Below are 115343 nucleotides of genomic sequence, written 5' to 3' on the forward strand. Positions count from 1 at the left end.
GACCAGTCGACCTTCGAGGTCGGCGCGTCCACGTGCAGCGTGCGCGGCAGCACGCCGTTCCGCATCGCCTCGACCATCTTGATCACACCCGCGACGCCCGCCGCCGCCTGGGCGTGGCCGATGTTCGACTTCAACGAGCCCAGCCACAGCGGCTGTTCGACCGGCCGCCCGGCACCGTAGGTCGCCAGCAGCGCCTGGGCCTCGATCGGGTCGCCCAGCGTCGTGCCCGTGCCGTGCGCCTCGACCGCGTCCACATCGGGCGCCGACAACCGCGCGTTGGCGAGTGCCTGCCTGATCACCCGTTCCTGGGAAGGCCCGTTGGGCGCGGTGAGGCCGTTCGAGGCACCGTCCTGGTTCACCGCGGAGCCGCGCACGACGGCGAGTACCTGGTGCCCCAGCCGCTGCGCGTCGGAGAGCCGTTCCAGTACCAGTACCCCCACGCCCTCCGACCAGGCGGTGCCGTCGGCGGCGTCCGCGAACGCCTTGCAACGCCCGTCCTCCGCCAGTGCGCGCTGCCGCGAGAACTCCACGAACGACGTCGGCCTGGCCATGACGGCCACGCCCCCCGCCAGCGCGAGCGTGCACTCGCCGTCGCGCAGCGACTGGGCGGCGAGGTGCAGCGCGACCAGCGACGACGAGCACGCGGTGTCCACCGTGACCGAGGGCCCCTCAAGGCCGAGGGTGTACGAGACCCGACCCGACGCCACGGAACCCGAGTTGCCGGTGCCGAGATAGCCCTCAAGGCCCTCCGGGACGTCACCCAGACCGGTCGCGTAGTCGTGATACATCAGGCCGGAGAAGACTCCGACCGGTGCCGCCCGCAGCGCGGTCGGGTCGAGCCCGGCCGACTCCAGCGCCTCCCAGGAGACTTCCAGCAGCAGCCGCTGCTGCGGGTCCATCGCCAGTGCCTCGCGCGGCGAGATCCCGAACAGGTCGGCGTCGAAGTCGCCCGCGGCGGACAGGAATCCGCCGTGCCGGGTGTACGAGGTGCCGGGCACGTCGGGGTCGGGGTCGTAGAGCGCGTCCAGGTCCCAGCCTCGGTCTGCGGGGAATTCGCCGATGCCGTCGAGGCCTTCCGCGACCAGCTGCCACAGGTCGGCGGGCGAGTTCACGCCGCCCGGCAGCCGGCAGGCCATGCCGACGATCGCGACCGGCTCGTCCGAGTGGGCCCGAGCGGCGCCCGCGGCGGCCGGGGCGGCCGGGGCGGCCGGCGGCCGCCCGTACAGTACGTCGAGCAGATGCCGGGCCACGGCGGCGGGGGTGGGACGGTCGAAGGCGAGAGTGGCCGGCAGCCGCAGTCCGGTCGCGGCGGCGAGCCGGTCGCGCAGGCCGACCGCGGCGAGCGAGGTGTAGCCGAGGTCCTTGAACGGCCGCTCGGCCGGTACGGTCGCGTGGCCCGGGACCACCGCGGCGGCCTCTGTGCGGGTCAGATCCAGCAGGACGCGCAGGCGCTGGTCGTCGGCGAGGCCGTCCAGGCGGCGGCGCAGGGCCGTCGCGGCGGCGTTGTCAGGGAGCGGAGCGGGAGCCGTCGCCCGGGTGTCGATCAGGCCGCGCAGCGACGCGGGCACCGCCGCCGGGTCGAGCGCGTCCAGGCCGTCGGTGTCCAGCCTGAGCAGCAGCAGCGAGGTGTCGTCGGCGAGTTGGGCCGCGTCGAAGAGCGCCACGAGGTCGTGAGCGGTCAACCGCCCGAGCCAGTCGGGCACCGGCCGTCCGTCGCCGGCCGCGGGCCCGGTGTGCAGGACGAGGGCGGGCAGCCCGGCCCCGGCTCGCTGGTGGAGCAGCGCGTCGACGAAGGCGGCGGCCGCCTCCTCGGCCCGCCCCGCGGGACCGGGCAGCCCGCCCGCCGGGACGGCGGCGACGAAGCCGGTCACCTGCCGACGGGACACCGCGTCAAGGAGGTTGACCGCCCCGGCGGCGGTGCGCGCGAGCCCGGGGAAGACGGCGCCGGCGGTGTGGACGACGGCGTCGACACGTACCGCATCGGCGAGCAGGGACGCGGTCCGGTCCCGGTCGGCGAGGTCGCAGGCCACCAGCTCGACCGCGGCGCCGCGCGCCACGAGGTCCGCTGCCAGGTCGGCGGCCGCCTGGTCCTCCGCACCACCCTCGCTGACCAGCAGCAGCCGTCGTACGCCGTAGGTGGCGACCAGGTGGCGTGCGACGACGGCCGCCGTGGGTCCGTCGGCGCCCGTGACCAGCACATGCCCGCTCGGGGTGGAAAGGGTGGACGGCTCTCCGGGGGCGGCCGGGGGCGCGGCCACCTGCGAGATCCGGGGCCGCAGTGCGACTCCGTGGCGCACGGCGAGTTGCGGCTCACCTGTGGCGACCGCGGCGGCCAGCGCGACCGGCAGGTCGGCGTCCTGGGCGAGGTCCAGGAGGACCAGCCGGCCGGGACGGCTGGTCTGGGCGGCCCTGGCCAGGCCCCACAGCGCGGCCTGTACGGGACCGGGCACGGGATCGTCCGCGCCGGTGGAGACCGCGCCCCTGGTCAGCACGACCAGGGGGGTGCCGGCGAACCGCTCGTCGTCCAGCCACCCGTCGAACTGCGCCGCGAGATCCCGCACGGCGGCCTCGACCGCAGCGCCGGGGTCGACGGAGCCGCCGCCTTCGTCCGGATTCGGAGGTGAGCCGGCACGACCTGTCCAGGCGTCGCCCGGCGCCCCGGCGCCATGCTGCACGCGATCGTCCGAGTCACGGTCGGCCGCCGAAGCCGCACCTGTACCCGCACCCGCGCCTGCATCCGCGCCGATGTCCGTACCGATGTCCGTACCGAAGGAGGCGACGTTCACGACGGCGGCGTCGGGAACGGTGCCCGCGGCAGCCCGCAGTTCGGTCAGGTCGACGTAGGCGGTCGCGGGGTCGAGCGCGGCCGCGACGGCCGCGGCGTCGGTGCCCGCGACCGCCCACCGCGGGCTGGAGACGCGCGGCTCCGCGGTCGGCACGGAGGACAGCGGCAGCCAGTCGGTGCGGTACAGGTGCTCGACGTGGGCGCCCCCGGTGGCCCGCAGCCGTGCCGGGCCGTCCAGCAGCAGATGGCGGGTGATCTTGCCGGAGGCGGTCCGCGGGATGCGGTCGGTCTCGTACAGCTCCTCGGGAACCTTGAAGTACGACAGCCGTTCGCGGCAGGCGGCGAGCAGGGCCACCGGGTCGAGGCCTTCCGCGGTGGGGACGAGGAAGGCGACAGGCACTTCGCCGAGCACGTCGTGCGGCTTACCGGCGACGGCCACGTCCGCGACGCCCGGCACCGACCGCAGCACTTCCTCGACCTCACCGGGGTGGATGTTCTCGCCGCCGCGGATGATGAGTTCCTTGATGCGCCCGGAGATGGTGAAGTAACCGTCGGCGTCGCGGCGCGCGAGGTCGCCGGTGCGGTACCAGCCGTCGCGCAGGGCTTCCGCGGTGGCCTGCGGCTGGTTGTGGTAGCCGAGCATGACGCTCGGGCCGCGGACCCACACCTCGCCCTCCGCGCCGTCCGGGACGTCGACCCCCGTCTCCGGGTCGACGATCCGCACCCCGAGGCCGGGCACCGGCAGCCCGCAGGAGCCCTCGACCCGGGCGCCGGTGGGCCAGTTGACGGTGATCGAGCCGCAGGTCTCGGTGGAGCCGTAGGCGTCGATGAGCGGTGCGCCGAAGGCGTCCTCGAACGAGCGGCGCAGTGCCGCCGTCGTCACCGCACCGCCGACCAGGCACATCCGCAGGTCGGGTGCGCGGAATCCGTCCTCCCGGGCGGCGCGCACCAGTTGGTGGTACATGGTGGGGACGCCCGCGAGGAAGGTCGCGGACTCCTCGCGAAGCGCGTCGAGGACGTCCCCGGCGGCGAACCCGTCGAGGAGCCGGGCGGTGGCGCCCACCGCGGTCACGCCGAGCACGCAGGCGATGTGCGACAGGCTGTGGAAGAGCGGGAGCGGCCACACCACCCGGTCGTCGGGACCGAGGCCGGGGATCGGGACGTAGCAGGCGGCAACCGACCACAGGCAGTTGCGCTGCGTGGACAGCACGCCCTTCGGGCGTCCGGTGGTGCCCGAGGTGTAGAGCATCCACGCGGGGTCGTCGAGGCCGAGGTCGTCACGCGCGGTGGTGGGAGGTTCGCTGCCGGCCAGCGTCTCGAAGGACAGCGCGCCCGCCGGCACGGGCAGGTCGCCGGTCACCACGACCCGCATGTCGGCGCGTTCGCGCAGCAGGTCGGCGAACTGCTCGGCGTGCGCCGGGTCGGTGATGACCGCGCGGGCACCGCTGTCTTCCAGCAGGTAGCCCAACTCAGCGGCGGTGAGGCGCGGGTTGAGCGGCACGGCGATAGCACCGGCCCGCAGGATGGCGAAGTAGCTCTCGACGGTCTCGACGCTGTTGCCGAGCAGGATCGCCGCACGGTCGCCGGGCTGCAGTCGATGGGCCGCGAGATGGCCCGCGATCCGCCCGGTGCGGAGCTGGAGTTCGCCGTAGGTGACGGTACGGGCCGCGTCCCGGAAGGCGGCTTTGCCGGCGCTGCGGGCGGCGTGCCCGGCCAGCAGTTCGGGTACCGGCCGGATCAGCTCGGTGCGCAGCATGCCGTCACTTCCTTACGTCCCTGGTTCCCTGGGTCCCTGCGTGGGTGGTCACATGTCGCTCGCCGTACGGACACGGGTCGTACCGATGCGTGCCGTACCGGACCGTGCGGCACGGACGGGAGCGGTACGACGCCGCGCGTCATGCGCGGACGCCTGTCGCGCGGTCGCGGTGGAACGCCGCGCCCTTGCGGCCGGCCGTGTCCGCATCGACGGCCCGGCGGTACGGAATTTCCGGCACCGGCGAGTTGTGTCGTATGCGGTGGACCGGGAAATCGCCGGCGGAATTCCCCGCCGCTCCCAGTGTTGTCGCCCGCCCGCGGACGGCCGCCCCTAACCGTCCCCCTATGAAGGCCCTGTCCCCGCCCGGCGCAATACGCAATGCGCCCCGGTACTGGGGCGAGTACCGGGGCGCGTGCGGGAGAGGCGGGCGGGGGAGCCGGGACAGCGGCGGTGCGGGCCGCAGTCAGCGGGCGGTGGCCCGGACAGCGGTCGGGCACAGCGTGAGCAGGTCCGCGGGGCGGCGCAGGACCGCGTCGGGCGCCGCGGCCAGCAGCGCGCTCTCGTCGGCCTCGCCCCACAGCGCGGCGACCGCGGTGACGCCGGCGCCACGAGCGCTGGTCAGATCGGTCACCGCGTCGCCGACCATCATCGCCTTTTCCGGCCCCACCTTGAGCAGTTCGAGAGCACGCAGTACGATATCGGGTGCCGGTTTGGCCCGCGCGACCTCGTCGGAGCCGATGACATGGGCGAAGTACGGCAGCAGGCCGAGCCCGTCGAGCAGGGACCTGGCGCGGGGCCCGCTCTTGCCGGTCGCGACGGCCAACCGCAGTCCTCGCTCCCGTAGTTCGGATAGCAGCTCGGGCACGCCGGCGAAGACGGTGACCTGGTGGGCGAGCCGGTAGCTCTCCCGTACGAACGGTTCCTCCAACTCAAGGGGGAGCCCCATGATGCGCATGATGTCGGGGAAGTAGCGGCCCAGATGCCGGCTGTACTCCTCGAACGGTGCCCGCCCGTCGCCGACCACTTCGGAGTACGCGGTCAGGAACGCCTGTCGCATCACCCCGAAGCTGTCGACGATCACCCCGTCGAGGTCGAACACCACGACCTCGGGCGTGGGCTCCGGCCTGGTGAACGCCGAACCGGGCGGATGTTCTCGGTGCACCGTGCGGGGTATGGACGCCGCGCCGGGCGCGGTGGGTGGCGTGCGGAAGGCGGGTGCGGACACGGGGTCTCCATGTGGGTGTGGTGGGGCTCCCGGGCGGATGGCCGGGTGGGGCGACGGAATGGTCGGCCGGGTGGGGCGACGGAATGGTCGGCCGGGTGGGGCGGAAGGACTGGTCGGCCGGGTGGGGCGGAAGGACTGGTCGGCCGGGGCGGGGCGGAAGGACTGGTCGGCCGGGGCGGGGCGGAAGGACTGGTCGGCCGGGGCGGCCTTGCCGGTGGTGATCAACCGGCCGACTGCGCCGGTCCGGGCCGGCTACGGAGCCGGCGTGCGAGCCGGGACGTGGCTCCGCCGCCGGACCGCGGCTTCGGCGGACGCGGCGGCCGTCGGTGCGGCCTCGGGCTGCGCGGATTCGGGAACGGCGGTCTCGGGCAGTGCGGTCTCGGGAAGCGCGGTCGCGGATCTCCCGGCGCCCTGAGCCACCGCGGCCGAGTCGTAGAGTCGCTCGATCACGGCGATCGTGCGGCGGGCGTGGGCGACGGCGGCGCCCCGCTCGTCGGGGTCGGCGAGCAGCGCGGGCAGGACGTCGAGTTGGCGGGTGTACTCGGCGCCGATCTCCTCCGCAGGCACCGGCACCGCCGTGGTCACGCCGTCGCGGGTGTGGTTCAGCAGCGAGGTCGGCCTGCGGTTCGGGCTGAAGCCGAAGGTGCAGGTGAGGGTCGCGCTGCCGGCGGCGCCCTCGACTCTGATGCGGGTGGTGTCGAGCGCTTCGTGCGAGGCCCAACTCGCGCGCAGCGCCACCGAGACCCCGCGGTCGGTGACCAGGAAACCGCGTGCGGTGTCCTCCACGTCACCGCCCGGGCGCTGCCCGCCAGTGCCGCGCCATGCGGCCGCCCCGGCACCGCTGTTGACGAAGTCCGCGGAGACCGTGCCGAGGGCCTGTCCGAAGGCGGGTAGCGTGCCCAGCAACGGCCCCACCGTGTCGAGCAGGTGCCAGCCGAGGTCCACCAGGGCGCCGCCGCCCGACAGCCGGCGGCTGGTGAACCAGCCGCCCGCGTCGGGGACTCCGCTGGCCCGGACCCAGGCGAGGTCGATGTGCCGGATCGGTCCCAACTCGGCGGTGAGCGTCCGCAGCGCCTGGACGTCGGCGCGGTAGCGGGCCGCGCTGCCCGCCAACAGCACTGCGCCGCCGTCCCGTTCGGCGGCGGCCAACTGGTCGGCCTCGGCGACGGTCAGGCACACCGGCTTCTCCAGGAAGACCGGGATCCCGCGGCGGAGCAGCCCGGCGGCGACCGGGGCGTGCAGGTGGTTGGGCACCGCCACCACGGCCAGGTCGACCTGCGCGGGGTCGAGGTCGTCGGCGTCGGCGAGCACCATGGGCCGGGGACCGGGCGCGCTCCCGGAACCGGAACCAGCGGCCGCGCGGATGGCCGGGTCGGGCTCGACCAGGGCAGCGAGGGCGTAACCGGGATGGGCGTCGAGCCGGGGCCGCCAGATGGAGCGCCCCGCCCAACCGAGCCCCACCAGCGCCACCCGCACCGGCCCCTGCGGCACCCCGGGACCCTCCCCAGGGCCTTCCCCGGGACCGGAAGCCGTCCCCCGGGGCTGCGTGCCGCCGGTGCTCACAGGGCGGCCAGGGCGTCGGTGAGGATCTGCGCGATGTCGTGGATCTGCTGTTCTCCGGCCAGCAGGGTGCGGTGGTGCAGCCATATCCCGTCCGCGGTCAGCGCCTCGGTGACGGGGTTGCGGCGGGCGAGGTCGCCGACGGTGGTGTCGGGCGCGCCGGTCTCCCAGAACCCGTCGGAGCGGTAGATCGCCCGGAAGGCGACGAAGGCCGGGAGTCCCCGCGCGATCAGGTCGTCGACCAGCGCGTCCCTGCGCTGCTCGCCGAGGCCGGGCACCTGGAACATCGCCATGTAGTGCGGCATCCGGTCGACCCGTTCGTCGCGGCCCTGCGGCACGACGCCCGGGATCTCGGCGAGCAGTCGCCGCAGCACCGCCGAGCGCTGCTCGCGGACGGCGATCTGCTCGTCCAGGCGGCCGAGTTGGGCGCGCAGCACGCTCGCGGAGAATTCGTTGAGCCGGAAGTTGGAACCGGACGTCTGGTGGAAGTATTTGCGGTCGGTCGGCGGCCGGCCGCAACTGTGCCGCAGAAACGCCTCCTCGTACGAGGCGTTGTCGGGGAAGGTGACGGCGCCGCCTTCGCCGGCGGTCATCAACTTGCCGTTCTGGAAGCTGAATGCGGCGATCGAGCCGAGCGCGCCCGCCCGCCGGCCGCGCCACTGGGCGCCGTGCGCGTGCGCGGCGTCCTGGATCACCGGCACCCCGGTGTCCGCGGAGAGCTTGTCGAGCGCGTCCATGTCCGCGAAGTGGCCCGCCATGTGCACCGGCATGATCGCCCGGGTGCGCGGGGTGACCGCCTCGGCCGCCGCGGCCACGTCCAGGCAGTACGTCTCCGGGTCCACATCCACCGGTACCGCGACGGCGCCGAGCCGCTGGGCCGCCTGCGAGGACGAGATGAAGGTGAAGGCGGGCACGATGACCTCGGTGCCGTGGCTGACGCCGAGTACCTGCAGGGCCAGTTCGAGTGCGTGGGTGCCGTTGGTGACCGCCAGCGCGCGTTCCGCACCGTGGTAGTCGGCGAACTCGCGCTCGAAGGAGTCGACTTCGCTGCCGCCGATACGCCACCACTGGCCCTGTTCCAGCGCGCGTATCAGCCCTTCCCGCTCCGCCGCGTCGTACTGCGGCCACGCGGGGAAGTCGGGGGCCGGATGCCGGTCGGCGCTCATGATTCCCGCCGCCTTTCTTATTCGGGGATGGTGCGAGGATTCGGTGATAAGCACGCTAACCCACGGAATAAAGATCGTCACCTCCCCTATCCACCCCCCTATATTTCCCTTGTCCCATACGGCTGTCCGTAATTGCGTCGGCCGTGCGGTCCTGAACTGTTATAACCGGTCCATGAGCGAACTGCTTTTGTTGAACGGACCGAATCTGGGGATACTGGGCCGGCGGGAACCGGAGATCTACGGCACCGACACGCTCGACGACATCGTCGCGGCGGTCGGCGCGGAGGTCGCCGAGCGCGGCTGGAAGGTGGTGTCGGTCCAGCGCGAGTCCGAGGGCCAACTCATCGAGGCGGTGCACGACGCGTACGAGGGGGTCGGCGCGATAGTGAACCCCGGCGCGCTGATGATCGCCGGATGGGGACTGCGGGACGCGCTTGCCGCCTATCCGCGGCCGTGGATCGAGGTGCATCTGTCGAACGTGTGGGCGCGTGAGACCTTCCGGCACGAGTCCGTGCTCGCGCCGATCGCGAGCGGTGTGATCGTGGGCCTAGGGTCGCTCGGCTACCGGCTGGCCGCACAGGCGCTGCTGGCGAAGGTGCCGCGGCCCTGATGGCCGCGCCGACCGGCACCGCAGGTGCGATCGGTGCGGCGGGCGCCGCCGCCGCGGCCCGCGTGCTCGGCGTCGACCTGGGCGGCACGAAGGTGGCGCTGCGGGCGGAGGGAGCCGGCGGCCGCGCCGAGGAGGTGGTGCTGCGCTGGCCCGGTTCCGGCGGCGTGGCGGCGGACTGGGCCGCGCTGACGTCGAATGTCCGCTCCCTGGAGGGGCGTTGGGGTGGCGGCTTCGACGCGGTCGGCGTCGCGGTGCCTGCGACACTCGATCCGGCGGGCACGGTGTGGGCGTGGCCCGGCCGGCCGGCCTGGACCGGCTTCGGGCTCGGCGCCGCCCTGCGCGAGCTCTTCCCCGGCGCGGCGGTGCGGCAGGCGGACGACGGCGATCTGGCCGCGTTGGCGGAGGCGGTGCACGCGGGGTACGCGGATGTGGCCTATCTCGGCGTCGGTACGGGCGTCGGCGGCGGCCTCGTACGGGCCGGCCGCCTCTTCCCCGGACCGGAGCGCGGGTCCTGCGAGGTGGGGCACATGCTGGTCGACCGCGGCGGTCCGCCCTGCGACTGCGGGCGGCGCGGCTGCCTCCAGGCCACCGCGTCCGGCCCGGCGACGCTGGGCAGGGCCGCCGAACTACGGAGGTCTGCAACGGATTTCGCCGAGCTGCGGGACGCGCTGGCGGCCGGCGCGGACTGGGCGGTGCGCGCGGTGGACGACACCTGTGCGGCACTGGCCGCCGGAGTCGTCACCCTGGCCGAGATCGCGCACCCCGATGTCGCCCTCATCGGGGGCGGATTCGCGGCAGGCATCCCCTCCTTCACCGCACGCGTCGACACGCACGTCCGCCGCCTCGCCCGCGCCGGCTTCGTGCCACCCCCGGTCGTCCCGGCCACGCTGGGCGCCCTGTCCTCGCTGTACGGCGCGGTGGCGCTGGCCCGCGAAGCCCTCCCCGCCGCACCCGCGGGCCGCGAAGCCGGACCCACCGGCCGCGAAGCCCTACCCGCCGGATCCGCCGACCGACAAGTCCCACCCGCCAGCCCCGCTCCCCTCACGGAAGCGCCACCCGCCGGGCCTGCCCGCCGCGTACGCGCCGCTTCCGTGCCGCACCGCACCCACGCGCCGTCCGACCTCTCGGAAAGGGACGTCCTTTGACCCTCACCAGTCCACCCCCCGCGGCACCCGGCGCCACCCTGCGGAAGATCGACGTCGCCCTCGGCGACCGCGGCTACCCGGTACTGATCGGGCCGGGCGCACGGCACCAACTGGCTCGGGTCGTACGGCGGATCGGGGCACGGCAGGTCGCCGTCGTGTCGGCCAGGCCACGCGAGTGGGTGCCCGATCCCGGGGTGCCGGCACTGCATGTGACGGCGAGGGACGGCGAAGTGGACAAGTCCCTCGGCTGGGTCGAGGAGATGTGCCGCCGCTTCGCGGACTTCGGGCTGACCCGGGCCGACGCGGTGGTGTCATGCGGCGGCGGCACGACCACCGACGCGGTGGGCCTGGCGGCAGCCCTCTACCACCGCGGGGTGCCCGTGGTGCATCTCCCCACCTCGCTGCTCGCCCAGGTCGACGCCGGGGTCGGCGGCAAGACCGCGGTGAATCTGCCACAGGGCAAGAACCTGGTCGGCGCCTACTGGCAACCCGCCGCCGTTCTGTGCGACACCGACTACCTCGCGACGCTGCCTCCCCGCGAAGTGGTCAACGGCTACGGCGAGATCGCCCGCTGCCACTTCATCGGCGCGGGCGACCTGCGCGGGAGGCCGCTCGCCGACCAGATCGCGGCCAGCGTCGCGCTCAAGGCCTCGGTAGTCGCCGCCGACGAACGCGACAGCGGGCCCCGGCACATCCTGAACTACGGCCACACCCTGGGCCACGCGCTGGAGCGCGCCACCGGCTTCCGGCTGCGGCACGGCGAGGCGGTCGGCATCGGTACGGTCTTCGCCGGCCGGCTGGCGGGCGCACTGGGGCGGATCGGGGAGGCCCGGGTCGCCGAGCACACCGAGGTCGTCGCGCACTACGGCCTGCCGGTCGGGCTGCCCTCCGGTCTCGCCGTCCAGGAACTGGTCACCTTGATGCGGCGCGACAAGAAGGCGACGACCGGCCTCGCCTTCGTCCTGGACGGGCCGCGCGGCCCCGAGGTCGTACCGGACATCCCCGAGCCGGTGGTCACGGCGGCCCTGGACGCGATGCCGCGCGGGGCGGCCTGAGATGCCGGTCTCCGGCCGCACCCGGCTGTTCGCGGTGCTGGGCGATCCCGTCACGCAGGTCAAGGCGCCCGCCCTGCTCAACGCGGAATTCGCCCTGCTGGGCGCCGACGCCGTACTCGTCCCCGTCCACGCGCCCGCCGCCCGCCTCGCGGAGGTCGTCGGCGGCCTCAAGGCGGCCGGGAACGTGGACGGCCTGCTGGTGACGGTTCCGCACAAGCTCGCGGTGTGCGCGTATGCCGACGAGCTGAGCGAGGCCGCCGCGCTGGCCGGCAGCGCCAACGCGCTGCGCAGGGAGCCCGACGGACGCTGGTTCGCCGACAACTTCGACGGAGCCGGCTTCGTCCGCGGCCTGGCCGGCAGCGGCCACCGCGTACGCGGCCTGCGGGTGTTCCTGGCGGGTGCGGGCGGCGCAGGCCTCGCGGTGGCCGCCGCCCTGCTGTCCGGGGGCGCGGAGCACGTCGTCGTACGCGACCCGGACCGGGCGCGGGTCGCTGCGCTGGTCGACCGGCTGGGCGCCCGGTGGCCGGGGCGGGTGACGGCCGCGCCCGCCGCACGCGCGGATACGTCCGTCGACCCGGTGGTGGCCCGCGGTACGGACCTGGCGGTGAACGCCACCCCGCTGGGCCTGCGCGCCGGCGACCCGCTGCCGTTCGCCCCCCGCGACCTGGCGCCCGGCACCCTCGTCGCCGATCTGGTCATGGAGCCGCATGAGACACCGCTGCTGCGGGCCGCCGCGGCATGTGGCCTGGGAATTCACCACGGTATCCACATGCTGAGATGTCAGATCGAACTTTACTCCCACTTTTTCCGCCTGACGGCAACTCCGGGAATATGAAGAGCACATGAAACAATGAGGTAATAGCGCCGTCGTCTCCTATGCTGACCTGCTGAGTCATATTTCATGTGCCGACCGGGGGCGAGCATGCGATTCACGGTGTTGGGTCCGTTGGAGGCCATACGGGACGGCAGACCTGTGCTGCTAGGAGGAGCCAATCAGCGGGCTGTCCTCGCTTTTCTGCTGCTGCGCCCCAACCGGGTGGTCGCCACCAGCGAGCTGATCAAGGCGCTGTGGGGCGAAGGGGCGCCGCCCACCGCGCGCAAGATGGTGCAGAACGCCGTCGCCGGTCTGCGTCGCGCCCTCGGCCCCGAGGCCGCGCTGTCGACCGTTCCCCCGGGGTACGTCCTGCGGATCGACCCGGACGCGATCGACCTGACCCGCTTCGACGAACTGGTCCGCAGCGGCCGCGACGCGCTGCGGGCGCAGGACTGGGAGTCGGCCGCGGTGCTGCTGCGCGAGGCGCTGGCGCTGTGGCGCGGCCCGGTGCTGGCCGACGTGGCGGAGACCGGCGTCGGCTGGCACGAGCTGGCGATGGTCAAGGAGACCCGGCTGGCCGCCTTCGAGGACTGCGTCGAGGCGGAGTTGACCCTCGGCCGGCATCGCGAGGTGGTGGGCGAGCTGGCGGCGATGAGCGAGCAGGAGCCGGCCAGGGAACGCACCTGCGGCCTGCTGATGCTCGCGCTGTACCGGTGCGGCCGGCAGCCGGAGGCCCTGGCCGCCTACCAGCGGCTGCGGGACCGGTTGGTAGGCGACTTCGGCCTCGACCCCGGCGCCGAACTCCAGGACCTGGAGCGGGCGATACTCAAGCAGCACCCGATGCTGGCGCTCCCGCCGCTCCGGGCGCGGGAGGCGGGCAGGACCGAGCCCGTACGCACGTCCGCGGGCAGCCGTACGGACCGGGCCGCGCCGCCCGCGGGACCGGTCGCGGCCGGAGCTCCCTCGCCCGCGGCTCCCGGCCCCGGATCCCCACCCGCCCCCGCCCCCGCCTCCGCGCCGGCGCTCGCACTCGCCGAGCGCAAGCAGGTCAGCGTGCTGCTGGTCAGGGCGAGTCTGGGCAGCGGCGCCGCCGACGACCCCGAGCAGGTCGACGAGGCGCTGCGCGACCTGCACCGCATCACCGCGGAGGAGGCCGCCCGCTACGGCGGTTTGGTGCGCGACCCGCTCGGCCCGGTCCTGCCCGTCCTCTTCGGACTGCCGCGCACGCACGAGGACGACCCGGCCCGCGCCGTCCGCACCGCGCTGGCGATCCGGGACCGGATCGGGGCGTCCCGCGGCTGCGTCACGGTGAAGTCCGCGGTCGCCACCGGCGAGATCCTCGCCCGCTACCGCAGCGAGGACGACCGGCAGCCGGCCGAGGTGACAGGCGCCGTTCTCGACCGCTGCGAGCGGTTGCTGCAGCTCACCGGTTCCGGCGGTGTGCGGATCTGCGACCGCACCTTCGCGTCGAGCACCGACCGCTACGCGCCGGACGGCGACGCCGGCGCTCCCACCGGCCACAACGGCCTGGCTGTCATCGCCGTCGAGGCCGCCCCCGAAGCACCAAGGCCCGACGTCCCGTTGATCGGCCGGGACCGCGAACTGGACGTGCTGACCGGACTGCTGGGCGATGTCATGCGCAGGGACCGGCCCCACCTCGCGACCGTGCTGGGGGAGTCGGGGATCGGGAAGAGCCGGCTGGTCGCGGAATTCTGCCGCCGGGCCGGCACCGTGCCGGGGGCTTCCGTACGCCGCCTGTCGGCCCGCGTCCCCGCGGTCGGCCCGCGGCGGGCGCTGAAACCACTGGCCGCGATCGTACGGTCGTACGCCGGCATCGCACCCGGCGACAGGGGTACCGGGGCCGAACACCGGCTGGCCGCCGCTGTGCACGACCTGCTGGGCACCGGCCGCGAGGCCGACCGGGTCCTGGCCGGGCTGCACGAGTGCCTGGGCCTCGGGGGCACCGGCGACCGCACGGAGAAGGGCGGTACCCACTTCACCGGGGTCTTCGCCGCCTGGCGGCGGCTGGTCGAGGAGATCGCCGCCCGGCAACCGCTGGTGCTGGTGCTCGAAGACCTGCACCACGCCGACGACACCTTCCTCGACCAAGTGGAGGACCTCACAGAACGGGCGCTGCGCGTACCGCTGTTCATCGTCACCACGGCCCGCCCCGAACTGCGCCAGCGCCGCCCCCGCTGGTGCTGCGGCAAGCGCGACGCGACCGCCGTCGTCCTCGACCCGCTGTCCGACGGGGCCACCACGGCCCTGCTCGACCGGCTGCTGACCCGGCCGCCCGGCATCCCGGTCGACCCCCAACTGCTGTCGCTCATCGGCGGGATACCGCGGTACGCCGAGGAGTACGCGCCCGCCCTGACGAGCCTGCGAGCCGGCTCCGTACCCGAACCGCCCGCCGTCGTACGCACCATCGTCGCGGCCCGGCTCGACACCCTTCCCGTCGCCGAGAAGGCGGTGCTGCGGGACGCGGCTGTCTTCGGCGGCACGGTGTGGACCGCCGGAGTCGCGGCGGTCGGCGGGCGTGCGCACCGGGATGTCGACGCGGCCCTGCGGCTACTGGAACGCAAGGACTTCCTGCGCCGCGTCGGCCGCAACCCCCGGCAGGACGACACCGAGTACGTCGTACGCCACCGCCTGGTCCGCGACGTCTGCTACGCCCAACTCACCCGGCAGGACCGGCTGCTCAAGCACCGTCGGGCGATCGGCTGGATCGGCGCGCTCCCCGCGCAGCACGGCGACCTGCTGGTCCACCACTACCGCCAGCTGGTCGCGCTGTCGGCGGCCGACGAGCAGGCGGTCGACCCGGTGGCCGTCGAGGCGTGCCGAGCCCTGGTCGAGGCGGGCCGCAGAGCCGCGGCGGCGGGCGGCCACGACAGCGCGGCGCGCTGCTACCGTGCGGCGTCCGAGCTGTGCCCGGGCGCCGCGCCCGGTCGCCGCCAGCTCAGCCCGGTGTACCGCCAGAGCCCCCGAGCCTCCGCGACGGCGGCCGTGTTGGACGGCGTCTGCGGCTGACCCCCGACTCCGCCAGGAGGCCGCCCGCGAGCAGCGCGGCCACCCGCCCGACGCCGGCCGGGTTCACAGTGCCGGCAGCGCCTCCCCGACGCGCGGCTCGCGGCGCTCGATCAACCAGAACAGGTGGCCCCGTAGATAGTCCTCAAGTCCGCTCTCCAGGTATCCGGTGTAGCAGTCGAGACCATGTGGCTCGTTAGCGCTGCCACTTCGCGCGGGTTGGCCGGCTGCCGGTGGACGAACTCGTAGCCACAATCGCTGGAGAGCACATGCTCAGGCAGGTAGTACGGGCCATTGCGTCCGTCATCGGTCTCGCCGGTGTAGAACGGCCCGGGCACGTTGAGCCAACTGCGCTCCTCCCAGCGGCCGATGCCCATCGTGGTGGTGTATCGCCGAGCGGTGGGCACCGGGTCCCAGTACGCCCTTTCCTGCCACGGCCCCTCTACCGGGTAATACGTCAACTGCCGCCGGAGGCTTGCCGCGTATCGCTGCAGAGACTCGGACAGTTGCTCCGCCATGGCCACCCTCGGGAGGCACCGCCCTGCGTCACCATCAAACCGCCGCACGCACCTGGTCCAGTTCGCTGCCGATCGCTTCCCGCAACACGTCATGCTGCGGGCCGAGCCTGAACTGCTTGTTGCTCCACCGGTCACGCGGATAAAGCCATACCGGAGCACCCACCACATCGGCGGGCTCCCACTCGAACCGCGGCCACACATGCGCGTGCAGGAACGGGTCCGTGTTCCCGAGGATCTCCAGGTTGATCCGCCGGAAAGCCGGGTCCAGCCGCCGGCAGGCCCGCTCGACCGCCTCGCCGAGCTGATCCATGTCGGACAGGAACGACAGGCGCTTTGCCTTCGGCAGGTCCGACAGCCGCTGCACATCCGGTTCGTCCACGAGAAGAACCGAGTATCCCGGCAGGAACTGGACATCCCCGATCGCCGCGAATCCCGACGTCAACCGCCGCAACACGGTCGGGTTCTCACCTCTCAGCGCAGTCCCGATCCGATCCGTCCGCCAGTCACCAGGCATGGCCAAATCCTACCTGCGGGTGATCGCGGACCGCTGTTCCCTCCCCCTCCTCCTCATGCGGCTTTCAGTCGCTGTTGTCGTTCCGGCTGTGTGGGGTGTGTCTCGAACTGAGGTTTCCGGCCGGGTGATCGTGGAGGCGTCGCGGCATAGAGGTGGGGCCTTGAGGTCAGGAGGCCCCGGTGTTGGAGCGTTCCGTGTGGATGGCCGGGCAGTCCAGTTCGGCGGTGGCGGTCCGTTTATGCCCGGCGACACGCTTCTCCCTGGCCACGCGGCACGCTCGTCGGGGCGCGCGGGGGGTGGTCACCACGTGTCCTCGCTGAGGAGGGGGCCGAGCGGGCCGAGGGTGAGCTGGAGGTCCTCGCGGCGCAGGCCGTGGGCGGCGCACAGGTCGTTCATCCGCTGGTCGAGGAGCATCAGGGCGGTGCCGACCCGCTCCTCCTGCGCGTCGGTGAGATCCCCCTGGTCGAGTCGGCGGACAGCCTGCCGCTCCATCAGCTGGCGCAACAGCTCCACCAGGGTGAGGACCAGGGATGCCAGGTCCTGGGCGGCCCGTTGGGGATCGAGATCGACGCGGGCCTCGGTGGTCACAGCGGTCCTCCGTCGCTCCACGGCGCGGGCACGCGCTCGCTGACCGAGGCCAGCAGGGCGCGCAGCGACAGCCGGACGAGCGGCACGTCGGCGATCGCAATGACGAGGTCGCCCTCGATGACGACGCCGGTCGCCAGCACCCGGTCGAGCAGGTCGACCAGGGGCACTCCGAGGGGGGCGCCGGCGTCGGGTCCGATCCAGGGGACGACACCGGTGTCGGCGGTCATCCGATGCCCCCGTCGGCGACCGAACCGGCGTCCGCGACCTCGGCGAAGGAGTACGGCACCCAGGGCCCCGACACCTCCGCGTGGGCGTCGACCCCCGCGAACGCGCCGGTCATCGCGCGCACGGCGGCCACCAGCCGGTCGGCCCGGGCGTCGTCGACGAGGTAGGCGGCGTTCAGCACCTGGACGCGGCCTCGGCCGGTGATCTCCGTGCCGTGCGGGCGCCGCCGCACCGAGGCGACGGCGAATCCCGCGGCGGCCTCGTGCACCTGGCGGGCGGCGTCGAGCGCGGCATCCTGCCGGGCCCGGCGGTCCTTCTCCCGACCGCGTACCCGGGACAGGTAGGCCCGGCCGCTGGTGGAGGCCGCCGGCCCCGGAGCGGCCGGTCCCTCGGTGCCGTTGCCGCCCCGGTGCCGCACATGCACTTTGACCGCCCACTCGGTGCGGCCGGTGAGGCGGTCGAGCGCGGCCAGGAAACGCGGCTGCTGCTCGTCAAGTGTCGCCCGCGCCCGTTCCGCGTCGGTGAAGAGCGTGGCCAGGGCCAGCGGGACGACCGGGCCGTCCGCCGCGGCGGCGGTGACCACCGCGTGGTGCGCCCGGGCACAGTCTTCCAGCTGCTCGGGGTCCGACAGACGTGCCCGCAGCGCCTCTTGGCTGAAGAGCTCCGCGGGCACGTCCTGGGCCACCGCCCACAGGCCGCCCGGCAGGGGCAGCAGGCCGACGTGCCCACCGGCCGCATGACCGCGGACGCCCGTCAGGCCGCCCGACGGGCCGCCACGGCGTACGGCGAACACGCAGGTCGCCATGGCGCCGGGCGCGGCGACCGGTGCCTCGTCCGTGGCCGTCACGGGCGCTCCTCGACGCGGCGGCGGGACGGTCGCGCGGCGCCCTGCTCCAACTCCGCGACCCGGTCCTTCAGTTCCCGGTTCTCCAGAGCCAGGGCGCGCTCGGCGGCCCGTGAGGAGAGCGCCGGGTCGGTCTCCCACCAGTCGATGCCGGCTTTCTTGGCGGTCTCGACGGAGGAGATGAACAACCGCAGCCTGATGGTGAGCAGTTCGATGTCCAGCAGGTCGATCTTGATGTCGCCCGCGATCACGATGCCCTTGTCGAGAACGCGCTCCAGGATCTCGGCGAGGTTCGCCGTCGAGGGAACCAGGGAGTAGTCGACCGGCGGGACGAGGTCCATCTGCGTCATCTGCGGGTCCTCCTACGGCGCGCGCCCCGCCGGCCGTCCTCGTCCTCTTCCTCGGCCTGCGGCTCCTCCTCCGGCTCCTCTTCCGGTCCGCCTTCCTCGTCGTCCCACTCCTCGTCCTCGTCGTCCTCCTCCTCGTCCTCGTCCTCGTAGTCCTCGGCCTCGCCGTCCGCGCCCTCCTCCTCGGGCTCCGCCTCTTCGTCCTCCGCCGCCTCTTCGCCGTCCTCGGCACCCTCTTCGGCGTTCTCCTCGTCTTCGAGGGCCTCCTCGTGGGACCGTACGACCTCGGCGTCGCGGATCTCGCCGCGCCATCCCTCGATCTCTTCCGCGTCGGCGTTCAGCGTGATGTGGCGGCCGAAGTGCTTGAGGTCCAGCCGCAGCCGCCTGCCCTGGGCACGCCAGAGGTTGCCGGTCTTCTCGAAGAAGCCCGCCGGGTAGTACTCGACGTTCACCAGGATGCGGGTGAGCCGAGGCGCGAGTTCGTGGAAGGTGACCGCGCCGTGAGTGGTGCCCTTGGGACCTTCGGACGTCCATACGATCCGCTCGTCGGGGATCATCTCCTGGATGGTCGCTTTCCAGTTGCGGCTGGACGGGCCGACCTTCGCGGTCCAGTCGGACATGGTCTCGTCCGACTTGTTCACGCTGCGGACGCCCTTGGTGAAGTCGCTGAAGTCCTCGAACTGCGACCACTGGTCGTAGGCGGTCCTGATGGGCACGCCGACGTCGAGGCTCTCCACGATGTTGGTCGCCTTGATGTTGCCGCCGCCACCCCCGCCACCCCCGCCGCCGCCGTCTTCGTCACCGCCACCACCGCCGGGGAGGACGCCCTTGACCTTTCCGACCACCTGGTCCTTGACGTCCTTGGCCTTCTGCGTGAACAGCGCCTTGGCTGGGGACTCGCCCTGGAGAATGCGGCCGCCGGCGCCGAGGAGGCCGCCCTGGCCTTCGGCCACGTCGGTCAGGCGATCGGTGAGACCGTCGACCTTGTCACTTGCCTTGCTGACCAGCTGCTGGGTCAGAGAACTCAGCAACTGGCCGAATTCGTCGCGGAGTTCGTCCAGTCCGGTGGGGGCGTCGTCGGCTTGCTCGTTTTGCTTGGCCATGTCCGTCTACCTTCCACGCCGGTTCGCACGGGACTGCGACCTGCCGGACGCGGTCTTCTTGGCGGCGGTCTTCTTCGCCGGCGCGGTCTTCTTCGCCGTGGCCTTCTTGGCCGGTGCCGCCTTGGAGGGGGCCCTCTTGGACGGGGCGCTCTTCTTCGCGGGCGCGGTCTTCTTGGCGGCGGGCGACTTCTTGGCCGCCGCCTTCGCGGGGGTCCCCTTCCTGGCCGGGGCCGCCTTCTTCGCGGGGCCGCCCGACGCGGCGGGCGGGGCCTTCTTCGCGGCCGTCTTGCGCGGTTCCGGCCGCCGGCGCGGCGGCGGCTTCTGCTCCGGCTCGGGCTCCGGCTCCGGCCGCCTGGAGGGTGCGGGCTTCTCGGCCGCCCGGTCCCGCCGGACCCGGCGCCGCGCCCTGGGGGCAGGAGGCTCCTCCTCCGCCTCGTCCTCGTCTTCCTCGGGTCCGTCGCCGTCTTCCTCGTCCTGCTCGTCGGCCTCGTCCTCCGGTTCGCCCTCGTCCTCCTCCTCGTCCGGCTCTTCGGCGTCCTCGTCCGCTTCCCCGTACTCCTCGTCCTCGTCGTACTCCTCGTACTCGTCTTCCGGCTCTTCCGGCTCCTCCTCGGCGGGGCGGCCACGGTCGCGCAGCACGCCCGCCAGCGAGGAGAACCCGCGGTCGCTGGAAGCCGACGCGGCGGAGCGCACGGCGGACAGCAGTTCGCCGGTGACCTGGTCGCGCAGATCGGCCAGCTGCGGGTTCTCCCTGAGCTGCTTGAGTCCCTCGGTCGCGAGCGCCGCTGGTGACAGGCCGAATCTGCGGCCGGCGACGTAGCTGGCGATGGCGAAGGCCACCTTGGCGTTGCGGGTACGGCCCAGCAGGTAGCCTCCGGCAACGGCAGCGGTGACCGCCGCTTTGTTCGAGCTGATCATCAGTGAGTACCTCTCAGGTGGTAAGCGGTCCGTGTGCCTGGCGTGGGGGCTTCCAGGAGGTCCAGGAGCCGGTCCTCCTCGCGCTCGAAGGTCGCGCCGTCGATCTCTCCATCGTCATACGCGCGGTTCAGGGCCGCGAGTCGGGCGCGGATGACGGCGGGGTCGTGCAGTTCACGGTCGGCGACCTCGTAGAGCGTCTCCGCCAGCCAGTTCACGCCCCGCACCGGAGCGAGCGGCAGCAGCAGAAGGCCGGTGAAAAGGCCCATGTCAGACACCAGCCGCCGCGCGCAGGGCGGAGAAGCTGTAGCAGGGCAGCGGGCCTGTCAGCCGCAGCTCCACCTGCCCGGCGAGGCGCGCGGCCAGGCCCTCGACCGCCGTGCGGAAGCCGGCCGCCCGCTCCGCGGCGACCAGGAACGAGATGTTGCGCACGCACCCCTCGACCTCGGGGCCGGGCTGGGTGGCCTCGGCGAGTCCGGCGAGCGCCGTGATCGCCTGTTCGGCGCCGGCCGCGGCCCGACGGCGCAGCCCCGCCATGACCGCCTCCCCGAGCCGGATGCTCGCGTCGTAGCCCGGCCGCCTGCGGACCTCCTGCCGAAGCTGCCGCAGCGCCGGGTCCTCCCGCAGCAGGTCGGCGAGGCCGCTCTCGACGGTGATCGCCTTGAGGTTCATCTCCACCCGGCCGGCCACCTGGTCCAGGGCGGCCGGCCAGGAGTCGCTTCCCGCCCGCAGCCGGTCGCGCACCGCGTCCTCGTCGGCCGCCACCACGGCGAACCGGGAGGGCAGCATCGGCCCGCAGGCGGCGACGGCCAGCAGGACGTCCTGGTGAGCCTGCAGGTCACGGCGGCGGGCGCGCAGCCGCTCGGGGGCGGCGCTCACCACCGCGGCGAGGGGACCGGCGACCAGCGTGCGGACCCGGGCGGGCGGATCACCGAGGCCGCGCAGGCCCGCCGGCAGGGTGACCGCTGCCCGGGTGATGCCGTAGACGTACACGCTCAACGGGGTCAATCCTCCTCGTCGCGGTGCCGGGACCGTGGACGGCTGCCAGCGCTGCGGGCCACGGGGCGCCGGCGCGGCCGCTCGGCGACCTCGTCCTCCGCCTCCGGCTCGTCCTCGTCGTCCCCCGCGCCGAGCGCGGTCTTGACCTTCTCCCCCACCGAACGCGCGGCCTTCTTCGCACCCGCGCGGCCCACGGCGCCGGACGCGCCGCCGAAGAGTTCCGGCACCGTCCTGGACCGGGAGTCGTGGTCCAGGTCGAGCCGGTTGCAGGCCTCGGCGAACCGCAGGTAGGTGTCGACGCTGGCCACGACGATGCGAGCGTCGATCTTCAGGATCTCGATTCCGACCAGCGACACCCGGATGAAGACGTCGATGACGATGCCCCGGTCGAGAATGAGGTCCAGTACGTCGTAGAGAGTGCCCGCGCGGGGAGCACAGACCACTTCATCGCTGCTTATGACAGTCACGGCGACACCGTTCCTTGAGGGGATGCGGGGGGGATCAGCAGGTGCGTGGCGGGGCCGCCGGCCGGGAGGATCGCCGGACCGGCGGTGTGCGGCCGCGGTCAGATGTCGGCCGAACCGCGCACGTAGCGGCGGGTGCGGCGATACCGCCGCATGGAACCGTCCTCGGCGAGTTCCACCTCGTAGGTGGCCAGCAGGCTGGTGGTGTCCGGGATCCGGCTCACCTCGACGACGTCGACGCCCACGAGCCAGCCGCCGTCGTCAGTGGGCGAGACCTCCGAACAGCCCTCGACCGGGCGGTCGATCAGCTTGGCGAGATCGCTCGCGGCACGTTCGGCCGCCTCACCCGCGCCGGATGGCTCGGATGCGCGAGGGGGGCGGCGGCGCGCCGCCGACCGGTCCTGTCGAGTTGAATGCTCAGCCATGTGCCCAGCTTCCGGGGCGGCGTCGGCATCGCGCACGTGCTGGTGAACCATTCGGGGCCGGGCGGCGTGTGTGCCCCGCCGGGCCGCACCAACTCGCTCCGGCGGGACCTGCCCGAGGAGCTCGGACCGTTCCTGACTGCTCACGAACGGTTGATCAGGTGGGGCGTCGACGGGACGCGACCGCCGTCCTGGCAGCGGCGGACGCCGACGACGGCATCGACTGGACGGTATCGGTGGACTCCACCGTCGTCCGCGCTCACCAGCACACCGCAGGCGCCCGCAAAGAGGGGCGGCAACGGTGAGGACGCCTACCGCCGGGGCTGGCTCCGCCTCGACCGCGCGCTGACGCCGGCGGAGCACGCGGGCCTCGTTGACGCCGCTGCGACCTGGTCGCGGAGCAACCGCTCACAGCACGAGATCGTTGCCGAGTTCGGCCCGCCGTCTGTCACCTTCGGCTCCACGGACCCGGTCCGTCCCAAGACCCTCAGCTATGCCACGGATGACCGCACGGCCCCCGTCGTCGCGTTTCACCTCGGTTCCGCGCGGACCGAGACGTACGCAGGTTCGGGTGAGCAGGGCAGTGCGGCCCTCTTGGCAGTCCGCATTCACGATGGCTTCTTCGGTGGATGGGAACTCACGCCGTTCGGAGAAGACAGGTTCGCCGGCAGGTCGCCGGTTGGGACCGCAGACTCCCCGACGTCATAGGGGCGCAATGATCAAGCCGTTCTGCCGCCCCCACAACGCCGAGCGCCTATTCAGTCCGACAACCGACGGCATCTTGGCCTCCCCGGCGAATGACAACCCGACAGGCCACTACTCCCACGCGATCACCGACCCTATGCCTGACCAGCGAAAACACCGCCCTCAAGTTCGGAACGACAACAGCTACTCACAGGCCGCGCAAGCGAGGCGAGGAGTATGCGGGCTCACCGGGCAGGGCCCGCCGACCATGTAATCGCCGGGCGCCGATGACCGTGAGGACGCGCAGCACCGTTCACGGCGGGTAAGCGGCTCGGCGACGGTCGAGGAGGGGGACGCACGACACCCGGTGCGCCGTCCAGGCCGGCAGGGCTACGCAGGTTCTGTGGTGAACCGCCGCCAGACGGGTGCCGCGAAGAGGTCGGCAGTGGGGTTGTCATCGGGCTCCACACCGAGGAAGCGCCAGAAGTCGAAGACGGCAAAGGCATCCAGGCGCCCCGACCTGTCGCCTTCGCGGACCGGGCGGTTCCTCGGGTCGTCGTCAGACCCGTAGAAGTCCTCGAACGAGTCGTCATCGAGGCGGACACTGGTGAGGTATCCCCGGGCATGTGTCAGGTCCAGCCCGAGGTCCGGGAACTGGGCCACGAGCAGGTCCGGGCGTCCTGTGCGGGGGACGTCGGGGAAGAACCCCTGGTCGGATTCGACCCACTGGACGAAGTGGTCCACTTCGGTGCCGTGGTGGAAGAGCTCATACCCCCACAGGTCGCCGTCGTAGACGAAGGTCAGCAGTCCGGGGCAGTCGTAGGTCCGTGAGACGTGGAGCTGGGCGCGTCGGCGCAGATCCCACTCCCAGCCGCGCGTCCACTCGAGCACGGTCCAGTCATTGTGCCGCTGGTGGAGCGTGTAGCAGTCCTCCACAGTGGAGTCGGCGTCGGCGAGTCGGTGCTGCCGGTTCTGCCAGAACTCGTCCAGCGCCTCGTACACCTGCTGGTGATCGACGTCGTAGAACAGGTTGCACCGCAGGAAACCGCCCATGCACATCACTCCATGCGGGAAACATGTCAAGGGGAACGGGACGCATTGCAGTGTGCCAGGCGTCGCATGAGGTCAGGATGGATCTGACGGAGGCACTTGGCGAGCTCCCGATGCCCTCCAGGGGCCTACTCGTCGTCAGGGGCCCACTCCGCTCGGTATCCCGGGCGATCGGAGTAGCTGGTCAGTGCGAGCACTCGCACCGCCCAGTCGCTGCGGAGGGCGTCGTGGTCCCCGGGATCGGCGTGCTCCGGGTCGCGCCAAGCGGTGAGAAGGTCGCGCTTCGTGGTGATTGCGCGTGCCGGGGCGTAGAGCGCGGCGAGCGGGTTGTCGGGGGTCAGCCCTTCGGGCAGCCAGGACTCGGGGGGCTGGTCCGCGGTTGCCGCCTCGTCGGCGTCGATCTGCTCGTGCAGCCAGGTGATCAGTTCAGCGGTCATACCCGGCATGATTCCCTGTGCCACTGACAGCGGGCGTCGTCTCACCCGGAAGGTGAGATCTCGTGCGAGGTGCGCCACGACGGGAAATACCAGCAGCGTCGGCCCGACAAGAGCGTGACGACGCAGTGGTTGCTCCCGAAGGTCAGCACTCGCAGTGCCAAAACCGAGCCGCTGCTGCCCGCTGAATTCGGCGATGACTCGCCCCTCGACGCACCCAAATCGTTGGCGTTCTGGGGACGAGGCGGCGGCGTGGCAGGTGACCATCCCCGAGCAGGAGTTCGAGACAGGACTCAATCTGGACGGGCTGACACAGATCCAGGTGTGGATCGGATACCAGTTCCTCCACGGTTGAGCCGACTGGCAGCCTCAGGCGGCGGGGCGCAGGAAGGTGAACCGGGCGTCGCGCCACAGGGCGCGGAGGTCGGAGGCGTCGTCGTCGGACAGGACGTCACCGGGTACGGCCCAGGACTGGACCGGCGTGGCATCGGCGGTGACCGCCGGCCAGCCCGGGTCGCCGGTGGCCGCGAAGTCGGCCCAGGAGCGGAGCATCCGGCCGGACAGGGCGCGGTCGTGGTCGTCGGGAACCCCGCCGATGAGGAAATGGGCGCCGATGGCGTCCAGGTTGCCGAAGGCGAAGGGGACGTCCGCGGCGTGCCAGGGCCTGGCCTCGCCGCGCCTGCGAGCGAAACGGGCCAGATACGCCCGGCCCCCGGCGGCCGCGTGGTACTCGGCGAGGCGGGTGGTGTACTCGCCGAACTTCGCGTCGCCGAAGACGGCCAGGTAGCGGTCGAGTACCGGGGTGCCGGGCATCAACGCCTGGTAGCCGTCGACCAGGGCCGACGGCAGGCCGAGGGCGTCGGCAAGGCCCGCCAGCCCCTCCTCGGTGGTGACCTCCCGCACGGCTCCCACCGCGTGGAGGAACCAGTACTCCTCCAGCGTGTGGCACACCAGCAGGTCCACCTCCCGCGCCGTGCCGGAGGCGATCATGCGGAGAGGATCGGCAGTCAGCACCTCGCCGTCGGCGACGGGCTGGAAGATCACCGGGTCGAAGGCGTGGGCCGCGGCCACCGGCTGGTCCCGGGAGCGGGCGGCCACCTGGTCGGACGCGGCCACCAGCGCCTGGGGTGTCAGGGACAGCAGCCCGTCCGCCGTCGGGGCGACACCCGCCGACGCCGCGATCCGCCTGGTGACCGCCGCAGCGAGCGCGACGGTGGAGAAGGCGTGGGGCACGCTGTGGGCGATGGCACGCCGGAACAGCCCCCTGCTCTTCTCCATGGCCATCAGGCAGGCCACCGAGCCTCCTCCGGCGGAATGCCCGGCGACGGTGACGTTCCCCGGGTCGCCGCCGAAGGCCTCGATGTTCTCCCGGACCCAGCGCAGAGCGGCGATCTGATCCAGCAGGCCGCGGTTGTCGGGGAAACCCGGAACATGCCCGAACCCCTCGAAGCCCACCCGGTAGTTGCAGCTGACCACGATCAATCCGGCACGGGCCAGGGCTGTCCCGTCGAAGTCGGGCTGGGCGGACGAGCCGAAGGTATAGGCGCCGCCGTGTATCCAGAAGAACACCGGCAGTGCGCCACCGTCCGCGCGTTCAGGCACCCACACGTTGACACTCAGGACGTCTTCGTCCCCGGGACGCCACACGGGCGCTCCCGGCAGCTCTGCCGACTGCGGGGAAATAGGGCCGAAAGCCGAGCAGTCCCTGACCCCGCCCCAGACCGGCCCCGGTTGCGGTCCCCGGAACCGGCGAGCGCCGAAAGGTGCGGCGGCGTACGGGATGCCGAGGACGGTGGTGACACCGTCGGATCGTACGCCCCGGACATGACCGCTCGTCGTCTCGAAGGCCCTTCCGGCACCGCGTGGCTGCTCACTCATCGTGCGCCAGTCTCGCTCAGGACGGGCGCCGATGCGACCGGGTTCGGACTCGGCCGACGGCAGCGCGGCCGTTCAACCGTTCACCGGGACCGCACACGTTCGGCAGCGACACCCCAACAGACAACACCGGCCGCCCTGCCGGTCGGCCGGTCGGCTTTTCGGCCCCGCTGCCGCGGGCGGCTGCCCGGCCGCTCTACGGGGCCGTACTGGCCGGGACGACCGCTCGGGGCGGTCGGTGGTCAGGCCGGCGGGTGGCCCATCGTCCGGCTGAAGGTGTCGGGGTCGGCGTCGTAGCCGACCAGCAGGCTGCGGAACTCCCATGCGCCCGACGCGGCGCGGGTGAACTCCGCCACCGTCGCCCCCGTGGCGGGGCCGACCGAGGCGAAGTCGCCCTCGGCCAGCACGGTGTAGCCGGTCACGAGTTGGTAGGCCGGATTTGCCACCGTCCGGAACTCCAGTCGGCCGAAGCTCTGTTGGATCGCCACGCCCACCACGACCCGGCCGTATTCGGAGCTGAGCCGGCTCAGGTCGAGGGTCAGCACCTCGTCGAAGCCCAGGCCTTTGCCGTCGGTGCTGTCGCGGTTGAGCCATATCGTGCCGTCGGGCGAGAACCGGCTGCCGAAGGCGACCAGGTACGCCGGGTCGCCGTGCTCCGCCCCGACGCGGTACGTCGCAGCGATCAGGTCCAGATCGCTCGGCGGAGTCCCCAGTGGACTCGGGTCCCACTTCAGCCGTGCCTCGGCCCGTTCGATGCCCTTGCTGAGGCCGCTCATCGGACGCCTCCCCCTGGGGCGGCCGTGTATGGGCCGCCACCTCATATTCTCGTGTAACGCTTGCGCGCCCTCGCTGTCCACACCTTCCCGCCCCGGGCTGCTTCGAGCGGCGTCTTCCGGCCATCCCGGCCCACGGGCGGTTGCGGAGCTGTCGGTGCGCCTCCAGGGTCGCCCCGTCGACGGCCGTATCGTGCGGGTGGCAGCGCACCTGCCGATCCGCAGGACGCCCGCGGCCGAGGCGGCAGCGACAAGCGTAAGGCCATGCAGGAGGGAATCGCCCGAGCCGCGGAACGGCACGGCATCGCCGCCGAGAACGAGGCACGCAGCTCCGACGGCGAGATCCGCTGCGATGCGCCGGCCACCGGAGCCGGAGGGTTTTCAGCGGGCGATCACGGCCGTTCCGGTGCGGCCGCCGTCGACGTCGACGACGGCGCCGTGGACGAAAGCGGCCTCGTCGCCGGCGAGCCACAGGGCGGCGTAGGCGACGGCGTCGGGGGTCCCGACGGCGCCGGCGGGGGTGCCGTGCATCATCACCTCGCCGGGGTGGGGCTCCTCGCCCGGAGCGGCGGGAGGCACGATCACGCCGGGGGATACGGCGTTGACCCGCACCCCGCTGGGGCCGAACTCGGCTGCCCAGGCCCGGGTGAGGGTCTCCACAGCGCCCTTGGTCGAGCTGTAGAGGGCGCCGACGGGGATGCCCAGGCGGGCGATCCAGGAGCCGAGGTTGACGATGGCGCCGCCGCCCGCCGCGGCCATGGCGGGGGCGATCGCGGCCGTCAGGAAGAACGGGGCCTTGACGTTCACCGCGTACACCCGGTCGAAGGTCTCCTCGTCTGTGGTGCCGGTAGTGGCGGGCGGGTAGATGCCGGCGTTGTTCACCAGGATGTCGAGGCGGCCGCCGAGCGTTCGGCGTGCCTCATCCGCCAGTGCGCGGGAGGCTGCGGCGCTGCCGTCGAGGTCGGCGCGGACGAAGTCGGCGCGACCGCCGGCGGCGCGGATCCCCTCGACGACCCGTACCCCTCGCTCCTGGCTGCGGCCCGAGACGATGACGTGGGCGCCCTCGGCGGCGAACACCTCGGCGATCGCCTGGCCGATGTTGCTCGTCGAGCCGGTGACGAGTGCGGTCTTGCCCTGCAGTCGTGCGGTCATGGCCTGAACCCCTGACGTGCGTACTGGTCAGCGGCTCCGGTCGGAGCCGTCGAACCGAGGGTGCTCCGGGAAAAATGGACCAGCAAGTCCAGAAACGGCGTGGCCGTCCTATGCTGGATCCAGGTCCGACCAGGAGGCACCTCGATGGCGCAGACGCTGACCGCGAAGGGGCGGGCCACCAAGGCCCGTATCGTCGAGGGGGCGGCCGAGGAACTGCGGGAGCGCGGGGTCGCCGCCACCACGCTGGACGACATCCGCTCGCGCACCGGCACCAGCAAGAGCCAGCTCTTCCACTACTTCCCCGGTGGCAGGGACGACCTGCTGCTCGCGGTGGCGCAGTTCGAAGCGGACCGGGTGCTGCACGACCAGCAGCCGCACCTGGGCGAACTGGACAGCTGGCAGTCCTGGCAGCAGTGGCGGGACGCGCTGGTCGATCGTTACGAGTCGCAGGGCGACCAGTGCCCGCTCGGCTCGCTGTTCCTGCAGGTGGGACGGGACCGCCCCGGTGCGCGGGCGATCGTACTCGAGCTGATGCGCCAATGGCAGGAGCACCTGGCCCGCGGTATCCGCGCCCTGCAGGACGGCGGTCTGGTCTCCCCGGAACTGGACCCGCGGAAGGAGGCGGCAGCGCTGCTGGCCGGGATCCAGGGAGGCGTGCTGATCATGATGTCCACCGGCAACTCGGCCCACCTGCGAGCAGCCGTCGACACCGCCACCGCCCACCTGCGCGCCTCCGCGGCCGACGCTCAACCGCGGGGACGGACAGACCACCGCCTTGCGGTTCCATAAGCTCAGCCAGCCGGGGCACGGTGCCGCCGGACGGGGCTCCGATGTCCGCCACCCGACCAGCCGCGCCTCCAGTGTCGGGCGCCGCCACCCGACCAGCCGCGCCTCCAGTGTCGGGCGGCGAACACCGGCCGGGTGAGAGCTTCTTCACAGTGCTCGGCACCTTGGCGGCAAGCGTGGTCAGGAAGCGTCGGTGCGAGGGAAGACGTACTCGTCGAGCACGATGCCGAGGGCCACGGCGGCCGGGATGGCCACCAGGCCGCCGATGATGCCAAGCAGCGAGCCGCCGGCCAGGACCGCGACGACCGTCACCACCGGATGCACGTCCACCGCGAACTTCATGGCCCGCGGCATGATCAGGTAGTCCTCGGCGACCCGGAACCCGATGTAGAAGGCCGCGGTGGCGAGGGCCACCGGGAGCGAGACGGTCAGTGCGACCAGGCTGACCACGATGCCGCCGACCGTCGAGCCCACCACGGGCACCATGTCCATCAGCGCCACGAAGACGCCCAGGGCGGCGGCGTAGGGCACGCCGATGACCTCGCACCACACGAAGGTGGCGACGCCCGCGATCGCGGAGGTCGCGATGTTGCCGAGCATGTACCGGCCGACGCGGCTGAGGATCTCCTCGGTGACGGTCTCCACCCGGGTGCGCCGGGTGCCGGGGACGAAGCGGTAGCAGAACTGCTTGATCGTGGGCAGCGCCGCCATCACGTAGAGGGTGACGGTGATCACGATGACGGTGGACGTGATGAGGCTGATCACCAGCTGGCCGGCCCCCAGCACCCCGCCGGCCACCTGGGACGCACCCCCGGCGCTCAACCGCGACTGCGCCTTCTCGATGATGTGGTAACGGTCCTCGAGCCGCCCCAGGGTGGAGTGGTGGTCGTGCAACTGCTCGCGCCAGCGGGGTATCCCGTCGCTCAGCGCGTTCACCGCGTCGGTCACCGGCGGGATGACCAGCGCCAGGAATCCGGCCAGCACACCGGCGAACCCGGCGAGCACCGCCGCCACCGACCAGCTGCGGCGCAGGCCGAGCCGCCCCAGCAAGGCGACCACCGGCTCCAGGCTGACCGCGATGAAGACGGCCAGCAGCAGGAGGGTCAGCAGCTCGCTGAGCTTGAGCACGGTCTGCACCAGGAGCCATGCCAGGCTCCCGCCGAGGGCCAGCCCGAAGCCGATCTGGAACCAGGAACGCCGCGCGGCGCTCACCCCGCCGAGCCTGCGCCGCCACCCCTCGGCAGCCGGACTTGCGCCCTGTACGGCGCCCGCGGGTGGCCGCGGGTCGGCCGCGTCGACCGCACCCTCGGAAGTGTCGGTCTTCCGCCGGGCAGCCTCGGAGTCCGCGCCGTCGGGACCGGCCGCTTCGGGGCCGATCGCTTCTCCGTCGGCCGCTTCGGCATCCGGGGTCCGGGGACGGGCCGCTTCGGTGCCGCCCTGCTCCCTCGGAGCCTCGGTGCCGTCCTGCCGGTGCGGGTCGGAGACGGCGGACCCGAGCCGCGATGACGCCTGGGCGGGCATGTCTGGCACTGCGCCATCCCCCTTCGTGACGACGGTCCTGGAGTCGGTTCCGCGATGCCGCAGCCCGGACCCTTCGACCGACAGCACAACCTGGCGTCCGCCTGCCCCCGTGCGGACGGAAGATTCGCGTCGGCCCCGCCGGTTCACCCGTACGGCCCGCTTGCCGATGTGTCGCGGCCCGAACCGGGCACCGATGTGGTGTGCGGCCGCCGCGGGAACGCCGGCGGCTCGCCCTCGCCCACACCGTCACGAAGAAGGGGACCAGCCGATGACCGCATGGACCGAGGACGAACTGGCCCGGATCGGGACCGCGGACGAACTGCAGATCTCGCCCGCCCGGAGCGGCGGCAAGCCCGGCCGGGCGACGACGATCTGGGTGGTGCCCGACGGGGACGACCTCTACGTCCGCGCCTACCGCGGCCGGGGCGGCCAGTGGTTCCAGGCCGCCACGGCCGCCCACGAGGGGCGGATCAGCGCCGGCGGCGTGACCAAGGACGTCACGCTCGCCGAAGTCGACGAGCCGGCCCTCGGCGACCGGCTGGACGCGGCCTACCGCGCCAAGTACGGCCATTACGGCCCCGACTACGTCGACCCCATGGTCGCGGAGACCGCCCGCGCCGCCACCCTCAGGCTGCTTCCCCGCTAGGGGCGCCGTTCGCGTCAGGCGGCCGGAAAGGAGCTACGCCCCGGCGCCGCTTGCGGTTCCCGGATCTTCCCAAGGTCACAGCGGTGCCGAGCGCCGGCCGGCGGGGGCCGGGTACCGACCGTCGGCGGCGACGGGGGCGGCAACGCTGTCATCATCGAGGCTTCAGGCGGCGCACCCCCGAGCCGGCACCGCTCAGCGGCCGCCCAGAAGGAAGAGCAGATGAGCTTGCGTTTCGAGGAACTCGACTGGGCCACCACCCCGATGGGCGACATCAGCCTGCGCAGGCGGCGCGACCCCGCCTCGGGCGACGACGTCCACGAGGTGAAGCTCGGGGACGAGTTCCTCATGTCCAGCCTCTTCACCGCGGGCGAGACCGCACTCACGGAACTCGCCCTGGCCGCGCTGCCGAACGAGGAGCTGGACGTCGCCGTCGGGGGCCTCGGCCTGGGCTATACGGCCGTGGCGGCACTCGACGACCCGCGGGTGGCGTCACTGGTCGTCGTCGACGCGATCAGCAAGGTCATCGAGTGGCACCAGAAGCACCTCGTACCGCTGGGCGCGCGGCTGACCGCCGACGAGCGGTGCCGCCTGGTCCACGGCGACTTCTTCGCCCTGGCAGCCGGAACCGACGGCTTCGACCCGGCCGAGCCCGGGCGCCGATTCCACGCCGTCCTGCTGGATGTCGACCACTCACCCGAGCATGTCCTCCATCCGCGGCACGCCGCGCTCTACCAGCCCGACGGGCTGCGCGCTCTGGCGGCACACCTCCACCCCGGCGGTGTCTTCGCCCTGTGGTCCAACGACCCGCCCAGCGACGCCTTCACCTCCCTGCTAGGCACCACCTTCGCCCGCGCCGAAGCCCACACCGTCGCCTTCGCCAACCCCTTGCAGGACCGCACCGCCGCCAACACCGTCTACGTGGCGGTCAAGGCCGCGGGCGACCGGTAGCAACACCGGTTTCCTTGCCGGCGTCGATCACATCGGGGCGCATCGGGGCCGGGTCTGGGCGCGTGCGAAAGCCGCGGAGCGGCACGCCCGCAGGTCAGCGTCGCGCACATGCCCCGCGGCAACTTGCCGCTGTTCATAAGTGTTTGCGACGACAGGGGTGGGACAGGAGGGGCTGAAGTGCTCCATGAAACGAAAGGAGACGGCCATGAGAACACGTAGGCATGCAGCCGCCCTCGGCTTATGCGGGGCAGTCTGTGCGGCAATGACGCTCTTCGGCTCCGGGACGGCTTCCGCCGGCGTGGGCAGCTACCCGCATGACAACCAGGACCCGTCCGCATCGGGCTGTAACAACGACGCCATCACCGCCAGCTCCGCGAACGTCGGCGGCGGCGCGACCATCCTGCTGCGCTACAGCCCCAGTTGCCGCACGGTGTGGGCGCACATCCAGGGTGCCGCGCCGAGGACCCAGGACAACGCGGGCGGCTCGGCTCTCATCTACCGGGAGAGCGACGGCGCAGGTATCCGCACCTACTGCGGTGCCGCCACCAGCTGCTACACCCCGATGCTCTACGACGCGGGCATGACGTCCCACGCCACGGGCACCAACGACACCGGCTTCACCATCTACAGCGGCACCACCGGCTCTTACTGACCGGTGACGCGGGACCGCGTGACCGCCCGTGCCCGACCTGGAGCCCGCCGGCCGTAGCCGGCGGGCTCCGGCCTGTGCGGGGCCGGCTCCCCGCCGGGTGCCACCGGCCCCACCGCCACCGCCCGTCAGCAGCGCGCACCTGAGCGGTCACAGGTCGTGGGATATCCGTGACCTGCTGTCCCTCAGCGGCGTCCCGGACGCCGGCACACGGAACAAGGAGCCCGAAGATCATCGAGCCCACCGACGCGATCGTGAAGCTGACCGCGACCTGCGTCTGCGGGTCGGACCTGTGGCCCTACCGCGGCGTCGAGCCTGTCGACCACCAGGTCATGGGCACGAGTGCGTGGGCGTGGTCGAGGAGGTCGGCTCCGAGGTCAGGACGATCAAGCCCGGGGACTTCGTGATCGGCTCGTTCGTCATCTCCGACAACACCTGCGAGATCTGTCGGGCCGGCTTCCAGTCCAAGTGCGTGCACGCCCAGTTCGTCGCGCAGACCGTCGGCACCCAGGCCGAGAAGGCCCGCATCCCGTACGCGGACGGCACCCTGGTGGCCACCCCGGGACACCCCGGTCCCGAGCTGATCCCGGACATGCTGGCCGCCTCCGACGTGCTCGGCACCGGCTGGTACGCCGCAGTCGCCGCCCAGGCAGGGCCCGGCAGGACCGTGGCGGTCGTCGGCGACGGCGCCGTGGGCCTGATGGCCGTTCTCGCCGCCAAGCAGCTGGGCGCGGAACGCGTCATCGCCATGTCCCGCCACCCCGAGCGGCAGAAGCTGGCCCGCCACTACGGCGCCACCGACATCAAGGTCCTCCTCACCCTCTGACGCGCCTCCACCCGCCCTGGCCCGCCCCGCCCCGCCGCAGCGGGCTCTTCGCCCCGGCAGGGGAGGAGCCGGGGCCGTCCATCCGCCTCCACACGGGGAAGACCACCGGGCTGAGCGTGGCCAGGAGGTACACACCGCCAACCGCCAGCATCGTGCCGAACAGACCGGCCGAATCGACGAAGAGGCCGGCGGCGAGCCCGCCCAGCGGAGTGATCAGCAGGACCGAGGCGGTTGTCGCGCTCAGCACGCGGCTGCGCAACTCCTCGGGCACGGTCTCGTACATCATTGTGGCCACAATGGGGTTGAGAGCGCCGAAGGCGAGGCCTTCGACCGCCATCGTCACGGCCAGCGGCGCCACGGTGTCGGTGAAGGCGCGTGCGTGAACCGGGAGGAGCACGGCGCTCCAGCTCTGGTCAAGGCCCTTCGTGACGAGGGTCGTGAGGCAGATGCCGAGGAGGAGCGGTGTGGCGAGCACATAGCGGTAGCCCTCACCCAACGCGCGTCGGTACGTGCGCGGCTTCGCCGGTCCGGATCGCTTCCTCGGCTGGGCTTCGGCCAGTCCGCGCAGGCGGAACGCGAGGAGTGAAGCCGACACGGCGAACGTCGCGGCGTCCAGGAACAGGACATTCTGTGCGCCCAGGAGGGCGATGAGCACACCGCCGACCGCCGAACCGATCATCCCCGCGCAGTGAGAGGCACCGTCGTACCACGCTGCGGCACGGGCCAGCGGCATCCCGGCGGAGTCGGCGAGCGTGGGCAGAAGTACGCCGCGGGCGGTCTCGCCCGGGGCGTGGAACAGCCCGGTGACGGGGTGCGGGGCATCGAGACGCGGCGCATCCTGGCACGGGAATGGCCCTCGGCGCATGTCACATACGCTTCGCCCCAACTCAGGCTGGTACGTTGCGCATATGTGCGAGGTCACCTACTCCACCGTGGGCATGACGGCGAAGGGCAATTCGGCACCGCCCGGTTTTCGCGCTCTGCGGGTACGCACGTCCCTGGGCATCGGCACGTACGACCGAGCAGCCGAGGCACTCTTCGGGTGGCGGATGCATCGCGCCACGCCCCTTCTGCGTCTTTCCGCCACTGCTCAGGAAGCTGCCCCCGGTGTAAGGGTTTTGCTGCGGCTGGGCCCTCTCCGTGCGCCGTGCCAGGTGGTGTGGACCGTCGAGGAGAAGAATCGGGTGGGGTTCGCCTACGGGACTCTTCAAGGGCATCCGGAATGCGGTGAAGAGGCGTTCATCCTGGAGCGCAATCCCGATGACTCGGTCGATTTCACGGTATTCGCCGTCAGCCGGCCTTCGGCCTGGTATTTGAAGGCAGCGGGGCCGTGCGGGCATTGGGCGCAAAGGGCTGTCGCCCGGCAATACGGCAGAGCTTTGCGGCGCCTGGCCCGACCTCTTCCCGGTGATCGCGGCTGAGAGCCGTGGTCACCTCGCGGTGCGCGGGTGGCCCCGGCGGGATCACGCGGGCCGCGCGGCCCGCCGGGGAACGGTCATACCCGGTCCTCCTCCCCGCGGCTCGTGGTCGCGGGCTCGGTCCGGTATGCCGCGGCCTGCAAGGTGAACATGGCCGCGTATTCGCCGCCGGCGGTCATGAGTGCGGTGTGGGTGCCGTCCTCGATGATCCGGCCGTCGCGGAAGACGTAGATGTGGTCGCACTCGATGACGCTGGCCAGGCGGTGGGAGATCAGCACGGTGATGCGGTCCTTGCGGCGGCGCCCGCGCAGGACGGCGGTGTAGACGGCGTGTTCGGCCCGCGGGTCCATGCTGGCCGTCGGCTCGTCCAGCAGCAGCAGCGCGGCGTCCTTGTACAGGCCGCGGGCGACGGCGAACTTCGCCCAGTTGCCGCCGGACAGCTGCTGGCCGTCCTTGAAACGGCGGGACAGGGGGGTGGCCCACTGCCGCGGCAGGTCCGCGATGACCGTGTCCGCGCCCGCGTCCACGGCGGCCTGGTGGGCGCGCTGCGGATCGGCCTCGGTGATGGTGCCCGCGGAGATGGTGATGTTGGCCAGCGCCGAGAGCGGCCACTCCACGGGGTCCTGGAGGACCATGGCGACCTGGGCCTGGACGCTCTCGGCGTCGACCTCCATCACGTCGGTGTCGTCCCAGCGGATCGCGCCGGAGGCCGGTTCGTACAGGCCGGCCAGCAGCTTGGACAGGGTCGACTTGCCCGAGCCGTTGGCGCCCACGAAGGCGACGGTGGAGCCGGCGTGCAGACGCAGTGACACCCCGTTGAGGGCGGGCCTGGCCGCGTCGGGATAGCTGAAGGTGACGTTGTCGACGGTGACGGTCCCCACCCGGGGGGCCAGGCTGCGGCCGGTGCTGCGGGGCATCAGGGTGCGGCACTTGTCGAGGAAGGCCATCAAGTCGGTCACCCACAGGGCGTGTTCGTACACGACGTGGGTGGCCAGCACGATCCGCGTCAGGGTGGACTGGGCCGCCCGGACGGCCAGCACCGCGCCGCCCCCCGACGCCAGCGGCAGCCAGCCCGCGATCGTCATCCACGCCAGCGCGGCATAGGTCAGCCCGGTGGCGGCGCCGCCGATCGCGCGGCCCACCAGGGCGGTTCGGGCCTCGGCGCGGCCCAGGCGGGTGTCCTCCTCCTCGATCGCCACGGCGATCCGCTCGTGCTCGGCGAGCAGCGCCGGCTGCGCGGTCGAGGAGCGCAGCTCCGGGGCGGAGGTCTGGTCCAGCAGCAGCCAGGTGATCAGCCGCATGCGGCGCTGGAGGGTGCTGTACCGCACCTGGGACAGGAACCGCAGCCGCGCGGACCGCACGGACGCCAGACCCTGCGGGATCACCGAGGCGATCAGCAGCGGCAGCAGCAGCGGGTGCAGGAAGGTGAGCACGGAGGCGGCGCCGGCCAGCGACAGCAGGGCGGAGGCGAGTTCGAGGATCTGGGTGATCGACTCGCGTGCGTAGAACAGGCCCCGGTCGTTGGCGCGGTAGGAGTCGTCGGACCAGTCGGCGTCGTCGACGGCCTCCAGCCGCACGTGCGCGGTCAGATGGAGGAACTCCGTCTCCACGATGCGGCGGACCTTGGGCGTCAGCCGCGCCTGGTAGAAGGTGACGCCGGTGTCGAGTACCGCGCGCGCCATGAGCAGGCCGGCCACCAGGAGCAGCGAGGGGACGGCCGTACGGATGCGGTGCGGGGTGGCGCCCTGGGCGAACAGGGCCTGCAGGACGCCGATCGACGCCAGCAGGCCGAAGGCCGCCATCGCCGCGGACCCGAGCTGCATCACGATCACCGCGGCGGTCGCACGGGCGTCGGCACCCCATGCCATGACCAGGACCCGCCGGACGATCGCGGGCAGCCGGCCGAAGATCGTCCGCAGGCTGGCGCGCGCGGCGGCGCCGTCCCACGTCGCCCAGTACGCGTCCTTCAGCTCCTCTCCCAGCTGCGCGCCCTCCGGCGAGGCGGGCGCGGCGGCGGGAGGTAACGGAAGCTCACCGGTCCGCGGGCGCGGCACCTCGGCGGCGTCCTCGGCCGCGCCCGGCAGCACGGGCCCGGTCACGAACGCCGCCCGGGCGCGGCCGACATGGACCGGGGCCGAGCCCAGTTCCTGGGCGGGATCGTCGGGAGCCGCCGATCCGCGCCGGGCGCATAGGCAGCCGCCGATCGCCGTAACGGAGGTGGAGTGGAAGGGTGTTGCGGGTTCGTGGCGGCCGAGGTCAAGTGGGTCCTCCTGTACGGTCTTCCGGCCGGGCGCGAAGCCCTCGTCAACGCGCGGGCCGGCAGGGCGGCGTGGCACCCCGACCCGGCGCCGGGGGTGACCATCGGGCGAGCGGGCGTGGCGGAGCCGAGACTCGGGGCCCCGGCCGACCAGGAAGGGCTTCGGCGTCAGGCCCCGCCTGGAACAGCCGAACGCCGGGCTTTCGGTACGGCCGGGGGAGAGGGACCCGACGTCCGGAGTGAGCCGTCAGGTCAGGCGGCGTGCGAATTGCGCTGGTGTCGCATGGTATTGCTTTTTGAAAGCGCGGATGAAGTGGCTGCCGTCGGTGAAATGCCAGCGCGCGGCGGCCTCGGAGACGCTGAGCCGTGATCCGGCGGCGGTGAGCGCCTCGGCCGCTTCCTCCAGGCGCCGGCTGCGGATGTAGGCGCTGAAGGACTCGTCCAGACCCGCGAAGGCCCGCTGCAAGGTGCGTACGGACACGTGCAGGTGCGCGGCTACGGCGGTGCCGGCCGAGACGTACGTGTCACCGCCCTGGTCGTGCGGGTCCTGCAGGGCCACCGTGCCGCGCAGCCCGACGTACAACCTGATCTGGTCGTGCTCGTACGTGCCGACCGCCCGGGTGCTCACCGGGGAGGACGCCCAGAGTTCGTTGACGGCCGTGTCTTCCAGGGCCACCGAGCGCATCGTCCCCTGGAAGCCGTCGACCGTGGAAGCGCTGAATTCCGGCAGGGGGTACTGGTCTCCCATGCGGTCGTTCCAGGTGTCGATGAACGGCTCCCACGTGCCGCGACCTGTGCCGGTGGAGTCGGCGTCGACGGTGAACGTACCCACCTTGCCGGCCGGGCATGAGGAAACGCGGCCTGCTCGTCATGTGTCCTCCACCCCGGTGAGGATGTCGCCGGAATCCCCTCCTGTGTCGCGAACGTACACCCCTTCCGCGTACGGCTTTCCTACGCTTGGCGAGCGCTCCACCACCGACGACGATCTGCCGGCCGTGCCCGGTGCCGCAGACACCGTGCCCTGCTTCGCATGCGAAGCACGGCGACCGCGAACCCTCGGCATCGACCTGTTCGTCCGCCCTGTGAACCAGACGACCCCGTGAAGGAGACGACCACGATGATCCCCGACGACGACCCGTCGCGCTCGCTGACCGTCGCGAACCCCGACGACCCCGGCACGACGTACATCTCACTGGTGGGCGACACCTATGCCATGCTGGTCACCGGCGAGCAGACCGGCGGCCGGTACTGCCTGATCGACATGCACGTGCCCGACGGCGGCGGCCCGCCGCCGCACCGGCACGACTTCGAGGAGATGTTCACGATCCTCGAAGGGGAGATCGAGTTCACCTTCCGCGGCGAGAAGCACACCGTACGGGCCGGGTCCACAGTCAACATCCCGGCCAACGCGCCGCACAACTTCCGCAACGCGTCGGGCGCGCCGGCCCGCATGCTGTGCATGTGCACCCCCGCCGGGCAGGACGAGTACTTCATGCGCATCGGTGACGTTGTCGCCGGCAAGGACGCGGCGCCCCCTCAGCTGTCGGCGGACGAAGTCGCGCAGCGCCGCCACCGCGCCGCCGAGCTGGCCCCGACCTACCGGAGCGAGTTCCTGTAGCCCGGCCGGTGCAGTTGACCCCTTGCGTCCCGCCGGGACCGGCCCGGCGGGACGCGGGAGTACCTGTCCCGGCAGCGGGTTCCCCGAAGCGTCCGCACGGGCCCACTCGGATACGTCGTCGGGGGCTCGCTAGGGTCAGGGGCATGACGATGGTGGTGCACCGAGGGCCGACCCTTGGTTGAGCTGCGGGACTTCACGCTCGCTGACGGCCGACTGCTCGCGGCCTGGGTCGAGGGACCGGTCGAGCTGTGGGCGTGGTCCGGCCAAAGCTTCAGCTGGCCGTTGGACGAGCAGCAGCTTGCCGAGTACGCGGCCGAGTCCGCGACGCCGCTGCGCCGGAGCTGGACGGCGTGGGATCCGGCCGGTGGGCAGGCCGTGGGCCATGCCTCGGTACGGGTCGACGCGGCGGAGGCCAGCGGTCGGCTCGGACGGGTCCTTGTGGCGCCCGAGGCCCGGGGCAAGGGGGTCGGCGCCGCGATGTCGGCGAGGGTGCTGGGCCACGCGTTCGGGGAGCTGGGCCTGGAGCGGGTCGAGTTGGGGGTCTGGGACGACAACTCCCGCGCGATTCGCCTGTACGAGGGGCTGGGCTTCGTGTGCGACCACGTGCTGCGCGACGTCGTGCGGTTCGCCGGCAAGTCCTGGTCGGCGATGCAGATGAGCCTGACGAGAGCGGCTTGGAGTGCCGGAACCGGCTCCGGGCGGTAGGCGGCTCGGCTCCGCCGGGCCGCCCGGCGCAGGGGTCAGGGGCGGAAGCCGCCGAGCCGGCCTTCCAGTTGGACCAGCAGAGCGCTCAGCAGGGCGGTGAGGTCGGCTTGTTCGCCGGTGTCGAGGCCGGAGAGGACCGAGGCCTCGTAGGCGAGCTGGCCGGGCAGGATGCCGTCGACGAGGTCACGCCCCTGCTCCGTGAGGTGGATGTGGATCACCCGGCGGTCCCGGCTGTCGCCGCGCCGCTCCACGAGGCCGCGTTCGGTGAGCTGCTTGAGCCGCTTGGTGACCGCCGCGCCCGAGGAGAACGTCTCCCGGGCCAGGTCGCCCGGGGTCAGCGCCCGGCCGGTCCTGCGCAGCGCGCCCAGGAGGTCGAACTCGGCGCGGCTGAGCCCGGCCGACCGCAGCGGCGCGTCCTCCGCCTGCTGGAGGAGCGCGGCACACCGGTTGAGCCGCCCGATGAGCTCCATCGGCGCGGTCGCGAGGCCGGGGTGCACGGCGTGCCACTGCCGGACCACCGTCATGACCCTGTCGTCGCCGACCGTGCGGCCGCCCTCCCCGGACCCGGTCGCCGGGCGGGCGGCCCGCGGCGCGTCGTGCCCGTGCGCCGTCACCCGCACGCCTCCTTCGTCGCGGAGTACCGTCCGCCGGTGGCGTCCGCCGCCCGGCGGGCCGACGCCGCCGCACGTTGGCGTACCGCCACCGCGAGCGTCATGTGCCCGGATCGCTCCGCGTCGAGCAGCCGTTCCTCGGGGAGCGCCGGCTGCCACCACTCGCCGGCGGTCGTGTCGGCGGTCACCCGCAGGTCGACCAGTGCGGTGACCAGCGTGCGGCGCGCGCGCTCCCGTGCCGCGGGATCGGTCCCGTCGTCGGCCAGCGCCCTTTCGCAGCGGACCCGGGCGGTCTCGGCCGCGTCCAGGGCGCGCTCCAGATGGCGTCCGGCCCGGCGGTTGGTGACGGCCACAGCGGTCGCGAACCCGACGGCGGCGCCGAGGACGGTGTCCACGATCCGGTCGGAGATGAGCTGGCCGGCGGGCTGCCGGTGGGCGAACTGGGTGATCAGCAGGGCCATCGGGGTGACGCAGAGGTTGCCGATCCAGTAGTTGCGGGTGATCAGCGCCTCCGCGCCGAAGCCGAACGCGGCCGTGCAGAGCACCAGGGGGAGCGCCCCCACCCGGGTCAGGGGCGTCACCGCGGCGAGCACGAGGACGCCGCCGAGGGTGCCGAGGGACCGCTGGAGGGCGCGGTTCCAGGTGAGGGTCACGTTGGCCTGGAAGAGGGAGGCCGCGGCGATCACCGCCCAGTAAGGGCGGCCGACCCCGGCCGCGTACGAGGCGTACCCCGCGAGGGCGCAGCCCAGGAAGGTCCGCAGCACCAGGGGATGGGCGGCGGAGCCGGGAGCCAGCCGGTGCCACCAGTGGGGCCGCGGGGCGGCGCGCTCGGCCTCGATGCCGGCCAGCTCGTTCTCGATGAAGGTCGGATCGGCGCTCGGCAGGCCGGCGGGCCGCGACAGCGGGCGGCGGCCGGGCAGGGCGGCGGCCCAGACGCGCAGCAGGTCGGCGTCGGCGGCGGCGGGCGCGGCCAGCGCCACCTCGGCCCGGACCACCAGCAGCTCCAGCTGCCGATCCCGGCGTTCGGGGCGGTCGGCCCCCGCGGCGAGCAGCGACTGCCAGGCCGCGTGCACGGCGCCGGTGGCGGCGGACCGCAGCCGCTCGTGCCCCGGTCCGGCGCCGCGGGTGTCGGCGTACGCGGCGGCGGCGCGCAGCGCGCGGCCGGTGGCCCGTCGCTCGGGGCCCTGCGGATACAGCAGGATCGGGGCCATGCCGACCAGCCAGGCGAACGCGCCGGTGGCGAGCACCAGAGCGAGGTGGCCGGGGATCTGCGCGGCGGACCCGGACCCCGGCAGGAAGAGCGTGGCGGAGGTGATGAAGGTCATGATCAGCGGTCCGGGCGGCCCGATCGCGGTGGCGTCGCACACGGCCTTCTGCGCGGCGGCCAACGCGGCGGCCACGGCGATCAGCACCGGCACCGAGGAGGTCAGCGCGGCGGCCCCCAGCGCCGAAGCGACCCCCGCCGTCATGCCGGCGACCACCCAGGCCAGTGCCCGGGCGCGGGCGATGTAGGGGAGGTTGTGCGCGAACAGGGCGCACAGCGAACCGGCCATGGTGAAGGCGGCCAGGTCCAGCCGCCCGAGCGCCAGCAGGATCAGGTTCGGCACCAGCTGGGCGATGAGCACGCTGGTGGCGGGCTTGAACCAGATGTCCGACGGCTGGACGGGCCGCAGCGCGCGGCGGAGCGGCAGCGGCCGGACCCGGGGGGTCGCGGGTGCGGCGGTCGGAAGGCGGGGAGGGGCGGTGCGCATACCAAGAGTTTAACAGGTGTTTTACTCGTGAAACATTCGCCACCGCAGCCCTGATATCACTACTTGACTTTGCCAGGTAGTGGAGACAGTCTAGTTGTGTGACATCGAGCCATGATCCCCAGCTGCTGAAGGGCGTGTTGTCCGTGGTGCTGCTGCACCTGCTGGCCGAACAGGAGTCCTACGGGTACGAGGTGGTGCAGCGGCTTCAGGCGGCCGGCTTCTCCGACGTGCTGGAGGGAACCGTGTATCCGGCGCTGTCCCGGCTGCAGCGCGAGGGCAGGCTGGCCACCCGTCTCGTCGCCTCCCCGAGCGGCCCGGCACGTAAGTACTACCGGCTCACCGCGGCCGGCCACGACGCCCTGGAGGCCGGGACCGCCACATGGGCCCGGCACGTGGCCGCCGTCGACTCCGTCCTGACACGCCCACTGCCCACCGCACCCCGGAAGGGACACTGACACCATGCCGCACGCCCTCTCGCTGCTCGGCCGACTGCGTATCGAACGCCTCGTGTGGGCCTTGGACCAGCAGCTGTACGACCTGCCGCGCGCCTCCCGGGTGGCCACCCGCCGCGAGGTGCGGGCGAATCTGGTGGCCGCCGCCGAGGACGTCGGAGTCGGCGAGGCGCTGCGTCGCCTCGGCGGCGGCCGCCGGCTGGCGGAGAACTACCTGGCCGCCGAGTTCGGCGAAGGCCCCCGGCACTCCTGGATCGCCGCGGCGGCCTTCCTCACCGCGGTTCCCCTGCTGCTCAACTACGTTCTGGGGGAGGCGGCCTCGGCATTCCGGCAGGGCATCACGGCGCATGACGCGACCGCGACCGGCACCTTCACCTGGAGCGGCGTCAGCTTCCTGCAGAGCGGGCTGACTTTCACCTTCGACCAGGGCCGCAGCGCCCAGGTCGGTGGTGCCTGGACCCCGTGGACCTACCTGCTGCTGTTCGCGGGGAGCATCGCCTGCGGCCGGCTCTGGCGGCTGCTGCCCGCCTGGAAGGCACGGCACCGGCACCCGGCCGTCACCAGCTGATCCGCGGGGCCGGTCGGGGCCTGGCAGAAGCCAGTTGCCGCGAGCGGGCCGGCGGGCACGGCGCATGAGTCCGGCGAAGGCGGGGCGGGTCGAGCGACGCAACGGGACGCGTGCGCAGGGCCGTTCGCGCAAGACGGGACACCCCCGGGGGCGGCCCGCCCACCCCGGCCTCGTTGACCCGCGCCGAACCGCGCGACTAGCCTCGTAACCGGTGGCGCAGGCCGGCGTGTCGAGCCGAGGCGACCGGCCGGGGACAAGGGGGTAACGCGGTGGTGGCGCGTATCGAGGTCGAGGTGGCCGGGGCGTCGGGCCTCGACGACTCCGCTGACCTGCTCGCCGAACTCGTCCGGGAGACCGGGCTCGACTGGCACGAGGAGCGCGTCCCCGAGGGACGGCACCTGTCCGGCGGCGCCGCCGAGTTCCTGCTCGCCGCCGCCCTGAGCGGTGCGGCGGGAAAGGCCGGGGAGTTCGCCTACGAGAAGGGCGCCGACCTGGTCCGCGCGGTGGTGGCGCGCTGGTCCGCGCGGTATCTGGACCCGCCCGAGGTCCGCGTCGACGTGGCGGAGGCCCCCGGCGCCCAGGGCGCGGAGCACGGCCCGCAGGGCACCCCGGCAGCGGGCGACGCCGCCGGCGTGCCGGCACCCGCGCCGTCCCCGACGGCCGCCGCCGACCACCCGCGCGGGGGCTGAGATGGCGTCACGCGCGCTCGTCATCGGGCCCGCCGACTACGCGCCGGACTCCGGGATCGCCAGCCACCCTGAGATCGGGCAGAGCGCGCGCATGTACGGGCAGGTGCTCGAAAGCGATCCGCGGTGGGGCACCGACGCGGTCGAGGTGCTGCCCGCCGAGCAGCTCGGATCGGTCAACGACGTCATGGGAGCGGTCCAGCGGACCGCCGACCAGGCCGAACCGGGGGACACCCTGCTCGTCGTGTACGTCGGCCACGGCGCCTGCTGGAGCGACATGCCCGACGACCAGGTGCACCTGGCGGTCGGATCGTCACGCCTGCTGCAGCCCCACACATGGCTGTCCAGCTGGTACGTCTACCGCGCCATCCGCCGCAGCCGGGCCTCGCTCAAGGTGCTGATAGCCGACTGCTGCTACTCCAACCTGCTGCCGCAGCTGAGCGGCGAGGGGACGAAACGCGGGCCGCTCGGCGTCGGGGCCGAGGGCACGTGCGTGCTGACCGCGACGAAGAACAACCCCAGGGCGGATGCGAAGGGCTGCCCCCGCCTGCCGGACGGGCTCGACACGTGCACGCCTTTCAGCGGCCATCTGCTCGACGTCCTGACGCGGGGCACGCGCCACCACGACGACGAACTCACCCTCGGCCTGCTGCGGGACGCCGTCCAGGCCCGGATGCACGGCTGTGACACGCCGCACGACCTGCCCAACATGATCCTCAACGGCGGACGCGAGGGAATGCCGCTGTTCACCAACCGGATGGCCCGGCCGGACCGCGAGCGCACACCCTCGGCGCCCGCCTCGGCGGAGGAGTGGGTCGAGACGATGATGCGGGAGAGCCCCTACCCGCTCGACCGGCTGCTCGACGACCCGGCGAACGCCGGACGGGTCGTCACCCTGCTGGCCCAGCAGGCCAACGACGCCGGGCGGCGGTTGGCGCTGCGCGTCAACGAGCGGGCCAACCGGTACTTCGAGCGCCCCGAGCTCTTCGCCCAGTATTGGGCGGAGGCCGGACAGGCCCTGCTCGCGTGACCGACGCCGGACTGGACGACTGGGTCGTCACCAACCCCATCCCCGACGTCGTCCGGCGCGTGCGGGTGATACGCGAGGGCGTACGCCACGACGGACGCGTCCTGCTCGCCCCGCAGCCGGCCGCGGTGATGCGGATCCTGCACGTCTTCGCGCTGCGCCGGTCGATAGACGACCTGCTGAGCATGGACCCCGCGGCCGCTGACCCGGCCGGCTTCGACTCCCTCGACGCGACGATCGTGCTGGCGCTCGCCGCCCTGACCCGACCTGTCGGGCAGGCGGCGCAGCTCGCGATCCGGCAGTGGACCAAGGAGTCCGAGCAGAGCGGGGAGCGCCGGCTGACCCGCGACCTGGTCCACGACGTCACCGCCCAGCGCATCGTGCCCGAGGTCGCGGAATTCGTCAGCGCGTGCCGCGGCCACGCCGAGCTGGTGGCCCAGACACTCGGCGCGTTCGTCTCGCCGGCGTCCGGCCGCACCACCCTCGACAAGGCCGCCCTCTTCATCGAGTTACGCGAACGCCAGTGCCACCAGGACGCCGACGCGCTGCTGGGGCTGGCCATCCGCGAGGCCGCCGCGCAGGCGCGGGCCGGCGCCCCGTCCGCCGTCCCCGAGGACCACGTGGGCATCGTGGGCGCGCTGTGCCACCTCAGCCCCTCTGAGCCGATCGTCGAGGAGTGGATCGCGCGGCGGATGGAGGCGGTGCACGAGCAGGCCGCCACCACGAGGATCGCCGCCGATCTGCTGGTCGGCGAGCCCGAGGGCGCCCTCAGGCTCGCCGACCACATCGGGCGCACCTGGCGGCCGCGCCGCCTCGTGGGGCTGTGCGAGCGCCTGGTGGGGCGTTCTGAGGAGCGCTGCGCGGTGGTACGCGGTTACGCCGCCGCCCGCCCGGACGCCGAGTCGCTCGCCGAGGTCATCACGCACTGGTACAAGTCGGCCACGCTGTCCGGCACGTTCAGGGAGCTGCTCGCCGACGTGGTCGCCCGCGGCGCGGACCGCGGGCAGGGCCCGCGCACCACCGGCTTCCTGGAGGACCTGCACCAGACGCTGCACAACGACGCGGCGCCCGAGCGCTGCCGCGGCGAGCTGCGCGTCGCCGTCGCGGCCCACGTGTGGGGCAGGACCGGGACGGAGACCGCGCGGCTGCTCGGCCTCGTCGGACGCCGGGAGGTGCGGCGCGCGGCGCACTCGGTCAACCAGCGGCTCACCGCGCGGCTCATGGCGGGCGAGATCACCGCGGAGGCCTTCGTCGCCTACCTGGAGGCCCTGCAGGAGCAGCGCAACGCCTCCACGCTGACCTTCCTCGCCCTGCGCGAGCTGTCGGACCCGGCGGCCTCCGACCACGCGCTGGAGGGCACCGCCTCGGTGATCGGCCGCATCGCGGCGCAGCTGTACGCGCAGGGCATGGCCGACGTCGGGTTCGACCTGCTGGAGCGCTGCCTGGAGAACGACCAGTGGCTCAGGGCGGAGGACGTGGCGGGCATCGTCGCGCACGTGCGGCTCAGCGCCATGCCCGGCGACGAGCGCTGGGACGCGCTGCTCAGCGCCACCGTCGGCCGCTGGGCCGAGGTGAGCCGCAGGGACGACGTCGTGGCCGAGTTGCGCCGCCGGCGGTACGGGGAGGACGCCGAGGCGGTCATCCACTTCGTACAGTGACGGCCGGCTGGTGCGGGGGAGGGGAGGCGACGGCCCCGTCCGGCGGGGCCGGCGTCGGGAGGGTCGGGGCGTGGTCGTCCATGTAGCGCACCGACAGCGTCACCATCTGGCGGAAGACGACGACGGCGAGCACCGCCAGCGGCACCGCGCTGACCAGCTTGACAAGGGGGTGCGCCGGCCACAGGAACCGGTTGGCGCTGGACGCGACGGTGGCGAAGGCGAAGTAGCCGTAGAGCAGCGCGGCCGAGCGGGCGGCCGGGCTCGTGCGGAGATGCCGCAGCTGGACCGCGTGGGCCTTGGCGTCGTACCAGCGTGAGGCGGGGGCGGCCAGCGGCAGGGCGAACAGCAGCAGGCAGCCCGCGGTCAGCGCCGCCATGCCCGGCCACAGCACGTCCCAGCCGGCCAGGTAGAAGATGACGGCGCTCGACACGAACGCGGTCGTGGCCAGCACCCGCGACCGGCGCCGGGGGAAGAGCCGGGGGTCGCGGCGCTGCAGGGACGCGAGCACCACGCTCGGCGTCGCGTAGACCACCAGGGCAAGCACCGTGTCGATGTCGCCGAGGACCGACCACTTCCCGCCGAAGCACAGCAGGGCGACGCCGCTGATCACGAAGTCCACGATGAGGATGAGCCAGTAGACGTCGAGCCGGTCCTCGCCGAAGAGCCGGCGCAGCCGTCCGTGGCCGAGGGTGATCGTCGAGAAGCTGGTCTTCTGCAGGCCCCGGTGCGTCAGGTGGGCGCGGCTGAAGGCGGCGATCTCACGGGTGAGCACGTAGGTGTAGACCATGCCGGCGCCGGCCGGCGACAAGATGGTGTCGACGTGGATCAGCCAGACCAGCGGCGCCGCCGCCCAGTGCGGCGCGACCGCCGAGACGAACTGGGTGTAGGGGGAGCTGCCCGCGTCGACCGCCCCGCCGGACCGGTGGCGGATGTAGATCACCACGAACTGGAGCGCCACGTAGAGGAACACCGACCCCACGACCGTGCCGTAGACGGCCCGCCGCAGCCGCGCCGCCTCGCCGATGCCGCGCCGCCGGACGCCGCCGGCGAAGTCCAGCGGCCCCTGGTAGCCGAGGTAGGCGTAGATCACCCCGCTGCTGGTGACGGTGCTGATCACGGAGCCCAGGTCGTAGTGGTGGGGGTGGTGGACGCCGGGGGAGGGGTGCGCGGGGCCGAAGTGCGGCGGATGCCCGGGCGGGTGGAGCTCCGCGTAGACGAGCAGGGCGACGATCAGCAGCGGCACGACGATCTTGAAGGCCGTCAACGCGTTGTTGATCACCAGGAACAGCCGCGGCCCGAGCAGATTGACCGCGGCGAGCAGCATCACGAAGAGCAGCGACAGGGCGATGCCGCGCGCGGCCAGCCCGTCGCCGTCGGACTTGACCAGGCCGCCGGAGTGCTGCCACGTGGCCAGGCCGCGGGTCATCGCGGCGGCCTCGCTCGCCGGGTTGACCGCGTAGAAGACCCACACCCCCGCCGCGACCACCGTCGCCACCAGGGGGCCGCTGCTCTGCAGGGGAAGGAAGACCAGGCCGCCGGTCTTGGGCGCCGTGGTGCTCACCTGGACCATCACCGCCGCGATGACCACCAGCAGCGCGCCGCCGATGAGCCAGGAGAAGACGGCCCAGGACCCCGCGCCCGCGTCCGCCTCCACCGCGCCCAGCAGCCACCCGGAGCCCACCACCCCGCCTGCCCCCAGGAAGAGCAGGTCGTAGAACGACAGCAGCCGGCGCTCGGCCCGCTCCTCCGCCTTCGACGACGCCGTCCCGGCGCTCCGCTGCCCAGGTAAGTCGCTCATCCGCTCCCCTCGCGGCCCCTCGATCCCGCACGCCTACCGTGGGTGACGCCCAGGATACGGCGCACCCGCGACAACGGAGGCGACTTCGCCCACCCCGCGCGACGCCACCTCGACGCCGCGGCCCTCGGCGCCCCCGACGCCGTCGGGCCCCGCTCCGGCGACGTCACCACGGGCCGACCGCGACCGACGAGGGCCGGGTCGCGACACGTGACCCGGACCCGCGGGCGGCTGCGACCTCGCGCGGCCGGGGTGTAGGCCACTCCGGCGCCGATACGGGCGGTGGCGGTACGCGGGCCCGGCGGGCGGGTACGCACGTCCTTCCCGGTGGATGCCCATGTCCGGGCGACGAAGGAGCGACGTTCCGTGGATGTCGAGATCAGCCTCCAGGTCAACGGGGAGCCGCGGCGCCTGACCGTGGACACCCGGACCACCCTGCTGGACGCGCTGCGGGAACGGCTCGGGGTGACCGGCCCGAAGAAGGGCTGCGACCACGGTCAGTGCGGGGCCTGCACGGTCCTGCTCGACGGGCGGCGGGTGAACAGCTGCCTGGCGCTGGCCGTCGCGCACGACGGCAGCGGGATCACGACCGTCGAGGGCCTGGCCGACGGGCAGGAGCTGCACCCGATGCAGAAGTCGTTCGTCCGCCACGACGCCTTCCAGTGCGGATACTGCACGCCGGGGCAGATCTGCTCCGCGGTCGGCATGCTCGCCGAGGCGCGGGCCGGCTGGCCCAGCGCCGTGACCGCGGACCTGGCGTATTCGACCGGACCGGTCGAGCTGTCGGAGGCGGAGATCAGGGAGCGGATGAGCGGCAACCTGTGCCGCTGCGGCGCCTACCGTGCGATCGTCCCCGCCATCCAGGAGGCAGCGCGTTGAAACCGTTCGACTACCGGCGTGCCGACGACGTGGCGGCAGCGGTCGCCCTGCTGTCCCGGGACCGCGAAGCGGTCTTCCTCGGCGGGGGCACCAACCTCGTCGACCACCTGCGGCTCGGCGTCGCCACGCCCGGCCTCCTCGTCGACATCACCCGGCTGCCGCTCGACCGGATCGAGGAGCTGCCGGACGGCGGGGTACGCGTCGGCGGCACCGTACGCAACAGCGACCTGGCCGCCGACCCGCTGATCAGGGAACGCTACCCGGTCCTGTCCCAGGCGCTGCTGTCCGGCGCGTCCGGCCAGCTGCGCAACCTCGCCACCACCGGCGGGAACCTGCTGCAGCGCACCCGCTGCGTGTACTTCCAGGACGTCACCACCGCCTGCAACAAGCGCGTTCCCGGCAGCGGCTGCTCCGCACTGGAGGGCTACCAGCGCTACCACGCGATCCTCGGCGCCTCGCCCGACTGCATCGCGACACACCCCTCGGACATGGCCGTTGCCATGGCCGTACTCGACGCCGTCGTCCAGGTGACCGGCCCGGACGGTGAACGCGCCGTGCCGCTCGGCGACTTCCACCGGCTGCCCGGCGACGAGCCGCAGCACGACACCGTGCTCCGGCACGGCGAACTGGTCACCGCCATGGACCTGCCGGCACTGCCGGACGGCATGACGTCGCTCTACCGCAAGGTGCGCGACCGGGCCTCCTACGCCTTCGCGCTGGTGTCGGTCGCCGCCGCCCTCGACGTACGCGACGGCGTGGTCGCCGACGTCCGGATCGCCCTCGGCGGGGTCGCGCACAAGCCCTGGCGGGCGGCCCGTGCCGAACGGGAACTGCGCGGCGCCCCCGCGACCGACGACAGCTTCCGCCGCGCCGCGGAAGCGGAACTGTCCGCGGCGCAGCCCGTCGCGGGCAACGCCTTCAAGGTGCCGCTGGCCCGCAACACGCTGGTGGCGACGCTGCGCGAGCTGACCGGAAGGACCCCGCGATGACCACCACGGACAGGCGCTTCCCGCCCCGCGCCGTCGGCACCCCGCTCGACCGCCTCGACGGGCACGCGAAAGTCACCGGGACCGCGCGCTACGCCTACGAGCAGCCGGTCGACGCGCCGGCGTACCTCCACGCGGTGCAGGCCACCGTCGCCCGCGGCCGGATCACCGCGATCGACACCGAGGCCGCCGAGGCGGTGCCCGGAGTGCTCGCCGTGCTCACCCACCACAACGCCCCGCGGTTGGCCGACACCGGGGACGCGGAACTGGCGGTCCTGCAGTCCGACGCCGTCGCCTTCCGCGGCCAGATCATCGGCGGCGTGGTCGCCACCACGTCGGAGACCGCCCGGTACGCCGCGAGCCTGGTGCGTACCACCTACGACGAGCAGCCCCACGACACCGGCCTGCGGGCCGACCGCGACGACCTGTACGCCCCGGAGAAGGTCAACGGCGGATACGCGACCGACACGGCGCAGGGGGACGTGGAGGCGGCTCTGGCCGCGGCGGCCGTGACGGTGGACCGGACCTACAGCACCGCGATGTACCACAACAATCCGATGGAACCGCTCACCACCGTCGCGTGCTGGGCCGACGGCGAGCTGACCCTCCACGACTCCACGCAGGGCGTGCACATGGTCCGTTCGCAGGTGGCCCCGCTGTTCCGCCTCGAAACCGAGCAGGTGCACGTCGTGTCCCCGCACGTCGGCGGCGGCTTCGGATCGAAGGGCACCCCGCACGCGCCGGTCGTGCTCGCGGCGATGGCCGCCCACCTCGTCCCGGGCCGGCCGGTCAAGTTCGCGCTCACCCGGCAGCAGATGTTCTCCCTGGCCGGCTATCGCACACCCACCGTCCAGCGCGTCCGCCTCGGCGCCGACCGCGACGGCCGGCTCGCCGCCCTCAGCGTGGACGCGATCTCGCAGACCTCGCGGATCAAGGAGTTCGCCGAGCAGACAGCGGTCCCGTCCCGGACGATGTACGCCGCCCCCCACCGCCGGACGACCCACCGGGTGGCGCGGCTCGACGTGCCGGTGCCGTCCTGGATGCGGGCGCCGGGGGAGTGCCCGGGGATGTTCGGCGCCGAGGTGGCGATGGACGAACTGGCCGACGCCTGCGGTGTCGACCCGGTCGAACTGCGCGTCCGCAACGAGCCGGAGACCGATCCCGAGTCCGGCCTGCCCTTCTCCAGCCGCAATCTCGTGGCGTGCCTGCGCGAGGGCGCGCGCCGGATCGGCTGGGAGCGGCGCGATCCGACGCCGCGTGCCCGGTACGAGGAGGGACGGCTGGTGGGACTGGGAGTCGCGGCCTCCGTCTATCCGGTCCTGTGGATGCCCGGGTCGTCCGCGACCGTCCGGGCCGGCGCCGACGGCCGCTACACGGTCTCCATCGGCGCCGCCGACCTGGGCACCGGCACCTGGACCGCGCTGACCCAGATCGCCGCCGACGCCCTGGACGTACCGGTCGAGCGGGTCGAACTGAGGATCGGGGACACCGTGTTCCCGCCGGCGTCGGTCGCGGGCGGGTCGTCGGGCATCACCGCCTGGGGCTCGGCCGTCGTCCACGCCGCCCGGCGGATGCGCGAGAGCTTCGGCGAGTCGCCGCACGAGGGCGCCGAGGCCACCGGCGAGACCGGCGACAACCCGGCCACCGAGCGGTTCGCCATGTACGCCTTCGGCGCCCAGTTCGCCGAGATCCGGGTGCACCCCGAGACCGGTGAGGTGCGCGTACCGCGACTGGTCGGGGTCTTCGCGGCCGGCCGCATCGTCAACCCGAAGACGGCCAGGTCGCAGTTGATCGGCGGCATGACGATGGGCCTGTCGATGGCGCTGCACGAACAGAGCTACTTCGACGACCACGTGGGCCAGGTCGCCAACCACGACTTCGCCGAATACCACATCGCGACCAACGCCGACGTCGACCGCATCGAGGCGTCATGGCTCGACGAGGACGACCCCCACGTCAATCCGATGGGCACCAAGGGCATCGGCGAGATCGGAATCGTCGGCACCGCTGCCGCGGTCGCGAACGCCGCGTACAACGCCACCGGCGTCCGTGTCCGCGACCTGCCCATCACCCTGGACAAATTCCTGGACTCCTGAATTCCCGCACACCGGCCGGGCACCGCGGTGCGGTGGCATACGGCGCAGGTCGGCATCGGCCATCCGTCGGATGTCGGACCCCCGGCGGCAGGGTGGTGACAGCGCGTCAGCGGACACCGTCCGGAGCGACGGGATCAGCGGCCTGCGGTCGGGCAGGGCCGCCGTGCGGCTCAGCGGAGGGTGCCGACGAGGCCCGCGTGGAAGGGAGTGAGCTCGTCTACGCGTCCGGCGAGGACCTTCTGAAGCCACTCGGGATCCCCGAGCAGGGCCCGGCCGACCGCCACGAGGTCGAACTCGTCGCGCTCCATCCGGTCGAGCAGCTCGCCGATGTCGGTGACCTCGGCCTGCATGCCCTGGAACACCTGCATGAACTCGTTACTGAGGCCCACCGAGCCGACGCTGATGGCGGGTTTACCGGAGAGCTTCTTCGCCCAACCCGCCAGGTTGAGGTCGGAACCCTCGAACTCGGGGCGGTGGAAGCGCCGGGTGGAGCAGTGGAAGGCGTCGGCGCCCGCGTCGGCCAGCAGGCCGAGCATGGTCTGCAGTTCCTGCGGTGTCTCGGCGACCCGCGCCCGGTAGTCGTTGATCTTCCACTGGGAGAACCGGAAGGAGATCGGGAAGCCGGCGGAGACGCTCTCCCGGCAGGCGGCCACGATCTGGGCGGCGAAGCGGGTGCGGCCGCCGATATCGCCGCCGTAGGCGTCGGTGCGCCGGTTGGTACGGGCCCACAGGAACTGGTCGATCAGGTAGCCGTGGCCACCGTGGATCTCGACCCCGTCAAAGCCCAGTGCCTCGGCCGACGCGGCGGCCGTGGCGTAAGCGGCGACCACGTCGTCGATGTCCGACCGGGTCATCTCCCGGCCCGACTCCGTGCCGTCCAGGGCGATGCCGGAGGGGCCGATCCGCGGGGCGTCGGGGACCGGTGGATTGCCGGCGGTGCGGTCCATGCCCACGTGCCACAGCTGCGGCAGGATGCGGCCGCCCGCCCGGTGCACGGCCTCGGCCACGGCCGACCAGCCGGCGAGCGCCTCGTCGCCGTGGAAGTGCGGGACCCGGGCGCTGTTGCCCGCCGAGTCGTGGCCGACGTAGGTGCCCTCGGTGATGATCAAGCCGACACCGGCGGCCGCCCGCCGGGCGTAGTACCGTGCCACGTCGTGGCCCGGCACGCCGCCGGGGGAGAACTCGCGCGTCATCGGAGCCATCACGACACGGTTGGGCAGCGTGAGGCCTCCCAGGGAGAACGGACGGACCAGGACGTCCCTGACACGTTCGACGGAATTCATTGGCATCGGTGTTCGCCTTCGGTGAAGGCCGACCGGACGGCGAGGGGCTTCGGGCCGTGCGGTCGGTGTCTCGGGTGGGTGTGGTGAGGATCGGGGGTGGCCCCGGGGCCACGGTCAGTCCCCCGAGGGGGGCGGGGCCGAGCCCTTCGCGGCGCCGGTGAGGGCGCCGGTGCCGGCCCCGGAAGCCGGTGTCACGGCGGCCGCCGCGGCCGTGGCCGGCGCTGCGCGGACGAACCACGCCGTGCCGAACGCGATCGCGGACAGGACGGCCGCGCCGACCAGCACGCCGTGCAGAGCGCTGCTGACGGCGTCCGCGACGACGTCGCGCGTAGCGAGCGGCATGTCCTTCAGCAGAGCCGGGGTCAGTCCGCCCCCCGCGGTCAGCCGTTCCTCCGTGCCGGAGCCGAGCCGCTCGGCCAGCACACCGCTCATGCGGCTGCCCTGTACGGCCCCGAGCACGGCGACCCCGAGGGAGCCGCCGATGGTCCGCACCAGGGTGACCGTGCCCGTGGCCGCACCCATGTCGCGCGGAGCCGCGTGGTGCATCGTGGTCAGCAGGGTGCTCTGCAGCAGGACCCCGATTCCCACCCCGATGACCAGGGTGAGTGCGGACGCCGCGACGAGCGGGGTGTCCGTGCCGAGCAGGAGCAGCAGCAGCGCCCCGGCCAAGGTGACGGCGCCGCCGGTGAGCGGCACGACGCGGCCCGGACCGCCGCCGTCCATCAGCCGCCCGGTGGCCAGCTGGGCCGCGAACATGCCGAGCATCAGCGGCAGGATGAGCAGTCCGCTGGCCGTGGCCGAGGAGCCCTGGACGAACTGCATGTACTGCGGGAGGTAGTTGAGGACGGGGTAGAGGACGGCGCCGACCAGGAAACTGAGGACCTGGGCAAGGGTGAAGTCCCGGTCGGCGAAGAGCCGTGGCGGCGTGATCGGTTCGGCCGTGCGCAGTTCCACCCGGACGAACCAGGCCAGGCTCAGCACGACGACCACGGCGAGCCCAGCGGTCTGCCAGGATGCCCAGGCGTACGTGGTGCCTGCCCAGCCGGACAGCAGCGTGAGGGTCAGGATGCCGGTGGTGAGCAGGGCCGTGCCGAGGTAGTCGATCCGCCCCGTGACGCGGCCGGCGGGCAGCCGTACGCCCTTGGCGACCGCCAGCAGCGCGACGAGGCCGACGGGCACGTTGACGTAGAACGCCCAGCGCCAGCTCATGTGGTCGGTGATGAACCCGCCGAGCAGGGGCCCGCCGACGAACGCGACCGGCATCATGACGCCCACCATCGACTGGATGCGGCCGCGCTCCTGGGCGGGCACCATCACGCCGATGACCGAGAGCGCGCCGACCGTCAGGCCACCCGCGCCGAGACCCTGGAGGCCACGGAAGACGATGAGCTGTCCCATGCTCTGCGCCAGGCCGCACAACACCGTCCCCGCCAGGAAGAGCACCACGGAGTTCATGCAGGCGCCCTTGCGGCCGTAGAGGTCCCCCAGCTTGCCCCAGAGGGGAGTGGACGCGGCCATGGTGAGCAGATAGGCCGTCACCGACCACGAGAAGTGGTCGAGGCCGCCGAGGTCGCCCACGATCGTGGGGAGTGCGGTGCTGACGATCTGTCCGTCGAGCGTCGCCAGGAAGATGCTGAGCATCAGCCCGAAGACACCGAGCCGGGGCAGACCGGGTCGGTCGGGTGCGGGAGGGTCGATCGGGCGGTCGTTCATCGCTGCCCCCAGGGCACGAGTGGCGGGATGTCAGACGCCATAGGGGCGGACGCGCCTGGCCTCGCGCAGGGCCTGCCCCCACCAGGTGAGCTGGTCGAGCATGGCCTTGGCCGCGACGTCGCATGCGGAGTCGTACGGCTTGCCGTCGGCGCCGAACGCCTCGCCGTAGTTGTGGAAGCTGACGGTGTTGCGGATCGTGACCGCGTGGAGCTCCGCGAGCACGACACGGAGCTGTTCGACGGCGCGCAGGCCGCCCGCAAGGCCGCCGTAGGAGACGAAGCCGACCGGCTTGGCGTGCCACTGCTCGTTGTGCCAGTCGACGGCGTTCTTCAGTGGCGCGGGGAAGCTGTGGTTGTACTCGGGCGTGACGATCACGAAGGCGTCGGCCCGGGCCAGCCGCGGTGAGACCGCACCCAACTGGGCCACGACCTCGTCGGAGGGGGCCTGACCGAACGCCGGGAAGACGGTCGGCAGAGGGGTCTCGACGAGGTCGACCAGGTCGACCGCCATGTCCTCGCGCCGTGTGATGTGTCCGGCGATCCAGTCGGCGACGACCGGACCGAACCGTCCGTCCCTGGTGCTGCCGATGATCACCGCGGCCCGCAGGACGTCTTCAGTCACGTCGGCCATGGAAGGCTCCTCGCTGGTGTGTACATTGCATCGCTTTCGTACAACGTACACATCCAAGTGTACGCCGTCTACTCCTGATATGCTGTACGCAGCACGTTCGTCGGAAGGAAGCGAAGCCATGGCCGCCAGGGAGAGACAAGGCGCGAGTAAGGGCAAGGATCACGTGCCGCTGTGGGAGCGCCTCGACCGACCGGAGCCCGCTGCCCGTCCCACCCTCACTGCCCTGCGGATCGCCGAGGCCGCCGTCGGCGTCGCCGACGCCGAGGGGCTCGACGCCGTCACCATGCGCCGCCTGGCCACCGAACTAGGCGTCGCTCCCATGGCCGCGTACCGCTACGTCACCGGCAAGGACGAGCTCCTCGAGCTGATGGTCGACTTCGTGTACGCGGAGCTGGACCTGCCCGACGGCAAGGAGGGCTGGCGCGCGGCCATGCGGTCCGTCGCCCTGCGGATGAGGGAGGTCCTGCTGCGGCACTCGTGGGTGACGCGGGCGACGTGGTGCGTGCTGACCCCGAACCAGCTGGCGCTGACCGAGGCCGTCCTGGCCGCACTCGACGGCCTGGGGCTCGACGTGGACACCGCCATGGCGGTCTACAGCACCCTCACTTCCTACGTGCACGGCGCGGTCGGATCGGAGGTCGGGCTGACGCAGTTGCTGCATGTCCGCGGCTGGTCCACCCGGGAGGAGGCCCGCTCGGGACTGGCCTCGCAGATGGCCTGGCTCATGAACACCGGCCGTTTCCCGACGTACGCGCGCTACATCAGCGAGGCCGAGCGCAAGGACGATCCACAGTGGCAGTTCGAAACCGGCCTGGACGCCGTCCTCGACGGCATCGCGGCGCGTCTGGCGATCTGAGGGCATCGCGCTCCGCCGCCACGTCGACGGCGTCGTTGCCCGATTCGAGCAGCGCCCGCGCGGCCTCCAGCCGTACCGTCTCCAGGTACCGGCCGGGCGACATCCCGGTCCCCGAGTCGAAGAGGTGTACGGGCCGCCTGGCAACGGCCGGCGCGGACAGGGGCGTGCGTGCCGGAGAGCACTCGCCGCGATCGGGGGCTGCCGGATCGGTCGCGACGGCGGCCGGCTCGGAGGCCTGGACAACTCCCCGCGCCGGCCGGGCGGGAATGCGCGGCCTCGGCGTCGGCGCCGGTCACGTCGAAACGGCCTCCGGCCCCCGTGGCAGAGCCAGGGTGCGGATGCCCAGCACGGGGGAGAAGACCAGCCACAGCACTGACAGCGTGCCGCCGGCGGCGGCCAGCAGGAGGGTCGGGCGCAGTCCCACCGTGGTGGCGAGTACGCCGCCGACGGTGGCGCCGATCGGGCGCACGCCGTAGTTGACGGTGCTGTACGCGCCGGAGACCCGGCTGCGGATTCCGTCGTGGATGACCGATGTCTGGAGCGAGTTGAGGTTGATGTCGAAGAACATCACCCCGATGCCGGCCAGGAACTCCGCCAGGGCCAGTGCTCCGCCGCGTACCCACAGCGGCCCGCCGGCCAGGGCCGCGACGGCGGTGGACGCCGGGAACAGCACCGCGCCCACCGCGATGCTGGGGCCCACGCCCCACCGGCGTGACATGCGAGGGGCGATCACCGCGCCCAGCAGCGCCCCGCTCGCCCCCACGCCGAGCGCCAGGCCGATACCGCCGGCCGTCAGGCGCAGGACGCGGGTGGCGAACAGGACCAGCAGACCGGTGCCGGAGATGAACGTGAAGAAGTTGACGGTGGCGGCGCAACCGAGGGTGGCCCGCAGAACCGGGTGGCGGACCACGAAGGCCATGCCCTCACGCGCCCGGCGCAGCACCGAGGGCTGCGCCTCTGAGGGCGGTGGCTCGTCGGTGCGGATGCGCCCGATCAGGAAGGCCGAGGCGAGGAATGACGCCGCGTCGGCGGCGACGGCCACCGAAGCGCCCAGCGCCTGCACCAGCGCCCCGCCGATCGCCGGCCCCGCCACGAAGGAGGCCGAACGGCTCGTGCTGAGCTTGCTGTTGGCGTCCACGTACGACGTCCGCGGCACCAGGTGGGCGAAGAAGGCCGAGTAGGAGGTGTTGAACAGCACCGCGGCGGTTCCGGTGAGCAACGCGACGGCGTAGAGCTGGCCCAGCGTCACCGCTCCGGCCAGGTAGGTCGCCGGCAGGCTGAGCAGCACCAGGCCGCGGGCCAGGTCGGCGGCGACCATCAGCCGGCGCTTGCGGGGGCGCTGATCGACCCAGGCCCCGAGCACGATGGCCGTCAGGTTCGGCGTCCAGCTCAGCGCCGTCAGCCAGGCCACCTCGTTGGCGGAGGCGTGCAGCGCCGTCACGGCGATCAGCGGCAGCGCCAGTTCGGTGACCCGGTCGCCGAACTGGGAGACGGTCTGCGCCGACCAGAAGCGTATGAACTGCCGGTCCCTCCAGAGCGGCAGGGGTGTCCCGGGGGGTGTCGCGCCGCTCACCCGGCGCCTCCCGCGGGCGGCCCGGCCTGCTCCGGCAGGACGTAGCGCATCAGCCGGACGGGGCGGCCGTCCGGTGGCCGGTCGGCCGCCTCCCGGTTCACGTAGGGCGCCAGGAGGCGCTCGATCTCCGCCTCCACGGCGGCGAGTTCGGCCGGGCTGAGCACCACCCGGGTGTTGGACAGGCCGGCCAGCCGGCGCCAGACCGGATCGAGTCCGGGCTCGACGTCGGCCACCCAGCGGGCCGGTGTCTCCCCTGCCTGCAGGAACATCTGCCGGGACAGCAGCCGAGCGGCCGACCTGCCCTCGACGTCGCTCGGGTCCTCCGGCACCTCGAAGCGGAAACCGCGCGCCACCGCCTCCCAGCGCCGGTACCGGCGGTCGGTGCCGGGCTCGCTGTCACGTACCAGTCCGAATCCGGCCAGGTGGCGCAGGTGCCAGCTGATGCCGGACGGCGAGGCGTCGATCTCCCGGGCCAGTTCGGTGGCGCTCGCCGGACCGTCGCGGCGCAACAGGTCGAGGATCGCCAGCCGCACCGGATGGGACAGGGCGCGCATCGCCCGGGGATCGCTGATCGTGAGGTCGCCCAGCAGATTGTCGGCATCCATGACGTGAAAGTGTTCTTTCATGATGCGCGGAAGTCAATACCGCTGCCCCGCCGCCCGGTTGACCCGGCACCGCGCGCGGAGGCCGCTGCCCCGCGACCGCGCCGGCGGCGGTCGGCCGCGCGCGGACGCCCCGCGACAGGGTCCGCGGAACGCGCGACTCCGCGTGACGTCCGGTGGTGGCGCGGTGCGGCTGACACAGCGGTCGCCGGTGTGGTTCCATGGCGCCATGACCCCGCTCGTGATGCGCCGCCACGTGGACTACGTGCGTGTCACCAGCACGGGGTGTCCCGCCGGACGCTGACGCCGCGTCTCCGGCGTTCTGCCGCCGTTCCCGGCCGCTGATCATGTTCTGCCCCGCGCAATCGGCGCCTTCCGCCCTCCTGCCTTCCCAGTGGCGGCGGTCCGCCTCGCGCGTCCCGACGCGGCCCTGCGCGCCATCGCGCTGAGCCACCACCGGGACACCACCGGGACACCGCCGGGGATATCCCTCTCGCCTCTCCGGTCCCCGATCGCCCCATCCGCACCTGCTTCAGGAGAGCCATGACACAGCCCATCGACTCCGTCACCGCCGGGCACACCCCCGACGAGGTTCCCGCGGACACCACGTCCGCCTGGTCGTTCGAGACCCGGCAGGTGCACGCCGGCGCCGACCCCGATCCGACCACGGGGGCGCGGGCGGTGCCGATCTACCAGACGACGTCGTTCGTCTTCCGGGACACCAAGCACGCCGCCGACCTCTTCTCGCTGGCCGAGCCGGGCAACATCTACACCCGCATCCACAACCCGACGCAGGATGTCCTCGAACAGCGGATCGCCGCCCTGGAGGGCGGGGTCGCCGCCGTCGCGGTGGCGTCGGGCCAGGCGGCGGAGACGCTGGCGATCCTGACGCTCGCGAGCGCCGGCGACCACATCGTCTCCAGCGCGTCGCTGTACGGCGGCACGTACAACCTCTTCCGCCACACGCTGCCGAAGTTCGGCATCCAGGTCTCCTTCGTCGAGGACCCGGACGACCAGGACGCCTGGCGGGCGGCGATCAGGCCCGAGACGAAGGCGCTGTTCGCCGAGACGCTGGGCAATCCGCGCGGCAACGTCCTGGACGTGCGGGCGGTGGCGGACGTCGCGCACGAGGCGGGCGTGCCGCTGATCGTGGACAACACGGTGCCCACACCGTTCCTGCTGCGGCCGATCGAGCACGGCGCCGACGTGGTGGTCCACTCGGCGACGAAATTCCTCGGCGGCCACGGGACGACGATCGGGGGTGTCGTGGTGGACGGCGGCACCTTCGACTTCGGTGCGCACGCCGAGCGCTTCCCGGACTTCACCGAGCCGGACCCGAGCTACCACGGCCTGCAGTACTGGCCGGCCCTGGGACCCGGTGCGTTCGCCATCAAGCTGCGCGTGCAGCTGCTGCGCGACCTCGGCCCGGCGCTGTCGCCGCACTCCGCCTTCCTGCTGCTGCAGGGCGTCGAGACGCTGTCGCTGCGGCTGGAGCGGCACTCGGCGAACGCCCAGGCGCTCGCGGAGTGGCTCCAGGAACGCGACGAGGTGGCGGCCGTGCACTACGCGGGCCTGCCGTCCAGCCGCTGGTACGAAGCCGCGCAGCGCTACCTGCCGCGCGGCGCGGGGGCGGTGCTGGCCTTCGAACTGCGGGACGGAGCCGAGGCGGGACGCCGCTTCGTCGACGGCGTGCAGCTGTTCAGCCACCTGGCGAACATCGGTGACGTGCGCAGCCTGATCATCCACCCGGCGTCCACGACGCACAGCCAGCTGGACGAGGAGCAGCTCGCGGCCACCGGAACGTCACCGGGCCTGGTGCGGCTGTCGGTCGGCATCGAGAACGTCGCCGACCTCATCGCGGACCTGGAGGCGGGCTTCCGCGCGGCGAAGGGCGCGTCCTGAACCAGACCGGCCTCAGGCCGCCCGCCGGCGTCCCCCTGCTGCCCGCCTCAGGGGCGTGGCAGCCGGGGGACCCGCCGGGGCGCCGCCGCCTGCATGACCTGGCCGGCCCGCTGCCGCTGGAAGCGGGCGGCGAGCTGCCAGGGGTGCGACTGGCGTACGAGACCTGGGGCCGGCGGGCGCCGGACGGCTCCAACGCGGTGCTGGTGGCGCACGCGCTGACCGGCGACAGCCACGTGGCGGGGCCGAAGGAGCCCGGGCATCCGACCGCGGGCTGGTGGGACGGCCTGGTCGGACCGGGGCGCGCGCTGGACACCGACCGCTTCTTCGTGGTCGCACCGAACGTGCTGGGGGGCTGCCAGGGGACCACCGGGCCGTCGTCGTACGCACCCGGCGGCCGCCGGTGGGGCGGCGCCTTCCCGTTCCTGACGCAGCGCGACCAGGTCGCCGCCGAGGCGTCGCTGGCCGACGCGCTCGGGATCGGCCGCTGGGCGGCCGTCGTGGGCGGGTCCATGGGCGGGATGCGCGCCCTGGAATGGGCGGTGAGCCGCCCCGAGCGGGTCGGCGCGCTGCTGCTGCTGGCCTCGCCCGCCGCGGCCAGCGCGGAGCAGATCGCCTGGTCGGCCGTGCAGTTGCACGCCATCAGGTCCGACCCGAACTGGCGCGGCGGGGACTACCACGACGCGGGACCCGGCGGCGGCCCCGCGGCCGGGCTGGGCCTGGCCCGCCGCCTGGCCCATGTGACCTACCGCAGCGAGGCGGAGCTGGCCGCACGCTTCGGGCGCGCCGCGCAGGGCGCGGAGAACCCGTGGCAGGGCGGCCGCTACGCCGTCGAGTCCTACCTCGACCACCATGCCGAGACCCTGGTGCGGAGGTTCGACGCGGCCAGCTATGTCGTCCTGACCGAGGCGATGAACTCGCACGACGTGGGGCGCGGGCGGGGCGGGACCGCCGCGGCACTGCGCCGGGTCACCGCGCCGACCCTGGTCGCGGGAGTGGACTCCGACCGGCTCTATCCGCTGCACCAGCAGGCCGAGTTGGCCGCCGGCATCCCCGGCGCGGACCGCCCGCGCGTGGTCGAGTCGCCGTACGGCCACGACGGGTTCCTGATCGAGGTGGAGCAAGTGGCGGCGCTGGTGCGGGAGTTGCTGGCGGGCTGACCCGCCGCCGGGTCCCGCCGCCTACCGCGGCGGCGGGCGGGTCTCCCGGGGTCAGGGGGCGGCGGCTCCGGCCAGGGGCGGTCCTCCCTCACGTCAGGGGCGGTGGCCCGCCCCCGCGCCTTCCGCGGGCTGCCCGGACTCCGCCGCGGCGAGCCGGCGCAGGGCGAGTTCGGCGAGGAGGGCGGCGCCGTCCGGCAGTACCGCGTCGTCGAACACCGCGTCCGGGGCGTGGTTGCCGGGGGCGGTGGCCGGGTCGCGGTCCGGCGGGCAGGCGCCGAGGCTCGTCATGACCCCGGGCACGTCGGCGAGCACCCGGCCGATGTCGTCGGAGACCAGGGCCGGGCGGGTGCCGCGGACGAACCGCCCGGGACCGAACAGGTCGGTGACCGCCGCGCGCACCAGGTCCGCCTCGGCGGCGTCGTTCACCGTGGCCGGATAGCCGGGGACGTACTCGACCCGGGCCTCCAGGCCGTGGGCGGCGGCGATGCCGTGGGCCGTGCTCTGCGCGGCAGCGGCGAGCCGGGCCAGCGTGGTGTCGGACAGCGCCCGCAGCGTCGCCTCCAGACGGGCCCGGTCGGGGATGATGGCGGGCCTGCTTCCCGCGTGCACCGTGCCGACGGTGAGCACCACCGGGTCGAACGGGTCGAACCTGCGGGCCGGCAGGGCGCTGAGCGCGGTGACGAGTTCGGCGAGGGCCGGGACCGGGTCGCGGGTGCGGTGCGGCCAGGCGCCGTGGCCGCCGGCCCCGTGCAGGGTCACCGCGAGAGTGCCGCTCGCGGCCAGCGCCGGCCCCGCGGTGTTGCCGAACTGCCCGGCCGGCGCCGCGGCGCTGGAGTGCAGGGCGTACGCCGCCACCGGACGGCTTCCCGTGGTCTCCAACAGGCCCTCGGCCAGCATCAGCCGCGCCCCGTCGTGGCCCTCCTCGCCGGGCTGGAACATCAGCAGCACATCGCCCGCGAACCGGTCGCGCCGGGCCGCGAGCAGGTGCGCGGCCCCGACCAGCATCGCGGCGTGCTGGTCGTGGCCGCACGCGTGCCGCGGGCCGTCGGGGAACTCCAGGGCGTCCAGGTCGGCACGCAGCAGCACGGTCGGTCCTGGCCGCGCACCCGGCACGACGCCGACGACCGACGTCAGCGCCGTGCCGGTGCGCAGGTCCAGGCCGAGGCCGTCCAGCCGGCCGAGGACGGCCTGCTGGGTGCGGGGCAGCCGCAGGCCGGTCTCCGGGTGCTCGTGGAGGGTCTGCCGCAGCTCGTGCAGCCCGAGGAGGCGGGCCTCCGCGAGGAGGGCGTTCACCGCGCGGTGCCGCGCAGGGCGGGCAGCACCGTCTCGGCGATCCGGTAGGACTCCTCGAGCAGCGGGTTGCCGGACAGGATGAAGGTGTCCACGCCGAGGTCCTGGAATTCCCCGAGCCGCTCCACGACCTGCGCGGTGCTCCCCACGACGGCGGTGCCGGGACCGGGGCGGAACAGGCTCATGCCCGGCCACAGGTTGGGGTGCTTGACCAGCTCCCGCGCGTGCTCGGGCACCCGGCCGCCGTGCTGGCGGAACTGCCGCGCCCAGCCCTCGCCGTCCTTGCCCTCGGGGTCGCCCAGCATCCGGGTGTACGTCGCCTGGCTGGTGACGTCGAGCAGTCGGTCCGCCGCGGCCCACGCCTCCTGCTCGGTGTCCCGGACGATGAGGTGCAGCCGCAGGCCCAGGCGCAGTTCGCGGCCGTAGTGGGCGGCGCGCTCGCGTACCCGCTCCAGCTTCTCCTTCAGCAGGTGCGGCGGTTCACCCCAGGTGAGGTAGACGTCGACGTGCTCCGCCGCCATCTCGATGCCGGGTGCCGACGACCCGCCGAACCACAGCGGGGTGTGCACGCCGCCCTGGATCGGGGTGAGTTCGCGCAGGCCGGCGCCTGCCTGGGTGAGCTCGTAGAACCTGCCCTTGTGGTCGAATACCTCGCCCGCGGTCAGCCGCTTGACGATGCTCCAGTACTCGGCGCTCAGTTCGTAGCGCTCGTCGTGTTCGAGCTGCAGCCCGGCCTGCCGCAGCGCCTCGGTCGAGCCGTTGACGACGTTGAAGCGCAGCCGGTCGGGGCCGAAGAGGTGGGCGAAGCTCAGCGCCATCTTGGCCAGCACGGTCGGCGAGATCAGACCGGGGTGCACCGCGAGCAGCGGCTTGAAGCTGGGCCGGGTCACCGCGGCGACCGCCGATGCCAGCGGCCACACGTCGTACAGGTCGGTGGCGAACAGCGCTCCGTCGTAGCCGAGCCGGTCCACCGCCACGCCGAGCTGCTGGAGATAGGCCAGGTCGACGCCGCGGCGCCCTTCGGGCTCCCACGGGTAGGCGCCCTCGCGCGGGATGATGTACCAGAGGATCTCGGGGCTGGGCATGGTCACTTCTCCGGGGACTCGGCGGCCGCGAGGGCCTGGGCGGCGACGGTGTCGAGGCCCGGGTGGCGGGCGTCGGCGACCGTGATGGGCCGGGGCAGGAAACCGGCGGCGGCGAGGATGTCGGCGGCCTCCTGCTGCTCGGCGACGAAGGCGTCGGAGACCGGCTCCAGGCGCCACGGCAGGGCGGCCAGGGCCTCGCGCCAGTCCGCCGCGCTGCCGCCCTGGTCGGCCGCGGCGATGTCGGCGGCCTCGTCCAGGTGGCCCGCGGCCCAGGTGTCGGCGGCCTGCAGCGCGCGGGTGATCAGGCCCACCAGTTCGGGGCGGGAGTCGGCGACGTCGCGGCGGGTGAAGAAGACCGAGCGGTCGGCGATCAGGTCGCCGGCCTCGGCCAGGGTGCGGACCCGCCCCTCGCGGCGGGCGGCGGCCAATTCCGCGCCCTGCCCCACCCAGGCGTTGATCCGGCCGTCGAGCAGTGCCTGGTAGGAGTCGGCCGCGGAGCGCTCCGGAGTGATGTCGGCGCCGTAGGAAAGTCCCTGCTGGGCGAGTGCCTTGGCGACGAAGTGGGTCTGCCAGGAGCCGATCGCCAGGTGGACGGTGCCGCCCTTCAGATCGGTCACGGAGGCGATGTCGCTGTCCGCGCGGACCAGCAGGGCGCCGTGGCCGGGCCGGGGCGCGGAGACGGCCGCGTAGACCAGGTCGTAGCCGTGCGCCTGTGCGGAAAGGGGCGGGGTGGAGCCGGTGCCGCCGAAGTCGATGGTGCCGTCGGCGAGGGCCGCGGCGGTGTCCAGGCCGCCGATCCGGTGCCAGACGACGGTCTCGCCCTGGGCGCCGAGGAGTTCTTCCAGCAGCCCGAGCCGGGACAGGTGGTAGAGAGACGGGTTGGCCTGGTGGACGCCGATGTTGACGGTCATGCGGGGGACTCCTTGGCGGTGGCGGGTGCGGTGTCGCGGGTGGGCTGCGGTACGGGCTCCGCGCGGTGGACGCCGAGTTCGGTGAGCAGCCGGGTGCGCAGGGCGGCGAACCGGGGGTCCGCGCTGTCCCGCGGGTGGTCGATCGCGATCCGCTCGTCGGTGGCGAGCCGGCCGTCGCGCAGGACGGCGACGCGGTCGGCGAGCCGGATCGCCTCGTCCACGTCGTGCGTGACCAGCAGGACCGCCGGCCGGTGGCGGCGGCACAGCTCGCCGACCAGGTCGTGCATCCGCAGCCGGGTGAGGGCGTCGAGCGCGGCGAACGGCTCGTCGAGCAGCAGCAGTTCCGGCTCGCGAATCAACGCCCGTGCCAGCGCGACGCGTTGGGCCTCGCCGCCGGACAGGGTGCCGGGCCAGGCGTCGGCGTGCCCTTCGAGGCCGACCTCGGCGAGCGCGCGCCGCCCGGTCTCCCGGGTGTGCGGGCCGCGCGGCAGGGCCACCGTGACGTTGCCGAGCACCTTCTTGGAGGGGACCAGGCGCGGCTCCTGGAAGACGACGGTCCGCGTCTCGGGGACGAGCACCGTGCCGGCGTCGTGCCGGTCCAGGGCGCCGAGGATACGCAGCAGGGTGGTCTTCCCCGTGCCGCTCGCGCCCAGCAGGGCCACGAATTCGCCCTGTGCGATGTCGAGGTCGAGCCCGTCCAGCACGTCGCGGGCGCCGAAGGTGCGGCGCAGGCCCCGGATGCGCACGGCGGCCAGGCTGCCGCCGGGCAGGTCCCCGGCGGCTGCCTGCCGCGCCCGGCCGGTGCCGGCCAGTGTCCCGCTCATCGCACGGCCCCCCGGATGCGCCACGGCATCAACAGCCGTTCCAGGACCCGGGCGACGCCGTCGGCGAACAGCCCGATGAAGGCGTAGATGAGGATGCAGACGGTGAGGATGTCGGTGCGCGAATACTCCTGGGCGGTGGACATCAGGTAGCCGATGCCCGCCGTCGAGTTGATCTCCTCCGCGGCGATCAGGGCGATGACGCTGAGCGTCATCGACAGCCGCAGCCCCGACAGCAGCGCGGGCAGCGCGCCGGGGAGCACCACCTCGCGGACCAGGGCGAGCCGGCCCATACCGAAGCTGCGCATGGCCTCGACCAGCTTGCGGTCGGTGTTGCGCACGCCGCCGGCGGCCGAGACGTACATCGGGAAGCTGGTCGCCACCGCGATGAGCACCACCCGGGCGGTCTCGCCGATCCCGAACCAGACCATGAAGAGCGGCACCAGGGACAGGAAGGGGATGGTGCGCAGCAACTGCAGCGAGGAGTCGAGCAGTTCCTCACCGAGCCGGGAGAAGCCGGTGATCACACCGAGCACCAGCCCGGTCGTCACGCCGAAGGCCAGGCCGAGCCCGGCCCGGGTGAGCGAGACCGACAGCGCGTCGCCCAGCTGTCCGCTGGTCCACAGCTCCCGGAAAGCGGACAGCACCTGGCGGGGCGAGGCGAGCAGCGAGGAGCCGAGAGTGCCGGACGCGGACGCCCAGATCCAGGCCAGCAGCAGGACGAGCGGGCCGAGCAGCCGCAGCCCCAGGCCCACCGCGCGCGGGCGCGGCCTGTCGACCTTGGGCCGCGGGGTGACCAGCCCCGGCGCCTCGGGATCGGCCGATGTCCCGATGGGTCCGATCGAAGCGGGGGCGCTCATTCGGTACCCGCCGCGGCCGCGTTGATGTCGATCACATGCGGTTTGACGTCGAGGACGCCCTTGGTGATCTTCTGGTCGGCGAAGAACTGCGCCACGGTGGCGAAGTGCGCGAGCTGGGTGTCGCCGATGGGCTGCGCGGTGCCGAGCGCCTTGTTGATGGGCAGTGCGATGGCCTGCTGCGTGGCGCTGATCGCCTGCGGGCCGGAGGTCGTCTTGACGTTCAGGTACGCCTCCGGATTCTGCTGCTGCTTGATCCCGGCGTCGTGCAGGTAGGTGTAGAGCGCCTTGACGACGTCGGGGTGCTTGCCGGCGAAGTCGTTGCGGACCGCCCAGACCGCGTAGTTGTCCGAGCCGACCTGCCCGCCGGTCGTCAGGAAACGCGCGCCGGAGTTGGCGACGGCGGGGATGGAGTAGGTGGCCCAGGTGGACCAGGCGTCGACCTGCCCGGAGTTGAACACCGGGCCGATCTGGTTGGGCTGGAGGTAGACGCGCTTGACCTGGTCCACCGGGACGTGCTGCTGCTGGAGGGCCTTGAGCAGCAGGTACTCGCTGGTGCCGCCGTGCCACACGGCGACCTTCTTGCCGACGAGGTCGCTGATGGTGTTGATCCCGGAGTCCTTCTTCACCAGGATGCCCTCGCCGAGCCGGTCGGGGTCGACGGCGGCGAAGAGCTTGAAGCCGGGCGTCTGGGCGAGTGCGGCGATCGCGGAGGTGATCGAGCCCTCGGCGAAGTCCAGCGCGTTGGCGTCGAGTTCCTGCGCGGCGGGAGCGAACGCGCCTGCGGTGCCTGTCCACGCCACCTTGGCGTGCACCTTGGCCAGTGCCTTGTCGAGCGAGCCGTCCTTGCGCCCCAGTGCGAGGACACCGGAGTTGCCGCCGTCGGGGATGCGGACGGTGATGGTGGGGGCGCTGCCTCCCGCGGTGTCCGCACGGGCGGACCCACCGGAGGACGAGGAGCAGGCTGCCAGGCTCAGGGCGGCGAGCAGCGAGGTGGTGGCGAGGGTGATGTGACGGACGTTCACGGAGTTCTCCAGGAGATGGCCGGCCGGGATGGGCGCGGAATTCAGGGGGTGGTGGCGGGGGCGCCCGCGGGGCGGGGCGATACGGCTTCGGCGGCTGCCGGGGCGGTGGCGGCCTCCTTGGCTCGGGCGGCGCGCAGTTCGTGGGCCAGGCGCAGCGGCTCGTGGTCCGCCCAGCCGGCGACGTCCACGGGGGCGGGCAGGAAGCCCTGAGCGAAGAGGAACCGCTCCTGCTCGGCGAGCAGGTCCAGTCGCGCCTGGCCGAGGTGGAGCCGCAGGCTGCCCGCGGTGCCGTCGCGGTAGGCACCGGCTACTCCCTCCGGGCCCGCCCCGGTCTCGGCGCCCAGGATGCGGGCCACGTCGCCGGGGTGGTCCGCGGCCCAGTCGGCGGCTTCGAGCAGAACGGCGAGGAAGCGCACCACCAGGTCGGGATGCTCGTCCAGCAGCCGCTGGTGGACGGTGATCGGGCGCGGGGTGCCGTTGTTGATCCGGGACCTGCGGTCCGGCACGGAGTCCAGGTCGACGGCGACCTTCGCCCCGTAGCGCCGGGCGGTCTCGACGGCGACCGCGCCCTTGACGTAGACCGCGTCGACCCGCCCGTCCCGCAGCGCCGCCAGCTCGCCCTCCCACTGGCCCTGCCGTACACCGGGGATCTCGACGAGTTCGGCGTCGTCCAAGGTGAGTCCGGCAAGTCGCAGGGCGCCGGCGTGCCCGTGCAGGGCCATGGCCCGCCAGAAGTCGATGGCGATGTCGTGGCGTGGGACTGCCAGCCGCCTGCCGCGCAGCTGTTCCGGCGTCCGCAGGTCGCTGTCCTGGCGCACCAGGATCGACTGGCGCTCCTCGATCCACGTCAGCGCGATCAGCCGGGTGGCCTCACCGCGGGAACGTGCCCACAGCGCCGGGACGTTGCCGCCCTCACGGAACAGCGCGGTCAGTTCGTGCGTGAAGTGGCTCCGCGGCAGCCCGTCGGAGTCCGCCTGCCCGGCGGCGTCCCGCAGCGAGCGCACGGCGATCCCGTCGGGGGCGAACTCCGCGGCGAGGCTGCCGCGGTCGGCCGCGATGCCGGTGGCGGTCGGGACGGGGCAGCGGGTGAACCAGATCTCGTCCGGAACGGACATGGGTGCTCCAAGCGGCATGTGTCGGGAGGGTGGGGCGCGGGCGTACGCGGCGTGCGGCGCGTCGCGGGGCACCACAAGGCGAGAAGTCCTACGAGAGCGGGGTACGGCGGGCGTCAGCGACAGCAGGTGCCGCGGGACCGGCCGAGGTCCAGGTACAGCCGCGCGGACAGCAGCGAGCGGAAGGGGCTGAGCAGGCCGGGCGTGGTCATCACGGGTGCTCCCCTTCCGTTGCGGTGTGCGGCATGCGGTCTGCAACGGAGGCTGGCACACACATTCGGTCCAAAGCAACGTTTCCCATCATGTGGGATGACCTCCGTCGGGCAGAGTTCACGCCGGGAGACATGGCGCAATGTTCTGGCAACAGTTGCCAGATCGTGGCAGCCTCCGCATGCTTGGGCCATGACGACGGACGCGCGCGCCAACGGTGCCGGGGCGCCCCCGGGAGCGCAGGCGGTCACCCGCGCGCTCCGGCTGCTGCACTGTTTCCGTGACAACCCGGGCGAGCTGACCGCGTCCCAACTCGCCCGCCGCATGGAGCTTTCGGTGTCCACGGCGCACCGACTGGCCCGTACGCTGGTCGCGGCGGGCTTCCTGGAACAGGACGAGCACAGTGCCCGCTACCGGCTCGGCCCGTCCGTCGCCGAACTCGGCCAACTCTCCCTGCATCAACGCGGGATGCACCGCGCGGTCCCCGAACTCGACGCGCTGGCACGGTCCACGGGCACCACGGCCGATCTGGCCATCCGCGGCGGGTCCCATGCCGTGATCCTGGTCGGGGGATCGGTGAACGCGGCGTCCGGGCTCGGTCTGCGCCGCCCGCTGCACTCCACGGCGCTCGGCAAGGTGCTGCTGGCGTGGGCGCGTCCGGGCGAGCAGGAGATCGACGATCTGCCGCCGCTGCGGGCGCACACCGACCGCACCATCACCGGACTGGCCGAGTTGCGGGCCGAGCTGGACCGGGTGCGGGAGGCGGGTTACGCGCTCAACGACGGCGAGTCGGCCTACGGGGTGCGGACCGCCGCGGTGCCGGTGCTCGACGCGGCGGGCCACGCGCACGCGGCCCTCGCGGTGCGCTCCACTCCCGACGTCATCACCGACGACCGGCTCGCGTGGTTCGTGTCCCGCGCCCACGCCTGCGCCCGCGCCCTGGAAGTCCTGCTGCTCCCCCCGTCGCAGCGCCACCACGCCACCGGAGTGGTCGGATAGCCGCACCGGCGCCCGAACGCCCTCGCGTTGCGGGCGCGGACCGGCAACCGGGCTTCGCCGGCCACGAAACCCGGCCACGACCGACCGGCTCGGTGCCGCGAGCCTCAGGTGCCGACTGTCACGGCGATCCGCCACATCGTGCTCGCACCCGCCTGCACCTTCCACGAGAGGTCCCGGCTGCCGGAGGGCGGCACCACTCCGGTGAACGCGAGGGTCGCCTGGCCCGCGGTGGCGCTGCAGTCGCTGCCCACCACGATCGCGGCGTGATCCGTCACCCGTACGCCGTCCGCGCCGCCCGCGCACAGCCAGTGCAGGGTCACCTCGTCCGTCCTGCTCACCAGTCCGCTCAGGTCGAGCGGTTGCGGACCCCTGCCCGTGCGCCGCAGCACGACCTTCGTGCCCGGCGGGAGCCGGTCGGGCAGGGGGTCTGCCAGGCCGGCTCCCGCAGCCGAGGTCGAGGCCGCGGGGGTGGGAGCGGCCGGCGGGGTGGGGTGCCCGGCGCTGTCAGCCGGCGTGCCGGAGCCCCCGCAGCCGGTGAGCGCGGCGAGCACGAGCGCCGGCAGGAGCATCCGGGAACGCATTCCCAAGGCCACGTCGATACTCCGTTACGAGTGGGCGATGTACGGGGAAAGCTTCGGCAGGTTGATGGTCCCCTTACCGAGGGTCTTGGAACTGCAATTCGGCTGGGTCTGCGTGGTGATCCAGTTCATGTGCGAACCCATCGAGCCGAGAGCCAGCCACCCGCTGGTCTTGTTCGACGGCACCTTCCAGGTGCCACCGAGCGTCACGGTCGTGGTTTTGCCCCAGGAGTAGCTGCCGCCGTACGTCTCCTTCGCCGAGGCCACGATGAGGCCGACCTCGACCGTTCCGCTGGCAGTGACGGTGCCGGTCCACGACGTGCCCTTCGCGGCGGTGATCGACAGGGTCACGCCGGTGGCGCCGTAGACCTTCTTTCCCGGGTCGGGAACGAACGTGTTCTTCGCGCCACTGACGTACGTCCCCTTGTCCATGGGGCAGGACATGGGATGCACCGTTCCACTCGCGTGCGAGTCGGCGGCGATGGCGCCGGGGGCGGCGCCCATGGTCAGGACGGCGACCGCGGATGCGACGGCGGAGGCGGTTATGGCTGAGCGACGGTTCATTCGGACTCCTCGAATAAGGTGCGCCGGATCTTGCCGTTCGACGGCAGAATTAACACGAACCAACGTGTTCGTCTTTTCACTGGAACGCCTGGCGTTTCCATCGGTCCGGCTGCGTCCGACCCTGTCAGATACCTGAGAGGAATACAATGGAATCCGTACTGATGGAAGAACCTCAGAGGTTCTCTTGAGGAATTCGAAACGCTTGGGAGGAAAAGCCGCTCGTCCGCCGGGCCCAGCACGCGGTGCGGTTCGGTCGACCGGATGGCTCGCGGCCCCGGGTCGGCGGGTCGCACACCCTGGTGGAAAAAACGTTAGTGGCATTAACATTTGTCGGGAGACGTTCGGCCGGCCAGCGACCTGGGAGTGTCCCGTGACCACCTCCGCCTCACCCTCCAGCACCGCCCCGTCGCTCAACCCGCAGATCCTCGGCCAGGCCGAGAACGCCCACGCGCCGATCCTGCGGCGGCTCCTGGCCGTCACCGGCCTCGGCATGACCCAGTGGGTCGCGCTGAAGTTCACCGCGGCCCTGGGCGGTTCCGCCGACCGTGACCGGCTGGCCGGAATGATCGCCGACGCGCTCAGGACGGACCTGGCGGCTGCCGGCGCGGCGCTGCGTGAACTCACCGACGCCGGCCTGCTGGCGGAGTCCGGCGACGACGTCACGCGTCTGGGGTTCACCGACGCGGGCCGGGCGGAGCACGACCGGATCGCGTCCGGCATCAAGGAGGCGATCGGCTACGCCTACGCGGGCATCCCGGCCGAGGACCTGCTGACCGCCGGCCGCGTGCTGACGCTCATCACCGAGCGCCTGAACGCGCGGCACGCGTGAACGGGCGGAGGCCTACGCCGCCGGGGGAGCGGCGGGCGGGGTGAAGCCGGTGCCACCGCGCGTCTCCGCGCCCCTCGCACCCTTGGCGGACCCCGTCCCCGCCAGTAACGTCAGTCGCCATGTACACATCATCCTCAGGAGACTCCCCGCCCTCGCGCCCGGTGCGCGCCCCACGGCTCGTCCTCCTCGCCGCCGCGCTCGGGTCCCTGCTGCTCGGCGGGGCGCTGCCCGCCGCCGCCTCCGAGTCGCGCGCACCGGCTCCCTCGTCGGCCGGTTGGACGGTGGACCTCGGTCCCGCCGGGGCCGACGAGGTGAACCTCGTCCACACCGCCGGGGCCCTGCGCGTGGCGTCCCCGGCCTTCCACACCGCCGCCGCGGGCGGCGCCACCGCCGGCTTCGCCTCGCAGACGGAGCCGGCCCACACCCTGTCCGCGCCGGTCAACCGTGTCACCGCGGACCTGCGGGCGGACCTGCCGGCCGGTGCGAGCGCCGTCGTCGACGTACGGGGGAGGGCCGCCGACGGCAGCTGGACGGAGTGGCGGGAGGCCACCGCCCGCGTCCCGGCCGACCTGCCGGTCGAGGTCACCGTCGTGCAGAGCCGGATCACCCTGCAGGACGCCACCGCGGGCGCGCGTATCCGTGGCCTGCGCCTGCACGCGGATCGGACCGCCGCCGCGCCGGCCGTGGCGCGGCCCGCGGCCGTCGGCGCCCGGGTGTACGCGACCCGCGAGGGCCTGGTGGGCGGCACCACCGCGAACGGCCATGTGATCGCCCCCAGCGACCACTTCGTCGCGCTGCCCTCTCGCCGGGGGCTGTCGCCCAACGGCAGCGGGCAGTACTCGGTACAGGTCTGCGGCCCGGTGCGGTGCGAGACCGCGCCTGTCTGGGACGTCGGCCCGTGGAACACCCAGGACGACTACTGGAACCCGTCGTCGGTCCGGCAGAGCTTCGGCGACCTCGCCCAGGGGCTCCCCGAGGCGCAGGCCGCCTACCAGAGCGGCTACAACGGCGGCCACGACGGCTTCGGCCGGACCGTCTCCAACCCCGCGGGCATCGACCTCGCCGACGGCACCTTCTACAACGTCGGCCTGAACAACAACGGCTGGGTGACCGTCACCTACCTATGGACCACCGGCGGCAGCTCCGGGAGCCCCTTCACCACCTGGGGCACCGGCGTACGCATCCACTCCCAGGCGAACACCGGCTCCACCACCGTGGCCACCCTGGCCGGCCCCACCAACGTCACGGTCAGCTGCCAGGTGCACGGGCAGCTCGTCAATGCCGAGGGGTACAGCAACGACGGGTGGGCCTACCTGCCCGGCTACGGCGGGTACATCTCGAACATCTACATCGACGTGCCGCAGGCCTGGCTGCCGGGCGTCCCGACCTGCTCGTAGGGCCTCCCGCCCGGCGCCCGCGCCCTCCCGGACAGGGGCGGGGAGCCGCAGGTCGCGGGGACCCGCGCACCACGAGTCCGCCACCGCGGCCCTGGGCGACGCGCCCGGGGCCGCCGGGCGCGGGAGCCATCCGATGCCGGGGGCGTCTTGCCACGGGGCGTGCGGGGGCCGACACTTCTGGGACAGCACCTGCCCGCAGGGCGGAGGCGCGGCTCGGCGTACGGCGTCGGGCCGTCGTGTCCCGCGCGGCCACGGGCAGGACAGGTGCTCCGCCGCCCTGTTCGGCGGCGTCCGCGCACTCGACACCCACCGCAACGGCGCGGCGACAGCCCCCGGGTGGCCACCTCTCGGGGAGCGAGTGCGGTCCACGACCTCTCTTGCAGCCCCGATACGCGGGCAGAAGACGCACACCGCAGTGCGGTCCGGCGGCGATCCCGGGTTCCCGGGCGTTCCCGCCGCGTCTGCTCAACCCGTGCGCGGGCTCACGTGAAATGGAGACGGCATGGCCGAACTGGTCGGAGTCGAGGAAGAATTCCACGTCGTGGACCTGGAGTCGGGAGCGCTGGTCCCGCGGGCCCGTGAGGTCCTCGACCGGTTGCCCGAGCGGGGTTTCACCACCGAGCTGCAGCAGTCGATCGTCGAGGCCAACAGCAGGCCGCACCGGTCGCTCGCGGACCTGCTCAAGGACGTCAAGGCCTCCCGCCGCGCGCTGCGCGCCGCCGCGGAGCCGCTGGGCCTGGGCACCGTGGCCGCCGGGACCGCGCCGCTCGCCCGGCTGGGCACCATCGAGGCCACCGCCGACCCGCGTTACCGGCGCATGGCGGAGAACTACCGGGTCGTCGCCGAGGAACAGCTCATCTGCGGGCTCCAGGTCCACGTGGACGTACCGGACCGGGACACCGGGATCATGGCGATGGGCCTGCTCGCACCCTGGCTGCCGACCCTGCTGGCGCTGTCCGCCAGCTCTCCGTTCTGGCTCGGCTCCGACACCGGTTACGCCAGCTGGCGCACCCTGCTGTGGCAACGCTGGCCCACCACCGGCCCCGCCGGGCACTTCCGCTCCGCCGAGCACTACGACCGGGCCATCGCGGATCTGGTCAGGTCGGGTGTGATCAGCGACGCGGGCATGGTCTACTACGACGTCCGGCCCTCGGCGCACCTGCAGACCCTCGAACTGCGCATCTGCGACGCCGTTCCCCGGGCGGAGACCGCGGTGATGATCGCGGGACTGTACCGGGCACTGGTGGTGGAGGCGTGCGAGGCCGTCGCGGCGGGCCGCCGCGGCGACGGCGAGCGCACGACGTGGCTGCGGGCGGCGACCTGGCGGGCCGCCAGGTCGGGTCTCGAAGGCGACCTGGTGCATCCCGCCGACGGCCTGCCCCGCCCGGCGCCGCGCGTGGTGCGGGCCCTGGTGACCCGGCTGCGCCCGGTGCTCGAACGCCTCGGGGACTGGTCGGACGTGGTCGAACTGACCGAGGAGACCCTCGGCCTGGGCAGCGCCGCCCACCACATCAGGCGGGTGGCCGACGCCGACGGCCTGCCGGCGGCGGTCGGCATGCTCGTGGCGCGCACCGCGGGCGAGCGCGACCTCGACCACCCGCCGCACCACGGCGGCCTGCTGCTCGGCTACCGCGCCGACCACGACGAGATGGTCGACGTCACCGGCGAGGTACGGCCGCTGTACCGGCCGGTGCTGGCCGAGTTGGACCGCGCCGGCGTCCCCGGCCTGCAACGCGCGGCCCGTGACCTGCGCAAGCGCCAGGAGGCACTCGGCGTGCGCTTCCGCGCCGACCACGACGACACGCACCGCGTCTTCCCCTACGACACCGTCCCCCGGCTGATCGAGGCCGACGACTGGAAGACGCTGCGCGCCGGGCTCGGCCAGCGGGTCCGCGCCCTGGAGGCCTTCCTGCACGACGCCTACGGCGAGCAGGACGTCCTGCGCGACGAGGTGGTCGCGCCGCGCTTCCTGCCCGAACGGCAGGTGGAGGGCGCGGCCGGCGTTCCCGGGCGGCCCGGCACCGTCCGCATCAGCGTCGCGGGCATCGACCTGGTGCGGGACGCGGTCCACGGCTGGATGGTGCTTGAGGACAACCTCCGGGTGCCGTCCGGTATCGCCTACGCGCACGCGGCGCGGCGGCTGGGGCCCGTCGTCCCCGGGCCGCACGTGCTGGGCGTCGACGACGTCCCCGCCACCCTCGCCCGCGTGCTGCGCTCGGCGGCGCCGGTGGCCGAGCCGCGGCTGATGCTGCTCAGCGACGGCCCCGAGAACTCGGCCTGGTACGAACACCGCACCCTGGCCGAGGAGATGGGCTGCGCGCTGCACACCACCGACGACCTCGTGGTCCGCGAGGGCCGGGTGCATGCCGTGCGCGGCAGCCGTACCGGACCCGACGGGGCCGGCTTCGACGACCGGCCCTTCGACGTCGTCTACCGGCGGATCGACGAGGACGACCTGGCCAAGGCAGACGGGGCGGACGGCACACCGCTGTGGCCGGCCCTGCTCGCGGTGGCGCGGGCCGGGCGGGTCACCTTCGCCAACGCCGTGGGCAACGGCATCGCCGACGACAAGGCGCTGTACGCCATGGTGCCGCGGCTGATCCGCTACTACCTCGCCGAGGAGCCGCTGCTCCGCCAGGTGCCGACGCTGCTGCCGGGCGAGCCCGGTGTCCTGGACGAGGTCCTGGACCGGCTGCCCGACCTGGTCGTCAAACCGGTGGGCGGCCAGGGCGGCGCCGGGGTCGTCATAGGACCGCACGCCTCACCCGAGGAACTCGCCCGGCTGCGCGCGGAGTTGCTGGTCTCCCCGCACGCGTGGGTGGCGCAGGACGTGGTGCAGCTGACCAGCCACCCCACCTTCGACGGGGAGCGCCTCGAACCGCGGGTCGTGGACCTGCGGGTGTTCGTCTGCGCTGAGCGGGAAGGAGACGGCTCCGGCGCCGTGGGGCTGACCACCACGGTGCTCCCGTCGGCGATGACCCGGGTCGCGGCAGGCGGCTCGCTGGTCGTCAACTCCTCGCGGGGCGGCGGCGCCAAGGACACATGGATACTGCGCGGCGCGTCATGAGCCGCCCGGACCGGAGGTGCGTATGTGCGGGCTGAGCGGCGAGATCAGATTCGACGGCACCTTCCCCGACCTCGCGGCCGTCGAGCGGATGACCGACCGCCTGGCGGCGCGCGGCCCCGACGGGCGGGGCCTGTGGTCGCGCGGCGCCGTGGCGCTCGGCCACCGCCGGCTGAAGATCATCGACCTGTCGGAACGCGGTGACCAGCCGATGACCGACCCGGACGGCGGGCTGACCGTCGTCTTCAACGGCTGCCTGTACAACCACCGCGAGCTGCGCGCCGAACTGGAGAAGGCGGGGCACCGCTTCCACTCCACCTCTGACACCGAGGTGCTGCTGCAGGCCTACCGCCGGTGGGGCACGCAGTGCGTCGACCACTTCGCCGGGATGTTCGCCTTCGCCGTCGCGGAGCACCACTCGGGCCGCGTGGTCCTCGGCCGCGACCGGCTCGGCATCAAACCGCTCTACACCGCCGCCCGTCCTGGCCGGTTGCGCTTCGCCTCGTCCCTGCCCGCACTGCTCGCGGCCGGAGACGTCGACACCGCGCTCGACCCGGTCGCGCTCCACCACTACCTCAGCTTCCACTCCGTGGTGCCCGCCCCGCGCACCATCCTGGCGGGCGTACGGAAGCTGCCGCCCGCCACCGTCCGGGTGATCGAGCCCGACGGCACCGAGATGGACCACCTGTACTGGGACCCGCCGCACGCCCGGCTGCCCCAGCACGCGGGCATGGACGCCCAGGACTGGCGGGACGCCGTACTGGACGCGCTGCGCACCGCGGTGCGCCGCCGTACCGTCGCCGACGTGCCGGTCGGGGTGCTGCTCTCCGGTGGCCTCGACTCCAGCCTGGTGGTGGCGCTGCTGGCCGAGGCCGGCGCGAGCGGCCTGTCGACCTTCAGCATCGGCTTCGACAGCGAGGGCGGCGAGTCGGGCGACGAGTTCACCTGGTCCGACCTCGTCGCCAAGCGCTACTCCACCGACCACCACCGCATCTCCATACCGTCGCGGGAGCTGCCCGAGGCGCTGGACGACGCGGTTCTCGCGATGAGCGAGCCCATGGTCAGCCATGACGTGGTCGCCTTCCACCTGCTCGGCCGGGAGGTCTCCCGCCATGTGAAGGTCGTGCAGAGCGGCCAGGGCGCCGACGAGATCTTCGCCGGCTACGACTGGTACCCGCCGATGGCCGGGATCGCGCGGGACGAGGCCGCCGCCGCGTACGGCAGGGTGTTCGTGGACCGCCCGCACCACGAGCTGGCCCGGATGGTGGACGCCGCGGTGCCGCTGCCGGGCGACGCCTCGGGCGACTTCGTACGCGACCACCTCGCCCGCCCCGGAGCCGACGCGGCGCTGGACGCGGTGCTGCGGCTGGACAGCCAGGTCATGCTGGTGGACGACCCGGTCAAGCGGGTGGACAACATGACGATGGACTGGGGCCTGGAGGCCCGGGTGCCCTTCCTCGACCACGAACTCGTCGAACTGGCCGCGGCCTGCCCGCCCGAGCTGAAACTCGCCGAGGGCGGCAAGGGCGTCCTGAAGGCCGCGGGCCGGACCCTGCTGCCGGTCGAGATCACCGACCGGCCCAAGGGCTACTTCCCCGTACCGGCCATCCGGCACATGGCAGGGCCCGTACTGCGACGGGTACGCGACGCGCTCGGCGCGCCCGAGGCGCGGGCCCGCGGGATCTTCCGGGACGACTACCTCCGCGAGCTGCTGAGCGCGCCCGAGCAGCACCGCACCACGCTGGGCGCGAACGCGCTGTGGCAGGCGGCGCTGCTGGAGATCTGGCTGCAGGCCCAGGGAGTCACCTGAGCGGTACGGGACGCCGGGCGGCGGTGGCGTCGCGTGGTGCGCCGGGCGACACGGCGTACCACCAGCGGCGTACCGCCCGGTGGCGTACCGACCGACGGAGCGCACCGACCAACGGAGTGGAATGAGCACGACCGCGCACACCGGCTCCGCGCCGGCGGACACCTCCCCCACCTCCCCGCACGGCGGGGCCGCCGTCCCGCCGCACCGCTGCGGGCCGGCGTCGGCCGATCCCACCGGCGCACTGGCCGCCTTCGTGTGCGACCGGGGCGGCACACCGCAGCTGTGGCTGGCCGCGCACGGCGACGCGGAGCCCCGGCTGCTCGACGAGCGCGCCGATCCGGTGACCGACGTGAGCTGGTCGCCCGACGGCCGGTGGATCGCCTACACCTCGGCGCCCGGCGGCGGCGAGCACACCGTGGTGCGCTGCGTACGCCCGGACGGCTCCGGCCACCGCGTCCTGGCCGGCGCCGGGTCGCCCGCCGCGGCCTCCTTCGGCTGCTGGACGCCGGACGGCACGGCCCTCGCGGTCACCGAGGCCGTGGCCGCGGACGGCGACGCGCCCGCTCCCGGGCCCGCGGACGCGCACACCGCCGCGGCCCGGAGCGCGACCGCGGAGATGGGCCTGCTGATCGCCTCGCTGGTCGACCCGGACGGCCGGGCCGCCCCCCGCCGGGTGGCCGCCGAGACCGGCTCCGCCACTCTCCGGGTGTGCGACGTCTCCCGCGACGGCCGGTGGATCCTGCTGCGGCGCGGGCCGCGCGGCCACCGCGAGGCGGTCGTGCTGGACACCGTCTCGGGCCGGGAGACCTGCCTGCTGCCCGCCGCCGACGGCGACCCGCGCGTGGGCCGCTTCTCTCCCGACGCGAGGACCCTGTGGCTGCGCAGTGACGAGGACCGCGAGTACGCCGCGCTGCTCGCCGTCGAACTGACCGCCGACGGCGCCCCGGGCCGGACCGTGGAGGCCGCCGCCCGGCCCGACGCCGACCTGGAGCTGTTCAGTGCCGACCGGGCGGTCGAGCGGGCCGCGCTGGTGTGGAACCGCGATGGCCGCAGCCTCCTGGAGACCGCCGTGCCGGGAGCGGACGGCACTCTGGGAGCGGTGCGCGAGGTCCGGCTGCCGCACGAGGTCGTCACCCGCGCCGAGCCCGCCACGACCGGCGGACTGCTGCTGTCCCTGTCCTCGTCGGTCCGGCCGCCCGGCGTGTGGGTCGCCGCGCCGGACGGCGACCCGGTGCGCACCGCGTGGACCTGGCACCGCTCGCGGCCGGCGCCCGCCTCGTCGGCCCCGCGACCGCCGCTGCTGCTGGAGTTGACCGCGCGGGACGGCCTGCCGCTGTCCGGCTGGTTCCACCGGGCACCCGGCGTCCCGGACGCGGGCCCGTGCGTGGTGCATCTGCACGGCGGCCCGGAGAGCCAGGAGCGGCCGGTACTCGACCCGCTGTACCAGGCGCTCCTCGCCCGCGGCCTGCACGTCTTCGCCCCCGACGTACGCGGCTCCTCGGGCCACGGGCGCGCCTTCCTCGCCGCCGACCTGGGGGCGGGCCGCTTCGCGGCGATCGACGACGTGGCCGACTGCGCCGCCCACCTGGTCGCCGCCGGGCTCGCCGATCCGGACCGGCTGGCCGTGATGGGCCGCTCCTACGGCGGCTACCTGGTGATGTCGGTCCTGGTGCGGCACCCCGACCTCTTCCGGGCCGGTGTCGCGGTGAGCGGCATCTCGGACTTCGCCACCTTCTTCTCCGACACCGAGCCGTGGAACGCCGAGTCGGCCGCCGTGAAGTACGGCCACCCCGTGCACGACCACGCCCTGCTCGCGCTGCTCTCGCCGATGACGCACATCGGAGCCCTGCGCGCGCCGCTGCTCGCGGTGCACGGAGCACTCGACACCAACGTGCCGCCCGGCGAGTCCGAGCGGTTCGTCCGGGCGGCCCGCAGGCTCGGCGCCACCGCGGAGCTGCTGGTCTTCCCCGACGAGGGCCACGACCTGGCCCGCCGCGCCAACCGCGAACGCCTGTACGCCGCCGCGGGGCAGTGGCTGACCCGCTGGACCACCTGACCGCACCGCCCGCCTCGGCCGGCTTCCCGACCGTTTCCGGCTGTTTCCGGCCGGGCTCGACCTGGACCCCGGTCGAGCCCGGCCGGTCCGCGCGATCGCCGTGAGCGGAATCGAGATGATTTACCTGCACGTTAAAGTAATTCATGGTTCGATCCGGTTGACCGCCAGCGCACGCACGCCAGGAGGCAGCTCGTGACCGAGTCCGATTCCCCCGCAGAGGCCGCCGAAGCCGCAGAAGCGCAGCTCGCATCGCTCGTGGACGAGGCGACCGCCTTGGCCGGCGAGCTGGCGGAGGCCGACGCGCGGCGGTTGCGCGCCAGCGTCGTACGGCCCCTGTCGGCCCTCCTGCGACGGCCGGCCGGGCACGCCCCGACCTCACCCGGCCCCGCGTCCGCTGGACCGGGGACATCCGGGGAGCGGCTGTGGGCGCTGGCTCAGGAGGCGACCCGGCTGCGGGCACGCCCGCAGGCACCCGCCGAGCTGATCGAGGCCACCGCCGCTCTGCAGGACCTGGTCTGCGGGCGCGGCGACGATCACGACACGGCCGCCCGGCACGCGGAACTGCGGCGGCTCCAGGCCGCGTTGCCCGCCGCGATCATGCCCGCGCCCGACGGTCCCTATCTGGTCACCGACGCCCGGTACGTCACCGATCATCTCGGCGAGCCGGTCGCCACCACCCCGACCACGGCCCTGTGCCGGTGCGGCGCCTCCGCGCTCAAGCCGCTGTGCGACGGCACCCACGCCACCACCGGGTTCACCTCCGGCAAGGACCCCAAGCGCGTGCCGGATCACCGGGAGACCCATGTCGGCCAGCAGGTCGACGTCCTGGACAACCGCGGGATCTGCCAGCACTCCGGATACTGCACCGACCGGCTCGCGAGCGTCTTCCACCAGCGCGGGGAGCCCTTCGTGACCCCCAGCGGCGGCCGGATGGACGAGATCGTGCGCGCGGTGCGCGACTGCCCGTCAGGGGCGCTGTCCTTCGCGATCGACCAGGTGGAGGCCCGGGATGCGGTCGACCGCCACGGCACGCGCGAACCGGCGATCGAAGTCTCCAAGGACGGCCCCTACCGCGTCACCGGCGCTATCCCCCTCGTCCAGGAGGACGGCACGGCGGTACCGCGCGACCAGGGCGCCTCCCTGGAGCACTACGCCCTGTGCCGGTGCGGGCAGTCGCGGAACAAGCCGTTCTGCAGCGGCATGCACTGGTACGTCGGATTCCGCGACCCGGTGCCCGAGGCCGACCACCGGCCCAGCATCTTCGAATGGGCCGGCGGGCTGCCCGCCCTGGAGCGGATGACCCGCTTGTTCTACGAGAAGCACGTCCCGCAGGACCCGCTGCTGGCGCCGCTGTTCGCCTCCATGTCGCCCGACCACCCGCAGCGGGTGGCGAAATGGCTGGGCGAGGTCTTCTGCGGACCGAGCCGCTACAGCGACGAGTACGGCGGCTACACCCGGATGATCTCCCAGCACATGGGGAAGGGCCTGACCGAGGAGCAGCGTGCCCGCTGGGTGAAACTGCTGACGCTCTCCGCGCAGGAGGCGGGACTGCCCAACGACGCGGAGTTCCGCTCCGCGTTCGGGGCCTACATCGAGTGGGGCTCCCGCCTGGCGGTGGAGAACTCCCAGGCCGGTGCCACACCTCCGCCGCACATGCCCGTGCCCCATTGGGACTGGCACACCGCGGCCGGAGCTCCGGGCTCCCGCGTTCCGGCAATCGCCGCGCCCGCGGCGGAACCGGAAGCGCCGCCGGTGCTGCCGTCCGCCGACGAGCCGGTACGGTTCGCGGACCACGTCAAGCCCCTGTTCCGTGCCATGGACCGGCAGTCGATGACCTTCGTGTTCGACCTGTGGGCCCATGACGACGTCAGCCGGCACGCCGACGCCATCCTGCGCCGCCTCCGCGCCGGGACCATGCCCTGCGACGGGCCGTGGCCGACCGAGCGGATCGACGCCTTCGCCCGCTGGATCGACGAGGGGAAACAACCGTGATGCCGGGAGTCGGTCCTCCGCGAGCACGCGGGTGAGGACGTACTCGGCGCGCACTATCAGGAGATCGTCCGGTGGATCGGGGACGACGACCCGAGCACCCGACGGCTCATGGAGTCCATCCTGGCGGAGGAGGAAGAGCACGCCGACGACCTCCTCGACCTGCTCGGCGGCTGACCGGGGCTCACGCGGGGGCGGCCTGGCGTGCCGCGCGCGGGTGCAGTTCGTACACGGCGAAGGCGCGTCTGATGACCGGCTGGGCGACGTTGCGTACGAGCACGCCGCCCCCGGTCATCCCGCGCTCGGTGCCGGCGTGCGCGTGGCCGTGCACCGCCAGGTCGGCCCCGGCGTCGTCGACGGCCTCGGCGAGCAGGTAGCTCCCCAGGAACGGGTAGATCTCCGGGGGCTCGCCCGCGAGGGTGTCGGCGACCGGCGAGAAGTGGGTGAGCGCCACGCGCACGTCGCAGTCCGCCACTTCGGTCAGGGCGTCGCGCAGCCCGTCGGCCAGGCGCCGCGAGTAGCGGATGAAGGACTTCATCTCCGCCTCACCGAAGTCACTGCCGCAGCGTCCGGCGAAGCCTCCGCCGAAGCCCTTGCTGCCCGCGATCCCGAGCCGGTACGGGCCGGCCTGCACGACGGTGGAGGTGCCCTCCAGCACGGCCGCACCGCTCGCGCGGAGGATCGCGGCGATCTCGTCGGGGCGGTCGCCGTGGTGGTCGTGGTTGCCCAGCACGGCCACCACCGGCACCGGCAGTCCCGCGATCTCGTCGGCGACCACCCGCGCCTCGTCGGCGGTGCCGTGCCGGGTCAGGTCGCCGGCCAGCAGCAGGACGTCGGCGCAGCCGGAGAGTGTCTCGTAGGCGGGGCGCAGCAGACCGCGGCTCTCCTCGCCCATGTGGATGTCGCCGACGGCGGCGATCCGCACGGCGGTTCCCGCCCCCGTGTCCGCCGCGGCGCCGGCGGCGCTTTCGGGCGCGGTCACGAGAGGACCTCCGGGTGGTCGGGAGCGAGCGCCTCGACCAACGCGATGTCGGTACGCACCGGCAGCCCGTCCAGCTCGGCGGCGATCACCTCGAGCAGCTCGTCGCGGCACGCGGTGCTGGGCACCGTGCCGTGCACCAGGACCAGCCCGCTGCGCGCCTCGACCCTGATGCCCAGTTCGGCGGTGCCGTCCTCGGCGAGCCGGCGTTGCAGGCCGGCGATCCGGTATTCCAGGAGTGATGTGTTCACGGGGACGCCTCCTCGGCATCGGAAGAAGAACCGTCGGCGGGCGCGATGACGTCCAGCCGCTCCAGCAGGAAGAGGAAGGCCTCGGACATGGGCTTGCCCTTCCCGCGACCGCGGATCTCCGCCCAGTCGATCCGTTCGCGCAGCGTGCGGGCGATGGGCAGGACGGCGCCGAAGTCGCAGTGGTGGTCGGAAAAGGCGTCGAGCAGGCCCGAGACCAGGTCGGTGGGGTGCAGGACCGGCATCCGTACGGAGTCCACCGGGCGCACCTCGGCGCGCGCGAGCAGTCCCGGGGTCACCGGCCGGTCGGCCAGCTCCATGATCAGGTCGACGTTCTGGCCCCGGCAGTCCGCCTTGAGCAGCCAGTCCTCGGGCGGCGTCCAGACCCGGATGCCGGCCGCCGCCAGCACCTGGCAGACGTCGTCGACGTCCTCGTGCAGGATGCAGAAGTCCACGTCGTGCAGCGAACGCCGGGGCACGCCGTGCGCGTACGCGGCCACACCGCCGGCCAGCGCGAACCGGCAGTCGCCGGCCTTGAGCAGCGCGGCCACCTGCTTGGCCGCCTCCAGGATCTCCTGCGAGCAGTCCGCCCCCGGGACCTCCTGCGGCGCGGGGGCCGGGCGGGCGGGCTCCGCGGCGTGCGGACCGGGCTGCCCCCTGTCCCGCACCAAGCCGTTCGCGCCCGTATCGGGGTCAGGTGCCACTGCGCCGCCCTCCTTCTGCCGCTGCCGGGCCGGACCGCCCGCGCCAGCCGCCTACCCGGCCGTCCCGGCACCACGCTGCGCGGCCCGCACGGGACGGCGGCCGCGGCGGCCGTCCCGGCCCGCACGGCACGGTCGCGCGGACGCCGCCCTCACAGCAGACCCGGCTGGACCGCGGCCGCGGCGGCGCGGATCAGTAAACTCGCCAGGGCCGTTCTGCTGCTGACGCCGAGCTTGGCGAAGACCCGGGACAGGTGCATCTCGACGGTCTTCTCGGCCAGGAAGAGCCGCTGGGCGATCTGGCGGTTGGTCAGCCCCTCGCTGACCAGGGAGGCCACCTGCTTCTCCCGCTGGGTCAGCGACGGCCGGCCCGCCTCCGCGGCGCCCGCGGGAGCGGCGGCGGGGCGGCAGTCCAGGTCCCTGCGGGCCGCGAGCGCGCGGCGGGCCATCGGCCGGGCGCCGTAGGCCGCGCACGCGGTCTGCACCTCCCGCAGGCACACCTCGGCCTCGTCGGTCCTGCCGCAGGCCGCGAGCAGGGTGCCGACGAGCATCCGGGCGCGGAGGGCGTCCATCACCGAGCCGGCGGACTCCAGCGCCTCCACGGCGGACGTTGCCGTTTCCAGCGCGCCGGCCGGTGCTCGGGCGGCCAGCGCCTGCGCCCGGCCGAGGAGCGCGAGGCCGGTGCGGCCGGGCAGGCCGAGCCGGCCGGCGGCGCGCGCGCCCAGGTCGGCCGCGCGGCGGGCCTCCGGCGCGCGGCCCGCGGCCAGTTCCGCCCGCACCACCAGTTCGCACCAGCTCACCCGGGACCACGGGTCGAAGGCCTCGAAGCCGGGGCCGCCGCCGGTGCGTGCGAGGGTCAGGCAGCCCTCGGCGTCGCCCGACTCCAGCCGGTGCTCGGCCTGCATGTAGCGCGACAGCGAGTCGAAGAGCCCCTCGGCCGGACCGGACCGCGGCTCGACCGGGCGCAGACCGGCGCCCGGCGGGGCCGTGGGGTCGCCGGTCCACAGGCCGGCCCACCGGTTCAGTACGCGCGCGGCGGCCCGCTCCTCGCCGCCGCCGGACGCCTGGGCGAGGTCGACGCCCTCCTCGGCGCAGCTCCTGGCCTCGTGCAGCCGGCCCAGCGAGTGCAGCAGCAGGGTGCGGGCGACGAAGACGTTCGGCAGCAGCGCGGCCTGCCCGCCGTACCGGGCGAAGGCCAGCGCGCGGTCGACGTGGCGCAGCGCCTCTGCGGGGCGCTCCAGCAGCAGTTCGCTCCAGCCGACCCAGGCCCCGGCGTCCTGGCGGCGGGTGAATTCCTCGTCCAGCATGCGGTCCAGCAGCTCCGCCGCCCGGTCCGCCTCGCGCGCCGCGGCCTTGCGGTCCGCGGCGAGGCAGGCGGCTGACGCGGCGATGCCGAGGGCCGTGGCCTGGAGGGGGGCCGCCGACGGGTGGCTGCGAACCGTCGCCAGAGCCCGGTAGGCCCACTCGCGGCTGGTCGTGCTCTCGCCCGCCGCGAACTCGCCCTGTGCCCTCTCCAGTTCGAGCGTGGCGCGCTCCACCCCGGGCGCGCCCCTGAGCGCCGCGATCTCGCGGTCGAGCAGCTCTCCTGCCTCCACCGGCCGGCCGAGCTGGCGGTCCAGCCGCGCGCACAGGGCGGCGGCCTCGGCTCGCGGGGCCGACGGCTCGCCGGGGAAGCCGGCCAGTGCCTCGTGCAGCACCTTCCGGCTGGCCTGGAGGTGGCCCGAGGCACCCAGCGCCGTGCCCAGCAGGACCATCAACTCCAGTCGGCGCGCGGTGTGCTCGCCTGCGGCCGGGATGAGGCGGAGGGCGGTGCGCAGCCACTGGGCCGCGGTGGCCGGCGCCTGGACGCGTACCGCGTGCGCGGCCTCGGCCAGCACCTCGGCGGCGTCGAGGTCGCCGACCGCGGCGGTGCACTGGACGTGGTAGGCGCGGGCGGCGGCCGGCAGGCCGGCGCGGCGCAAGGCCACCGCGGCGCGGGCGTGGGCGCCCAGCCGCCAGCCGGGGCTGGTGCTGTCGTAGACGACGCGGCGCACCAGGGCGTGCCGGAAGGAGAAGTCGAGCGGGCCCGCGGTGGGCCTGATGATGTCCTGGGCGGCCAGCTCGTCGATCGCCCCGAGGGCGACGGCCTCGTCGAGGGAGGCGATCTCGGCGGCGAGCGGCACGTCGAAGGACTCCCCGGCCACCGCGGCGGCCCTGGCCAGCAGGGCGCCGTGCGGGCTGAGCGCGTCGAGTTCCGCCAGCAGCGCGGCCTCCACCGCGGGCGGCAGCTCCCCGGCGTCGCCGGGCGTGAGGGACGGGTCGGCCGGCAGGCCCTGCGGCATGCACGCGTGCAGCGCCTTGAGGTAGAGCGGGTTGCCCCTGCTCTCCTGGTACAGCGCGCGGTGCCAGGGCGTGCTGGTGCGCTCGCCGAGCAGCGCGGCCATGTCCCGGTCGCTGAGCGGCCCGAGCTGGAGGCGCTCGTGGTCCCACGCGGTGCCGGCGAGCGCCGCGCGAAGCCGGACCGGGGTCTGCCGGTGGCGGTGGGCCAGGACCAGCAGGACGGGGGTGTCGATGGGCCGGCGCAGCAGTTGGGCGATGAGTTCCACGGACTCCTCGTCCGCCCGGTGCATGTCGTCGAGCGCCAGGACCAGCGCGGGGACGGCCAGCGCGTGCAGCGACTGGCGCACCGCCCGGTAGAAGCCGTGCAGTCCCAGCGGCAGCGGCGCCGGGTGGGTGCCCGCGGCCGGGGCGGCGGCCGGCACCAGGGGAGCGAGCGAGGGGAAGACCGAGCCGAGCGAGCGGAGCGTGTCATGGGTGGGCCGCGCGGCGCCGCCGGCCGCGAGGTCGGCGAGGCGGTCGTCGAGGGCGTCCACGAACGGGCCGAAGGGGATGCGGCGTTCGGGTTCCGGGGCGCGGCCGGTCAGCGCCGGGAGGCCGTGTGCGGCGGCTGCCTGCTCCAGCTCACCGAGTAATCGCGTCTTGCCGATGCCCGGTTCGCCGATGATCTCCAGGACCCGGCCGCGGCTGTCCTTCAGCCCGGCCAGCAGGAGTTCCAGCGTCCGTAACTCGCTGCGCCGTCCCACGAAGGGCTCGCCGGCGCCTGCGCGAGCGCCCGGCGTGTTCGTCGCGCAATCCCCTGGATGCCTGGTCAGCGGCTTCACAGTCAAGACCTTTCGAGTGCTTCTCATGGTCGCCCGCGGGACCGCGTCGAACCGAGCGTTTGCGCTGTTATTGGTCTGCACCTATGACGTAGGGGGATCGTTACACGAATCCGGCTCTTTGTCCCCGTAGTGGCGTGGCCGGCCGGTGTCAGCGTCCGCCCGCCGCTTCCCGCGCGGGCGCTCCGGGCCGCTCGGCGGCGGCCAAGGCGTCCTTGACCCGCTGCTCCCAGGCGGGTTTGGCGTAGACGGTGCCGCCGATGAACACCACGTCCAGCTGCGAGGACGAGAAGGTGGCGTACGCCTCGGCGCCGTCGCGCGCGGTGGGCTGGCCCTTGACGTTGAGGGAGGTGTTCATCAGTACGGGCACGCCGGTCAGCCGTTCGAAGCCGTCCAGGATCCGCCACAGTCCCGGCACCTCGTCGGCGTGCACGCTCTGCACGCGGGCACTGCCGTCGTCGTGGACCACGGCCGGGATCAGGTCCCTGCACTCGGGGCGTACGGGGACGGTGACCGTCATGTGGCGCAGCTGCGCGGCGGCGGGGACGTCGAACCACGCGTGCAGCGACTCGGACTTGACCGCCGGCGCCAGCGGGCGGAAACCTTCGCGGAATTTCACCGCCGCGTTGACCCGGTCGCGGGTCCCGCGCTCGCGCGGGTCGGCCAGGATGCTGCGGTTGCCCAGCGCCCGCGGTCCGAACTCCAGCCGCCCCTGGGCCCAGCCGAGGACGCAGCCCTCGGCGAGCAGCGCGGCGGCGGCCCCCTCGGCGACCACGGGCGCGGCCGGCGCGTGCCAGTACGGCGTCGCGGACGGCGGCGGGGTCTCGTCGACGTCCGGGCCGAGGAAGGTCATCGGCGGGCAGCGGACCGCCGCGGGGTCCGCGGCGAAGGCCAGGGCCGCGCCGACGGCGGTGCCCTCGTCGCCGGCGGCCGGCTGCACGTACACCTCCTCGACCAGCCCCGACGCGCACAGCCGGCCGACCGCCACGCAGTTGAGCGCGACGCCGCCGGCCAGCGCCACGCGCGCCACCCCGGTCTGCCGCACCCAGTGGCCGACGACGTGCAGGAAAGCCTCCTCGACGCGCTCCTGGACCGCCGCGGCGAAGTCCGTCTGCAGCGGGGTCGGCGGCCGGCCGGGCTCCTGCGCCGGGCAGCCGTAGTCCACCAGCCGCTGCCGCGAACCGGAGAAGGTCTCGCGGGCGCGGGGGTCGTGGTTCATGCCCAGCAGCGGGACCGAGAAGCGCCCGTCGGCCTCCAGGACGACGGCGTCGCGCAGCGCGGGGCGGAAGCGGGCGGGGTCGCCGGACGCGGCCAGGGCCATCACCTTGTACTCGTCGCTATTGGGCCAGAAGCCCAGGTGCAAGGTGGTGAGCCCGTAGAGCAGGCCGAGGCTGCTGCGGAAGTCCAGCGCGGCCAGCCGCCGCAGTTCGCCGTCCTTCCAGTGGTGGACGGTGACGGCGTGCAGCTCGCCCATCCCGTCCAGCACGACCACCAGCGCCTCGCCGAAGCCGGACGGGACGGCGGCGCTGAGCGCGTGCGCCCGGTGGTGGTTGACCGGCCGGACCTCCAACCGCCCGGCGGCGGCCGGGTGGTTCGCGTGCAGCAGCCGGGTCTGGTTGGCGGGGTCGTACACCGAGGAGTAGCGCAGCCGGGAGTAGGCGTCCGCCTGGGAGAAGGCCGCCATGCGCCCGTAGTCGAAGTTGTGGGCGACGACCTGCACGTCGGCCATGTCCAGTCCGGCGGAGCGCAGGCAGTAGTCGATGGCGTCGCGCGGGAAGCGGTGGTCGAACTTGGATCCGGAGAACCGTTCCTGCTGTACGGCGGCGACGAGGTTCCCGTCGACCAGCAGCGCGGCGGCGGAGTCCAGGCCCTGGAAGAGCCGACTCTCCGGCGTGCTCAGGCCGGGGAATTCGCGCGTCTTGCATTCCTGCGACCCGTCGAGGCCGCTGTAGCCCAGGACGACTCGGGGCGTGCCGGTGGCGGTCATGAGGACTCCTGCGAGGTGGCGGTGACGGCGGGCATGGCGGGCGTGGTGGGCGTGGCGGGCGCGGCCGCTGAGGGGGTGCCGGCGCGGGACGGGGACGGTGACCGGGACGGGGACGGTGACCGGCGCGGCCAGTACGCGCCGAAGGGAACGGCGGACCCGGGCGGGCCCTCCGGCAGGGCGGCGCCGATCGCGGCGGCCAGCAGCGGGGCGACCCCCGCAGCCGGGCGCGGATCGCCCCCCGCGTCACCCCGCCAGCCGGCGGCCACCGCCGCGACGAGGTCCTCCTTGTGGCTGAGGGAGACGGCGAAGGCGTCGAGGCCCAGGTCCGCCGCCGCGCGCGCCGCGCTCCCGCTGAGCGTCACGGCGGGCGCCCCCTCCGGGCGGCGCAGCACCGCGATGTCCCGGGGGACGACACCCTGGAACAGGCCGCGCCCGAGCACCTTGAGCAGCGCCTCCTTCGCGGCGAACCGGCCGGCCAGGTACTCGCGCCGCCGCCCGGGGCCGAGCGCCGAGGCCTCCGCCAGCTCGCCGGGCGCGTAGAGATGGGCGGTGAACCAGCCCCGGCCCATGACGCGGTCCAGCTCGCCGGTCCGCAGCAGGTCCACGCCGAGCCGCAGCCCCGGCGCGTGGGCCGGTACGCCGGACAGGGCCGGGGCGCTCATCGCGCGCCCCTTGCGCCGGCGCCCGCGGAGACGCCGGCCGTCGGCACGTACGGCTGCCCCGTCCCGGCCGGGGCCTGGCCGCCTCCCAGCAGGCCGCCCTTGACCAGGCCGTGGAAGACCGACAGGCGGTGCACCGCGCCGGTGCCCTCCATGTACTCGAAGGCGCGCACGTCCCGGTACGCCTTCTCCAGCCACGGGTGCTCGATCAGCGAGGCCGGGCCCAGCAGTTCGGCGGCCAGCAGCGTCGTCTCCTCCGCGAGGGCGGCCGCCCTGGACTTCACGGCGCCGATCCTCGGCACATCCACCACGCCGCGGTCGATCTCGCCCGCGACGGTGTGCACGAGCCGGCGCAGCGCCGCCGCGCGGTCGAGCACCCCGTCCAGGCGCGAGCGGGCCGCGGCGGGCATGGCGGGCCGCTGCGCCGCGGTGTAGTCGCACACCGCCTGGGTCACGCCGAGCGCCATGCCGGCGATGCCCGGCCGCCCGCGGTAGAGGACGTGCAGCGCGCCGTACAGGCCGCGCCGGCTCGGCGGGCGGTGCCGGCCGAGCACCTGCTCGGGCCGCACCCGCAGGCCCGTGAGCCGGATGTGGCTGATCCGCGCGCCGCGCAGGCCGACCATGGGCAGCAGTTCGGCCTTGAAGCCCGGCTGCGCGGTGTCGAGAAGGACCGCCTCGATGCCCCAGGGGCCCGGCGCGCGGCGGCAGAAGACCACGCCCGTCTGCGCTCTCGCGGCGGTGCCGACGTACCGCTTCTCGCCGTCGAGCACCAGCTCGCCGTCGCCGTCGCCCGGGGCCAGCGACGTCTCCAGCTCCATGGCGGCCGAGCCCTTGCGCGGCTCGGTGAGCCCGAAGAAGGTCCAGGTCGGGGCGGACGTGACGCGCTCGTAGTACGCGGCGCGCTGGGTGTCGTCCGCGAGGGCCTCCACGGCGAGCCCGGACAGCGAAGGCCCCGGGCAGGCCAGCAGCACGCCGGCGTCCCCGTAGGCCAGGCGCTCGGCGGTGACGGCCCAGCCGAGCGAGGAGGCACTGGCCTGTACCGGCTCGGCCGGGTGGGCGACGGTGTCGCGGTACTCGGGCGGCAGCGAGCCCTGCGCCTGGAAGCCGACGGCGGGCAGGTGCAGCAGCCCGGCGATGGCGTCGGGGTCGCGGTCGACCGCGGCCCCCGCCTCCCGCATCCCCTCGGACAGCTCGCGGCAGTGGCGGTCCAGGGCGCGCAGCGGCGGGTCGAGGTCGGTTCCGGCCAGCGGCGCCGCAGGGGGCGCGTAGGCCGTCGGGTACGTCACCGCGGGCGGCGCGGCGAGGCCGCCGGTGTCAGACATGTCATCCCTCCGAACCGGGGTGGGCGTAGACGTTCACGGCGATCTCGGCCGCGTGCAGCTCACCGCCGGGACCGTCGGCGAGGAAGCCGCTGGCCCCCAGCAGCCGAAGGAGCGTGCGTCCCGCCGCGACCAGCCGCAGGTGCGCGCGTCCGAGGGCGTCCCGGCCGGCCGGCGGGCCGCCCGCCCGCTCTTCCAGCAGGACCAGGGCCGCGTCGGCCAGGCCGGCCTGAACAAGCTGGCGCGACAGCAGGTCCGCGCCGCCCGACGTCCTGGCGCCCAGGTGGTCCAGGGCGTGCCGCACGGTGTGTTCGACCAGGTCGCAGTGCAGTGCGAGGAGGCCGGCGCCGAAGGCCTCGCGGGCCGGCGCGGGCACCGCCAGCTCCTCGGGTGTCGCGGGCCGGCAGGCGAGCCCGAAGCGGCCGGGCGACGACCCGTCGCGGTCCGCCGCGGCCAGCAGCACCAGCCCGTCCGGCGAGGGCACCCGGCGGCCCGGCGGACCGCCGGCGTCCTCCCGCAGGACGTCCGCGTGCAGCGCGTCGAGCCGCCGCGGGAAGCCGAAGGGTGTGGCAGGCCCGCTCGGGGCGGGGCCTCCCGGCGGACCGGGTCGCGCGGATACGGCGGTGGGGCTCATCGGTGTGCGCTCCTCGCTGGCAGTCGGGCGGCGTTCGGGGCGGCGCCCCGGTGGTGCAGGGCCAGGACGCTGCTGCGGCCGGTCCTAGGGTCGGTGTCGCACAGCACGAGGGCCTGGTGACGCGCGGCCCAGTCCCGGTGGTGCCGGGCCAGGTCGAGCCAGACGCCGGTGCAGTACGAGCCGGGGCCGGCCCGGTGGCAGGGCAGTCCGGCGGCCGCCAGCTCCGCCGCGTCCGCCCCCGGGCCGGCCACCACCAGCACGTCCTGCTCCGGCACGCCGTCCGCCGCCAGGGCGAGGGCGCTGGCGAGCCGGCCCTCCGGCACGGCGGCAGGCGGCGAGACCGGCTCGTAGCCGCCGTCCTGGCCGAAGAACAGCAGCGCCCCGGAGTCCGCCAACCGCCCCTGTGCCAGCAGCGGTTCGGCGTAGGGCAGCGTCGTCTGCTCCAGCACGAGCAGCGCGAGCCGCGCGCAGCGGCCGGACCGGGCGTAGGCCCGTGCCAGCCGCAGCGCGGTGTACGGCGCGCGCAGCCCCTGCTCGGAGACCGCGAAGCTGCGCGCCCCGCCGCCCAGCAGCCGGTTGACGTCCGCGCTGACAGTGGTGAGGGGGTGGTAGTCCGGCAGCGCGTAGGCCAGCACCAGCAGGTCGGGTCCCTGCGGCCACGGCAGCCCCGACCGGCGTGCCGCGCCGACCAGGCGGTGTGCGAGGTCGGTGAAGGACACGCCGGTCCCGGTGCGGACCAGGTCCTCGCGCAGCGGCAGCCCGTGGGGGGCGATCAGGTCCTGGTGGTAGTCCAGCAGTTCCTGGTCGTATCCGTACGGGTTGCGGTGGTCGGCCACCAGCCAGACGGCCGACTCCAGCGCGAGCGCGGCGGGGAGCGCGGGCACGGTCAGCTTGCCCCGTCAAGGCTGCGCTCGACGAAGTCCGCGAGCGAGCCGACGGTGCGGAAGTCGTCCATGTCGAGGTTCTCCGGGTCGATCTCCAGGCCGACGGTGTCCTCGAGCACCATCAGCAGTTCCAGCACGGAGGTGGAGTCCAGGTGCAGGTCGTCGAAGAGCCTGAGGTCCTCGCGCAGCCCGGTCACCTCGTGCTTGAGCACTTCGGTGAGGCACTTCTCGATGACGACGATGGTCTCGGAACGTTCCACGGGTGCACTCCTTGTGCGGCGAGACGGAGGTTGCGGAGGTCGGTGCGGTGGGATTCGCGGTGGTCGTAAGGGCGGGCCCGCGTCAGACGTCGACGAGGATCTGCCGGTCGAGCAGGTCCTCGACGGTGTCGCGACGGCGCACCAGGTGCGCGTGGCCGTCCAGGACGAGCACCTCGGCCGGGTGGCCGTGGCTGAGGAAGAGCACCGGGGACGCGCTCGGCCCGTAGGCGCCCGAGCGCTCCACGCCCAGCAGGTCGCCGGGCTCCACGTCCGGCAGTTCCACCTGCTTGCCGATGACGTCGTTGGGTGTGCACAGCGGCCCCGTGAGGGTGTACGGGCGGCGGCCGGGCTCCTGGGGGCGGGTCAGCGAGCGGATCGGGAAGTTGCGCTTGACGAAGCTGCCGATGCCCACGGCGGCCATGTGGTGGTTGGTGCCGCCGTCGGCGACGACGAACCACTCGCCGCGCGACTGCTTCACGTAGCGGGCGCGAACGACGTACAGGCCGCACCAGCCGGCGAGGTAGCGGCCCAGCTCGGTGATCACGCGGCAGCCGGGGTGCTCGTCGAGGAACGCGGCGACCTCGGTGTTGACCCCGTGGGCGGCCGCCGCGACGTCGAGGTCCTTCTCGTTGTCGAAGTAGGCCACTCCGAGACCGCCTCCGATGTCCACGGTGTGCAGGGGGAAGCCCAGCTCGGCGGAGAGCCGCCCGGCCAGTGCGAGGATGCCGCGCGTGTTGGCGGCGACGGCTTCGGCGTCCAGGATGCGGGTGCCCATGTAGGCGTGGACGCCCTCGACCCGGACCCGCGACAGCGAGCGCAGCAGCGGCCCCGCGCCGTCCAGGATCTCCTCGTCGATGCCGAACTGCCGGGGCTTGCCGCCCATCGACAGCCGCGAGCCCTTGTTGCTGAAGAGCGGGTTGACGCGCAGCAGCACCCGCACCCCCTCGGGCGGGGCCAGCGCGTCCAGGGCGGTCAGCTCTTCGAGCGACTCGCACACCACCGCGTGCACACCGGCGTCCAGGCAGGCCCGCAGCTCCTCGGCGGACTTGCCGGGACCGAGGAAGATGACGTCCTGCGGCGCGGCGCCGGCCCGCAGGGCGGTCACGAGTTCCGCGAGCGAGGAGACCTCGATGCCGGCGCCCTCGGCGCGCAGCACCGCGCACACGCTCACGTTGGGGTTGGCCTTGGCCGAGTAGAAGACGTCGATCCGCGGGTCGAGCAGGCCCCGCAGCTCCCGGTAGGTGCCGCGCAGCCGGTCGCCGTCGTAGAGGTACATCGGGGTGCCGAACTGCTCGGCCAGCGCGCTGACCGGTATGCCCTGGACGGTGTGCTCGGACGGGTGCTGCTCGGTCACGACGGTTCTCCTCGGGAGGCGATACGGGAAAGGGCGTCCTCGGCCGCGGCGTCCGCGGCTGCCAGCAGGTCCCGGTCCGGGGCGAAGAGCACCGCGTACAGCCGCCCGGTGAACGGCGCCCCGGCGCTGTCGCCGGCGAGCGCGTTGAGCGTCCCGAAGCAGGTGATGACCAGCCGCGCGCCGCCGAACGCCGGGTCGCCGCCCGGGTCGGCCAGCGGGCCGAGCGCGTCGAGCACCCGGTCCAGGGGGCAGGGGGCGTCCAGGGTGAGGGCGTAGTGCCGGGCGAGCGCGACATGGCCCGGGTGCAGGGCCCGTTCCGTGACGCCACCCTGATAGGTCGACATGTTGAGCCGGGCGTTGATCTCCAGCATCGGGTAGAGGACGCCGTCGGCGCCGAGCACGGCGTCCACCCCCGCGATGCCGGCGAAGCCGTCGGCGTACAGCGCCTTGCCGATGGCCGCCGCCGCCTCGCGCAGCTCCGCCACCTGGCCCTCGCCCAGCTGCGAGGGCATCAGGTGGCCGCGGTGCACCCCGTTCTCGGTGAGCGCCTCCTTGACGAAGTCGAACTCCACCCGGCCGTCGCGGTCGATGGTGAGCTGGTAGTTGAGGTCGCAGCGCTTGGGCAGCCACTCCTCGACGACCACCTCCAAGCGGTGGCCGCCGGTGCGCTCCGCCCGCCGGCCGACCATGCGCAGCAGCCGCTCGGCCTTCTCCTGGCTCTCCAGGACGACCAGTCCCTTGCCGGAGACGCCGTAGGCGTCCTTCACCACCACCGGCCGGCCCCCGGCCATGGCCGGGTAGCGGCTGCGCAGGGCGTCGGCGAGCTGGCCGACCTGCTCGCAAGTGTCGCCGGGCACCTCCCGCAGCCCCGCCTCGGCGGCGAGCCTGCGGCCGTAGATCTTGCTGTTCACCCGCTCGAAGGTGGCCGAGTCGGGAACCGCCAGCCGCAATCCTGTGACCTCGGCGACCCGCTGCTCCAGCGGCGAGGTCCCCATCGGCATCAACCAGGCGCCCTCGGCGGCCAGCCGGGTCAACTCGGCCAGCGCATGAGGGGAGTCCAGCACGGCCTGCGCGGTCGACGCGCTGCCCGCGGCCCGCTCCGGCACCAGGACCTCCGGCAGCGCCGCGCCCGCGGTCCGGGCGTGCGCCCGGAAGTCCTCGTCCAGCGGCGCGGACAGCAGCAGGACGTCGCGCGGTCCCGCGAGGGTCGCGCCCAGCTCCTCCATCCGCCGCACCAGCGCCGCGGACACCGGGAATTTGGGCGCGGGCAGGCCCGTGTGGCCGACCGCCCACTGCTCCTCGGCCTCGAAATTGCACAGGAACACCAGCCGCGCGTCGGCGTCCCCGGTGCACGCGGCCTTGAGCCGGCGCAGATAGCGGCCGTCTTCGCGGGCCGCGCTTGATGAGCCTTCCACGTGGTCTCCTAACCTCCGAGGTGCTCGATCACCATGGCCGCGTACGTCGCGCCCAGGCCGACGGCGGCGAACAGGTAGTGACCGCCCTCGACCAGGCCCTGCCGCTCGCGCAGCGCCACGAGATTGAGGAACGGGTCGCTGCAGAAGCAGTGGCCGTAGCGGGCCACGCCGTCCAGGTGGATCCGCTCAGGGCCGATGCCCAGCTCCTTGGCCACCCGCAGCCAGGAGGAGCGGTTGACGTTGTGCGGCACGATCGTGACGACGTCGGACAGCCGCAGGTCCGCCTGGTCGAGGGCCTCGTGGACCACCGCGGCGAGACCGGCGGCGTAGCTGTCGCCGAAGTCCTGGGCGGCCTGCGTCGTCATCCGGATGCCCTCGCGGAACCGGCCGTCGGTACGCACCGCGTAGCCGCGTACGGTGCTGCCTCGCGGGGTGAGGCCCACCAGGCAGGCGGCCGACGCCTCGCCCATGATCGTGGTGTTGGCGATGAGCCGGGCGAGCTTGGAGAAGGGCTTCTCCCCGGTGACGACCAGCGCCTTGGCCCGCGGGTCGCCGTCGGCCCGCAGCAGCTCGCCCGCCGCGTCCACCGCGGCCAGGCTGCTCGCGCAGTTCTGCTGGGTGAGCGCGAAGCACTCGGCATCGGCCAGGCCCAGCAGGCGGCCGAGGTCGGCGGCCGCGTCGACGTGCGCGGGGGTGACCTCCTGGATGGTGTGCGCGTAGAGCAGGTAGCGCACCACCGACGGGTCCGGCAGCGCGGCCAGCACCCGGCGCGCCGGCTCCAGCACCAGGTCGTACAGGCCCAGGCCGGGATCCTCGTGCAGGACGTCGAGCCCGTGGACGCGGTGCATCAGCCGCGCCTGATGGCGGCTCAGCCCCAGGTCCACCGCGACCTGCTGGACGTCGACGGACCTGGCGGGCAGGTACGCCTCGACGCGCTCCAGCACGGTGGGTCGCATGGTCATGGGCTCCTGCCTCGGCGGGCTGCGGTTCGGCACTGCGGGCGCCGGACACGATGGGGGGAGGGGACGCGGTGCGGGGCGGAGCAGGGCGGAGCTGCGGGGCGAGACGAGGCTAGGCACCTGCGGCGGGCCGGAGCATGCGGGAAATCCCTGGGTTTCCCGGCACCGCCGGGCGGCCGCTGAAACCAGGGATTTCCCGGCTGGGCGGCCTCCGGGCCGCTCGGTACGGTCGATCACGCCCCGAGCCCGTCCGCCGGGGCCGGCAACCCGCCGCCCTGCCGGACCGCAAGGAGCCGACGTGGACCGCACCGCCGTGGAACGCACCGCCAGGGAAGGGGACGCAGCGGACCGGGGCGCCGCAACGCCGGCCGCCGCGGAAGGCACCGGAGCGGATCGGGACACGCGCGCCGCAACGCCGACCGCCGCGGAAGGCACCGCAGTGGATCGGGACGCAGCCCCGCCGGCCGCCGCCGGAGGCACCGGAGCGGATGCGGACGCGGGGGATCACGGCGCCGCCTCACCGGCCGACGCCGTGGACACGCGGACGGTGGCCTTCGGCGGCGGGCGCTCGCGCAGCGGTCCGCTCACCTTCGGCCAGAGCAACGTCCTGCGCTGGATACGCAAGCCCGCCGACCGGGGGTCGGCCACCGTCCCGGCCTTCTTCGACATCCCCGCGGGCACCTCGCTCACGGCTGTCACCGAGGCGCTGGCGACCCTGATCACCCGGCACGAGTCGCTGCGCACCACCTACGTCGACCCTCCCGGCGGGGAGCCGTCGCAGACCGTCGCGGCCGCCGGCACGCTTGAGGTCTCCGTCCACGAGTTCGGCTCCTCGGGCCGCGACCCGCGCTCGGTGCTGGAACGCCTGCTGGCCGGCGGCGACGGCGACCTGGTGCGCGAGCTGCCGGTGCGGGCCGCGGTGGCCACCCGCGCGGGGGAGCCCTTCCTGCTGGTCCTGGTGATCTCGCACATGGCCGTGGACGTCGGCTCGGTGGGCCTGCTCGGCGAGCAGTTCGCCGCGCTGCTCGCCGACCCGGCGTCCGTGCCCCCCGGCCCCGAGCCGCTCCAGCCGCTTGACCTGGCCGCCGCGGAGCGCACACCGGCCGGGCGCCGGCGGGCCCGGGCGGCGCTGCGGTACTGGGAGGCGACCCTCGCCGCCGCTCCCCAGGCGATGTTCGCCGTCCCCACCGACCCCTCGCCGCCCGGCCGCCGGCGCCGCACCACCTTCCGCTCCCGCGCGGCGGCGCTGGCGATCAGCCATGTCGTGGCGCGGACCGGTATCGGCCCCTCCACGGTGGTGCTCGCGGCCTTCGCGGTGTGCACCGCGCTGCGCACCGGCAACGACAAATGCGTGGTCACCTCGGTCGCCGGCAACCGCATCCGCGGCGCGACCCGCGGCTACGTCGGGAACCTGGCGCAGGACGCGCTGCTGTCGGTCGACGTCAGGGCCGAGAACTTCGACACGGTGGTCAAGCGGGCCGGCACGGCGGCCTTCAACGCCTACCGCTACAGCCAGTTCGACGCCGACGAGCTGTGGCGGGTGATCGACGGCGTGGGCAGGGCGCGCGGTACGGCCTTCCACCGGGACGTGGTCTACAACGACTTCTCGACGCTCGACACCGCGGCCGCCGCCGTCTCCGCCCCGCCGCCCGGCTCCCTGGTGGAGATGCACGCGGCCCTCGCCGAGACCCGCCTGACCTCCCTTCCCGACGAGTCCTACCCGGTGGCCGCCTACCTGAGCGTCCGCCAGGTCGCGGGGGAGCTGGTCCTCGCGCTGTGGGCGGACCCCGCTGTCCTGCCGCGCCGCGACGTGGACAGCCTGCTCAGGGGGGTGGAGCGGCTGCTCGTCGCGGCGGCCGCGGAAGACCTGAAGCTGGCGGACGCGCCCGCGGCCACCGGCCTGAGCGCCCCGCGACGCGGCCCGCAGTGGGTGCGAATCGACGGCTGCTGGGTGGAGCGCGGCGCGACGGCCGAGGTTTTGGCCGCGGCCGCCGCGGCGGCGGGTGCCGGACCGGTGGCGGTCATCGCCTCGCCCGCGGCGGAGCCCGGCGACACGGCGCAGGGCGGAACGGACCGGCTGCTGACCGGCTACGCCGCGTGGACCGGCGGACCGCAGGCCGCCCCCGCGCCCGAGGACCTGCACGAGGCCTTCCTCGCGGAACTCACCGGACGCTACGCGGCCATGGCCCCGGGATCGTACGTGGTCTGCGCCGGCCGGCCGGACGAGCCGGACGACGAGGCGTCCTGGCGGACGCTGCCGGTGCTGGCGCGCGGCACCGGCAGGGCCTCGGCGGAGCCTGGGGAGCCGGCGCGCTGAGCCCACCGGCGACACCCCGCCGGCCGTACGGACCCGCGTGTACGGCCGTGTGTACGGACCCGCGTGTACGGACCCTTCGAACGCCCCAGGACCGAGGAGTGGACGTGGCGATCATCATGGCGGAGGGCCTCGCGCGGACCTTCCGCACCCGGGGCCGCACGGTCGAGGCGGTCAGCGGGGTGGACCTGGAGGTCGGCGCCGGCGAGATCGTCGGCTTCCTGGGCACCAACGGCGCGGGCAAGACGACCACCCTGCGGATGCTGGCGACGCTGCTGCGGCCCACGTCGGGCCGGGCGACCGTGGCCGGCGCCGACCTGCGCCGGGACCCCGCGGGGGTGCGCCGGCGGATCGGCTACGTCGGGCAGGGCGGCGGCGCCCATCCCGACGCGCTGGTCGGCGAGGAACTGCTGCTCCAGGGCGAGTTGTACCGGATGACCCGGGCAGCCGCACGGGAGCGGGCCGCGGCCGTGGCCGGGCGGCTCGGCCTGGCCGACCTGCTCGACCGGCAGGTGCAGACGCTCTCCGGTGGCCAGCGCCGCCGGCTGGACATCGGGCTGGGGCTGGTGCACTCCCCGCCGCTGGTCTTCCTCGACGAGCCGTCGACCGGCCTCGACCCGCACAGCCGCCGTGAACTGTGGGACCACACGCGGCGGTTGCGCGACGAGTGGGGCACCACCGTCTTCCTGACGACCCACTACCTGGAGGAGGCGGACGCCTTGTGCGACCGCGTGCTGGTGATGGACCGGGGCCGCATCGTGATCGAGGGCACCCCGGAGGAACTCAAGCGCAAGGTGGCAGGTGACGTGATCAGCGTGGAGGTCGCGGACGACCCGGCCCCCGCCGAGGCGGTGCTGCGGGCCCGGCCCGAGGTGCTGGCACTGACCGCCGACGGCAGCACCCTGCGGCTCACGGTGGCGCGCGGCGAGCAGGCGCTGTTCGGGCTGGTCCAGGCGCTCGGCGGGGCGGGTGTGCGGCTGGAGTCCATCCAGCTGACGCGGCCGAGCCTGGACGAGGTCTTCCTGGCAGCCACCGGACACCCCCTGCACGCCGACCTGCCGATCCCGATCCCGCCCGCGCCCGCCACCGGTCTCGCCGGTCCCGCTTCCGCCGGTCCGGCCGATCCCACCGGCCTTGCCGATCCCGCCGGTCCCACCGGTCCCACCGGTCCTGCCGGTCCTGCCGGTCCTGCCCACGAAGGAGCCCTGGGTGCCCGTCGCGCGTGACACCTCGCTCATCTTCCGCCGGCAGGTGCGGCAGGACGCCCGCAACCCCGTCTGGCTGATCATCGGGCTGTCGCAGCCGATCCTCTACCTGGCTTTCTTCGGTCCGATGCTGTCCCGGGTCCTGCGGGCCGACGAGGGCACGGCCGGCAGCGCCTGGCAGGTGTACGTGCCCGGCCTGCTGGTCCAACTCGCCCTGTTCGGCGCCGCCTTCGTCGGCTTCACGGTGATCGCCGACTGGCGCACCGGGTCGATGGAGCGGATGCGGGTCACGCCGGTCAGCCGGTTCGCGCTGCTGATGGGCCGCGTCCTGCACGACGTGGCGGTGCTGCTGGCGCAGAGCGTGGTGCTCATCCTGGCCGCGGTCGTCTTCGGCCTGCGCGCGCCCCTGGCGGGCATCGCGCTGAGCCTGCTCTTCGTCGCGCTGCTCACCTGCAGCCTCTCCTCGCTCTCCTACGGGCTGGGGCTGGTGGTCAAGCGCGAGACGGCCTTCTCGCCCATGCTCAACATCGCCACCGTGCTGCTGCTCCTGCTGTCGGGCATCCTGCTGCCCATGTCCCTGGCGCCGGGCTGGCTCGACGACGTCTCCCGCCTCACCCCGCTGCGCTACCTCGTGGACGCCATCCGGGACGCGTTCGTGGGCCACTTCGCCACGGCCACCGTCGCCGAGGGTCTCGCGGTCGGCGTCGGCCTCGCCGCCCTCTCGCTGGCGGCGGGCACGTACGTCTTCTGCCGGGAGAACGTCTGACCACCGCCGGCCCGTCGCCTGCCCCCACGCGACGCCCACCGCGGACCTCCACGGTCTCGGGGCCGGTACGGCAAGTCGCCGTGCGGGAGCTTCCCCTCCCCGCCTGCCGGCGCGGGCACGGCGCTTTCCCTGCCGCCCATGGTCGGCGAACGCCGCCATGACGAGCCGGCTTTCGGCGGGGGCGGCGAGTGCCCCCGCCGAGCCGGTTCCCCACCCGGGCCGGACGGGGAACGGGTGGCCGGTGGGGCGGCGCGTTCCGCCCCGCACCTGCCGGTGGGGGCCAGCGTGTCACGCGGCGCCGGCACCGCCTCGGGGGCATCCTGTGGGCACCTGTGGCCGCGGGGACAGCCGACGCGAAGGGTCCGATCATGAGCTTGCCGTCCCGGGGCGTCACGGTCGTCGTGCTCCTGGCGGATCCGGACGCGCCGACGGAGATCGCGCGGAGCATGGCCCGGGTGCTTCCCGCCCGGCTCGCCGAGAAGTCGGGCCGGCGACGGCGGTTCGACGTGCGGGTGGTCAGCGAGCCCTTCAGTTCGCGGTCCGAGGATCCGCCCACCTTGATGCGCCGGATCGTGGACCGTCGCAGTGCGGAGGACTGGGACGTCGTCGTGGCCCTCACCGACATTCCGCTCCACTCGCACGGGCGCAAGCTCGTCGTGGACCTGAGTCACGAACACGGCGTGGCGCTGCTGTCCCTTCCCCCGCTGGGGGGCCTGCGCCTGCAGAGGAAGGCCCGGCGGGCCGTGGAGCAGGCCGTGCTGGAGCTGGTGGACCCTCCGCCGACCGCGACCGAGGGGCCCACGGGAGGTGAGTCCGACCTGGGGTCCTTCGCCGGTCGTTTCGCGCCTGTCCACCAGGGTCCGGTGGCCGAGGAGGAGGCCGCCGATCTGCGGTACGTCGTCAGCGGGCCGCGCGGTTACCTCAGGGTGCTCGTCGGCATGGTCCGCGCCAACAGGCCGTGGCGCTTGGTGCCGGGCCTGTCGAAAGCCCTGGCGGCCGCGCTCGCCACGGGAGCCATCGCCGCCGTGAACTCCACGGTGTGGGCCCTGGCCGAGGCGCTGAGCGTGCCGCGCCTGGTGATCGCCATGGTGGGGTCCGTCGTCCTCATGACCGGCTGGCTGATCATCGACGCGCACCTGTGGCATCCAAAAGCGGGGGTCTCGCCGGAGGCGCGGAAGACGGCGGCCCTCTACAACGCCTCGACGGTCCTGACCGTCGGTATCGGGGTGATCGTCTGCTACGCGGGTCTGCTGGTCGTCAACCTGGTGTGGGCGGTGTTCATCATCAACGACCGGGTGTTCGCCTCGATGACGCAGACCCCGGTGCACGCTTCGACGTACTGGACGCTGTCCTGGTTCGTCGCCTCGGTCGCCACGGTGGGCGGCGCGCTGGGATCGGGCCTGGAGAGCGACGAGGCGATCCGCGCGGCCGCGTACTCCAAGCGCGAGAAAGAACGTCGCCACATGCTCCGGGACGCGGACGGCGACCAGCCCGCGACGTGAGCCGGGGACCCGCCCCGGCGGGCGGCCGTCCGGGTGCCGGCCACAGCGCTGGTCGATCGATGCGGGGTCGCTTAGCGTAGTGAACGGGGGGAATCGGACGATACGCGTCTCCATCAGTGCGGTGCCGCCTCGCGTGGCGGCGCCCGAGGGAGCAGTTATGAGAGCAGCGGTGTACGAAGAGCCGCGAACGGTCACCGTGAAGGACGTACCGGACGCGAAGATCGAACACCCGTGCGACATCCTCGTCAAGATCACCGCCACCAACATCTGCGGTTCCGACCTGCACATGTACGAGGGCCGCACCTCGTTCGAGTCCGGCCGCACCCTGGGGCACGAGAACCTGGGCCAGGTCGTCGAGGTCGGCTCGGCCGTCCGCAAAGTCCAGGTCGGCCAGTACGTGGTGCTGCCCTTCAACGTTGCCTGCGGCTTCTGCAAGCAGTGCGAGCGGGGCCTGACCAACTACTGCCTGACCATGCAGCCGGAACCGGCCCTCGCCGGAGCCGCCTACGGCTTCGCCGACATGGGCCCCTACCAGGGTGGCCAGGCGGAACTGCTGCGCGTGCCCTACGGCGACTTCAACGCCCTGCGGCTGGGCGAGGACGCCGCCGACCGGCAGACCGACTACGTGATGCTCGCCGACATCTTCCCCACCGGCTACCACGCCACCGAGATGGCCAACGTCAAACCGGGCGACCAGACGGTCGTCTTCGGAGCGGGCCCCGTCGGGCTCATGGCGGCCTACTCCGCCATCCTCAAGGGCGCCGGCCGCGTCTGGGTGGCCGACCACCAGCCCGACCGGCTGCGCAAGGCCGAGCAGATCGGGGCCATCCCGATCAACACCGCCGAGCAGGACCCGGCGGAGGTCGTCAAAGAGTCCACCCTCGGCCTGGGAGCCGACAACGGCTGCGAGTGCGTCGGCTACCAGGCGCACGACGCCGAGGGACACGAGGACGCCGGCCTCACGGTCAACGGACTGATCGACGCGGTCAGGTTCACCGGTGACATCGGCGTGGTGGGCGTGTTCCTGCCCGAGGACCCCGGCGGTGCCGAGGCCCAGGGAGAGCTGGAGGCGCAGGGCAAGGTGCCGATCGACTTCGGCCTGATGTGGTTCAAGGGCCAGCGCATGGGCACCGGGCAGGCACCGGTGAAGAGGTACAACCGGGCGCTGCGGGACCTGATCGCCGGCGGGAAGGCGGAGCCGAGCTTCGTCGTCTCCCACGAACTCGACCTGGCCGAGGCGCCCACCGCCTACGAGCACTTCGACGCCCGTGACGACGGCTGGACCAAGGTGGTCCTGCATCCCGACGGGGCACGTTAACCGCCACCGGCGGTGGGGGATCCGAGTGCCGGTCGTCCCGTCCGCGCCCGGCGAACGACGGGCGGCCGGCGCCTTCCCCTCACCTCACCGCACGTGAGGAGCACCCATGACGGCAGATACCCGCTCCACCTCCCGACTACGGCACGATCCGCTCGTCCGCGGCCTCGGCTGGGCCAGTGCGCTCCTGGGGGTGCCCCAGGTCGTCGACCCGGCCGGCTTCGCCCGCGCGCTGGGCGTGGGCGACGGCTCCCGGCAGCGCCTGACCACGGCCGCCGTCGGCGTACGCGAACTCGCGGCGGCGGCCGGGCTGCTGTGGCGGCCGCGTCCCGCGTGGCTCTGGGGACGCGTCGGCGGCGACCTGATGGATCTGGCGGCGCTGGCCCGGGCCTTGCGCAACCACGACGGCCGCGGTCTCGGCCGTACGGTCGCCGCGACCGCCGCGGTCACCGTGATCACGGCCACGGACGTCTACGCGGCCGTGACCCGTACCCGTAGGAGCGCCCCCATGGAACTGACCGCGACCACCACCGTCGCCGGCCGCCCGGACGAGGTCTACGACCTGTGGACCGACCTGGAACGCCTGCCGGACTTCATGGCGCACCTGGAGGACGTCCGCGTCACCGGTCCGCGCACCACCCACTGGCGGGCGAGCGCGCCGTTCGGCAGGACCGTCGAATGGGACGCCGAGGTCACCCGGGACGTCCCCGGCCGGCTGATCGCCTGGCGGTCGGCGGACGGCGCCGACGTCGACAACTCCGGCGAGGTCCGCCTGGCGCCCGCCCCCGGCGACCGGGGCACCGAGCTCCAGGTGACCCTGAGGTACGACCTGCCCGGCGGCGCGCTGGGCAAGACCGCGGCGCGCTACTTCGGCGAGGAACCGCACCAGCAGTTGGACGACGACCTGCGCCGTTTCAAGCAGATCGTGGAGACCGGCGAGATCGTCCGCTCCGAGGGGGCACCCGGCGGCAAGCGCGCCCGCGGGGAATTCCCGCAGCACCCGGCCCGACCGCTGACCGAGGGCGAACTGAAGGAGGCCCTGACATGAAGGCCAACTGCTGGACGGGACGCAACACGGTCGAGGTGCTGGACGTCCCGGAACCGTCGATCCTGAACAGCCGCGACGCCATCGTGAGAATCACCTCGACGGCGATCTGCGGCTCCGACCTCCATCTGCTCGACGGCTACGTCCCCACCATGGAGAAGGGCGACGTCATGGGCCACGAGTTCATGGGGGAGGTCGTCGAGGTCGGCTCCGGCATCGACGCCGACAAGCTGCGCGTCGGCGACCGGGTCGTCGTGCCGTTCCCGATCGCCTGCGGCGCCTGCGGGGCCTGCCGCGCGGAGCTGTACTCGTGCTGCGAGAACACCAACCCCAACGCCGGCCTCTCGGAGAAGTTCTTCGGTCACCCCACCGCCGGCATCTACGGCTACTCCCACCTCACCGGCGGCTTCGCCGGCGGCCAGGCCGAGTACGCCCGGGTGGTGCTCGCCGACGTCAACGCCCTCAAGATCGGGTCTGACCTCGACGACGAGCAGGTGCTGTTCCTGTCCGACATCCTGCCGACCGGGTACATGGGCGCCGAGATGTGCGACATCCAGGAAGGTGACGTCGTCGCCGTCTGGGGCGCCGGACCGGTCGGCCAGTTCGCGATGGACAGCGCCCGGGTTCTGGGCGCGGAGAAGGTCATCGCGATCGACAAGGAGACCTACCGGCTCGACATGGCCACCGCCGAGGGCTACACGGCCGTCGACTACGAGGACGTCGACGTACGGTCGGCCCTGCTGGAACTCACCGGCGGCCGCGGCCCCGACAAGTGCATCGACGCGGTCGGGATGGAAGCCACCCACGGCGCCTCCCACGTGCAGCTCTACGACCGCGCCAAGCAGGCGGCCCGCTCCGAGACCGACCGGCCGCACGCGCTGCGCCAGGCCATCCTGTCCTGCCGGAGCGGCGGCGTGGTGTCGGTCATCGGTGTCTACGGCGGCCTGATCGACAAATTCCCGGCGGGCGCGTGGATGAACAGGTCCCTCACGCTGCGCACCGGGCAGTGCCATGTGCAGAAGTACATGAAGCCGCTGCTGGGACTGATCGAGCAGGGCAAGATCGACCCCACCCGGGTGATCACCCACCGGCTGCCCCTGAGCGAGGCGCCGACCGGCTACGAGCTGTTCAAGAACAAGGCGGACAACTGCGAGAAGGTCGTCCTCAGACCGTGAGACCCGCGCCGGTGGACCGCGGCCCACCGCTCGCCTGACGCGCGTCGGCCGCCAGGACCACGCAAGGGTCCTGGCGGCCGACGCGCTGCCGGGCTACCTGGTCAGATACGCGTTGTAGATCGCCTCGGAGAGGGTGTTGCCCTTCTTGTCGGTGACGTCGGCCTTGAAGGAGACTCCCTTGCCGGCCTTGGGGTTCGCCACCGTCACCGTGCCGTTCCTGACGGTGAGCTGCTTCCAGTGCTTGCCGGCGTCGAAGGAGACGTACACCTTCAGCGATTTGAGGTTCTTCCCGGCGGCCGAACCCTCGACGGTGACCGGCACCTTGACGCCGGCTCCGGCCTTGGAGGTGCTCGCGCTGCTCAGCGCCGGGCTGAACCTCACCGCGGAGGAGGGCAGTCGGACCTCGGCCGCGGTCTCCTTGGAGGAGAAGGTCCACGCCGCCGTCACCTTGGTGCTGACCGCCGCGACACCGCTGCGGGTCACCGACGTGGTGAGCTTGTAGTGAGCGGCCGCGGCGGGCACGGTGAAGGACTCGCCGGCCAGCGGGTCCGCGTTGCTGCCGACCTTCTTGCCGTTGCGGTAGAGGGTGGTCACCACCGTGTCGTAGGTGGAGGAGCCCAGGTGGCCGGCGCCGTCCGCGAACAGCGGGAGGTAGCCGTAGATCTCGTTGCCGGATCGGTAGAGACCGGTGCTGTTGTCCACAGCCGGACCGAAGACGCCGACGTTGAAGGTCTTGGCGTAGCTCTTGCCCGTCTTGTAGACACTGTCGGTGGTGCTGTAGACCGCTTCGAGCTGCTCGCCCGAGCTGTCGAACTGCCAGAACTCGAACTGCCATCGCACCGACGGGCCGCCGTTGACGTACTCGGTGGTGGTGTTCGGAAGGTCCTCGGTGAAGCCGGTCGCACCGGAGCCCGGGTCGCCCGGCAGCACGCCGAAGGCGAAGAGCAAGCCCTTCTTGCCCTTCACCGAGGTGCCGGTCGCGACCTTGACCTTCGCCAGCTCAGCGGCCTTGGCGTGTTTGACGTAGCCGGTCGCCACCGTGGTCCTGTTGAGGCCGTACGCCAGGTCGTAGCGAGTCCTGCCGTTCGTCCAGGTGCCCGCGAACGACTGGATAAGGGTGCCTGCGGCGACCGCGGGGCCGAGATGCGCGGTACGGAAGTTGGTGTAGTTGTCCAGCCACCATCCGACGCCGTTGCTGAAGTCCGGGGTCTTGACGGTGACCTCGGTTCCCGCGAACTGCGCGACCGCCGCGTGGTCGGGGACGGTGATGTCGACCGGCCGCGCGGTGCGCGCGTCGACCGTGACGCCGGTGGTGCGGCCGACGGTCAGGTTCGGCTCGGTGATCCAGTCGGCACCCTTCCAGGTGGAGCCGTCACCGACGAAGACGCTGCTGCTGAGCATGTAGCGGCCCTTGGGCACCCGGACGGTGACGGTGCCACTGGCGTCGTACACCGGGATGAACGTGCCCGCCAGGTCACCGGACATCGGGAACAGCTCGGTGTCGTAGACGCCGGTCGCCTTCCCCTGCCGGTCCAGGTGCTTGACCGTGACGTCGTACGACTCGACCTCGCGTGTCACGCCCGCCGCGGTGCGGACGGTCTGGCCGTCGGCCGAGGTGGCGGTGACGTACGCGGTGTAGGCGCCGTCGACGGTGCCGCCGAGCATGGTGTCCACGGTGACGTCGACGCTCGCCGAGCCCCCGGCGGGCACCGTCACCGAAGGGGCGGAGAGGCTGAAGAAGCCGGCGGGGGCGGCCTGATGCCGCGGGTCGGTGCCCTTCACGGCGAGCGAGAGGACCACGGCTTTGCCACCGGTGTTGGTGTAGGTGAGCGTCCTGGTCTGCTTGGGGTCGTCACCGTGCGGCCACAGGGCCTTGGCGTAACTCAGGCTGGTCGAGCCGGGCTTCGCCGTGACGGTCTGCTTGACGGCCTTGGTCAGGTCGACCTGGCCGGTGCCCTGCTCGAACGGCGTGTATCCGGCGCCGCTGTCGGTGGTGGCGGCGACCAGTGCGGCCTTGATCTGCCGGCCGGTCCAGTCCGGGTGCTCCTGCGCCAGGTCGGCGGCGGCGCCCGCGACATGCGGGGTGGCCATCGACGTACCCGAGATCGTCAGATAGCCCGGCGGGTTCTCGCCGACCTCCTGGTCGATGACCGAGCCGGGAGCGGCGGCGGCGGTGATGTCCACACCGGGCGCGGTCACATCCGGCTTGACGGCGTCGTCGCCGACGCGCGGGCCGCGCGAGGAGAAGTCGGCCAGCGCGCTGTCCTTATCGACCGCGCCGACGGTCAGCGCGGCGTCCGCGCTGCCCGGCGATCCGACCGTCCCGGCGGCGGAGCCGTCGTTGCCCGCCGCGATGACGAACAGCGTGCCGTAGCGGGCGGACAGGGTGTCGACGGCCGACTCCAGCACGTCGGTGCCGGGCGTGTCGGTGCCGCCGAGGCTCAGGTTGGCTATTTTCGCCCCGGACTTGGCGGCCCACTCCAGGCCCGCGAGGACGTTGGAGTCGTCGCCGAAGCCGTCGTCGTCCAGCACCTTGCCGGAGATGATCTTCGCGCCGGGCGCGACGCCCTTGTACGTGCCGCCGGACCGCGCGCCGGTGCCCGCCGCGATGGACGCGACGTGCGTGCCGTGCCCGAAGTGGTCGTCAGGGTTGTCGGCGGTGGAGAAGTTCTGCACGTCGGTCACCTGGCCCGCCAGGTCCTGGTGGGCCTTGTCGACACCGGTGTCGAGCACGGCGATCTTCACGCCGGTGCCGTCGTAGCCGGCGTCCCACGCGCTCGGCGCGCCGATCTGCCGGCGGCTCCAGTCGAGGGTCGACGCCTTCTGCACCGCGTCCAGCCACACCTTCTTCAGGCCCGCCTCGGCGGCCGCGTACGGCGCGCCCTTCACCGGCGCGCTGGTCAGTGCCTGCCAGACACCGGCGGTGCGGGCCGCCGGCGCCGTGACGGCCTCGGCGTTGAGCGTGCCGTACGTGTGCGTGACCCTGGCGCCGTCGGCCCGGTGCAGATCGGCCTTCGCGTCGGAGCCCGAGCCCTGGTAGGTGACGATGTACCCAAGGCCGTGCGCCTGCGCCTTGCGGTATTCCGGCCGGTTCAGCGTCGTGACGTCGAACAGCCGCCGGTCGACGCGGCCCTGGTCGACAAGCCGGACCGCGTCCAGCGGCAGCGCGTACGCGTGCCCCTTGACGGTCTGTATCTCGACGGGGATGTGCTCGCGCCCCTTGCCGTGCTGGAGGGCGACCGGTTTGCCGTCGGCGCTCACGCCGATCCGGTCACCGGTGATGAGCGTCACCCAGGTCTCCGCCTTGGCCCCCCCGGCCTTGTGTGGCGCACCCGCCAGGTCCCGCTGCGCCGGACGCCCGCCCGCGGCCCCCGCGGGAGCAACTGCCCCTGCGGTCAGCGCCGCCGCCATCCCTGCCGCGAGCGCTGCCGCCCGCGCTTTTCGCCAACTCTTGTGCAACTGAGTCCCCTTGTGCCGTGGTCTGGACACACGGGAGTCACTGTCGAGGCACCGAGCATTCGTGATGTTCCCCCACGAACCATCCCCCTGCAGAACCCCCCGTTCGCATACGCAGTATGTGGGGGCTTTCTCAAGATTCGCAAGAGCCACATACGGAACACATGCTTCAGCTCGGTGCTGCCCAATTCCGTTTGTCAGGTGCGTCGTTGACCGGATTCCGGCGCGCTGTCGCGGCGGCCTGCGGGTCCGTCGCCCAGCGGATGTCAGCCCTTGGCCGCCGGACGGTCCTCAGGATCCGGACAGCACCTCGGGCCGGTCGAGAACCATCTCGACCTCCGTCTTGGAGGGATCGCCCTTCATCGGGGCCGTCACCCCGGAGCGCACGAATCCGAACCGCCGGTAGAAACCCTCGGCCCGCGCGTTGTCCTCGTGGACGTACAACCGCACCCGTGCCACGTCCGCGACCGAGACGGCCCACTCGACGGCCGCCTCGAAAAGCGCGTCGATCGCTCCGCTCCCGCGGTATTGGGGGCGCACGAACACGCCGACGATGTGCGCCTGGCGCTGCTGGACGGTCACGCCGAACACGTCGCTGCCGCCCGCCTCCTCGACCAGCACGGTCACCGTGCCGCTCCACACCCCGTCCGGCCCCTCGGCCACGAACTGCCGCACCCGCGTCCCGCCGGACGCCCCTTCGGCCCGCTCCCGCCAGAAGGATTCCGGTTCCGCGACCGCCCGCTCGTACGTCTCGAGAAAGGCGATCGGAGCCGCCGGATCACGCAGCGCGAAGAGCCGCAGTTCCTTCACCTGGGGCCACTCGTCGGCACGGATCGGGCGAACGGCGTCGCGCCACAGCTGGTTCATGGCGCCGACCCTACGGCAGGCCGACTTCCCGTCACCACGGCATTTCCGCAGGTCCCCGCCGCCCCGCACGCTCCACCGCTGATCCGCGGCCCGCCCCGCCGACGGTGCCCGCGCCGGACTTCGGTTCGTTCCCGGCGTGGGCGCCCCCCATCCATGTGCCTGGCGCCGTGGGCGAGCGCGGCCGAGGCGGGCGGTCGCCACCGGCCGACTCCGCGGTGAATCGCGGCAGTTGCTCATACAGACCATGTCGTCGTTGACACCGGTCGCCGAGGACGTTGGTCCGTCGCCGGTTCTGCGTCAATGACCTGGACGGATCGGGCGGCCGGATATGCCGGTCGTCGCGTTCGCCGACGCCGACGCCGACGCCGACGCCGACGCCGACGCCCACGCCGACGCCGACGCCGCGGCCGCGGCGTCGGCGAGGGCCGTGGCTGCCGCCGCGGCCGTGCGACAACGGTGGAGTCGCCGGTCAGGACTGCTCGGATGCCTGCTGGATGACCACTTGCGCCGCGTGGACGAGGTCGGCGTTGCTCGTGGCCGGTGTGCCGTCGGGCAGGTGGAGCACGTCCTCCAGTCCGATCCGCGTGTCCAGCCGGCGAGAGGCCGCGAACCGCAGGACGGGCCAGGCGGCGTCGTCCTCGCCGTGCAGGAGGATCGGTGAGGTCGCTCCGGGCTGTAGTTCGGCGAGCAGGTCGGCCGCGGCCCGGACCGCGGTCCGCGGGTCGGTGTCGGTGATCTCCGCCAGGACGCGCAAGACGCGGTGGGACTCAGGCCAGCTGAGGAAGCGCCGCGCCGCGCGGGTTCCGGAGTAGATGCCGGCTTCGACGCCGACGCCTCGGTCCAGCAGGGCGGTGGCGACCTCGGTGGCGCCGTCCTCGTGCCAGTTCACGGACGCGTGGTCCGGCAGCACGGTCCAGGAGCGGACCTGGGCCGCGCGCGTTCCGGAAGCCGGCGCGGTCCAGGCGCCGGTGGTGACGCCGACGGGAACGCCTGGGACGGCGGCCCGTACGGCTACGAGGGCCGCGGCGACGGCAGCGGGGTGCAACGTGTCCGCGCCGTCGCGGTCCTTGGGGTGGAGATGGATGTCCTGGGCGCCGGCGGCGACAGCTGTCCGGGCTGCCGTCGCAAGCTCCTGCGGCGTCACGGGAAGGTGAGCGCATTCCGTGCGGCTCCGGGCACCGTTCAGACAGACTTGCACCATGGGGTGATCGTCTCAGCCGGGTCCGACAGGGGAGCCGCGGAGCCGGAGCCCTGCCGGAGCTTTGGCTCGCATCGGCGCTACGGATCCTCGCACGGATCCTCGCTCCGACCACGAGGCCGCACGCGCCGGGCACCGCAGTGGCCCGGGCACGCACTGCGCTGCGGAGATGCGCGTGGCGGATTCCCCGGCGCACCGGAACTCGCATAATATGTCGCATATGGCACATCGTGGCCCAAGGATCGCTGTCGTCACGGGTGCGGCCCGAGGCATTGGTGCCGCGGTCGCGCGTGGACTGTCCGAGCGCGGGATGCGGGTCGTCCTGCTGGGCAGAGAGCTGGAGTCGCTGCGAGCGGTGGCGGACAGCCTGCCGGGCACGCCGTGCTGCATCGAAGCGGATGTCACCGACGAGGCGGCGATGCAGGGAAGTGCGCGGTCCGTGGCGGAACGCCTCGGACCGGCCTCCGTCGTGGTGGCGAACGCCGGAATCGCGGTCGCGGGGCCCTTCGCCAACTGCGACGCGGCCCTGTGGAACCGGGTGATCGGGGTGAACCTGATCGGCAGCGCGGTGACCGCCCGGGTCTTCCTGCCCCAGCTGCTGGAGACCCGCGGATACTTCCTGCAGGTCGCGTCGAGCGCCGCCTTCGGATCCGCTCCGATGATGAGCGCCTATTGCGCGTCGAAAGCCGGTGTCGAATCCTTCGCGCAGGCCCTGCGAAGCGAGATGGAACCCGAAGGCGTGGGTGTCGGAATCGCCTATCTGCACTGGACGGACACCGACATGATCGATGAACTCGACGAGCATGTCGTGCTGCGCGAGCTGCGCAGACGCCAGCCCGCACCGGCCCGCCGCGTACATTCGGCCGCCCGGGTCGCCGAGCTGCTGGTCCGCGGCATCGAACGCCGCTCGCCCACCCTCTACGCGCCCCCCTGGCTGCGTCTGGCCCAGCCCCTGCGTCCGCTGTTTCCCCACCTGGTCGCATGGGCCGCCCGCCGCTCGTTCGCCCGGATGTCCCCGGCTGAGTTCCATGCGGCGGCGGGGGTCCTGGGCGCGGGGGGCCACGCCGACTGGGACGTCCAGCGCAGCGCCGCTCCCATCCGTCCCACCACGCCGCCGCAGGATTAGCCCCGTCCTGGGCCCCGGCCGCTTCCAGCCGTCCGGGTCCGCTCCACCGGCTAGGCGGTCCACCCCATCGCGTTGTAGTCCCAGTCGGCCAGGCCCGAGGCGCCGAAGTTCGCCAGGCCCGAGCGGACCGCGAGGATCTGCGGGCGCTGGTAGAGCTCGATGGAGTGCACCTGGTCCCAGATCTGCGCGTCGGCCTGGTTGTACAGGTCGATGGCCGCGTTCTGGTCGGTGGTCTGCGCGGCCTGGCTGATCAGCTGCTGGATCTGCGGGGTCGAGATCCGGCCGTAGTTGCCGTAGATCTGCGTGGCGGTGGGCGCCTGGAAGGTCGAGTACAGCAGCGTCTGGAAGATGGCGTCGACGTTGCGGAAGCTCACCAGGTCGAAGGCGCCGGTGTGGACGTACTTCTCGAAGTAGTCGTCGGCCGGGACCGTCTGGATCTTCACCGCGATGCCCGCCTGGCCCAGCTGGGCCTGCACCAGTTGCGCCTGGTCGGTGGCCGAGGTGCTGGAGCCGGCGCTGAGCACGTACTGCAGGGTGAGCTGCTTGCCGTCCTTGGTGCGGGGCTTGCCCGCGCCGTTGTCCTTCCAGCCTGCCGAGTCCAGCAGCTTCTTGGCGCCCGCGAGGTCATGGCTGCCCCACTTGCCGCTGTTGTCCTTGTAGCCCTGCTGGTTGGGCATGAAGAAGTGGTTGCCGAGCGGCGTGACCGGGAAGGGCAGGTCCTTGGAGAAGGCGGCGACAATGCCCTGCCGGTCGATCGCCAGGTCCACGGCCTGCCGGACGGCGAGGTCCTGGAGCGGGCCGCGCGCGCCGTTGAGGGTGATGTGCACCTCGTCCCAGCGGGCGCCGCTCCTGATGTCGGTGCCGGGGGACTTCGCCAGCCGCTTGTAGTCCTCGGGCTGGATGGCGGAGGTGTAGTCGATCTCCTTGTTGAGATACGCGTCGGTTTCCGCCGAGCCGTCGAGCGCCCGGTAGATGATGCTGTCCAGCTTCGGCTTGGCGCCCCACCAGTTCGGGTCGGGCACGGTGCTGACGGTCTGCGCCGTCTTGTCGTAGCCGCTGATCTTCCAGGAGTTGCCGGTGATCGGGACCTTGCCCAGCCAGCCCTTGTTGAACAGTTCGGGCGTCGCGATCGAGGGCGCCGGCAGCAGCGGGCGGAAGAGCCGCTTCCAGTCCGCGTACGGCTTGCCGAAGGTGATCTTCACCTGCTGGTCGTCAACGCCCCTGGTGACCGAGGAGATCTGCTCGTAGCCGCTGGTGTCGGCCACCAGGTAGCGGTCGTCCTTGCCGCTCAGCGCCTTCCACTGGGTGGCGAAGTCCTGCCAGCTCAGCTGCTTGCCGTCAGACCACTTCGCCTTGGGGTTCAGGGTGTACGTCACGACCTGCGGGCTGGTGGAGGTCACCTCGGCCGAGAGCAGGAAGTCCTTGTCGACGGTGGAGGCGCCCTGCGCGTCGTAGTGGAAGAGACTGGGCTCGACCTGCGCCACGATGGACTGGGCGTCGCCCTGGTTGCCGTCCACCTGGTAGGAGTTCCACTGCGAGATCCACTGGTGGATCGCCATCTTCAGGGTGCCGCCCTGCTTGACCTTGCTCAGGGGCTGCGGGTTGATCCCCTGGGCGTGGACCGCGGGCGGCGCGGAGCTCTTCTTCGCGTCCGGTTTCGCGTCGTCGGAGCCGCTGCCGCACCCCGCCGTCAGCGCCACCGCGGAAAGGGCCACGGCGACCGCGGTAACAGGTCTGCCGAACATCCTGGGCATGTGCGATTCCTCCGGTAGTCGAGCACGGTGCGGCAGCAACTGTCACCACGGGGCACAGTGCTGGCGGTTGACGTTAAACCGCACCCGAGGTCACTCCCGCCCCTTTGGTAAGGCTGTCATGGTCTCTTCATATTTCTGCAACACTCCGCCTCCAAGATCGTGAGTGACCAGGAGAGAGGACCCGACGTGCTCGCGTATCTGGCCAGGAGGCTCGGCTACTACGTGGTCCTGCTGCTGGTGGCCGTCTGCCTGTCGTACGCGCTCGCCGCCACCGCGCTGCAGCCGCGCGCGTACTTCGAGGCGCGGCAGCCGCCGCCGCGGCCGGCCGCGGTCCAGGCGCAACTCAGCGCGCTCGGCATCGATGACCACACACCGCTCTACGACCGGTTCGGCCACTGGGCCGCCCACGCGGTGCGCGGCGATCTGGGCCGCACTATCGACGACACCTCCGTCAACGACGAGTTCGGCCGCCGCGTCGGGGTCAGCCTGCGGCTGCTGATCGTCGGCACCGCGGCGGGCACGGTGGCCGGCATCCTGGCCGGCGCGTGGACCGCGGTGCGCCAATACCGGCTCTCCGACCGGCTGGTCACCCTGACCTCCTTCCTGCTGCTGTCCACGCCGGTCTTCCTGCTCGCCGTGCTGCTCAAGATCGGCGCGATCAGGCTCAACCAGGCGCTGGGCACCGACTTCATCCAGTTCACCGGCGAGAAGACCCCCGGGCTGCAGGGCGGTTGGACCGCGCACGCCAAGGACCGGGCGGTGCACCTGCTGCTGCCGAGCCTGTCCATCGGCCTGATCACGCTGGCCACCTACAGCCGCTACCAGCGCAGCACCATGCTGG

The 115343-nt window shown here is 73.2% G+C and carries 98 protein-coding genes and 3 pseudogenes (1 of these 101 cut by a window edge); 42 read left to right on the plus strand and 59 right to left on the minus strand.

Going from position 1 to position 115343, the window contains the following annotated elements; genetic code table 11:
* The 4 genes from BUE44_RS38655 to BUE44_RS21735 form a co-directional block, all read right to left on the minus strand.
* Positions 1-4541: AMP-binding protein (locus BUE44_RS38655; RefSeq protein WP_143172546.1), on the minus strand; the 4541-nt coding region annotated here is incomplete at its 3' end.
* A 463-nt stretch (positions 4542-5004) separates the two neighbouring features.
* Positions 5005-5703 (minus strand): HAD-IA family hydrolase, encoded by a 699-nt coding sequence (locus BUE44_RS21725; RefSeq protein ID WP_073500768.1) that lies wholly within the window; start codon positions 5701-5703, stop codon positions 5005-5007.
* Between the two features lie 315 nt (positions 5704-6018).
* Positions 6019-7257, minus strand: coding sequence for a Gfo/Idh/MocA family protein (locus BUE44_RS21730; protein ID WP_073500652.1), 1239 nt, complete (start codon positions 7255-7257; stop codon positions 6019-6021).
* Between the two features lie 68 nt (positions 7258-7325).
* The gene (locus BUE44_RS21735) at positions 7326-8492 is read right to left on the minus strand and encodes a DegT/DnrJ/EryC1/StrS family aminotransferase (RefSeq protein ID WP_073500653.1); all 1167 of its coding nucleotides are present in this window, start codon (positions 8490-8492) and stop codon (positions 7326-7328) included.
* A 172-nt stretch (positions 8493-8664) separates the two neighbouring features.
* Here BUE44_RS21735 and BUE44_RS21740 point away from each other — a divergent pair, with 172 nt between their 5' ends.
* From BUE44_RS21740 to BUE44_RS21760, 5 genes are all read left to right on the plus strand, one after another.
* A complete protein-coding gene (locus BUE44_RS21740) occupies positions 8665-9102 on the plus strand; it encodes a type II 3-dehydroquinate dehydratase (RefSeq protein ID WP_073500654.1) in 438 nt (145 codons plus the stop codon).
* Positions 9102-10247, plus strand: coding sequence for an ROK family protein (locus BUE44_RS21745; RefSeq protein WP_073500655.1), 1146 nt, complete (start codon positions 9102-9104; stop codon positions 10245-10247). Before BUE44_RS21740 ends, BUE44_RS21745 begins: the two co-directional genes overlap by 1 nt.
* Positions 10244-11302 carry a 3-dehydroquinate synthase family protein gene (locus tag BUE44_RS21750; protein ID WP_079189949.1) on the plus strand — a complete coding sequence of 353 codons (1059 nt, stop codon included), beginning with the start codon at positions 10244-10246 and terminating at the stop codon, positions 11300-11302. Before BUE44_RS21745 ends, BUE44_RS21750 begins: the two co-directional genes overlap by 4 nt.
* A 1-nt stretch (position 11303) precedes the next feature.
* Positions 11304-12137: a shikimate dehydrogenase family protein gene (locus tag BUE44_RS21755; RefSeq protein WP_073500656.1), complete on the plus strand. Its 834-nt coding sequence runs from the start codon at positions 11304-11306 to the stop codon at positions 12135-12137.
* A 138-nt stretch (positions 12138-12275) separates the two neighbouring features.
* Positions 12276-15143: a BTAD domain-containing putative transcriptional regulator gene (locus BUE44_RS21760; protein WP_073500657.1), complete on the plus strand. Its 2868-nt coding sequence runs from the start codon at positions 12276-12278 to the stop codon at positions 15141-15143.
* Between the two features lie 110 nt (positions 15144-15253).
* Here the strand turns inward: BUE44_RS21760 and BUE44_RS21765 are convergent, their stop codons facing one another.
* From BUE44_RS21765 to gvpO, 12 genes are all read right to left on the minus strand, one after another.
* Positions 15254-15658 carry a hypothetical protein gene (locus BUE44_RS21765; RefSeq protein ID WP_143172544.1) on the minus strand — a complete coding sequence of 135 codons (405 nt, stop codon included), beginning with the start codon at positions 15656-15658 and terminating at the stop codon, positions 15254-15256.
* Positions 15659-15692: 34 nt separating this feature from the next.
* A complete protein-coding gene (locus tag BUE44_RS21770; RefSeq protein ID WP_073500659.1) occupies positions 15693-16172 on the minus strand; it encodes a diadenosine tetraphosphate hydrolase in 480 nt (159 codons plus the stop codon).
* Between the two features lie 300 nt (positions 16173-16472).
* Positions 16473-16760 (minus strand): gas vesicle protein K, encoded by a 288-nt coding sequence (locus tag BUE44_RS21775; protein ID WP_073500660.1) that lies wholly within the window; start codon positions 16758-16760, stop codon positions 16473-16475.
* Positions 16757-16987, minus strand: a complete 231-nt coding sequence (locus BUE44_RS21780; protein WP_073500661.1) for a gas vesicle protein — start codon at positions 16985-16987, stop codon at positions 16757-16759. Before BUE44_RS21780 ends, BUE44_RS21775 begins: the two co-directional genes overlap by 4 nt.
* Positions 16984-17832: a GvpL/GvpF family gas vesicle protein gene (locus BUE44_RS21785; protein WP_235002342.1), complete on the minus strand. Its 849-nt coding sequence runs from the start codon at positions 17830-17832 to the stop codon at positions 16984-16986. Before BUE44_RS21785 ends, BUE44_RS21780 begins: the two co-directional genes overlap by 4 nt.
* A complete protein-coding gene (locus tag BUE44_RS21790; protein WP_073500662.1) occupies positions 17829-18179 on the minus strand; it encodes a gas vesicle protein in 351 nt (116 codons plus the stop codon). Before BUE44_RS21790 ends, BUE44_RS21785 begins: the two co-directional genes overlap by 4 nt.
* Positions 18176-19279: an SRPBCC family protein gene (locus tag BUE44_RS21795; RefSeq protein WP_073500663.1), complete on the minus strand. Its 1104-nt coding sequence runs from the start codon at positions 19277-19279 to the stop codon at positions 18176-18178. The genes BUE44_RS21790 and BUE44_RS21795 overlap by 4 nt, the downstream gene beginning before the upstream one ends.
* Before the next feature lie 6 nt (positions 19280-19285).
* A complete protein-coding gene (locus tag BUE44_RS37105; protein ID WP_073500664.1) occupies positions 19286-20197 on the minus strand; it encodes a hypothetical protein in 912 nt (303 codons plus the stop codon).
* The gene (locus BUE44_RS21805) at positions 20197-20463 is read right to left on the minus strand and encodes a gas vesicle protein GvpG (RefSeq protein WP_073500665.1); all 267 of its coding nucleotides are present in this window, start codon (positions 20461-20463) and stop codon (positions 20197-20199) included. The genes BUE44_RS37105 and BUE44_RS21805 overlap by 1 nt, the downstream gene beginning before the upstream one ends.
* 1 nt (position 20464) lies before the next feature.
* Positions 20465-21187: a GvpL/GvpF family gas vesicle protein gene (locus tag BUE44_RS21810; RefSeq protein ID WP_322940507.1), complete on the minus strand. Its 723-nt coding sequence runs from the start codon at positions 21185-21187 to the stop codon at positions 20465-20467.
* 11 nt (positions 21188-21198) lie between these two features.
* Positions 21199-21660: a gas vesicle protein GvpJ gene (gene gvpJ / locus BUE44_RS21815; RefSeq protein WP_073500667.1), complete on the minus strand. Its 462-nt coding sequence runs from the start codon at positions 21658-21660 to the stop codon at positions 21199-21201.
* 98 nt (positions 21661-21758) lie between these two features.
* Positions 21759-22118: a gas vesicle protein GvpO gene (gene gvpO, locus BUE44_RS21820; protein ID WP_235002344.1), complete on the minus strand. Its 360-nt coding sequence runs from the start codon at positions 22116-22118 to the stop codon at positions 21759-21761.
* Between the two features lie 48 nt (positions 22119-22166).
* Here gvpO and BUE44_RS38660 point away from each other — a divergent pair.
* A pseudogene (locus BUE44_RS38660) lies at positions 22167-22372 on the plus strand (IS5/IS1182 family transposase); the annotation flags it as partial.
* 781 nt (positions 22373-23153) lie between these two features.
* Here BUE44_RS38660 and BUE44_RS21830 read toward each other — a convergent pair.
* From BUE44_RS21830 to BUE44_RS21850, 5 genes are all read right to left on the minus strand, one after another.
* Positions 23154-23816 (minus strand): hypothetical protein, encoded by a 663-nt coding sequence (locus BUE44_RS21830; RefSeq protein ID WP_073500670.1) that lies wholly within the window; start codon positions 23814-23816, stop codon positions 23154-23156.
* Between the two features lie 125 nt (positions 23817-23941).
* Positions 23942-24250, minus strand: a complete 309-nt coding sequence (locus tag BUE44_RS21835; RefSeq protein WP_073500671.1) for a DUF6221 family protein — start codon at positions 24248-24250, stop codon at positions 23942-23944.
* A 366-nt stretch (positions 24251-24616) separates the two neighbouring features.
* The gene (locus BUE44_RS21840) at positions 24617-26125 is read right to left on the minus strand and encodes a carboxylesterase/lipase family protein (protein ID WP_073500672.1); all 1509 of its coding nucleotides are present in this window, start codon (positions 26123-26125) and stop codon (positions 24617-24619) included.
* Between the two features lie 239 nt (positions 26126-26364).
* Positions 26365-26898 (minus strand): TerD family protein, encoded by a 534-nt coding sequence (locus tag BUE44_RS21845; RefSeq protein WP_073500673.1) that lies wholly within the window; start codon positions 26896-26898, stop codon positions 26365-26367.
* A 378-nt stretch (positions 26899-27276) separates the two neighbouring features.
* A complete protein-coding gene (locus tag BUE44_RS21850) occupies positions 27277-28047 on the minus strand; it encodes an SDR family NAD(P)-dependent oxidoreductase (protein WP_073500674.1) in 771 nt (256 codons plus the stop codon).
* A gap of 144 nt (positions 28048-28191) precedes the next feature.
* On the opposite strand from BUE44_RS21850, the gene BUE44_RS21855 reads away from it, so the two are divergent.
* Positions 28192-28836 (plus strand): TetR/AcrR family transcriptional regulator, encoded by a 645-nt coding sequence (locus BUE44_RS21855; protein ID WP_073500675.1) that lies wholly within the window; start codon positions 28192-28194, stop codon positions 28834-28836.
* Between the two features lie 177 nt (positions 28837-29013).
* Here BUE44_RS21855 and BUE44_RS21860 read toward each other — a convergent pair whose 3' ends face one another.
* A complete protein-coding gene (locus tag BUE44_RS21860) occupies positions 29014-30354 on the minus strand; it encodes an AI-2E family transporter (RefSeq protein ID WP_079189951.1) in 1341 nt (446 codons plus the stop codon).
* A gap of 268 nt (positions 30355-30622) precedes the next feature.
* Here BUE44_RS21860 and BUE44_RS21865 point away from each other — a divergent pair, with 268 nt between their 5' ends.
* The 4 genes and pseudogenes from BUE44_RS21865 to BUE44_RS21880 form a co-directional block, all read left to right on the plus strand.
* Complete coding sequence (locus tag BUE44_RS21865) at positions 30623-31000, plus strand: DUF2255 family protein (RefSeq protein ID WP_073500676.1); 378 nt, start codon at positions 30623-30625, stop codon at positions 30998-31000.
* 219 nt (positions 31001-31219) lie between these two features.
* The gene (locus tag BUE44_RS21870; RefSeq protein ID WP_073500677.1) at positions 31220-31948 is read left to right on the plus strand and encodes a polyamine aminopropyltransferase; all 729 of its coding nucleotides are present in this window, start codon (positions 31220-31222) and stop codon (positions 31946-31948) included.
* A 262-nt stretch (positions 31949-32210) separates the two neighbouring features.
* Positions 32211-32600: a DUF2690 domain-containing protein gene (locus tag BUE44_RS21875; RefSeq protein ID WP_073500678.1), complete on the plus strand. Its 390-nt coding sequence runs from the start codon at positions 32211-32213 to the stop codon at positions 32598-32600.
* 167 nt (positions 32601-32767) lie between these two features.
* Positions 32768-33402 (plus strand): annotated as a pseudogene (locus BUE44_RS21880) (alcohol dehydrogenase catalytic domain-containing protein); the annotation flags it as partial.
* Positions 33403-33412: 10 nt separating this feature from the next.
* Here BUE44_RS21880 and BUE44_RS21885 read toward each other — a convergent pair.
* Positions 33413-34288, minus strand: a complete 876-nt coding sequence (locus BUE44_RS21885; protein ID WP_073500679.1) for an MFS transporter — start codon at positions 34286-34288, stop codon at positions 33413-33415.
* A 43-nt stretch (positions 34289-34331) separates the two neighbouring features.
* Here BUE44_RS21885 and BUE44_RS21890 point away from each other — a divergent pair, with 43 nt between their 5' ends.
* Positions 34332-34844: a DUF1990 family protein gene (locus tag BUE44_RS21890; RefSeq protein ID WP_073500680.1), complete on the plus strand. Its 513-nt coding sequence runs from the start codon at positions 34332-34334 to the stop codon at positions 34842-34844.
* Positions 34845-34918: 74 nt separating this feature from the next.
* On the opposite strand, the gene BUE44_RS21895 is transcribed toward BUE44_RS21890, so the two are convergent.
* Together BUE44_RS21895 and BUE44_RS21900 are read right to left on the minus strand one after the other, a co-directional pair.
* The gene (locus BUE44_RS21895) at positions 34919-36940 is read right to left on the minus strand and encodes an ABC transporter ATP-binding protein (RefSeq protein WP_235002345.1); all 2022 of its coding nucleotides are present in this window, start codon (positions 36938-36940) and stop codon (positions 34919-34921) included.
* Positions 36941-37345: 405 nt separating this feature from the next.
* Positions 37346-37930, minus strand: a complete 585-nt coding sequence (locus tag BUE44_RS21900) for a helix-turn-helix domain-containing protein (RefSeq protein WP_073500681.1) — start codon at positions 37928-37930, stop codon at positions 37346-37348.
* Between the two features lie 285 nt (positions 37931-38215).
* Here BUE44_RS21900 and BUE44_RS21905 point away from each other — a divergent pair, with 285 nt between their 5' ends.
* Together BUE44_RS21905 and BUE44_RS21910 are read left to right on the plus strand one after the other, a co-directional pair.
* The gene (locus tag BUE44_RS21905) at positions 38216-38716 is read left to right on the plus strand and encodes a cupin domain-containing protein (protein ID WP_073500682.1); all 501 of its coding nucleotides are present in this window, start codon (positions 38216-38218) and stop codon (positions 38714-38716) included.
* A 174-nt stretch (positions 38717-38890) separates the two neighbouring features.
* Positions 38891-39421, plus strand: a complete 531-nt coding sequence (locus tag BUE44_RS21910; RefSeq protein WP_073500683.1) for a GNAT family N-acetyltransferase — start codon at positions 38891-38893, stop codon at positions 39419-39421.
* A 35-nt stretch (positions 39422-39456) separates the two neighbouring features.
* On the opposite strand, the gene BUE44_RS21915 is transcribed toward BUE44_RS21910, so the two are convergent.
* On the minus strand, positions 39457-39945 hold the full coding sequence (locus BUE44_RS21915) for a MarR family winged helix-turn-helix transcriptional regulator (RefSeq protein WP_079189965.1): 489 nt from the start codon (positions 39943-39945) through the stop codon (positions 39457-39459).
* A gap of 86 nt (positions 39946-40031) precedes the next feature.
* Positions 40032-41783 carry an FUSC family protein gene (locus BUE44_RS21920; protein ID WP_073500685.1) on the minus strand — a complete coding sequence of 584 codons (1752 nt, stop codon included), beginning with the start codon at positions 41781-41783 and terminating at the stop codon, positions 40032-40034.
* A 98-nt stretch (positions 41784-41881) separates the two neighbouring features.
* Between BUE44_RS21920 and BUE44_RS21925 the strand changes: the two genes are divergently transcribed.
* From BUE44_RS21925 to BUE44_RS21945, 5 genes are all read left to right on the plus strand, one after another.
* Positions 41882-42238, plus strand: a complete 357-nt coding sequence (locus BUE44_RS21925) for a PadR family transcriptional regulator (protein WP_235002346.1) — start codon at positions 41882-41884, stop codon at positions 42236-42238.
* Positions 42239-42242: 4 nt separating this feature from the next.
* Positions 42243-42803, plus strand: a complete 561-nt coding sequence (locus BUE44_RS21930) for a hypothetical protein (RefSeq protein WP_073500687.1) — start codon at positions 42243-42245, stop codon at positions 42801-42803.
* Positions 42804-43072: 269 nt separating this feature from the next.
* Positions 43073-43492, plus strand: coding sequence for a hypothetical protein (locus BUE44_RS21935; protein ID WP_073500688.1), 420 nt, complete (start codon positions 43073-43075; stop codon positions 43490-43492).
* A 1-nt stretch (position 43493) separates the two neighbouring features.
* On the plus strand, positions 43494-44519 hold the full coding sequence (locus tag BUE44_RS21940) for a hypothetical protein (RefSeq protein ID WP_073500689.1): 1026 nt from the start codon (positions 43494-43496) through the stop codon (positions 44517-44519).
* Complete coding sequence (locus BUE44_RS21945; RefSeq protein WP_073500690.1) at positions 44516-46174, plus strand: hypothetical protein; 1659 nt, start codon at positions 44516-44518, stop codon at positions 46172-46174. Before BUE44_RS21940 ends, BUE44_RS21945 begins: the two co-directional genes overlap by 4 nt.
* Here BUE44_RS21945 and BUE44_RS21950 read toward each other — a convergent pair.
* The gene (locus tag BUE44_RS21950; RefSeq protein WP_073500691.1) at positions 46155-47972 is read right to left on the minus strand and encodes an APC family permease; all 1818 of its coding nucleotides are present in this window, start codon (positions 47970-47972) and stop codon (positions 46155-46157) included. The genes BUE44_RS21945 and BUE44_RS21950 overlap by 20 nt on opposite strands.
* A gap of 363 nt (positions 47973-48335) precedes the next feature.
* On the opposite strand from BUE44_RS21950, the gene BUE44_RS21955 reads away from it, so the two are divergent.
* From BUE44_RS21955 to BUE44_RS21965, 3 genes are read left to right on the plus strand one after another with little or no spacing between them, the layout of a single operon-like run.
* Positions 48336-48848: a 2Fe-2S iron-sulfur cluster-binding protein gene (locus BUE44_RS21955; protein ID WP_073500692.1), complete on the plus strand. Its 513-nt coding sequence runs from the start codon at positions 48336-48338 to the stop codon at positions 48846-48848.
* The gene (locus BUE44_RS21960) at positions 48845-49837 is read left to right on the plus strand and encodes an FAD binding domain-containing protein (protein WP_073500693.1); all 993 of its coding nucleotides are present in this window, start codon (positions 48845-48847) and stop codon (positions 49835-49837) included. The genes BUE44_RS21955 and BUE44_RS21960 overlap by 4 nt, the downstream gene beginning before the upstream one ends.
* On the plus strand, positions 49834-51930 hold the full coding sequence (locus BUE44_RS21965) for a xanthine dehydrogenase family protein molybdopterin-binding subunit (RefSeq protein ID WP_073500694.1): 2097 nt from the start codon (positions 49834-49836) through the stop codon (positions 51928-51930). The genes BUE44_RS21960 and BUE44_RS21965 overlap by 4 nt, the downstream gene beginning before the upstream one ends.
* 170 nt (positions 51931-52100) lie before the next feature.
* Here the strand turns inward: BUE44_RS21965 and BUE44_RS21970 are convergent, their stop codons facing one another.
* The 3 genes from BUE44_RS21970 to BUE44_RS21980 all read right to left on the minus strand — a co-directional run bounded on the left by BUE44_RS21970 (position 52101) and on the right by BUE44_RS21980 (position 55556).
* Positions 52101-53219, minus strand: a complete 1119-nt coding sequence (locus BUE44_RS21970) for an NADH:flavin oxidoreductase (protein ID WP_073500695.1) — start codon at positions 53217-53219, stop codon at positions 52101-52103.
* A gap of 108 nt (positions 53220-53327) precedes the next feature.
* Positions 53328-54926: an MDR family MFS transporter gene (locus tag BUE44_RS21975; protein ID WP_073500696.1), complete on the minus strand. Its 1599-nt coding sequence runs from the start codon at positions 54924-54926 to the stop codon at positions 53328-53330.
* A 30-nt stretch (positions 54927-54956) separates the two neighbouring features.
* Positions 54957-55556 carry an NADPH-dependent FMN reductase gene (locus BUE44_RS21980; protein ID WP_107415798.1) on the minus strand — a complete coding sequence of 200 codons (600 nt, stop codon included), beginning with the start codon at positions 55554-55556 and terminating at the stop codon, positions 54957-54959.
* A 118-nt stretch (positions 55557-55674) separates the two neighbouring features.
* On the opposite strand from BUE44_RS21980, the gene BUE44_RS21985 reads away from it, so the two are divergent.
* The gene (locus BUE44_RS21985) at positions 55675-56412 is read left to right on the plus strand and encodes a TetR/AcrR family transcriptional regulator (protein ID WP_073500697.1); all 738 of its coding nucleotides are present in this window, start codon (positions 55675-55677) and stop codon (positions 56410-56412) included.
* Between the two features lie 292 nt (positions 56413-56704).
* Here the strand turns inward: BUE44_RS21985 and BUE44_RS21990 are convergent, their stop codons facing one another.
* Complete coding sequence (locus BUE44_RS21990) at positions 56705-57985, minus strand: MFS transporter (protein WP_073500698.1); 1281 nt, start codon at positions 57983-57985, stop codon at positions 56705-56707.
* Positions 57982-58590 carry an ArsR/SmtB family transcription factor gene (locus BUE44_RS21995; protein WP_073500699.1) on the minus strand — a complete coding sequence of 203 codons (609 nt, stop codon included), beginning with the start codon at positions 58588-58590 and terminating at the stop codon, positions 57982-57984. Before BUE44_RS21995 ends, BUE44_RS21990 begins: the two co-directional genes overlap by 4 nt.
* Positions 58591-59130: 540 nt before the next feature.
* Here BUE44_RS21995 and BUE44_RS22000 point away from each other — a divergent pair.
* Together BUE44_RS22000 and metX are read left to right on the plus strand one after the other, a co-directional pair.
* A complete protein-coding gene (locus BUE44_RS22000) occupies positions 59131-60489 on the plus strand; it encodes a bifunctional o-acetylhomoserine/o-acetylserine sulfhydrylase (protein WP_073500700.1) in 1359 nt (452 codons plus the stop codon).
* Positions 60486-61646: a homoserine O-acetyltransferase MetX gene (gene metX / locus BUE44_RS22005; protein ID WP_073500701.1), complete on the plus strand. Its 1161-nt coding sequence runs from the start codon at positions 60486-60488 to the stop codon at positions 61644-61646. Before BUE44_RS22000 ends, metX begins: the two co-directional genes overlap by 4 nt.
* Before the next feature lie 93 nt (positions 61647-61739).
* On the opposite strand, the gene BUE44_RS22010 is transcribed toward metX, so the two are convergent.
* From BUE44_RS22010 to BUE44_RS22040, 7 genes are read right to left on the minus strand one after another with little or no spacing between them, the layout of a single operon-like run.
* Positions 61740-62939, minus strand: coding sequence for a M20 metallopeptidase family protein (locus tag BUE44_RS22010; protein ID WP_073500702.1), 1200 nt, complete (start codon positions 62937-62939; stop codon positions 61740-61742).
* Positions 62936-64021 (minus strand): LLM class flavin-dependent oxidoreductase, encoded by a 1086-nt coding sequence (locus BUE44_RS22015; protein WP_073500703.1) that lies wholly within the window; start codon positions 64019-64021, stop codon positions 62936-62938. Before BUE44_RS22015 ends, BUE44_RS22010 begins: the two co-directional genes overlap by 4 nt.
* 2 nt (positions 64022-64023) lie before the next feature.
* On the minus strand, positions 64024-64932 hold the full coding sequence (locus BUE44_RS22020) for an ABC transporter substrate-binding protein (protein WP_073500704.1): 909 nt from the start codon (positions 64930-64932) through the stop codon (positions 64024-64026).
* The gene (locus BUE44_RS22025) at positions 64929-65756 is read right to left on the minus strand and encodes an ABC transporter ATP-binding protein (RefSeq protein WP_079189968.1); all 828 of its coding nucleotides are present in this window, start codon (positions 65754-65756) and stop codon (positions 64929-64931) included. Before BUE44_RS22025 ends, BUE44_RS22020 begins: the two co-directional genes overlap by 4 nt.
* Entirely contained in the window at positions 65753-66613 is an 861-nt protein-coding gene (locus BUE44_RS22030; RefSeq protein ID WP_073500705.1) for an ABC transporter permease, read from the minus strand. The genes BUE44_RS22025 and BUE44_RS22030 overlap by 4 nt, the downstream gene beginning before the upstream one ends.
* Positions 66610-67635: an NrtA/SsuA/CpmA family ABC transporter substrate-binding protein gene (locus tag BUE44_RS22035; protein ID WP_073500706.1), complete on the minus strand. Its 1026-nt coding sequence runs from the start codon at positions 67633-67635 to the stop codon at positions 66610-66612. Before BUE44_RS22035 ends, BUE44_RS22030 begins: the two co-directional genes overlap by 4 nt.
* Before the next feature lie 41 nt (positions 67636-67676).
* On the minus strand, positions 67677-68750 hold the full coding sequence (locus BUE44_RS22040; protein ID WP_235002347.1) for an ABC transporter substrate-binding protein: 1074 nt from the start codon (positions 68748-68750) through the stop codon (positions 67677-67679).
* Between the two features lie 399 nt (positions 68751-69149).
* On the opposite strand from BUE44_RS22040, the gene BUE44_RS22045 reads away from it, so the two are divergent.
* The gene (locus BUE44_RS22045; RefSeq protein WP_073500708.1) at positions 69150-69956 is read left to right on the plus strand and encodes an IclR family transcriptional regulator; all 807 of its coding nucleotides are present in this window, start codon (positions 69150-69152) and stop codon (positions 69954-69956) included.
* A gap of 104 nt (positions 69957-70060) precedes the next feature.
* Here the strand turns inward: BUE44_RS22045 and BUE44_RS22050 are convergent, their stop codons facing one another.
* A complete protein-coding gene (locus BUE44_RS22050) occupies positions 70061-70543 on the minus strand; it encodes a hypothetical protein (RefSeq protein ID WP_143172545.1) in 483 nt (160 codons plus the stop codon).
* A gap of 18 nt (positions 70544-70561) precedes the next feature.
* Complete coding sequence (locus BUE44_RS22055; RefSeq protein ID WP_073500710.1) at positions 70562-71098, minus strand: hypothetical protein; 537 nt, start codon at positions 71096-71098, stop codon at positions 70562-70564.
* Positions 71099-71468: 370 nt separating this feature from the next.
* Between BUE44_RS22055 and BUE44_RS22060 the strand changes: the two genes are divergently transcribed.
* The 7 genes and pseudogenes from BUE44_RS22060 to BUE44_RS39610 all read left to right on the plus strand — a co-directional run.
* Positions 71469-71927: a winged helix DNA-binding protein gene (locus tag BUE44_RS22060; RefSeq protein ID WP_073500711.1), complete on the plus strand. Its 459-nt coding sequence runs from the start codon at positions 71469-71471 to the stop codon at positions 71925-71927.
* A gap of 119 nt (positions 71928-72046) precedes the next feature.
* Positions 72047-73324, plus strand: a complete 1278-nt coding sequence (locus tag BUE44_RS22065) for a hypothetical protein (protein WP_073500712.1) — start codon at positions 72047-72049, stop codon at positions 73322-73324.
* Between the two features lie 502 nt (positions 73325-73826).
* Positions 73827-76391: a carboxylate--amine ligase/circularly permuted type 2 ATP-grasp protein gene (locus tag BUE44_RS39605; RefSeq protein WP_073500713.1), complete on the plus strand. Its 2565-nt coding sequence runs from the start codon at positions 73827-73829 to the stop codon at positions 76389-76391.
* A 22-nt stretch (positions 76392-76413) separates the two neighbouring features.
* Entirely contained in the window at positions 76414-78198 is a 1785-nt protein-coding gene (locus tag BUE44_RS22075) for an N-acetylglutaminylglutamine amidotransferase (RefSeq protein WP_073500714.1), read from the plus strand.
* 121 nt (positions 78199-78319) lie between these two features.
* Positions 78320-80254: a S9 family peptidase gene (locus BUE44_RS22080; RefSeq protein ID WP_073500715.1), complete on the plus strand. Its 1935-nt coding sequence runs from the start codon at positions 78320-78322 to the stop codon at positions 80252-80254.
* A gap of 192 nt (positions 80255-80446) precedes the next feature.
* Positions 80447-82246 carry a CDGSH iron-sulfur domain-containing protein gene (locus BUE44_RS22085; protein WP_073500716.1) on the plus strand — a complete coding sequence of 600 codons (1800 nt, stop codon included), beginning with the start codon at positions 80447-80449 and terminating at the stop codon, positions 82244-82246.
* A gap of 48 nt (positions 82247-82294) precedes the next feature.
* Positions 82295-82420 (plus strand): annotated as a pseudogene (locus BUE44_RS39610) (bacterioferritin); the annotation flags it as partial.
* A 7-nt stretch (positions 82421-82427) separates the two neighbouring features.
* On the opposite strand, the gene BUE44_RS22090 reads toward BUE44_RS39610, so the two are convergent.
* From BUE44_RS22090 to BUE44_RS22150, 13 genes are all read right to left on the minus strand, one after another.
* Positions 82428-83225, minus strand: a complete 798-nt coding sequence (locus BUE44_RS22090) for a metallophosphoesterase family protein (RefSeq protein WP_265737166.1) — start codon at positions 83223-83225, stop codon at positions 82428-82430.
* Positions 83222-83473, minus strand: a complete 252-nt coding sequence (locus BUE44_RS22095) for a hypothetical protein (RefSeq protein WP_073500717.1) — start codon at positions 83471-83473, stop codon at positions 83222-83224. Before BUE44_RS22095 ends, BUE44_RS22090 begins: the two co-directional genes overlap by 4 nt.
* Complete coding sequence (locus tag BUE44_RS22100) at positions 83470-84174, minus strand: nucleotidyltransferase family protein (RefSeq protein WP_073500718.1); 705 nt, start codon at positions 84172-84174, stop codon at positions 83470-83472. The genes BUE44_RS22095 and BUE44_RS22100 overlap by 4 nt, the downstream gene beginning before the upstream one ends.
* Before the next feature lie 149 nt (positions 84175-84323).
* Complete coding sequence (locus BUE44_RS22105; RefSeq protein WP_073500719.1) at positions 84324-87233, minus strand: helix-turn-helix transcriptional regulator; 2910 nt, start codon at positions 87231-87233, stop codon at positions 84324-84326.
* Between the two features lie 226 nt (positions 87234-87459).
* Positions 87460-89295, minus strand: a complete 1836-nt coding sequence (locus BUE44_RS22110) for a carbamoyltransferase family protein (protein ID WP_073500720.1) — start codon at positions 89293-89295, stop codon at positions 87460-87462.
* Positions 89292-89957 carry a holo-ACP synthase gene (locus BUE44_RS39310; RefSeq protein WP_073500721.1) on the minus strand — a complete coding sequence of 222 codons (666 nt, stop codon included), beginning with the start codon at positions 89955-89957 and terminating at the stop codon, positions 89292-89294. The genes BUE44_RS22110 and BUE44_RS39310 overlap by 4 nt, the downstream gene beginning before the upstream one ends.
* Positions 89954-91276, minus strand: coding sequence for an acyl-CoA dehydrogenase family protein (locus tag BUE44_RS22120; RefSeq protein ID WP_073500722.1), 1323 nt, complete (start codon positions 91274-91276; stop codon positions 89954-89956). Before BUE44_RS22120 ends, BUE44_RS39310 begins: the two co-directional genes overlap by 4 nt.
* A 1-nt stretch (position 91277) precedes the next feature.
* On the minus strand, positions 91278-91907 hold the full coding sequence (locus BUE44_RS22125; protein WP_073500723.1) for a hypothetical protein: 630 nt from the start codon (positions 91905-91907) through the stop codon (positions 91278-91280).
* Positions 91904-92791: a hypothetical protein gene (locus tag BUE44_RS22130; protein WP_079189955.1), complete on the minus strand. Its 888-nt coding sequence runs from the start codon at positions 92789-92791 to the stop codon at positions 91904-91906. The genes BUE44_RS22125 and BUE44_RS22130 overlap by 4 nt, the downstream gene beginning before the upstream one ends.
* A gap of 2 nt (positions 92792-92793) precedes the next feature.
* On the minus strand, positions 92794-93051 hold the full coding sequence (locus BUE44_RS22135; protein ID WP_073500725.1) for a phosphopantetheine-binding protein: 258 nt from the start codon (positions 93049-93051) through the stop codon (positions 92794-92796).
* A gap of 82 nt (positions 93052-93133) precedes the next feature.
* A complete protein-coding gene (locus BUE44_RS22140; protein WP_079189971.1) occupies positions 93134-94327 on the minus strand; it encodes a type III PLP-dependent enzyme in 1194 nt (397 codons plus the stop codon).
* A gap of 74 nt (positions 94328-94401) precedes the next feature.
* Positions 94402-95820 carry a preATP grasp domain-containing protein gene (locus BUE44_RS22145; protein ID WP_073500727.1) on the minus strand — a complete coding sequence of 473 codons (1419 nt, stop codon included), beginning with the start codon at positions 95818-95820 and terminating at the stop codon, positions 94402-94404.
* Between the two features lie 8 nt (positions 95821-95828).
* A complete protein-coding gene (locus BUE44_RS22150; protein ID WP_200804483.1) occupies positions 95829-96782 on the minus strand; it encodes a 3-oxoacyl-[acyl-carrier-protein] synthase III C-terminal domain-containing protein in 954 nt (317 codons plus the stop codon).
* A gap of 436 nt (positions 96783-97218) precedes the next feature.
* Here BUE44_RS22150 and BUE44_RS22155 point away from each other — a divergent pair, with 436 nt between their 5' ends.
* The 7 genes from BUE44_RS22155 to BUE44_RS22185 all read left to right on the plus strand — a co-directional run bounded on the left by BUE44_RS22155 (position 97219) and on the right by BUE44_RS22185 (position 106101).
* Positions 97219-99096, plus strand: a complete 1878-nt coding sequence (locus tag BUE44_RS22155) for a condensation domain-containing protein (RefSeq protein ID WP_159450275.1) — start codon at positions 97219-97221, stop codon at positions 99094-99096.
* Between the two features lie 104 nt (positions 99097-99200).
* Positions 99201-100319 (plus strand): ATP-binding cassette domain-containing protein, encoded by a 1119-nt coding sequence (locus BUE44_RS39315; RefSeq protein ID WP_265737167.1) that lies wholly within the window; start codon positions 99201-99203, stop codon positions 100317-100319.
* Complete coding sequence (locus BUE44_RS22165; RefSeq protein WP_073500730.1) at positions 100303-101064, plus strand: ABC transporter permease; 762 nt, start codon at positions 100303-100305, stop codon at positions 101062-101064. The genes BUE44_RS39315 and BUE44_RS22165 overlap by 17 nt, the downstream gene beginning before the upstream one ends.
* A gap of 368 nt (positions 101065-101432) precedes the next feature.
* Positions 101433-102566 carry a hypothetical protein gene (locus tag BUE44_RS22170; protein WP_200804484.1) on the plus strand — a complete coding sequence of 378 codons (1134 nt, stop codon included), beginning with the start codon at positions 101433-101435 and terminating at the stop codon, positions 102564-102566.
* Between the two features lie 157 nt (positions 102567-102723).
* The gene (locus BUE44_RS22175; RefSeq protein ID WP_200804485.1) at positions 102724-103884 is read left to right on the plus strand and encodes a glutathione-independent formaldehyde dehydrogenase; all 1161 of its coding nucleotides are present in this window, start codon (positions 102724-102726) and stop codon (positions 103882-103884) included.
* A gap of 106 nt (positions 103885-103990) precedes the next feature.
* Entirely contained in the window at positions 103991-104929 is a 939-nt protein-coding gene (locus BUE44_RS22180; protein WP_073500732.1) for an SRPBCC family protein, read from the plus strand.
* On the plus strand, positions 104926-106101 hold the full coding sequence (locus BUE44_RS22185) for a zinc-dependent alcohol dehydrogenase (protein ID WP_073500733.1): 1176 nt from the start codon (positions 104926-104928) through the stop codon (positions 106099-106101). Before BUE44_RS22180 ends, BUE44_RS22185 begins: the two co-directional genes overlap by 4 nt.
* 93 nt (positions 106102-106194) lie before the next feature.
* Here the strand turns inward: BUE44_RS22185 and BUE44_RS22190 are convergent, their stop codons facing one another.
* The 3 genes from BUE44_RS22190 to BUE44_RS22200 all read right to left on the minus strand — a co-directional run bounded on the left by BUE44_RS22190 (position 106195) and on the right by BUE44_RS22200 (position 111625).
* On the minus strand, positions 106195-109392 hold the full coding sequence (locus BUE44_RS22190) for a S8 family peptidase (protein ID WP_322940494.1): 3198 nt from the start codon (positions 109390-109392) through the stop codon (positions 106195-106197).
* Between the two features lie 456 nt (positions 109393-109848).
* Positions 109849-110424 carry a GNAT family N-acetyltransferase gene (locus BUE44_RS22195; protein WP_073500735.1) on the minus strand — a complete coding sequence of 192 codons (576 nt, stop codon included), beginning with the start codon at positions 110422-110424 and terminating at the stop codon, positions 109849-109851.
* 469 nt (positions 110425-110893) lie between these two features.
* A complete protein-coding gene (locus tag BUE44_RS22200; RefSeq protein WP_073500736.1) occupies positions 110894-111625 on the minus strand; it encodes a 3-keto-5-aminohexanoate cleavage protein in 732 nt (243 codons plus the stop codon).
* 208 nt (positions 111626-111833) lie between these two features.
* On the opposite strand from BUE44_RS22200, the gene BUE44_RS22205 reads away from it, so the two are divergent.
* Entirely contained in the window at positions 111834-112748 is a 915-nt protein-coding gene (locus BUE44_RS22205; RefSeq protein WP_407640044.1) for an SDR family oxidoreductase, read from the plus strand.
* 50 nt (positions 112749-112798) lie between these two features.
* On the opposite strand, the gene BUE44_RS22210 is transcribed toward BUE44_RS22205, so the two are convergent.
* Positions 112799-114502: an ABC transporter family substrate-binding protein gene (locus tag BUE44_RS22210; RefSeq protein WP_073500738.1), complete on the minus strand. Its 1704-nt coding sequence runs from the start codon at positions 114500-114502 to the stop codon at positions 112799-112801.
* A 186-nt stretch (positions 114503-114688) separates the two neighbouring features.
* Between BUE44_RS22210 and BUE44_RS22215 the strand changes: the two genes are divergently transcribed.
* On the plus strand, positions 114689-115343 hold the 5' portion of the coding sequence (locus BUE44_RS22215; protein ID WP_073500739.1) for an ABC transporter permease. Its footprint extends 329 nt past the window's final position; only the first 655 of its 984 coding nucleotides appear in the window; the start codon lies at positions 114689-114691; its stop codon lies beyond the right edge, outside the window.

The organism is Actinacidiphila paucisporea, assembly GCF_900142575.1.
Lineage (GTDB): Bacteria > Actinomycetota > Actinomycetes > Streptomycetales > Streptomycetaceae > Actinacidiphila > Actinacidiphila paucisporea.

What these genes read in the sequence shown, in the direction of transcription:
- BUE44_RS21855 (WP_073500675.1), top strand. Translation starts at nt 28,192, where the DNA reads ATGGCGCAGACGCTGACCGCGAAGGGGCGGGCCACCAAGGCCCGTATC.
- BUE44_RS22045 (WP_073500708.1), top strand. Translation starts at nt 69,150, where the DNA reads ATGACGACGGACGCGCGCGCCAACGGTGCCGGGGCGCCCCCGGGAGCG.
- BUE44_RS22065 (WP_073500712.1), top strand. Translation starts at nt 72,047, where the DNA reads ATGTACACATCATCCTCAGGAGACTCCCCGCCCTCGCGCCCGGTGCGC.
- BUE44_RS21965 (WP_073500694.1), top strand. Translation starts at nt 49,834, where the DNA reads ATGACCACCACGGACAGGCGCTTCCCGCCCCGCGCCGTCGGCACCCCG.
- BUE44_RS21835 (WP_073500671.1), bottom strand. Translation starts at nt 24,250, where the DNA reads ATGACCGCTGAACTGATCACCTGGCTGCACGAGCAGATCGACGCCGAC.
- BUE44_RS22210 (WP_073500738.1), bottom strand. Translation starts at nt 114,502, where the DNA reads ATGCCCAGGATGTTCGGCAGACCTGTTACCGCGGTCGCCGTGGCCCTT.
- BUE44_RS21975 (WP_073500696.1), bottom strand. Translation starts at nt 54,926, where the DNA reads ATGAACGACCGCCCGATCGACCCTCCCGCACCCGACCGACCCGGTCTG.
- BUE44_RS21840 (WP_073500672.1), bottom strand. Translation starts at nt 26,125, where the DNA reads ATGAGTGAGCAGCCACGCGGTGCCGGAAGGGCCTTCGAGACGACGAGC.
- BUE44_RS21795 (WP_073500663.1), bottom strand. Translation starts at nt 19,279, where the DNA reads ATGGCCAAGCAAAACGAGCAAGCCGACGACGCCCCCACCGGACTGGAC.
- BUE44_RS21790 (WP_073500662.1), bottom strand. Translation starts at nt 18,179, where the DNA reads ATGACGCAGATGGACCTCGTCCCGCCGGTCGACTACTCCCTGGTTCCC.
- BUE44_RS21805 (WP_073500665.1), bottom strand. Translation starts at nt 20,463, where the DNA reads ATGGGCCTTTTCACCGGCCTTCTGCTGCTGCCGCTCGCTCCGGTGCGG.
- BUE44_RS22015 (WP_073500703.1), bottom strand. Translation starts at nt 64,021, where the DNA reads ATGCCCAGCCCCGAGATCCTCTGGTACATCATCCCGCGCGAGGGCGCC.
- BUE44_RS22110 (WP_073500720.1), bottom strand. Translation starts at nt 89,295, where the DNA reads ATGACCGCCACCGGCACGCCCCGAGTCGTCCTGGGCTACAGCGGCCTC.
- BUE44_RS21780 (WP_073500661.1), bottom strand. Translation starts at nt 16,987, where the DNA reads ATGACCGCCGACACCGGTGTCGTCCCCTGGATCGGACCCGACGCCGGC.
- BUE44_RS21740 (WP_073500654.1), top strand. Translation starts at nt 8,665, where the DNA reads ATGAGCGAACTGCTTTTGTTGAACGGACCGAATCTGGGGATACTGGGC.
- BUE44_RS21830 (WP_073500670.1), bottom strand. Translation starts at nt 23,816, where the DNA reads ATGGGCGGTTTCCTGCGGTGCAACCTGTTCTACGACGTCGATCACCAG.
- BUE44_RS21745 (WP_073500655.1), top strand. Translation starts at nt 9,102, where the DNA reads ATGGCCGCGCCGACCGGCACCGCAGGTGCGATCGGTGCGGCGGGCGCC.
- BUE44_RS22020 (WP_073500704.1), bottom strand. Translation starts at nt 64,932, where the DNA reads ATGACCGTCAACATCGGCGTCCACCAGGCCAACCCGTCTCTCTACCAC.
- BUE44_RS22175 (WP_200804485.1), top strand. Translation starts at nt 102,724, where the DNA reads ATGAGAGCAGCGGTGTACGAAGAGCCGCGAACGGTCACCGTGAAGGAC.
- BUE44_RS22205 (WP_407640044.1), top strand. Translation starts at nt 111,834, where the DNA reads ATGTCGCATATGGCACATCGTGGCCCAAGGATCGCTGTCGTCACGGGT.
- BUE44_RS39605 (WP_073500713.1), top strand. Translation starts at nt 73,827, where the DNA reads ATGGCCGAACTGGTCGGAGTCGAGGAAGAATTCCACGTCGTGGACCTG.
- BUE44_RS22180 (WP_073500732.1), top strand. Translation starts at nt 103,991, where the DNA reads ATGACGGCAGATACCCGCTCCACCTCCCGACTACGGCACGATCCGCTC.
- BUE44_RS21905 (WP_073500682.1), top strand. Translation starts at nt 38,216, where the DNA reads ATGATCCCCGACGACGACCCGTCGCGCTCGCTGACCGTCGCGAACCCC.
- BUE44_RS21735 (WP_073500653.1), bottom strand. Translation starts at nt 8,492, where the DNA reads ATGAGCGCCGACCGGCATCCGGCCCCCGACTTCCCCGCGTGGCCGCAG.
- BUE44_RS21885 (WP_073500679.1), bottom strand. Translation starts at nt 34,288, where the DNA reads ATGCGCCGAGGGCCATTCCCGTGCCAGGATGCGCCGCGTCTCGATGCC.
- BUE44_RS21770 (WP_073500659.1), bottom strand. Translation starts at nt 16,172, where the DNA reads ATGCCTGGTGACTGGCGGACGGATCGGATCGGGACTGCGCTGAGAGGT.
- BUE44_RS21850 (WP_073500674.1), bottom strand. Translation starts at nt 28,047, where the DNA reads ATGACCGCACGACTGCAGGGCAAGACCGCACTCGTCACCGGCTCGACG.
- BUE44_RS21950 (WP_073500691.1), bottom strand. Translation starts at nt 47,972, where the DNA reads ATGAGCGACTTACCTGGGCAGCGGAGCGCCGGGACGGCGTCGTCGAAG.
- BUE44_RS21765 (WP_143172544.1), bottom strand. Translation starts at nt 15,658, where the DNA reads ATGGCGGAGCAACTGTCCGAGTCTCTGCAGCGATACGCGGCAAGCCTC.
- BUE44_RS22000 (WP_073500700.1), top strand. Translation starts at nt 59,131, where the DNA reads ATGACACAGCCCATCGACTCCGTCACCGCCGGGCACACCCCCGACGAG.
- BUE44_RS22170 (WP_200804484.1), top strand. Translation starts at nt 101,433, where the DNA reads ATGAGCTTGCCGTCCCGGGGCGTCACGGTCGTCGTGCTCCTGGCGGAT.
- BUE44_RS22080 (WP_073500715.1), top strand. Translation starts at nt 78,320, where the DNA reads ATGAGCACGACCGCGCACACCGGCTCCGCGCCGGCGGACACCTCCCCC.
- BUE44_RS21920 (WP_073500685.1), bottom strand. Translation starts at nt 41,783, where the DNA reads ATGCGCACCGCCCCTCCCCGCCTTCCGACCGCCGCACCCGCGACCCCC.
- BUE44_RS21890 (WP_073500680.1), top strand. Translation starts at nt 34,332, where the DNA reads ATGTGCGAGGTCACCTACTCCACCGTGGGCATGACGGCGAAGGGCAAT.
- BUE44_RS21870 (WP_073500677.1), top strand. Translation starts at nt 31,220, where the DNA reads ATGAGCTTGCGTTTCGAGGAACTCGACTGGGCCACCACCCCGATGGGC.
- BUE44_RS21860 (WP_079189951.1), bottom strand. Translation starts at nt 30,354, where the DNA reads ATGCCCGCCCAGGCGTCATCGCGGCTCGGGTCCGCCGTCTCCGACCCG.
- BUE44_RS37105 (WP_073500664.1), bottom strand. Translation starts at nt 20,197, where the DNA reads ATGATCAGCTCGAACAAAGCGGCGGTCACCGCTGCCGTTGCCGGAGGC.
- BUE44_RS21875 (WP_073500678.1), top strand. Translation starts at nt 32,211, where the DNA reads ATGACGCTCTTCGGCTCCGGGACGGCTTCCGCCGGCGTGGGCAGCTAC.
- BUE44_RS22075 (WP_073500714.1), top strand. Translation starts at nt 76,414, where the DNA reads ATGTGCGGGCTGAGCGGCGAGATCAGATTCGACGGCACCTTCCCCGAC.
- BUE44_RS22140 (WP_079189971.1), bottom strand. Translation starts at nt 94,327, where the DNA reads ATGTACCTCTACGACGGCGACCGGCTGCGCGGCACCTACCGGGAGCTG.
- BUE44_RS21865 (WP_073500676.1), top strand. Translation starts at nt 30,623, where the DNA reads ATGACCGCATGGACCGAGGACGAACTGGCCCGGATCGGGACCGCGGAC.
- BUE44_RS21845 (WP_073500673.1), bottom strand. Translation starts at nt 26,898, where the DNA reads ATGAGCGGCCTCAGCAAGGGCATCGAACGGGCCGAGGCACGGCTGAAG.
- BUE44_RS22040 (WP_235002347.1), bottom strand. Translation starts at nt 68,750, where the DNA reads ATGTCCGTTCCGGACGAGATCTGGTTCACCCGCTGCCCCGTCCCGACC.
- BUE44_RS21940 (WP_073500689.1), top strand. Translation starts at nt 43,494, where the DNA reads ATGGCGTCACGCGCGCTCGTCATCGGGCCCGCCGACTACGCGCCGGAC.
- BUE44_RS21915 (WP_079189965.1), bottom strand. Translation starts at nt 39,945, where the DNA reads ATGACGGTGGTCCGGCAGTGGCACGCCGTGCACCCCGGCCTCGCGACC.
- BUE44_RS22195 (WP_073500735.1), bottom strand. Translation starts at nt 110,424, where the DNA reads ATGAACCAGCTGTGGCGCGACGCCGTTCGCCCGATCCGTGCCGACGAG.
- BUE44_RS22150 (WP_200804483.1), bottom strand. Translation starts at nt 96,782, where the DNA reads ATGACCATGCGACCCACCGTGCTGGAGCGCGTCGAGGCGTACCTGCCC.
- BUE44_RS21985 (WP_073500697.1), top strand. Translation starts at nt 55,675, where the DNA reads ATGGCCGCCAGGGAGAGACAAGGCGCGAGTAAGGGCAAGGATCACGTG.
- BUE44_RS21930 (WP_073500687.1), top strand. Translation starts at nt 42,243, where the DNA reads ATGCCGCACGCCCTCTCGCTGCTCGGCCGACTGCGTATCGAACGCCTC.
- BUE44_RS21970 (WP_073500695.1), bottom strand. Translation starts at nt 53,219, where the DNA reads ATGCCAATGAATTCCGTCGAACGTGTCAGGGACGTCCTGGTCCGTCCG.
- BUE44_RS22025 (WP_079189968.1), bottom strand. Translation starts at nt 65,756, where the DNA reads ATGAGCGGGACACTGGCCGGCACCGGCCGGGCGCGGCAGGCAGCCGCC.
- BUE44_RS21755 (WP_073500656.1), top strand. Translation starts at nt 11,304, where the DNA reads ATGCCGGTCTCCGGCCGCACCCGGCTGTTCGCGGTGCTGGGCGATCCC.
- BUE44_RS22030 (WP_073500705.1), bottom strand. Translation starts at nt 66,613, where the DNA reads ATGAGCGCCCCCGCTTCGATCGGACCCATCGGGACATCGGCCGATCCC.
- BUE44_RS22120 (WP_073500722.1), bottom strand. Translation starts at nt 91,276, where the DNA reads ATGTCTGACACCGGCGGCCTCGCCGCGCCGCCCGCGGTGACGTACCCG.
- BUE44_RS22200 (WP_073500736.1), bottom strand. Translation starts at nt 111,625, where the DNA reads ATGGTGCAAGTCTGTCTGAACGGTGCCCGGAGCCGCACGGAATGCGCT.
- BUE44_RS22185 (WP_073500733.1), top strand. Translation starts at nt 104,926, where the DNA reads ATGAAGGCCAACTGCTGGACGGGACGCAACACGGTCGAGGTGCTGGAC.
- BUE44_RS39310 (WP_073500721.1), bottom strand. Translation starts at nt 89,957, where the DNA reads ATGAGCGCCCCGGCCCTGTCCGGCGTACCGGCCCACGCGCCGGGGCTG.
- BUE44_RS21980 (WP_107415798.1), bottom strand. Translation starts at nt 55,556, where the DNA reads ATGGCCGACGTGACTGAAGACGTCCTGCGGGCCGCGGTGATCATCGGC.
- BUE44_RS22125 (WP_073500723.1), bottom strand. Translation starts at nt 91,907, where the DNA reads ATGAGCCCCACCGCCGTATCCGCGCGACCCGGTCCGCCGGGAGGCCCC.
- BUE44_RS22055 (WP_073500710.1), bottom strand. Translation starts at nt 71,098, where the DNA reads ATGAACCGTCGCTCAGCCATAACCGCCTCCGCCGTCGCATCCGCGGTC.
- BUE44_RS21995 (WP_073500699.1), bottom strand. Translation starts at nt 58,590, where the DNA reads ATGGATGCCGACAATCTGCTGGGCGACCTCACGATCAGCGATCCCCGG.